The organism is Crateriforma conspicua (assembly GCF_007752935.1).
GTDB lineage: Bacteria > Planctomycetota > Planctomycetia > Pirellulales > Pirellulaceae > Crateriforma > Crateriforma conspicua.
Genome location: NZ_CP036319.1, coordinates 3805053 through 3920395, shown reverse-complemented (window position 1 = coordinate 3920395; position 115343 = coordinate 3805053). Strand labels below are relative to the sequence as shown.

The following is a 115343-nucleotide window of genomic DNA, read 5'->3' as shown; positions in this document are numbered from 1 at the left end:
GGCGGTCTGACGCCGACGTACGCGCCGCCGGAGGTGTTTGACGGCCGCCCCAGCCTGCACAGCGATCAATACAGTCTTGGGGTGATGTATCAAGAATTGTTGACCGGGTCGCGGCCGTTCAATGGACGGACGATCGCACAGCTGGCAACGCAGCACGTGCATGGTTCGCCAAACCTGAATGCCTTGCCGGCCTGTGATCAACCGATCGTGGCCCGGGCTTTGGAAAAGGATCCCACGCGACGTTTCGAATCGTGTGCCGATTTCGTCGATGCGCTACGCCACGTGCAAAGTCGTGCGGCGACAGCGAGCGGCATGCCCGCGAAAGCAAGTTCGGCCCAAACCGATCCGTTGTCCTTCGGGCAAAATCAACCGGCTAGCGTTCAAGATTTGCCGCAATTGGATTCCAAGGTTCGGTCGATCTCCGGTCGAATCACCAGCCATACGTTGGTCGTTGCGCTGGGAGGCACCGGAGCAAGCTGTCTGCATGATTTGCGGTCGCGTATTGCCAAACTATATTCCGCCAGCCCGATGGATTTGCATTCGGTATTGATCGATACCGATGCCGCGACGATCCAAGCCACGAAGTTGGCGGAGATTTCCGATCTGATTCCGCAATGCCATCTGGTGCACACACCGTTGAAGTCCGCGATGGACTATCGGCGCGAACAGCACCAACGATTTGGTTCCATTTCGCGGCGCTGGATTTACAACGTTCCCCGAAACGGACGAACCGAAGGCATGCGTCCGTTGGGGCGTCTGGCGCTGGTCGATCACGGCGAAACGATTCGTCGGACATTGGTCGAAGCGATCGATCACTTGGCCGCGGTCTGTGGCGAGCGCATTCCGATGGTCTACGTGATTGGATCGGTGTCCGGTGGGACCGGAGGCGGCATGTACTTGGATGTGGTTCATCTGCTGCGCAATCTGCTGGATCAAGCCGGTTTGGAAAACAGCAAAATTGTTTCCTTGCTGTCGGCCGCAGCGATGCGCGGTAACCCCGCCAATCCGTTGCTGCTGCATGACACCCAGGCGACGTTGCAAGAAATGCAACACTTCATGAAGCCGGGCAACAGCTATCCCGGTGATGCGGGGGCGGGATTCGAAAGCCTGCCGGCCGCTCGATCACCGCTAAGCGACGCTTATGTCATCACCGGACCGGCGGACGAAGCGGAAGGGATCGATCCTCGTGAAACGATCGTCAACTACCTTTGGGCCGCTGCCAACGGCGCGCACGATTTGTTGGAAGCCGCCCGCCGGGGAACCGAAGACGCCACTGCGGGGATGCCCGCGACACATCTTCGATCAGTCGGCGCGGTCCGACTGGGGACGGTGCGGGCATTGGAGGAAAAGTTGCTTGCGCCCGCTTTGATTCGGCACTTGCTGTTGTCATGGCTGGGGCGACCCGGTGAAGCAAAGCAACTTGCAAAGCCGGTGATCGACCGATTGATCAAACGAAGCGAGATGACACGCGAAGCGATCCGCAATGCCATGCTGGGCATGTATCGCGCCGATGATGATTCGCGCCGGGAATGGCTGATGAGCTTGATTCGCCGGTTGCCAGAGGAAGCATTGCAGTCGGACCAAGCTATCAGAAACTTTTTGGAACCCAGCATTTCCGATGCGACGATTCCCAACGCGGTGTCTCGGTTGGTCGCCAGCTATGTCGTTGCGATCTCTCGTGAGTTCATGGTCCGATTGCACGACCGACGACTGGACATCACTTCGGCGATCGAAGTCACCGCCCGATTGATCGACCGGTGCAATGAGTTGGCCCAAACGGAATCGACCAATGATTCGATGCTGAAGGCCGCTGATGCGATCGATGGCGGTCTGTCCGGAAACGACCCGATCACCGAACGGGTGAACATGGCTTGCGAAATCGGTCGCCATGTCATGTCCATGAAAGCGGAATCGTTGACCAACCAGTTCTTCGTCGAACTGGCAAGCCAATTGCAGACGATGCGGAACAGGCTGGATGGCCGCGCGGTGTTGATCGCCGAAGGAATCCAAGCCACATCGACCGACGGAAAAGCCGACGCGAACGCCTGGTCGGAAATGCCGCGTGAACTGCAGGTGCGATTCGAGCCGCTGTTGGCGGAACTGCACGAGTCGATGGTCGACCAAACGTTGTTGGCAATGCTGCGATCAAACCAACCCGGAATGAATGCCGATACGTTGGTGTCTACACTTTCCGATGCCGCATTGCCCTTGGTCAAAAATGCGGTGGATGCCACCGAATCGGCTGCGGAAGAACAGACGCTGTCACCGGAGTTAAGCACAACCACGCCGGCAACGTTGGCTTTGTCACGAACGAGTTCTTTGCAAGATCAGGACGTGACCAGCGATTCGGATCTGGTGTCGCCGACGCTGACCGCCAGCTTTACCGCGCAGCAGTCGAATGTTTCCAAGGACGCGCAGGTTCGACCCGAGACGATGGTGGCAAAGGTCCGGCCCGGCTTGTTGGATTGTGGCGGGATGCAACGGCTGATGCTGTTGGTCGGCAGCGATGCGGAACTCCAACAACTTGAGAATCGCGTCAAGCAGGCTCACGAAGGCAGTCTGACGTCGGTGATCATTCTCGGCATCACGCCGATGTTGATTCACGAAGCGCAGCAGGTTCCGATGCAACGTGTCTTGGAACGTCTGGAAGTCGCCACGGGCGACCCGAGCGTCAGTAATCGCTTGCGAAGCCGCGCCGACGTGGACTGGAGCAACTGATCGGCGGTAAGTCGCTTCGGTGAATTTCACGATTGGCTGAAGTCGATATCAACGCAAAGTCGCAAGGACGCAAGGACGCAAGGACGCAAGGACGCGAAGACGCGAAGACGCAAGGACGCAAGGACGCAAGGACGCGAAGGGAAATCATCCGCGTCAGGTCAGTCCTCTTTGCGACTGTGCGTCATGGCGTCTCCGCGTCTATTTCTTTTCGCGACTCCAATTGCCCGGGTGATGATGATTCTCGCCATTCGTCCGCGACGGCGGGCGTATTGTCGCGGCGACATCTTCACCGCCGCTTTCGTGTCGCGGCGTGCGTTCGTCGCACCGATACTGTCTGGCATCGGTTTGGCATCATCGCGTGATGTCGGATCGGTCCCCGCCCCATGGAACGTTGGCATCAACAGGGCTGCGAAAGCCCACACTGGTCGGCGTTCCCGCCCGACCTCGGTATCCCAGGTGATGCGATGGCAATCGCTTCTGATCGAACCGCCCCGCCCTGCTGTCCGTCAGCCGCCGAACACGAGACGAATTCTGGCGCCCTGCCGGATCGACACGCGCCCAGCCGAACCGCGGCCGCACCACCCAATTGTTCGGCCGCTCAGCGTTGGATTTTCACGGCGCTCGGATTGATGGTCGGTTGGCACTTGGCCTATGAAGGCATTGCCAAATGGTTGACGCCGGGATGGACATCGGCCGGCTATCTGGAAACGGCTTCGGGACCGATGGCAGAGATGTGGCAGCGTTTGGCCCGGTCGTCCGATTGGGTCGCCTGGATCGATGGCTTGAACATCGCCGCATTGGTATTGATCGGACTGTGTTTAATGACCGGGTTCGCCCAGCGTTTGGCGGCGACCGTTGGCATGGTTTTGTTGTTGACGTATTACTCTGTCCGTCCACCGTGGACCGCGACCGACGTCGGGTTTGCATCCGAAGGCCACTATTTGTTGATCAACAAAACCTTGGTTGAAGCGATGGTGTTGGGGCTGATCGCGGCGACGCCCACCTCGTGGACCTTTTCCATCTGGCGACTGGTGCGACAGTCGTTTGCGAAATACGCGGCCGGTGTCAGTGTTCCAGCCAGTGTTAATCATGATGCGCCCGCCGATTCGCCACAGCGGCGAACCATTGTCAAAAATCTGATATCGATTCCCGTGATCGGCACGATGGCGTTTGCAATTGCCAAACAGCACGGATGGCAAAGTCACGAAGAAGACGATTTGCGTCGACACGTCGATGGCAACAGTGAACCAACCGTGAAGGTGACTCAGGCGGCCGATCTGAGCCAGCTGAAAAGGCCCATCCCTGCCGGCAAGATCGGTGACATCGAAATCGGACGTATTATCTGCGGAGGCAACTTGATCAGCGGGTTCGCTCACAGTCGGGATCTGATCTATGTGTCGCAGTTTTTGAAGAATTACTTCACGTCCAACAAGGTTCTGGACACGTTCTGGTTGTGTGAACAATGCGGTATCAACACCACCGCGGTCAGCGCTCGGCCCGAACCGGTCGCCTTGCTTCAGGATTACTGGAAACGTGGCGGGACGATGAAATGGATCGCGCCGGTGTATCCGCAGGATGATGATTATCGCAGCAACATTGATTTCGCCATCGACAACGGTGCTTCGGCCGCCATGATCATGGGAAACGTGGGCGACCGCTGGGCACGTGCCGGCAAGTACGACTTGATGGCCAAGACGATCGACTACATCAAAAGTCGTGGGGTACCGGCGGGTTTGGCCGGGCATGAATTGGCAACCGTTCAGGACGCCGAACAGCATCGATGTGGCGCCGATTTTTATATGAAGACGCTGCACTGCCGCGATTATTGGTCGTGGAAGCCGGAACAGAAGAAAGACAAGTTGATCATCGACAATTACTCCGTCGACAACTACTGGGAACGCACGCCCGAAGAAACGATTCAGTACATGGAGAGCATCGACAAGCCATGGATCGCCTTCAAGACGTTGGCTGCGGGTGCGGTGCATCCAAAGAAAGGGTTCCGATACGCGTTTGAAAACGGCGCCGACTTCATCTGCGTGGGCATGTTCGATTACCAAATCATCGAAGACGCCAACATCCTGACCGCCGTCTTGGACGATCCGAAATTGAATCGTCGTCGTCGTTGGATCGCGTGATTCGACGCGTCGCTACGATCGTTCGTCGCGAAAACGTTTTCGGTACGCTTTGGGCGTCATGCCGGTGTACTTGCGAAAGCGTTTCGTGAAATGGCTCTGGTCAAAAAAGCCGACCGCCAGGCCGACATCGGCAATGGACTGGGATGACCCGACCAACCGGTCCTGGGCATCTTGGATGCGTCGTGACAAAAGGTACTCGCTGGGCGTCATCCGAAAGAGCGTTCGGAAACGCGTGTTGAACTGCGTCGATGACAGTCCCGACATCTCCGCCAGTTCTGACATCGACACCGATTCGGCGTAGTGCTGATCCAGGTGTCGGACCGCGGGCAACAGTTCACGAAAGAACGACGCTTGTTCCTCCGGGGTTTCGATCGGGTACATCACGCCGGCCAATCCGACAACGTGCTGCTGTGAATTGGTCACCGGCGTCTTGGTCGACACGTACCATCGCGGGGCGCCCGCAACGTGGGGAACCAACCAAATCTGGTTGGCGATGATTTGGCCGCTGGAAAACACGCGGCGATCTTCGGCGTGATAGGCTTCGGCCAGAGCGACCGGTTGGAAATCCAAGTCGGTTTTGCCCAAAAGTTGGTCCAATCGCTCCAGCCCGAACACGTCACGTAGGTTCCGCTGGTTGGCGTCCACGTAACGGTGCTGAGTGTCTTTGGCGTAAAACAGAGTGCCCGGAAGATGGTCAAACAACCGTAAAACGTGACGCACATCCGGGTGGTGAGCGAAAAAGTTTTCGCGAACGGATTGGCCGTCTGGCGATGGTGAATTCGTCAATGGTGGCGGGTTTGGGGACCGAAGTCGGGAAGCGGCGGACCGGAAGGTCACACTGGTGGCGTCCGTCAAAACATACCAAAAGTGTCGTCCGGTAATACAAGACCCGTGACGTGATTGATCGATAATACGGTTTTAGCGGTGGCGAAACGAACCTTCCCCAGCAGCTTCATTCGGGCTAAATGATAAATCCTACCAACACGGTTTTGATCCCTGCCTGCCTTTTGGCCGTCATATTGGCGGTCTTCGATTGCGGCACGGCGTCCGCGTCCGATTCAGCCGCGACGGCGATATCCGAGGGCAACGACGATCGCACCACGGGCGAGTTGCCCCCGACCATTTCATTCAATCGTGACGTGCGACCGATTTTGTCGGACCGGTGTTTCAAGTGTCATGGACCGGATGCCGAGAACCAGGATTCGGATCTGCGTCTGGACACGCATGAAAACGCCATTGCCGATTTGGGCGGATACCAGGCGATCGTTCCGGGAGATCTGGAGGCCAGTGAGCTTTACCTGCGGATTCACAGCGACGACGAAGACTTGGTGATGCCACCGGCTGATTCGCTTCGCGGACTGTCGAAGAAGGAAAAACAAATTCTGGATCAGTGGATCTTGCAGGGCGCGCCCTACGAACGTCATTGGTCTTTCCAAACGCTGCCCAAAAGTATTCCCGTTCCGTCGATCGATGATCCATGGGTGACCAACCCGATCGACCGATTCGTGATGGCTGCGATGCAACAACAGAACGTTTTGCCAGCCGATCCGGCAAGCAAGGAAAAGTGGTTGCGTCGCGTGACGTTTGATCTGACCGGACTGCCGCCGACACTGGATCAGATGGACGCTTTCATAGCCGATGATTCGGAGACGGCGTTCGAAACCGTTGTCGATCGGTTGCTGACGTCCGACGCGTGTGCCGAACGTTTGACCAGCGAATGGCTGGACGTCGCACGGTATTCCGATTCGTTTGGGTACCAACGAGATGATACACGCTACGTTTGGCCGTACCGAGATTGGGTCATCGACGCCTTTCGACAAAACATGCCCTACGACCAGTTCATCACGTGGCAAGTCGGCGGCGATTTGATTCCCGATGCCACGGAACGACAAGTCTTGGCGACGACGTTCAACCGCCTGCATTCGCACAAGAAGGAAGGCGGCGTGGCATTGGAGGAGTTTCGGATTGAAAACGTTGCCGACCGGACACAAACCTTCGCGGCAGCGTTCTTGGGTTTGACGCTGGAATGTTCACGGTGTCACGACCATAAGTATGACCCGATCACGATGAAGGATTACTATTCCTTGTCGTCGTTTTTTGCCAATGTCGATGAACGCGGCTTGATCTCGTACTTCACCGATGCGGTGCCCACGCCGGCGATGCCGTTGCCCAACGATGAACAACGTCAACGGTTGGAACAGGCGGGCAAAGACGTTGCAGCGGCCCAGAATCGATACAACACAGCCGTCAAATCGGCACACGTGCGATTCGAACGATGGCTGGATCAGATCGACGTCGACGAAGCACAGTCAAATACGATCTGCGACCAAGTGGTGGCGTTGTCGTTCGACCAATGGGTGCCGGCTACCGAAGACGAAGCGGTGGAGGAGACAGGGAAAAAGGTTCCGCCGGATTCGATGCGGGCGATGCCCAACGAAGTCAACGCCGACCACCGTGCCGTGACGTCGGATGCGAATCAACTGGTCGACGGACGCCGCGGCAAAGCCATTCGTTTGACCGGTGATGACGCCGTGGTATTGCCTGGCATGGGACACTATGAACGCCATCAACCGTTTTCGGTTTCGTTGTGGATGCGATCTTCCGAAACGGACCAACGTGCGGTCATCTATCGTCGATCCCGCGGTTGGGACGATGCGGGATCGATCGGGTATGAATTGACCAAACTGGGCGACAAGCTGAGTGCCAAACTGGTTCACTTCTGGCCCGGCGATGCCATTTGCGTGGAAACCACCGAACCGATCGTCGCGGACCGCTGGTACCACGTCGCGGTCACTTACGACGGTTCCTCCAAAGCGTCGGGGCTGAGGATCTTCATCGACGGATCACCCGCGGACACCGATGTTGTTCAGGACAACCTGACTCGCACCATCACCCAGTGGCGTCAGGGGTACAACGACTTTGCGATCGGTTCACGTTATCGCGATCGTGGTTTCAAAGACGGCATGGTTGACGATTTTGCGTTGTTCGAGCGCTGTCTGTCACCGATCGAAGTCCGCCAGTGTTTCGACGGGCGGTCATTGTCGGATCGATTGGCGACGTCCCCCGACCAGTGGTCGGCCGATGATCGTCAGCAGATGCTGCAGTATTTCGTTTCTGCGATTGATCCGTCGTGCCGGTCCGCGATGGACGAGTTGACCGCGGCGCGAGAGGAATACGGCGCAGCGATGGACGCGACCGAAGCAATCACGATCATGCGGGAACAAAGCGAACCGCGACCCGTGTATATCTTGAACCGTGGCGTGTATGACCAGCGTGGCGATCAGGTCACCGCCGACACCCCTGAATTCTTGCCGCCGTTTCCCGATTCTGCACCTCGCAATCGCTTTGGGTTGGCCCGTTGGTTGACCGACCCGGATCATCCCTTGACCGCTCGCGTGGTGGTCAATCGGTATTGGCAATTGTTGTTCGGCAACGGATTGGTCCGAACGCCGGAGGACTTTGGCAATCAGGGTGAACCGCCGACCCATCCGGAACTGCTGGACTGGCTGGCACGCGACCTGGTTGATCATGGCTGGGATCTTCGCCGTCTGTTGCGAATGATGGTTCTGTCATCGACCTATCGACAAACGTCCGTGGTCGATCCGGAAAAGCGTCAGGCGGATCCGGAGAATCGCTGGCTCGCCCGTGGTCCGGATCAACGGTTGTCGGCGGAAATGATCCGAGACAACGCTTTGGCCGTCAGCGGATTGCTGGTGCGTGACGTTGGTGGTCCACCGGTCAAGCCGTATGACGTGGCGTTGGCATACACGCCGTTGCCGGTCGACGAAGGTGCAAAGCTTTATCGACGCAGTCTGTACACGTTTTGGAAACGGACATCGCCGTCGCCGGTGATGATGACGATGAACGCCAGCAAGCGAGAAGTCTGTCGGTTGAAGCGCGAGGTCACGGCTTCTCCGCTGCAAGCTCTTGTGTTGATGAATGGTCCACAGTTCACCGAAGCCAGTTTGGTCGCCGCGGCGAATTGGTTGGTGGAATACGATGATGATACGGACACGATCATTCGTGTGGCGTTTCGTTCGTTGACCGGACGTGAACCGAACCAGCGGGAGCAAGAAATTCTTCGCCAGTTGATCGACGAACAGACCGAAATTTATCGGTCCGAAACCGATCTGGCGAAACAATTTGTACAGTCGGCGTCGCACGTGGACACGCCGCCACAGGACACCGCACGATGGGCGGCGGTGGCCGTGATGGTCAACGCGGTCATGAACCTAGATGAATGTGTGAGGCATCAATGAACCAGTCAAATCTTTGCACCGGACATGATTCGGGGCTGACGACACGTCGGACGTTTTTGTCGCGATTCGGTTACGGTCTTGGTTCGATCGCTTTGGCGGACTTGTTAAGCGCCGATGGAGCCACCGTTTCGCCTGGATCTTCCGCGGGTGGTGCGATTACGCCGCATTTTGAGCCCAAAGCCAAGCGAGTGATCTTTCTGTTCCAATCGGGGGCGCCGTCCCAGATGGAATTGTTTGATCCCAAGCCGATGCTGAACGAACTGCACGGTACTGAAATGCCGGCGTCGGTCCGCATGGGCCAGCGTTTGACGGGCATGAGTGCGCACCAGGCCAGTTTGCCGCTGGTTGGTTCACCGTTCAAGTTCGCACAGCACGGTCAAAGCGGAACTTGGTTGAGCGAACTGCTGCCGCACACGTCCAAGGTCGCCGATGACATGTGCATCATTCGGTCCATGAATACCGAAGCGATCAATCACGGACCAGGCGTGACCATGATGCAAACCGGCAGCCAGTTTCCGGGCCGACCGAGTATGGGATCGTGGTTGTGGTACGGGCTGGGCAGCGAAAGCCAGGATCTTCCCGGATTCGTCGTGATGGTGTCGACCAAGCGTGGCGGGCAACCGCTGGTTTCGCGGTTGTGGGGCAGCGGTTTTCTGCCGGGCAAGTATGACGGCGTGCGTTTGCGACCAGATGAAAATGCCGTTCTGTATCTGAAGAACCCCGCCGGCGTGGATCGAAAGGGCCGACGTCTGGCACTGGAACGTCTGCAAGAACTGCATCAGTTGCAATTGAACGCCACGTCGGATCCTGCTTTGGAGACGCGGATCGCACAATATGAAATGGCGTTTCGTATGCAGTCGTCGATACCTGAGGTGACGGATATATCAGGCGAGACCGAAGCGACGTTGAAGATGTATGGCGACGATGTCACAACGCCGGGAACGTACGCGTCAAACTGTTTACGCGCCCGACGTTTGGCCGAACAAGGCGTCCGGTTCATTCAGCTGTATCAACCCGGATGGGATCACCATGGCGGATTGCCGGGCGGCATTCGCAACCAGTGCCGGATCACCGATCAGGCGACCGCCGCGTTGATCCAGGATCTGAAACAACGGGACATGTTGAAGGACACGCTGGTCATTTGGGGCGGTGAATTCGGAAGAACCAGTTACTGCCAAGGCAAGATCGGACCAAAGAACTACGGCCGGGATCACCACCCGCGTTGCTTCAGTTTGTGGATGGCCGGTGGCGGCGCCCCTGGCGGTTACACCCACGGCGAAACCGATGAATTCAGCTATAACATCGTCAAGGACGGTGTGCACATTCACGACTTCCATGCCACCGTGCTGCGACTGCTTGGGATCGATCACGAACGCCTGACGTTCCGATACCAAGGACGTGACTTTCGTTTGACCGATGTGCACGGACATGTCGTCGACCCGTTGATCGCCTAGGATTCGCGGATCGCCTTGGGGGCACGATCGGTTGGCGTTTGTGTATCGTCTGAATGATCCATCACCGCATCGGTCAATTCGTGAAGTCGCCCGGGAGATACTTACATGACGACGCCGCAACGACTTCGTGACTACTATGCCGCCTGGTCGCGGCAAGACGTGGATGCGGTCCTGCAATTCTTTAATGATCAGTCTTCGTTCGAGGACTTGGCGTTCGCCGCCAAGTTTGACGGACTTGCTCAGATCCGGTCCTTCATCGAACTGACCTACGCCGGTTCACCGGACTTCGAAGTCCATCCGACGGAGGTCATGGTCGACGGTGATAATGCGGCGGCGTCATGGGTGATGAGCGGGACGCACCGTGGCGACTTGCCAGGATTTCCGGCAACGGGCAAACGCTTCGAGGTCCGTGCCGCGTCGATCATTCAGATGTCCGGGCCGACGATTCACCGGATCGTCGACTATTGGAACCCGGTCGAATTTCAGCGTTCGGTGGGGCTGCTCTGAAAACGCGAGCCATGCGGCGGTATCGCCGCGGACCAAGCGTCAATCTCTAACCCGGCGTGTGGTGTGTTCTCTTTCGCTTCCCGAGGGGGTAAGGGACGCGATCACGCCGTTTCAATCCCGGGTGGGTGTGAATTCCCGACGATGAGGGCGCTGTTTTTTGATGAGTGTGCCGAATATTCCGGCGTATTTTGACTAGACTGCCGAGACTTTGCCAATTGTCTGCGCACGCGGTCTCACCTGAAGCCCACGTCACGGCATCGATCTTTTTTTGGGCCACCTGGTCACCGCAGACACTGGACGACTATTTCGATTTTCTCATCCGGATCCCTCATCTGTGTTTCTCTCCGTCATCTTTCGCTGCATGCCATCGCTTGCGTGCGTGGCCTTGTTGGTTTCTTTCGCCGGTTCGGTCACTGAAGCCGCCGTTTTCGATTCCTTTGATCCTGACCGACATGTGCGGTTCGCAACCGGTGCGATCAGTGTCGGATCGGAGTTGCCGGTCAATAGCGGTTTCTTGATCGATCACAACCAGATCAGTGGTGTGGGGATCAACAGCGTGGCCCTGATCACGCCCCAGCACTATGTGACGGCGGACCATGCCGCGACAGGCGTTGCCCAGTTTCGTGGCAGTGACGGAATCGTGCGACAGTACGCCAGCAATGGTTACACCACGATCGCACGAGGCGGAAACAATACCGACATTCGCATCTACACCTTGGCAGACCCGATCCCGACGGCGCATGGCGTCAAACCGCTCAGCATCGCGACCGCGCCATTCGCACCCGATTGGATGGGGCGAGATTTGTACGTGTTTGGTAAACGCGACGTCGAAGGGACCAGCATGCAAGTCGCGGGGATGAACGATGCCGACGTGGTTGCATTCAATGTCGAACTGAACACGGGGCAAATTACCAATTCGATCGAATTCGCGTACGAGCGTGGCACATCAAGTGATGAAGTTGGTTTGCAAGGCGGCGATTCGGGTAGCACCACTTTGACGTGGGCGGGCGGTCAGTTGGTTCTTGCCGGACTGAACAGCGGAATCCAGACCGGCGTCAGCCCGAGTGACACATCGGGTGTTTACCGAAATTACATCACGTATGTGGGCGGCTACGTCAACGAGATCAATGACTACGTCGGACAGACCGAATATCAAGGTCAAGCGTTGTCGATCAGCACGATTTCCGTCACCGCGGTTCCCGAACCCGGAACGATGTTGGCTTGTGGCGTGATCGCAGGCGTGGGCGTGGTGCGGAACTATCGTCGCAAGAGCGTCAAACGCAAGTCGATCGCCTGACGGATTGAATGCACCCTGTGCGACCTTGCGGTAACAGCGCCGCTTTCTATTGATCGTCGCCAGTGCTTCCGCAAAACCACTGAGTGATGAAGATCATCAGCGTTCGTGTGTAACAGCGGTCCAACCGCTAAGCGGCTTCGCCTTCGCTTTCGATTTCGCCCTTTTCGTTGACGTCTTCGAAGCGGATCGACACCTGCTTGCTGACGCCGGATTCTTGCATCGTGACACCGTACAAAGTCGTCGCGGCGGTCATCGTCTTCTTGCTGTGCGTGACGACGACGAACTTGGTCTGATCCAAGAACTCATTCAACACGGTGACGAAGCGTCCGATGTTCGCTTCGTCAAACGGCGCGTCGACTTCGTCCAAAACACAAAATGGACTGGGGCGGTACTGGAAGATCGCCATCAACAGTGCGACGGCGGTCAGCGCTTTTTCGCCGCCGGACAACAGCGAGTTGCTGAAGCTGGGTTTGCCAGGCGGCGTCGCGACGATTTCTACACCGGCTTCCAACGGGTCTTCGTCTTCTTCCAAAATCAAATCGGCGTTACCACCGCCGAATGACTTGCGATACAGCTTGCGGAAGTTCTGGCGGATCGCTTCCAGCGTGTCCATGAACAAACGGCGGCTGTCCGCGTTGATGCGACCGATGATCCGCTGCAGCGAATCCTTGGCGGCGGTCAGGTCTTGGTATTGATCGTGCAGTTCGTCGTATCGCGTCTGCAGCTCTTCCAATTCCTCCAACGCTTCCAAATTGACCGAACCGGTCTTCTGCAACTGGTTTCGCAACTGGCTGATTTCGCGATCCACCGCTTCGCGGTCTTCCGGCGGTTGCAAGTCTTCGGGCGGTTCGGTGCCGCGCAGGTCGATCTCGTAATCCTCCAGCAAGCGGTCGGCCAGCGTGTCGCGACGCAGCCGAGCGTTATCCCGCGCGGACTGGATGGAATGGACGCGACCACCCGCCTGGGCAGCTTCCTTGATCGCCGCATCGCTTGCCTTTTGTGCGGCTTTCGTGGTCGTGCGAACTTCGTCAGCGGCTTGTGCCAGTTGACGGATTTCCGCTTGTTTTTCTTGTGACTGCCAATGCAGCATCGCCAGGCGGCTGTCGGCGTCCAACAATCGCGCGTTGGCTTCGTCGATTCGTTTTTGCGTGGCGTTTGCCTGGTCGCGGACTTCTTGAACCGCCGCTTCGCGTTGATCTTGATCGCGGTGTTGTTGTTGGATCGTCGCTTGCAGGGCTTCGTGTTTCTGTTCGGCCCGTGCAACGTCGACCGAGACGGCCATCACGTGCTTGGTCGCATCTTGGAATGCGGTTTCGGCACCGCAAAGAGCCTCGTCCAGTTCGGCACCCTGCAGTTCCAACGTCTCGATACTGTGGCGTCCCTGTTCGATCTCCGATGCAATGCGTTGTAATTCGCTTTGGACTGCCGTCAGTTCACCTGCGGTGTCTTCGTGCAGTTGTTCGGTCTGGCGGAGTTCACGCTGTTGGTGGTTCAGATTTTCTTCGGCGTGACGCGATTCGGCTTTGGCGGCGGCCCGAGCGGTGACGTCGCCGCGATGGGCTTGTTCCAACCGACCAAGTTCGGCGGCCAATTCATCGACGACTTTGTCCAAGCGATCCGCTTCGGCGACCTCCTCGTTCAATTGAAATTGATAGTGGTCACGTTCACGTGCGGCCGCGTCCAATTCGCTGCGACGGCTGACCAGCCCTGTGTCGGTACCGCCGGGGCCGACGACGATGGTGCCGTCGGATTCCAAGAGTTCGCCTGTGGTGGCGACGAAACGCAGCCCCGCACCGCTTAGCTTTCGCAGATTGAACGCCGTCGCCAGGCTATCGACGATCCACGTGTTGCTTAACAGGTGTCGTGCCAGTGGTTCGTCTTCTTCGTCACACTGCAGCATGCGATCGGCGCGGCCGACGACGCCTTTGATACCGTCAAGGCGGATGCGATCGCCCGGTCGCCGGGTGGGCAATTCATCGATCCGGATCAGTCCGACTCGACTGTTGACTTCGACCTCTTTGTTCAAAATCGCCTGTTGCGTCAGATCGCCGGTGACGACCAAGTACTGGCTTCGCTGGCCCAGGGCGGCATCGATCAGCGGCGCGACGTTGACATCGACGCGAAAACAATCGGCGACCATCCCGCGAACCGTGCCGGCCCACTTGTGCCGTGTGGCATCGTTTCTTTGCGCCGACAGTTCGCGCAGCCGATCCAGAATCGCGCGGACGCCGCCGGAGACGCCTTCTTGACGTTTCTGCAGATCTTGCAATACGTCCAGCCGCTGACAAACGCCTTCTAAGCGGCCGCGCAGCGCGGCAACCTCATCACGTCGACGACGTGCGTTGCGGCGATTGTCTTGCAGCTTGGCGTCGGCCAATTCGATCTGCTTGGCACTTTCGGCGATCGACTGGTCCAGTTGCGCGACATGTTCCGCTTTGGCCTTGGCATCCTGGCGTGCCAGTTCGACGGCTTCACGCGACTCGGTCCGGCGTTGTTCCAGCGACTGTAGTGCACGTTCTTGTTCGGTGCTTTTCTGTGTCAGCCGTTGTCGGTCGGCTTCCAAATCGGCGACGCGGCGAACCTGGACCAGGTGTTCGCGTTGGTTTTCAGTCCGCTTGGTTTGGACGTCAGCGACCTCGGCGCCGATCTCGTCACGCTGCTTTTCCGCTTCTTGATGCCTTTGGGTCGCGCGGTCCAGTTCCGCCTGGTATTCGGCCAAGCGTTGGCCTGCGGAGCGTAATTGTGCGGCGGCCGATCCGGCTTGAGACTGTAACAAACGAATGCGCCGGAGCGATGAAGCCTGAGCCTTTCGCAGGTCTTCGACGGTGGATCGATCGGCGGCGGATCGGCCTTCCAATTCCGCGATCTGCCCCAGCCACGCGCCGCGCTGTTCTTCCGCTTGGCGAGCCACATCGGCGATCGATTGCAATTCCAGTTCGGCCGCTTGGCGTTGTTGTTGCAGTTCCTGTTGTTGGATTTCCAGCTGTTCTTGTTGCTTGATCGCTTCGGCCAGTTCGATTTCGGCCGTTTCAAATTGCTGGGTCAGTTCCTGCCAGTCGGTCCACGCGACTTGGGTGCGAAGTTCACGCAGGCGTTCGGTCGCCTGGCGATACTTTTCCGCGCGAGACGCTTGGCCCTTCAAGCTTTTCAATCGCGACGCCACTTCGTCGACGATGTCGCCCAGACGCGTCAGGTTTTGCTGGATGCGGCCCAGGCGTCGTTCGGCCTCCGTTTTCTTTGCCTTGAAGCGACTGATGCCGGCCGCTTCTTCGAAAATCGCGCGGCGTTCTTTGGCGTTGGCCTGAAGCATCCGGTCGACTTTGCCCTGTTCGATCAGGCTGTAAGCGTCGATACCGATGCCGGTCCCGCGGATCAGATCGCGGACATCCTTCAGACGAACCGCCTGTTTGTTGATCAGGTATTCGCCTTCGCCGCTGCGATACACACGCCGGGTGACGTGGACTTCCGGGGCATCGACCGGCAGGTTTCCCGAGGAGTTGTCGAAGATGATCGTCGCTTCGGCGGCGCCCGAGGGGCCGCGGGTTTGCGAGCCCTTGAAGATCACGTCGGCCATTTCCTTGCCGCGCAGACTCTTCGGACTCTGGCTGCCCAAGACCCACTTCATCGCGTCGACGATGTTCGATTTGCCGGACCCGTTGGGGCCGACGACGACGGTGATGCCGTCGGGAAAGTCGAACCGAGTCCGATCGGCGAAGCTCTTGAATCCGGACAGTTCGAGCGCTTTCAGCATGCCAGGATCTGTCGACGGCTTCGGAAAAAGGCGGAAAAACGGGGATGATGCGGACCGGTTTAGGTTAGATCAAACGTGCGATCGGGCCTAGGGCGACTGGTCCGCCGTACCCGCACAGGCGTTGATTTGGCCGGCGGATCAAACCGCATCATCGCTACAACCCCTACGGTCCACCGCGGATGCAGCCGATCTGGGATCGGGCGAGCCGGCAATTCCCGGCACCCCTCTGCGGGGCACGGTACGGAACGCTGCGATGGGCGGTCGGAACAGGCAAAGTTGGCGGATTGGCCCGGACACCTGAACAGATTTTACACGGCCGTTACACGCGGCGTCGGGTCTGTGACAGGGCTGTTTCAATCGATTGCTAAGATTCGTCTCAAGCGGCGGTCGGCGTTGATCGAGACAGCGCATTTCGAAGCATCCGGCCGCTGGTTCACCACGGACTTTTTCCAGGATACAGACTGCATGTCGACCGTCATTGATTCGCCCACCCGAGAATCGGATCCGACGAAGGCCGATTCGCCTAAGTCGCCCAGCCTTGACCAGCATCCCAACCACGGGGATGCCAAAACCGGCGATGTGGCGATTCCACAGATGGAAACCGACGCGACCGGCATGGCGAAGCCGGATCATGGCAAGCCGACCGCCCAGGAACGGAGACGTCGTGACAATTTGAGCCTGTACGCCCTGGGTTGGCTGGGGCTGGCCCACATCGGATGCCTGTTCGCACCAATGACGTTCACCTGGGCCGGGTTGTTCACCCTGATCGGACTGCACTGGCTGACCGGCAGCCTGGGCATCTGCTTGGGCTATCACCGACTGCTGACGCACACCGGCATGAAGACGCACAACTGGGTGCGGTACCTGTTCGGCGGAATCGGATCGCTGGCCGGCGAAGGTAGCCCGTTGGATTGGGTGGCCGATCACCGCAAACACCACGCCCACAGCGACCAAGAAGGCGATCCGCACTCGCCCCACGACGGCGGATGGTGGAGCCACGTGTTCTGGTTGGCCTTTCACACCCATGACGGCGACCGCAAAGACTACTTGAACCACTGGGTCCCGGATCTGATGCGAGATCGCGGGATGCGGATCTTGGACAAGATGTTCTTGCCGATGAACTTGGCGCTGGGTGCCGGATTGTTCGGCATTGGTTACGCCTTTGGCGGCCTTTCGCTGGCCACGTCACTGTTCATTTGGGGATTCTGTCTGCGGCTGGTTTTGGTTTTGCACGCGACTTGGTTGGTCAACAGTGCCTCGCACATCTGGGGTTACAAGAACTACGAAACCGCCGATGACAGCCGCAACAACTGGATCGTGGCGATCTTTGCGTACGGCGAAGGCTGGCACAATAATCACCATGCTTACCCGCGAATGGCCAAGCACGGGCACAAGTGGTGGGAATTCGACATGACGTGGATGATGATCGTGCTGTTGAAGAAACTGGGCCTGGTTTGGGACGTGGTCGATTACAAGAACGCGGCCGAAAAACGGGCCCGGGCGGCGGCCCAAGCCGACAAAGCCGCCTGAGGCCACCTTTGGGGGACGGCCGTTTGTGCCGGATTCCGCGTCACTGAGGTGGTGCTTGTGGCGTTGGTTTCGCTGCAATTCCCGCGGCCAAAGAACGGCCGGTTGGCGTGGTGACGCGGCGCCCCGGGCGGCTAGACTAGAGCGGGGCCGATACGACGTCGGCCGCAGGAGCGTCGGTCCAGGCGAATGCGCTGCACGCGTGCGAAGCGGCGATTGACCTGTGACCACGATTTTCACTTGGCGGTAGGAATCAATGGCACAACTGACGATCTTTTTGGGCGTGCTGCTGTGCATCCAAACGGTGTTCGCGTTGTTCATCAATTCGGCGAAGTATCCCGCTGAATTCATCCCGATGATTGTCGGAATCCCTGTCTTGTTCGTCGGCGTCGTTTCGCTGAACCCACACCGCCGACGACGGATGGGATGGTTCTTGTTGTGCCTGGCGACCGTCGGTTTGCTGTTCAGCAGCGGTTTGTCGCTGCGTTGGTTCGGGCACGCGGCCGATCATCCCGGCGGCGTGATTGCCGTTCGGTTGGCCGGTGCGATGGGCGCTTCTTGCTTGGCGTTGGTATTCATCAGCCTGATGATGTTGCGACGACGGGCCGGTGGAAACGGTGGCGGCGTCTCGCGCTTGGCCGATGTATCACTGAGCAATGCGATCCAACCGCACGGCGACGACCAGGCAAGTTCGGAATGCCAATCGGAAAAGGCCGACGTTCGTCCCTTGTCCAGCCATGTGGCGCTGCCCGCGGACCGCGCAGAAGTCGGTGTGACCGAATCGGTTTGACCGCGTTTCGATGAATTGAGGCGCCCGAGTGAATCCAGCCGGCCGAGTGAATCCAGCCGGCCGAGTGAATCCAGCCGGCCGAGTGAATCCAGCCGGCCGAGTGAATCCAGCCGGCCGAGTGAATCCAGCCGGCCGAGTGAATCCAGCCCGCACCGTGGAATCACTCGTCTCGGTTCATTCGACGGGAATGCTAGGCGACTTAGAACAGTTCCGCGATCGCAGCATCCGCCGCGGAATCGTCGCCGAAGACCGACGACTCATCTTCATTCGGCAAATGGGCCGGGCCTGCCACTGATGTGACGATGGGGCCAGGGTTCGATTCGCCGGAGACGCCCGACCGATTCAATTCGTTGATGACCAAGAGTGCATCGAATGACGTTAGCAAGTAGTCACCGTTGACGTCGTAATACCGACCACTGAATGCGTCGGTTTGTGGGTCCAGTGTTTCGTCTTCGCCACGGCGTGAAAGTTCGTTGATCACCAACAATGCGTCCAGCGCGGTCGTGCCCAGCTGGTCATCCACGTCGGTGGGCGATTGCTGGTTCTGGAATTTGGGCGGCTCGTCGTCCAGAACCGACAAGCCGGCCGAATCCGACGCATAGCCTGTGGCCGTAAAGGTCATGTTGTACGAAGCGGTCAGTTGCGCCTGGTCGTCGTCGACCGCGGTGACGTCGATCGTCGTTGATGCCTGACCGGCAGGGATCGTGACCTGCCCTGGCAATGAAAGCCGTCGGTTGGTTCCGCCAACGTTGACCGTCAGCGGTTGTTGGGTATCCGTGTTGCTGCGTGTGACGGTCAGCCGGACGGGGTTGCCGCCTTCGATCACGGAGCCCGACGAAAACGCGGCATCCATCGCTTCGGCATCGGTCACCGCCAAATCGATCGATGCGGCCAAGTAATCGGCGGCGGTGGCTCGAATCGGGGCCATCTGCGTTCCATCCAACAATTGGTCGTCGACCGCATCGATCGGTACCACGGTCGTGGTCTCACCGGCAACGATGGTGACCTGAGCGGGGATGGAAATCTCCGATGCATCGGATTGTAGCGACACAGTGACAGCCGACCCGGTTGCCGATGACGGACGACTGACTCGCAATTGCGTCGCGCCCGTGCCCGCGTTCTCGGCGATCGTCTTTTGGTCCAACGCCAGAATCAACTGTGGCGGTGCGGTGACGCTGACGCGGAACGACGCGCTGTCTTTGCCTCCGTCATCGTCGGTAACGGTGACCGTCACGGTGTAGTTCCCCGTCGATTTGTAAACGTGGCTGCCGTTGAAGCTGGCCAACGTCACTCGGCTGGCGTTGCCGTATTGATCGATCGTCGCGGTGCCCGTCGTCGGCGTCGTGTTGTCGCCCCAATCGACGGTGTAAGTGAACGTTTCGTTGGTCGCCGGCGATGCTTTGGTGTTTCGGAAAGCAGGATCGCTGATCTTGCCCAGGTCCGTCAGCGACAGCGACTTGTCGACCAGAATCGTTTGGTTGCCGACGACGGTCAAATCGGGGGCGACGTTGGTGACCGTCGCGGACCGTTCGTACATCTTTTCGCCGGCACCACTGCCCCGCATCACGATACTGACCGGGTACGACCCGTCATCGCCATAGTCATGACTGGCCGAAATGGTGCCTTTGGTGCTGTGCACGCCCCAGCCCATGTCGTCCATGGCCGCAAAATCCAAGGGAGTCATCAGTTTCCGTGTGCCCATGACGATGGTGTTGCTCATCAACGGTTGCTGTCCGTCGCTGACCAAATCGCCACGGAAATGCCCCGCGTCGGCCATGGGGACGTTGCCGCCTTGGCCGTAAACCGCTTTGGCTTTCGCCCCGCCGAAACCAACGCCGCCCAGCAATCGTTGGAAACTGGATGCGGTTCCGAATCCCAAAACGTGCGCCAATTCATGAGTGGCCACGCTCAGAAAATCGTTCTGCGTCGATTTCAATCCGTCCGGGTCGGCGCCGAAGTACCACGACGTTCGGTTGTCAAACGAAATCGATCCGCCCCAGGGGCCAAAGTCGGTCGGCGCCGACGTATTCAGTGCACCCGATTCACCGCGGCCGCGGACCGTGTTCAGCCAGGATTGCGATCCCGATGCACTCCAGCCGCCGGACGCTCCCAAACCGATCGACCCACCGGGCAAGTCACGGGCGCCGACGAAGATCAAGATCTCGTTGGCGTTGACGCTCAGGTTGTTCAGCGTCGCGTTGGATCCGTTTCCCGGGTGTGTGAACTTCGCAGTCCACGTGTTGCTGCCCGACGGGCGGATCGCGGTCAAATCGTCGGTCAGTCGTTTGACCAACGCGTCGGCGGCCGTTTGCAGCAGGCTGCGCCGTGAAGATGTGAAGAACCCACCGGTGTCGTAGCGATAATCGAAGCGGATCTTAAGCGGGCCGGTCGACGTACCCCCTGAAACGGCAGCGGTCGATGTGGTGCCGTCGCCCCAATCGATCTGCGCGGAAATCGACCCAGACAATCCCGCGGTGTTCACCGATTGGGTGAACGAAAACGGGCTGCCCTCGGCCACCATCAGACGCCGCATCTCCAGCGGCTGGACGCTCAGCGGCCGTCGTTTTGTGCTGCGTTTTCTGCGATGGCGACGGGTCCATGTCATCAGATCGAGCTTCCAACATGCGAAAAGAAGGAATAGGGGCGAATCGGCCGTCGGTGTGGCAACGAACCATCGACGCAGGTTTGGTAGCAACTTGCGGGCCAGAAGATTACCGATGCCGACGGTCGAATGTTCACCAGGGAACCAGCGTAAACCAACCGCCCGAGTGGCGAAAAGCTGGAAAATCGCCCGATCGTACTGTATCGGTCAAGCTCCGCATGACAGAGCATTCTGAATGCTGGCGCATCCAGCGACGGCTTGCCCCCGGTGTCCCGCTCGGCATGACAGGGGCACTGAGCGGACGGAAATCGATTCGTCAGGCGATTCGGCCAAGTGGAACGAGTCGTTGTGGGACGTTTTGCAGCGTTTCCAAAGCAATGGTTAGGTGCTCGGGGCTGTTCTGAAACAAATCCTGCAAGTGGGATTCAGGATCAGTCAGCCAACGCCGGTAACCGGCCGCAATCAGGTCAGCGAAGTCGTAGTCGCACGCTCGCAACAGTCGAACGAAGCAGCGGTCCACAGCTTGTACCGCTTCTTCCGATACCGAGTCGCGGGTGCACAGAGCGAACAAGCCGGCGAAGACGAGGTGCTTTTGATGGTCATCCAGCATGTCCGTTGCCGTCTCGACGGTTGCTTCGTCCAATGCACCGAGTCCAGCAAGCGCGCACATGCTTTTCGCGCGAACTTCATCGTCGCGATGATCTGTCAGCGTGCGCAATTCAGTGACGATCGCTTCACCGGCAATCGAAGGTTCCTGTGCCGCCATGCGTTCAACTGCGGCGATTGCATTGAGTGTGATCGCAGCGGACGGCGACCGCAGTTTGTCCAGGATCAAGGATTCCTGTTCATCATCCGGCATGACGGACGATTGCAAGTGCCGAAGCGCGATCACCTGGTTGGATGTTGTCGGGCTGGCGGCCAGCTGCCACCATTCACTCTGCGTTTGCGACAGCAGCGTTTGTTTCAACCTTGGTTGAAAAAAGCAGTCGTTGGTTTTCAACAAGAACTTCAACGACTTTTGCATCGGCCGTTTGAGATCGCCGGGCAGTTCCTTGGCCCAGGCTGGCGACGACTCCTGACGAACCCAAGCGGCGATCGCATTGGTGTAGGCAAGTGAAGGGCCATCTAAGAAAGGTCTTGGGCTAAGTTCCCACTGCGTTGAATCCCAAGAAGTTGGATGTTTGGCAACCAGGCTGATGCTGTTTCGAATCATGCCCAGCCCTGTCCCCACGACGGCCAACTCAACCAGTTCGGGAAAGTGTGCCCCAGCGAAATTGTTCTGTGAAAGCAGATCGCAAACGACGCCGTGGATCAGTGTGGCGATTCCTAGGGCGGGATCGTTGTCGATCTGCTGATCAAGTGTGATCGATCGGTTGGTCGCGTCGTATCGGCCCGGCAATTCGCTGGGTCCGCTACACGAACTCCCACCGCAACATCCGCCCCCCGTGCTTGGTGCCTGCGGCAACCCAAAGCGAACCTGAATCCCCTCGACATCGTGCCCCAAGTGTTTGCCAACGAATGCAACCACCTGTTGCGGCGTTCGCTCGGCCTCGTACACCTGAAACAACGTCTCTCGGCTCAGCACCGGCAATGTGAACCGATCGAAACCGATGCATTCTGCGATTTGCTGCAGGCAAAACTCGAGCCGCGACTTCGCGGAATCTGACACATTCGCTTTCGGCCTAAAAAACACGACGCAGGACTCGGGGATTCAAAGGATGCATCAAACAAAACAGGACGCTGGACGCTTGCAAGAATACAGAAACTCCTGACCGCAAGGCAGCGCCAGTTTTCAGATGCATCCGCAGGCACCATTCACGCTGCCCGCTGGTCGGTCAGGCTAAGGTTAAGGGGACGGAGGGCTTTTTCGGGCTTGACCTCTTCCGGTTTCCAGGCACCACCCCTTCCGTTGGTCCCGTACATCGCGCCCAGGCTCCACCGCAACAGGCCTCCATGAGCGAGCGATCGACGTCGGTGTCGTATGTGATCAATACGTTTATCTGGGCCTGTCAACCCGCGGGCATCACTTCGGAAAAGACGCCTGACCCCTTTGTCGTGTTGACCCCTTTGTCGTGTCCTTGTCTGTTCTGCTGCCCCCTTTGTTCTGCGTCAGAAAAAAAGGAAAAAAGAGGGGGGGGGGTGGGGTTGCGTGTGTGGGGGGGGCGGTATATTCGACGTGATTAGTTTAAAGACGCCCGGATCGCGAGTTGGTCGCAGAAAACCTTTTTGCAGCACAATGTTTTTTAGACACAGTTTGGTTTTGCTGATTCATTTCTCGGTTTCGTTTCACATCTGTTTCGCCGAAGCAGCGGAAGTCGTTGTAGTTGAGCTTAGGAAGCTTGGCGATGGGTCGTACGCCGGCGAAGGGCATGTGCCTGCCGTCAGGGTTGGCACGCCTACCTCGGTTACGCTTCGAGTAAAGAATCCCACAGGTTCTGAGGTTGCATTTGGTGAGCCATCCACTTCCTGTAAGTGCGTCGAGGTGGAAAAAAGTGTTACACACATATCGCCGGGAGGACAAGGAGATTTTAGAGTCAATATCGCTGTTCCTCGGAGACACAACCGCGAACAAATCGTACAGTTTGTCAACTATTTGCCTAGCGATGCAGGAGGGGATGCAGTACGAATCTCGCTGCAATGTAAAGTAGAGGCGCTCCTGGCAACACCATCAGAGAGCATCGTTATCGAAGCCGACGAGACGTCCAAAATGTTTGAAGGACGCGTGCCGATTCGGTTCACTTCACCAGTCACGGCGAAGCTGATCAAGGCGAAGGTACTCGCTGAACATCATGGCTTGTCTGTTCGCGTGGGCCCGAAGACGTCGGATGGGGAAGTCTATCTGGAGATTGAGATGCCGACTAAGGATGTTGATTCGTCTCGGACTATTCCCATCCAAATCTTCGATGCGAAAAACAATGTGTCGCGTGAACTGTCAGTGATTCTGGCAAAGTCGCGAGCAATCCGTGTGGTGCCATCATCGTTGCGTATTCTTCGAACCCAGGACGGTGTCTACTATGCGCGGTTTATGGTCATTAGACAGAATAATCCTCGCGATTCAGATGCAAATTTTCAGTCCGGGCGTGCCCTGGTTGAAGCGACGCTTGATGGCAAACAATTGGTCGTCAAGCAGCTGGCAGTTCAACCACTGCTGCTTCGGTGCGAGCTCCGAATCCCGAGTGAGTTGGCTGAAGCGATAGCAGTGTCTGATTCCAAAAACTTAATTTTGCTTTCCATCAACTGGGGAAATGAGAAACTGACGGAGAGTCTGGAAATAGTTGCTTCCGCGGATGTTCAATAGTTCTGTTTTTGGTTTGCCAGCATTACCGGAGAGTTGGGGTGTGTGTTTCTTATTACTTTGCGTCCCATTTTGCTTTTTGTTTTTTGGTCGATTCTGCACTGCGCAACTAGGCACTGTTTTTCAATTCAACACGAAGGCCAATGAAAACGGTAACCCGACGCGTCAGCGAGGGATTCTTGATGAATGAATAACTTCGGCCCCTCGCTGACGCTTCGGGTTACCAATTGATAAACTGTGCCTAGTGAGTGACTGCAGCTATCTAATTCATTGTTAAGATTTGAATCGAGCCCGTCCGGCGAGCGTAGGCGGTGATGGGGCGAGCGGGTGACGACGCCTAGTCGGCGTCGCATCATAGAAGTAGAATGTTAATTCACGAGGGTATCAAATGCGATATGAATTTCTTGATCGCGTCTCTGCGCGAATTTGCAACTCGTGGTCAACGATGAGGTTGATTCTACTGCTGGCTATTTGTTATTCGCAGTTGCTTGGAAGTCTTTGTTGCGCTCAAGTAGTTGAAACGAACGAATCCGGCCCACAGAAGACTCAAGACTCAAGAATACCGGCCTCATTCTTAAACGCTTTGATTTCGAACAATGAGAGCATCAAGATCTTTGATGTAAAGTGTCGGATAGAGCAGACTATCGACAGACCTTGGGGTGACATTTCCGTTTCAGAGAGGATATTTCGCTATCAGTCGACTGGCTCGAATCCAGTCTTGTTCGTGTCGTCTCTGGCGATCGATCGTTTTGGGGCATCTAAGGCAGACGATGACTCGCGAACGAGAAGCATCTATGGATTGCAATACACCGACAATGGTCGCTATCTGCTTGTCACTCCAGGGAATCGGAAAAGTGGGAGCTACTCTGACATTGACCAGGTGCGTAAGAGTTTTGGTATACCCGAGTTTTCCACTCTGGGTATCAATCCTTTTCCCTTCATCGACCGCGTTGACGACGCGACGCGCGCATTCCTATCTTCGTTAAAGACAGGCGCAGAGTCAGTGTCTAGCCAGGAGGTTGGCCAGAAACACGTGCTAGTCGAGCTGTTTACAGGGGCTGAAACGCAAAGCGGACTCTGCACGCAATGGCGTTTTGATCGTGATACCTTGATGCCTGACCAGCGGGTTGTGCGTGTCCTTACCCCTGAGGGTACGAAAGGGAGAGTATTCTCGAGAACTAACTACGTTTGGAGATCGCAGAACGGCGTGTACGTTCCAGTTTCTTTAAAACGTACCGAGTTTCAAAGGGCCCGAGTTGGAGGAGAGATTAAGAGCTATGAGTCTTACCTACAAGCCGACTTCGTTTGGAATCATTGTTGTAGTAATAGAGCTTTCAAAGTTCTCGATCTCGAGAATGTCACCGAGTTTGACCAGATTACGGATTTGCTACACTGGGTTGACGAGTGACGAATATGGTCGGCAGAAGACTGTTAAGAGTCAGGGGGCGGAAAAAGAAGCAAAAAGGAGCAAGCCCGAATGGCAACGTCGAGACGAGAGTCATCTCCAGGGTATTGTTTAGCGAGTTTGGCTTTCAGCTCGCGACCGGATCGAGTTAAGGGGACGGAGGACTTTTTCGGCCTGGGCCCGTCACGCACAGCGTGACCTACGGTGTTACGGTGGGGAACAGATTCAGGGTTTCTGCAACAGATCGGCTGCGGACTGGCACAGCTGCTGCGCCGTCGTCTCGGATTCGGCTTCGGCGATCATTCGGACGATCGGTTCGGTGTTGCTGCCACGATCGAGTTAAGGGGACGGAGGACTTTTTCGGCCTGGGCCCGTCACGCACAGCGTGACCTACGGTGTTACGGCGGGGAACAGATTCAGGGTTTCTGCAACAGATCGGCTGCGGACTGGCACAGCTGCTGCGCCATCGTCTCGGATTCGGCTTCGGCGATCATTCGGACGATCGGTTCGGTGTTGCTGCCACGGACCAGCAGCCATTTGTCCCGCCAAGCCAGTCGCAAGCCGTCGCCGGTGCTGGCTTCGGCATCGCCGTGCAGCTCGATCAATGCATCGAACAGTTCTGGCAAACGGTCCGCAGACACTTCCGCTTTTGACTTGTGGATGTGTAGCCGTGGAATCTGGTCGACCAATTCGGCCAGCGTCTGGTCGGTCGTGGTCATCAGATCCAAAACCTGGGCCATCGCCACAAAGCTGTCGCGGACGTATCCCACACGCGGGTCAATCGGGCCCCCGTTTCCTTCGCCGCCATACGTCGCGTTTTTTGCGATCATCATGTCCGCCACATTGGCCTCGCCGACGGCGCTGCGGAAACACGGCTGGTCGGCCGCGGCGGCGATTCGTTCGCTCATCCCGCTGGTCGCGCCGTTGATGACGATCGCGCCACGCAGATCGGGTTGATTCATCGCACGCTGGACGCACAACGCCAACGTGTATTCTTCGCCGACATAGCGGCCATCGGCATCGACCAAGGCCAGGCGATCCGCATCAGGGTCTTGGCAAAACCCAACGCTGCATCCGTATTCCTTCACGGCTTTGGCGACGTCACGCAAGTTCGTTTCGGTCGGTTCCGGCGTGTGTTCGAACTGGCCGTCGGGCGTTGCGCCCAGTGACACCACGTCGCACCCGAGTTCCTTCAACAAACGCTCGCCCAGCACGCCGCCGGCGCCGTGGTTGCTATCCAGCAGCACCCGATGCTTTGCGGCGGCAATGCGATCGCGGTCGATCGTCGCCAAGACCGCAGCCAAGTGATCGGCATGCGGATCTTCGTCGACGGTAATCTCGCCCAAGGCGTCGTGGGAAACGAAGGCGGATCGGCCATCTAGGTAGGCTTGGCGAACCGCGGCACCCTTGGTGGCATCTAAAACGCGTCCGTCACCACCAAACAGCTTGATGCCGTTGTATGCGGGCGGGTTATGGCTGGCGCTGATTTGAACACCGCCCGCCGCACCCCGTGCCTTGACCAAAACGCCGATCGTGGGCGTCGCACAGACGTCGGCATCGATGCACTGGCGACCGCTGGCCGCAAGCGCCGCCATGATGGCCGATTTCATCATCGGCCCACTGTCACGGCCGTCGCGACCGACGACCACCGGGCCCGGCGGCAATTGTGCGGCAAACGCGGCGACATACCGCACCGCGACCTCGGGCGTCAAGTTTTCGCCGATGATGCCACGCAGTCCGCTGACGCTGATGATAAGGTCGGCCATTTGTCCGCTAAAAAACCAGGAAGGAGCTGAGAAGATGGCTGGGTTCGGATGAAACCGTCGGCCAAGTTTTCGCCAATTGAAATCGCCGAAACGTTTGCCGACAACCGCCACCGTGAAATTGATACCCCGCGAGGTTGCCGTTCGGTACGCCAGTGCTCCGTTATGAACGTATTTGGTGGTGACGTTGAAGCATCGGGCCGCGGCGGGGCCGATCGCTGCCTCGTTGCGAAAGCCCCCGAAAAACAAATAGAATCCGGGGCGTTCGACCCGTTCCCCCAACCTTCGCGTCGGCATCACCTCTCCCCGCCCCGTCGATATCTTCCACGCCACCCATTTTTTCCGAAACATGAGCACGACAGAGACGAACCAGCCCGAACTGCTGCAAGCGATCGACAAGGCGCAAAAGGACGGCAAGCTGACCGAATCGGCGGTCCAAAACATCACCGCTTGGTTGACCGAAGATCGCTATGCCGATTATCGCGACGTCGTGGCCCAACACATCCGCGACGAAAAGTGGCAAAAGCTGGACGACGTGTTCTGGACCATCATTCCCTTCGGCACCGGTGGCCGTCGCGGCCGGATGTACGAGATCGGCAGCAACGCCATCAACGACCGAACCATCGGTGAAAGTGCTCAAGGTCTGGCGGACTATGTCGTCCAACATGTCGGCGGCGATGACCTGTCGTGTGCGATCGCTTATGACACGCGGCACAAGTCGCGTCACTTTGCCGAACTGTGCGCCGGCATCATGGTGGCCGCGGGATTCAAGGTCTACTTCTTGGACGACTATCGAGCCACGCCTCAGTTGTCGTTTGCGGTACGCGAAAAGAACTGTGATTGCGGCATCATGGTGACCGCCAGCCACAATCCGCCCAGTGACAACGCGGTGAAGGTGTATTGGTCGACCGGCGGTCAAGTCTTGCCGCCTCACGACAAGGCGATCATCGACAAGGTGATGTCGTGCCAAGACATTCGCGTCGCGCCGTTCGATGAAGCGTTGGCCGACGGTCGTGTGGAAATCATCACCGACGAAATCGATACGAAATTCATTGACGCGGCTGCGGCGTGCCGGTTCGAAGGTCCACGGGATGCCAAGATTCTGTATTCACCGCTGCATGGTGTGGGCGCGGCGGCGGTCGTTCCATTGTTGAAACGCGATGGCTTCGATGATGTGACGGTGTATGAACCGCACGCCGAACCCAGCGGCGATTTCCCGAACGTCCCGGGCCACGTGTCCAACCCGGAAAACACGGCGGTGTTTGAAAAGCCGATCGAAGCGGCAAAGGCTGGCGGATTTGATGTCGTGTTGGCGACCGACCCGGATTGCGACCGTTTGGGCGTGGCGGCGCCGCTGACCACGGACGTCCAAGGCGAATGGGCGACCTTCAATGGCAACCAGATCGGTGCAATTCTGACCCAGTTCGTGCTTTCCAAAGCCAAGGAAGCGGGCAAGCTGAATCCACAAAAGTACGTGATCAAAACGCTGGTCACGACGGAGTTGATTCGTCGCATTGCCGCATCGTTCGACGTTCGCTGTGAAGGCGATCTGTTGGTCGGGTTCAAGTACATTGCCGAAGTCGTGGATCGCGAAGGCCCGGATGATTTTCTGTTCGGCACCGAAGAATCGCACGGCTATCTGGTCGGACAATATTGCCGCGATAAAGACGGCGCCGTTGCCTGCATGTTGATCAGCGAACTGGCGGCGGAATTGAAAGCGGCCGGAAAGTCGATGCACGAGTACTTGAATGATCTGTACCGCCAACATGGGTTGCACCGCGAAAGTTTGGTCAACGTGTTCATGGAAGGCAGCGAAGGCATGGCTGCGATGCAGCGGCTGATGGCCGCATTCCGCAGCGACCCGCCGAAATCGTTGGCCTCGATCGATGTGGCTGCGGTGCGTGATTACCAGGCGAACACGACGACCAGCATTGCCGACGGCAGCACCAGCCCGCTGGCCGGCCCGAACGGTAACTTGATCATCATGGACCTGGCTGACGAAGGAAACTATGTCGCGGTGCGTCCCAGCGGCACCGAGCCGAAGGTCAAGTTCTATATGTTCACGCGATTGTCACCCGAACAGTCGCAAGACTTGGGCCAAGCCGGTAAGACCTTGGATGAGCGCGTCGCCAGTCTGGAAGCCGACATTCGCGCTTTCGCACAGAAGGTCTAGCGATGTCCCTGCGACGCACGCCGCACACCGTCCGCACACCGGCGCGATGCTTGGGTATCGGTTTGTTGGTGTGCATCACTTGTTGGATCGGGTGCGGTAAGCCGTCCGACAACCAATCGAAATCGCCCGGCTCCGGTGCAACGATCCGTGTCATTGCGACGACGGGCATGGTGGCGGATCTGGTCCGTGCGGTCGGCGGTGAGCGCGTCGATGTGGTTCAGGTGATCGGTGCCGGCGTGGACCCGCACTTGTACAACCCGTCGCGTGACGACGTGGCATTGATCATGTCCGGTGACGTGATCTTTTATTCCGGATTGATGCTGGAAGGAAAACTAGCGGACACCCTGGGCCAGGTCGGACGCAGCAAGCCTGTGTTTGCGGTCACCGAAAGGATCGACAAGGAATACTTGTTGTTGCCAGACGACGCTGCGGGGCATGCCGATCCCCACGTGTGGATGGACGCGTCCGCTTGGTCGCAGTGCGTCGACGTGATTAGCGAAGCGTTGGTTGAATTTTCGGCCAAAGACGCGGAAACGTTTCGGCAAAACGCAGCAGCGTATCAATCCGAATTGGAAGAATTGCACCAGTACGCTAAGAAAACCCTGGCAACGATCCCCAGGAAAAGCCGTGTGATGATCACATCACACGATGCGTTCAACTATTTTGGTCGTGCCTACGATTTGGAAGTGTTGGGCGTGCAAGGCCTTTCGACCGAATCGGAAGCGGGCCTGCAGCAGATCAACGAATTGGTCGATCTGTTGGTGCAACGGAAAGTGCGGGCGGTGTTTACCGAAAGCAGTGTTTCGCCCAAAAACATCAAGGCCTTGATCGAAGGTGCCGCCGCACAGGGATTCGAGATTAAGTTGGGCGGTGTTTTGTTTTCCGATGCCATGGGGCCGCAAGGCACTTACGAAGGAACCTACGTTGGCATGCTGGATCACAACGTGACGACCGTCGCGCGTGCGTTGGGCGGCCAGGCACCAGAATCGGGAATGCACGGCAAATTGAACTCCGTCAAAGAACATCCATCGTCATGACCGCCACCGGTTCCACCGTCAACGCAGCGTCGTCCGGCGCATCGTCCCCCAATGGAACGTCATCCAGCGGTCCTGCGGTGACTGCCGACACGTCGGTTCCCTTGTCGGTGGATGACCTGACCGTCGCGTATCACCGCAAACCGGTCATCTGGGATGTCGGGTTCGATCTTCCCGCCGGATCGCTGGTCGGCGTGATCGGTCCCAACGGGGCGGGCAAAAGCACGTTGCTGAAAGCGATCATGGACCTGGTGCCACGCGCGTCGGGCCGGGTTCGCGTGTTCGGTGACACATACAAGCATCAACGCAGTCGCGTCGGCTACGTTCCCCAACGCGAAACGGTCGACTGGGATTTTCCGGTGGATGCGTTGGAGGTCGTCACGATGGGGTTGTACCGGCAAATCGGCTGGTGCATGCCGGTCCGCAAAAAACATCGGCGGGCGGCAATGGATGCACTGGAACAAGTCGGCATTCCGCATTTGGCGAAACGTCAAATCAGCCAGCTGTCCGGCGGGCAACAACAACGGACCTTTTTGGCTCGCGCGTTGGTCCAAAACGCGGATCTGTATTTGATGGACGAACCGTTCGCGGCGGTCGACGCGGCCACCGAGCGAGCGATTGTTGAGATCTTGCGACAGATGAAGGCGTTGCAAAAGACGGTGGTCGTCATCCATCACGATTTGCAAACCGTGGCGGACTTTTTCGACTACGTCGTTCTGTTGAACATGCGAGTGGTCGCCCATGGTCCGGTCGACGAAGTGTTCACGTCGGAGAATCTTCAAAAGACTTATGGCGGACGTCTGACGCTGTTGGACGAAGTCACCGAAGCGATGCGGCGAAGGGAACGCAGTCTGTGATTCGTCGGCGACGTTTCGCGACTTCATCAAGAATATGTTTATCGGTGGTTTTCTACGTGGGTTTCTCAGACGTCCGTTCGGTTCGGCGGCCGTGGGTTTCGTGATTTTGGTCTTGCTGATGTCGGTCGCTTGTGGATCGACGGCTTGCGCCGCCGAAGGCACGTCGACGTTGACCGATCGCAGTGTGACTTGGCCGACCTGGTCGCAGTGGCAACGCGTTTTGACCTTTCGCGATTACAACAGCCGTGTGGTGATTCTGGGTACTGCGGTGCTGGGTTGCGCCGGCGGGCTGGTCGGCAGTTTTACGCTGCTGCGCGGTCGTGCCTTGCTGGGTGACGCGATCAGTCACGCCAGTTTGCCGGGGATCGCGTTGGCGTTTTTGATCGCCAGTGCGGTTGGATTGGACGGAAAGTCGCTGCCCACGTTGTTGTTCGGCGCGACGATCAGCGGCCTGATCGGTGTGGCTGTGATCCTGTTGATCCGCAATCTGACGCGATTGCATGAAGACGCCGCGCTGGGAATCGTACTGAGCGTTTTCTTCGGCGCCGGCATCGCGCTGTTGGGAATCGTGCAGCAAACACAGACGGGACACGCCGCCGGGTTGGAAGCGTTCATCTATGGCAAAACCGCGTCGATGGGTTTGGCCGATGCGAAGTGGATCATCGCGGCATCCGGCGTCGCGGTCACGCTGTGTGTATTGCTGTTCAAAGAATTCAAGCTGCTGTGCTTCGACGAATCGTTTGCCGCATCACGTGGGTTGCCCGTGTTGTTGCTGGACATCGCGTTGATGTCCTTGGTCGTCGCCGTTTCGATCGTTGGTCTGCAAGCGGTCGGATTGGTATTGATGATTGCGTTGTTGGTCATCCCTGCCGCGGCCGCGCGGTTTTGGACTCAGCGGATGGCCCCGATGACGTTGATCGCCGCGACGCTGGGTGCGATCAGCGGAATCATCGGCGCTGCGATGAGTGCGTTGTTTTCCAAGCTGCCATCGGGCGCGATGATCGTCTTGGTTTGCACGGCGTTCTTTGCTTTCAGCATGTTCCTGGGGCCACAGAAGGGCATCCTGGGACGGACGCTGCGGCGATTGCGTTTGAACCGCAAAATTGAACGCCAGCATTTGTTGCGGGCGATCTATGAAACATTGGAACGTGATGCGTCGGGGGTTCCCGATCGATTCCGCGAATTTCTGTCAATGCAAACTCTGTTGCCGGTCCGCAGTTGGACGCCGCGGCAATTGGAACGCACGATCGATCGTGCCCAAGACGACGACTTGGTTAGGTTCCGTGACCGCGACCAGCACGTCCGATTGACGCGAGCCGGGGTCAACGAGGCGGCTCGTCTGACGCGTCAACACCGCCTGTGGGAACTGTACCTGATCAATTACGCGGACATCGCACCGGGACGCGTCGATCGCGACGCCGATGCGATCGAACACGTGTTGGAACCGGAAGTGGTCGCGGAACTGGAAGACCTGCTGCAGCATTCGCCCAGTCGCGTGCAGGTTCCCGAAAGCCCGCACCGTTTGGACCACGGCGGCGGTGACGACGCCAGCTCCGGTGCAAAGGCTGGTGTCGACAGGAATGTCTCCGATTCACAGGAGACGTCGCCGTGATCCGTGACATGATCGAACCGCTGAACACGCTGACGTGGGAACTGGACGGCTGGATCATTGTCGCCGGTGTGCTTTGTGCCGTGGCCTGTGCGCTGTTGGGTAACTTTTTGGTGTTGCGGCGCATGAGCCTGCTTGGCGACGCGGTCACCCACGCGGTCTTGCCCGGTTTGGCGGTCGCGTTTTTCATCAGCGACAGTCGTTCCAGCGTGCCGATGTTTTTGGGGGCGGTCATCGTTGGCGTTCTGACCGCCTTGTTCACCGAATGGATACGCCGAGCCGGCAGCGTGGATGAAGGCGCATCGATGGGCGTGGTGTTCACGTCATTGTTTGCCTTGGGGTTGATCTTGGTCGTCCAGGCTGCCGATCACGTGGATCTGGATCCGGGATGTGTGTTGTACGGGGCCATCGAACTGACGCCGCTGGATCGCTTGGACACAGTTTTCGGGGCGATACCTCGTGCGGTGGTCGTGCTTGCTGTCGTGATGTTGGTCAACTTGGCGTTTTTGCTGTTGTTTTACAAAGAGCTGAAGGTCAGTTCGTTTGACCCGGGACTGTCCACAACCATGGGGTTCAGTTCGACCCTGATCCACTACGTGTTGATGGTATTGGTGGCCGTGACGGCGGTGGCCAGTTTTGAAAGCGTTGGAAACATCTTGGTTGTCGCCATGTTTGTCGTTCCGCCGGCGGCCGCGTTCTTGTTGACCGATCGACTGGGACGAATGATCGCGATCAGCACATTGTTGGCGATCGTCAGCGCGGTGTCGGGGCACCTTTGTGCGATCGCGGTTCCCGCAGGCTTTGGTTACCGCAGCACATCGACCGCCGGCATGATGGCGGTTTCCGCCGGCGCCTTGTTGGCCGCCGCCGCGTTGTTCGGACCGCGACACGGCATCTTGGTTCGCTTGGTGCGTCGACGGTTGTTGGCGTTACGAATTTTGTGCGACGACGTTTGTGCGTACCTGTTTCGTTTGGGGGAACGGCAAACGGTGGATGCTGCCGGTGCGGGTGAATTGGCGGCCAATCTGTTGACCGGTAGATTGCCGTTGCACCTGGCTACGACGTTTTTGCGGATCAAGGGACAAGTATCGCGTGACGGAGATTCGTTTCGTCTGACGGAATCCGGTCGTTCCCGAGCTCAACAACTCGTGCGTTCGCACCGATTGTGGGAACAGTACTTGGTCGAACGGGCGGGTTTGGACCAGGAACGGATCCACGACAAGGCGGAGCGATTGGAGCACTTCACGGACCTGGAACTGCGGTCGCGTTTGGATGACGAGACGGATCGACCGACCCTGGACCCACATGGTGCGGAAATTCCCGATGAACAAGTCGAGACCGGCGAACGCGGTGAAGAGCTGGCCGAGACCGAGAGCCAGAAACGTGACGATCGGGCCGCCGACGATCGGATGCGTTCGAACGAGTAGCCAGGCTTGGCAAGGCGGCGTTGCCGGCGACCGTCGCTGGGCTGGCCGCGATCCGATGTTTCGGATCACTGCGTCAGCTTGGCTGATTGAGCCGGCCGGCTCGGGCGATCATACTGCTGCAGTCCCTGCCTGGCGGATGGCATTCTGATTCCGCCGCAAAGCACACCTTTTGGTACTGCCCCACCCCTTCCCTTTGAATCTCCAGGAGCAACCTGCCTGATGGTCCTTTCGATTTCTCGCCGCTGCATTCTTGCCGGCCTTGCCGTGGCTTTGGCCGCTTTCACCGTTACCAATTTCAACGTCGCATCGGCCGATGACACGGCCGCCCCGGCGCCGTCGCCCGAACTGAAGCCCATCTTTAACGGCGAAGACTTGACCGGATGGGACGGCGATTCCCGATTGTGGTCGGTCCGCGACGGAGTGATTTACGGTGAAACCACCCCTGAAAATCCTTCCAAGGGCAACACCTTCCTGATCTGGGAAGGCGGAAACGTCGGCGATTTCGAACTGCGTCTGTCGTTCCGCTGCAGCGTGACGAACAATTCCGGCATCCAGTACCGGTCGACTCGCGTCACCGAAGGCAAGCAGGCCACCAATGATTGGGTCGTCAAAGGCTATCAGCACGAAGTCCGCAACGAAGAAGACTTCCCGAACGTTCCCAGCTTTATCTACGACGAAAAGGGCAGCCGGAAACGCATGTGCATGGTCGGCGAAGTCGCCGTCTGGGATGCCGACGGTAAGAAGGTATTGCGTGACGATCTGATCGACCAAGCCGGTTTCAAAGAACTGATGAAGGTCGACGACTGGAACGACGTCGTCATCATCGCGAAGGGCAATAACATCAAACACTACCTGAACGGCCGTCTGGTGCTGGACTTCACCGACAAGCACCCCGAAAAAGCGTTGTCCGAAGGCGTTTTGGCCCTTCAGCTGCACGGCGGAAAGCCGATGTGGACGGAGTTCAAAGACGTCCGTTTGGCCCAGTTCTAGCGCTTCACGCCGCGTAGTGGTGGCTCGGCTGCGGGCGGAAATAACGCTGTCGCGGCCCGGTCGCACGCCGATCATCGCAAACGGCGATGGTTTCGAGTCATCTCGAGACCATCGCCGTTTTTTCGTGCGCGACGCGGGAGCAGACATCACCGAAGGACGGCTCGTTCGCTGCGCCGACAAACCGATGAGGGATTCAGGAGTGATTGGCGGCGAAACGAAATGAATATTGCTATCCCTGCAGACGAAAGTTTTTTCACAGCCAGCATTGACATAAATCCTCCGGTCGTTCACCTTGTTGCAAGCGATTCTCAATAGCGGCAGGGACTGATGGCCGCAGGGTGAACAATGTCCATGAACGAGCCGAACGAACAGCCGAAACGACCCGTGTCGCTGCCGCTGAAAAGCGACGCGGCGGGCGAGCCCTGTCCGACGAAGGCTCGGTATGGGAATCCATCCGACAGCGACGACGTCTGTGCGTCTTGCAGTTCGAAGCCGCCGGTGCCCAGTTCCGGCCGTGCCGCGTTGCAATCTCATGGCGGCAACTGCCACGTGTTGGACTTTGCCGAACTGGCCGGCGGATGCAACCAGGTCTTCATCTGTTTGCAGGACGAGGTCTACACATTGAAGCGGACACGCAACAACAAGCTGATTCTGCACAAATAGGCCTCGGCGTCATGTCGGGCATCGTCGTTTGATTTCGACCGGTTTCTAGGTCGCAGGTTTGGCCCCGGTGCAAAGTGTCGCAGTCTGCAAAAGCCAGCCGAAGTTATGTTGATGGTTGTTGCTTATTTGGCTAAACTGCCAAGTAATGTTGGTCGATAGGAATACGGTCATGAAGAAAAAAGAACTTGCCAAATACGAAGCCCGCGCTCAGGTGTTCAAAGCGCTGGCCCATCCGGCGCGATTGAAGATCATGGATGAACTTGCGGTGCACGAAGAACGGTGTGTGTGTGACCTGACCGAAGTCGTCGGGTTTGACATGTCGACCGTTTCCCGGCACCTGTCTGTGCTGAAGAACGCCGGATTGGTCGGTACGGAAAAGCGTGGCCAGATGGTCTTCTATCGTTCGACGGTATGCTGCCTGACCGGCTTCACCGAGTGCGTGGAAAACGTCTTGAACAACAATGTGAAACAACAACAGGCTGCCTTGAAGGCGTAGCGACGGGACGGTTTTTGACCGTCGCTACCAACTTCGCGTTGGTTCAGCCGACCAACGAAGCGGCGATTGAATTTGAATTGAAAAACGAGGCGTCCGGTGTGTCGCCCGATTCTTTGTTATCTGTATTTGCACAAAACGCCAAATAGCAAACTAAGGGCAGCTTGCCGTAGGACTGGAACGATGGACCGAAAACAACTGGGAATCTTAGCGGCTTTGGTGGGTGTGTTCCTGTTCGCCTATTACGTGAACTTCACCAGCCCCGAAGTGCAAAACGCGATGCACGAAGCGTTCTATATGTTGCAGTGGTACGTCCGCTATCACACACTTGCCTGCGTCGTACCCGCCATGTTCATCGCCGGTGCGATCGCCACGTTTTTTCGCAAGGAAGCCGTGCTGCGGCATCTGGGCCCGAAGGCAAACAAAGTCGAGGCGTACGGGGTCGCGTCGACGTCCGGCACCGTACTTGCCGTGTGTTCATGCAGCGTGCTGCCGATGTTTGCGGGCATCTATCGCGTCGGCGCGGGCTTGGGGCCGGCATCCGCATTCTTGTACGCCGGACCGGCAATCAACGTGATGGCGATTTTTCTGACCGCGCGTGTTTTGGGGTTGGATCTGGGCATCGCCCGCGTGGTCGGATCGATTGTGTTCGCCATCGTGATCGGCCTGATCATGGCGGTGATCTTTCGCAACGATGAACAGAAGCGTACCGCCGCGGCGATGCAGCTTCCTGATCCGCCGCCCGCCAAACGCAAAGGCTGGCAAACGGTCCTGTTCTTCGCCAGCATGATTCTGTTTTTGGTGTTCAGCGATTGGGCCAACCCCAGCCAAACGGTGATCAACACAACCGATGGCCGACAGATGACCGTGTCGGTGCTGATTCGGACCAGCGAAACTTATCGTGTCCAGCTGGAACAACCGCTCGGCGATCAACCCAAAGGCACAAAGCTGGTTTTGAACATCGACCAGATCGAATCAGAAACCGATCTGACCCCAGCCAGCTATCAATGGGTCGCATGGGTCTACCACCACCGCTGGTACTTCGCCGCGACGCTTTTCGTTGCGACGTTGATCATGGTTGGGTCTTGGTTCGATGCTGATGAGATCGCCGCGTGGATGAATGAGACATGGAGTTTTTCAAAGTCCATCATTCCGCTGCTTTTCGGCGGCGTTTTGGCAACAGGATTCATCGGAGCCCTGATTCCTGAACACATCGTTGCCAGTTGGGTCGGCGGTGACAGCTTTCGCGCAAACTTGGTCGCGTCGATGATCGGCGGCATGTGGTATTTCGCGACCCTGACCGAAGTCCCGATCCTGGAAGCTCTGTTAGGTTTAGGCATGGGACGCGGCCCGGCGTTGTCACTGTTGTTGGCCGGGCCGGCCTTGTCGCTGCCCAGCATCGCAGTGATCTACAGCGTCATCGGCGGAAAGAAGACCATCGCCTTTGTCGTACTGACCGTTCTGATGAGCACGATCGTCGGAATGGCTTTTGGGTGGTTCTTTGTGTAGGCCAACTCTGGCTCGTTTTGTCGTTTCATTCACATTCGGAGAAATCAGAAATGAAGTTGATTCAAATATTGGGTACGGGATGTTCCAAGTGCGATTGCTTGAAGAAAAACGTGGAACAGGCGGTCGAGCAATCGAAGGCAGAAGCCAAAATCGAAAAGGTTACCGACATCACACAGATCACCAGCTTCGGCGTGATGATGACCCCCGCATTGGCGATCGATGGCGAAGTGAAAGTCGTCGGCAAGGTCCCTTCGCCCGATGAAATCGCAAAGCTGTTGGCTTGATCGCTGGATACAAGACTTCATTTGACAAAAACGGTGGACCGATGGATCTGAAAAATGCACTCGGCGTGTGTGTGATTTCTTTCTTCGCCGCGACTCTGGTGATGCTGATCGCTCGAACGATGGACAATCAGGCCGCCGGACGAATCGAACAGCAACTGACGCGGATCGCCGATCAACTGGAAACTCTTCAATCGGCCAGCTCCGTCGAATCGCGATTGCCGGCCGTGGCAACCCACGATTCAAACGCCCCGGTGATCTCCGATGCTTTGGTGGTGCACTACTTCTTCAGCAACACGCGATGCGTGACGTGTCGTGCAATCGAAGAACAAACACGAAAAGTGTTGATGCACAGGTTTGCGGCACAGTTGGACAACGGCGACGTTTTTTGGAACACGCTGAACTATGAAGATCCTGACAATGCCGAGTGGGCCGATCGATTCGAAATCATGATGCCGGTCGTCGTTCTGGCGAAGTATCAGAACGGTGAAATCGTCGACTGGAAACGCTTGGATGAAGTCTGGGGGCGGGTCGGTGATACCGACGGATTCGAGCATTTGATCGTCGATCAAGTCGAACGCATGCTTTCCAAGACGATGGAAACGCCAGTTTCCGAACAGGCGACGGAGATTCCATTGCCCGATATGAAAACCAAGAAAACAGAATCTTGAAACTCGATCGCATCGCGATATTTCCCAACGGGCGACGGCGATGCGGTCATTGATCAGGGAGTATCACGAAATGGGTCGAAATTGTTGGATCATTTGTCTGTTGGTCATCTCATCGTGGGGCACGCAAAACGCGATGTCCCAGGCACCGGTCAAGTCACCGCCGGATCGAGTGATCGCGATGTACTTTCATCGCACCCAGCGTTGTCCGACCTGCAAGATGATGGGCGGATATTCGGAACAGGCGGTTACCAAGGGGTTCGCCAAGCAGCTGGCGGATGGATCGGTCGAATTTCGAATGATTGATTATGAGAAGAAAGAAAATGCCGCGCTCGCTCAAGCGTACAAAGTCAAGGGACCGGCGTTGATCGTGGCACAGATCCGGTCGGACAAGGTCAGGCAATACAAAGACTTGGAAAAAATCTGGAGTCTGGTTCGCGAGAAAGACAAGTTCATTGCCTACGTTCAATCCAATGTCAAAGAATACATGGATTGATGAACATGATTGTCTTTCTGACCTACGCCATCACTGCGTTATACTTGGGTTTTCTGACTTCGATCAGCCCATGTCCTCTGGCCACCAATATCGCAGCGATCTCCTATATCGGCAGCAAGGTCGATAATTCACGCCACGTGATTCATGCCGGCTTGTTGTACACACTCGGGCGGTGCCTGCTGTACATCGCGCTGGCCGGCGTGTTGGCGTTCGGTAGCCTTTCGATTCCGGCCGTTTCCTTGTGGTTGCAGAAATACATGCATCTGGCATTGGGACCTGTGTTTTTGGTTTTGGGCATGTTGCTTTCCGGAATCGTTGTCGTCTCATTCGGCGGCGCCATGATGAGCGACAAACTGCAACAGCGAGTGGACGCCATGGGGATCTGGGCAGCACTACCGCTGGGTGTCTTGTTCGCAGTTTCCTTTTGTCCGACGTCGGCCGCTTGGTTTTTTGGGTTGTTAGCACTGACGTTTGGTGCGGATTCCGGTGCGATATCCAGTGTCATGTCGAACGTCGGAATTGAGTTGCCTGAGGGGCGTTTTCCGGGTGGTGCATTGTTCTTGCCACTGGTTTATGGAATTGGAACCGCGTTCCCTGTTTTGGTGGTGGCCTTTTTGTTGGCGTTCAGTGCGAAATCGGTCGGAAAGACCTACCAAGTGCTGACTCAAATGGAATGGTGGGCACGTACAGGCACCGGATGGCTGTTCATTTTGCTGGGCGTCTATTTTTCGCTCGCATACGTCTTTGAAATTTCTTCCTCGGTTTAAGGGCCGTCGTCATGTCGACTGTATCGCGACGCACCGTTTTGACGTCTTTGGGATGGGTTGGTGGAACGGCCATGGGTGTGGGTGGGACCCCGATGCAAATGACATCGTTGTCCTCCGCCATGGCGTCGCCCCTGGGGTGGGTCTATGTTCCCTTGGACGCGCGAGAAGTCGGCGACCGAGCCTATCGAATTTATCCGGAGGGCGGTTGCATGTACGCGGTGGTCGGCAGCGTCGTCGGCACGCTGGCGGATCGATTTGGATCCCCTTACGACGCCTTTCCCATTGCAATGATGCGGTTTGGCGAAGGCGGTGTGGGTGGGTATGGATCACTTTGCGGCGTCGTCAACGGCGCGTGTGCGTTGATCGGCCTGTTCCACAGCGAAAGGCCAAAAGAGGAACGTGCCGCAATGATTTCCGATCTAGCGGGTTGGTATGAATCCAGCGTTTTGCCGGAGTTCAAGCCCGGCGAACCGGAATGGGCGGACGAGGCGATTCCTTGTGTTTCCGGATCCGTCCTGTGCCACATTTCGACGACTCGTTGGTGCCGTGAAAGTGGTTGTCCGATCGACAGTCTGGACCGAAAAGAACGATGTCGACGATTGGCGGCGGATGGCGCCATGAAGGTGGTCCGAATGTTGAACCATGAGTCTCTGCGATCGGAGATTCTGGCCGCGCGTCAGACCAATGGATTCTCCTGCATGGAATGTCATGGTCCTGATGACATGAGCAATGCACGTGTGAAGATGGACTGTGCCGCGTGCCACGATTTAAGTGACGGTCATCCATAAGGCTTTACGGCCATCCATGATCGCCGAGTGCGGTGCGCAGCGTTCATCGTCGGATGACTGAACAGCCTTTCGAAAAGGCTGAGCTTTGGACCCGTGCGGGGCATGCCGATGACCACATCGGCGATTGAGCGCCGGCCGAGACGAATTGCGGCGCCAACTTGATGCGCCAAGGCTTCGCCAGCAGCGATCGCCAAGCAACGGCGGTGGATCGCGATGGTTGGTTGCCTGTGGTTTGGTCGCCAGTCAATCGAGCGGTCAAGCGTCAAAAGGCAGACGCTATAAGATCGGTGGCAGCCAAAGATCTTCGATCCGCTGGGTCACGACGGTGTTGCCGGAATCGTTCGCCTTCTTTTTGCTGGGCACATAGCGATCGGCACGATATGCCAGATATCCGCCCAGTCCGAATGCGATCAACGCTAGGAAGAAGCGTTTCAGATTCTCGCCGCGGGTCTGGATCGCGAATACGAACATGTACAAGACGGGGATGAACAGGGTTAGCAGTCCATCCTTGGCCGATTTCTTGAATGCGTTGATGACAATCGACAAATACGCCATTCCGCCCAGGATGAAAAACAGTGCGGCGACCAGTGCCAAGAACGTCTTCATCGGACTGAAGTTCAGCGAATCGTCTTCGCGGTTGGCAGCGTTCACCGTCAGCACGGCCAGCGTCGCACCACTGCCGACGACAAACAGCACGACCAAAAGCATCCACCAGGGCATCCCGGATCGCTTCAGCATTTCGTCTTGCGTTTGCCTGTCGCGGCCCATCGATTCTTCGGCCATCTGCAGTTGCAGCGTTCCCAGGTCGACGTCGACGCCGGCAACCTTGTGGCCTTCGATGTATTCGCCGGTCTGTTTGTTGAAACCGCACTTGGTGCACAGCACCGCACCGGCCTTCATCTCCACCCCACAAGCGGGACATGCCGCGGCGACCACACGATCGAAACCTTCCTCGCTGAACAGATCGTCCAACTCGGATTGCGCCTGGGGTGCCGCCGGCGCCGCGGCCGCCTTGGGCTTGGGGACGCGAATCGGCTTGCTGCATGCCGGGCATTTGACCGCTTTGCCCGCCATTTCGTCTTTCACCGACAGCACCTTGCCGCACGAACATTTCAAACGAATGGGCATTTCAGCGAATCAATCCAGATCAGTGGCAGAAGCATCCGCGACGCGGAAGAAAAGAACGAGCGCCGCGTGGGCGTCGTCAACCAACCAAGATGATAGTCGAGTCGGCCGGTGGGGGAACGCCCGGTTGAAAGCCGAAATGAAGGCGGACGCCACCGGGGCGGCTGTGCATGCGGCAAAACGGGATTGAAGGGATCACGCCGGGTGGTTCCGGCTTACAGGGGCCCCTTCAACTGCACGTCCAGCAGCCGGAACAAACCACAAGGAACCTTCACGGACAACGTGGGATCATCCGTCAGGTCGATCACTTGCCCGGTCAGCAAATCGGTGACACGCACCGGATCGGCCCGATGGAAACGAATCGTTGCGACTTGGTCATCGGGGTTCAGGTAACCGCCATCGACAATGGTCAACCGCAGGTGCCCGGGCGACGATTCGGCGGCAACCCAAGCGACCGTGCCATCGACCGTCAACGGAAGCTGTTCGGCTGCGGTTCGAATTTTGTCCGCGACGACGTCGGCGTGTTGATCCGCCGCCAATGAAGGCCGACCATTGCGATCAAGATACGATTTACCACTGGTCCGTATTTCTTGCATGGCATCCCGATAAATCGGATGCAGATGGTCGGTCAGCTTTCCGCGCGGCAGCGGTGCATCCGACGCACCCTGTGGCGGCGTGATCAAGACCAGACCGTGTGGATAAGGCGGCAAAAAGTTCAGCCGGCGGTCTTTGACACCGGCCGCATAGGTAGAAAAATCCCATGGAGTATTGGGGGCGCCGGGCCAAGTGCCGTTCAGCCGACTGAAGACCATCTTGCGTTTGGCTTCGGTGTCGGCATCGTAAAACGTGCACCACTTGACGTTGTTGCCTTCGTTCAAAAATTCGTGGTCGGGCGACACCATACTCAGGTGCACCGGGTTGAAACTGACGATTTCGTCTCGCTTGGGAACATACAAGGCGCCTTTGGCGATCATTTCCCACAACAGACTCATGTATTCCTGATCGACGGCAAAGTTGTTGATGTAGGTTGCGCCAAGGCTGATGTTGTAAACCATGTTTCGCAAGAAGTGGTTCGGCAACCGTTGGTGCGAATGCTGGCGTGACCGATCAAAACTGGTGTTGTCGGGAACGCTTCGTGCACCCCATTGATTGACCGCCCCGCTGGTCCACATGCCCAGTCGTGATGCCAGGCTAATTTCCATCGACTTGTCACTGGTTTCTTCCATCGCGGGCACAAAGACGTCGGCAAATTCACCGCTTCGAAGCCGATCCCATGCTGGCTGATAGATACTTCCGTTCCAAAAATTGTGCTTACAGCGAAGAAACAGATTGGCGTTGCGTGTTTGTGCGTGCGCCGCCAGCGGGTAAATCAAATGTTCGGTCACCGCGGCGAATTCATCGCTGTGATCCTCCAGTTCGGGATAGATCAGGACCGTCTTTTTGCCACCCGCCGCATCGATGACCTTCATCATCGTGTCCGGTTGGAACATGAACGGATCGTTGCCGTGTCCGCCCCAGAATGCAACGCCCGGATGACCGTCATACAGCGGAATGAATTCGTCCAACGCTTGCTGTTGCGACAGCGTGTATTTGCGTCGTCGATCGCGTCGATTGCGATACTTTTCACTGGGGATGCCGGAACGGTCAAACTTTTCAGCCTGTCCGGTATGGTGACCGTTCAGAAAGACGGGGCTGGGGTAAGAAGCCCGTAGTTGATCGATCGTCGATTCGACGCCGGTGCGTGATTCGGTCATCAAATACACCGGCAACGGTTCGCGTTCCCAATCGGGGCGACGAAAATGGGCCAGTTGTTCACGGACGGCTTTCGATCCATCCAAGATCGCTTGGATCTTTCCCGGTGGAGCGATTTGTTGGAAATCCTGTTCCCAATTAGGTCGCTTGACATTGATCAAATGGATGCAGCTTCCGCCGCTCTGGGCGCTGGCCAAAATCAGATGACCGCTGGAATGATCCATCCACGCGTCGTGAAAACTGTAATCGGCTTGGTACAGACGTGATTGGGCTTCATTCAAGTGACTGGAGATCCGCACCAAAGTGTTTCCGACCAAAACCACAAGGTCGCTAGCGTCGGCGTCGATCACCATCGGCTGGACCACGCGATAGCCGAAAGAATCAATCTTTGGGTGCCGGCGAGGGATCTGCCACGTTTGCTGGTGATCGGATTCGGTGGTCAAAATGGACACGGCCATGTTGCTGCTGTGTCCCGACGTCCCGACCAAGATCCGCGGTGGCGTTTTATCGTCGGCGGGAATGACGTGGACATGACCGACGACCGTGGGCGACGGCGATCGGATCATCCAATCGGGTTGTGACGCGAACGGCTTGAACAAATAGAACGCACCGCGATCCTGCATGCCGTTCATTGTTCCATGAATCAACAATCGATCATTGGCCGGGTCATCGGGATTGGTGACCGGTCGCAAGAAATTGGCGACGTGCAGCTTCGCCGGCGGACGCGGTTTGCTGGGGTCTTTTCCCCAAGGTTTGGCGATCGAATAGGTCGACGAATGCAGGGTGTCCAGCAATTTGCCAGTGGGTGAAAGATAACGGACTTGATTGTCAAATCCGCCGCAGACAACGACCGGCTTTCCCAGGTTTCGGATCACACAGACCGAAATCATGGGCGCGTCGTTGGCGCTGAATCGCCAGCGAAGCTGTCCGTCGTCACTGATGCAGTAGACGTACCCATCGGCGCTGGCGGCCAAGGCCTCGTCGCTGCCGTCACCGTCCAGGTCCGCAACCCACAGATCGTGGTTCATCACGCCGGACAATGGACAGGTCCAGATCAAGTCGCCCTGATGGTCGACGGCGATCACATCGCCCTCGTACGTGCTGGCGATGACTCTTGGACCGTCGGGATGGTGGGCGGACCGGACTTTGGTGATCGTTCGGCCGGTGTCGACGCTGGTGATCGCGGTATCGGCAGACAGGGATTGATGGCCGGTGGCGGCGATAAGTAGCACCGGCAGAAAAAGGAAGGGAATGAAAGCTTCGCGGAGGGGCTGGGGCATGGGACCGTGGCGGGCGGGTAAACGGGCGATGTCTGGACACCGTTATATTCCCGCCAAGGTTGAAATTTGCCGTGAAAACCGCCAGTTATCTGTGTGAAATTTTGCCGCATGAGGGTTGGGGACGCTCACTTGGCGGATCGGTTCGGGTTGGCGGTTTCGCTACTTTCGCGGGAGCGAAAGGCGACGATGTCTAGCCGCGCGACTTCAGACGCTGGATGTCGCCTTCGACCACGGCTAGTTGCTTGCGCAGGTCGTCGAGTGATTCTCGTTCCTTGGCCACGACTTGCTCGGGGGCTCGTGAGACGAAGTTCTCGTTGGACAATTTGCTTTCTTTGCCGGAGATCTGTTTGACGATCTGGCCGAGCAGTTTTTCCAGACGTGACAATTCCTTGTCCACGTCGATGAACTTGTCCAAGTCCACGTGAACGTCGATGTCGATCGACGGCAGATTCAGCGGCGCGTCGACGTCAAAGGGCTTCGCATCCGGACCCAACGCGGTGACTTCGGCGCCACAAAGCTGGCCGAAGTAGTCGGTCATCGGTTGCAACAACTCTTGCGACGACTCGGTGCAACGGATGGACACCGGAACCGTTTCGCGAGGCGCGATGTTCTGGCTGGCACGGATCTGGCGGACCGCACCGACCACTTGCTGAAACTCGTTGAACTGACGCTCGATCGCTTCGTCGTAGTGACTTTCGTCCGCGTCAGGCCACGCCGCTTGCATCAAGAACTTACCCGGGTCGGCGGGATGAGGAACGCCGCGATGGCCGGCGGCCACATTCAAGAAGCTCCAGATCGATTCGGTGACAAACGGCATCGTCGGGTGCAGCAAACGCAGCAGTGTGTCCAGACCGTGCGCCATCATCGCCTGGACCGTGTCACGCTGCTCGGGATCGGACAAGCGCGGCTTGGCGATTTCGACGTAGAAGCTGCAGAATTCGTCCCAGGCAAAGTCGTACAGGATCCGTGACGTCTCGGCGAATTGATAGTTTTCAATGCCGTCGCTGACTTGCCGGGTCACCGTGGCCAGACGGCTGAGCAACCATTTGTCTTCCAGCGGCAAGGTCGCGATGCGAACATAGTTGGGCTGGTATCCGTCCATGTTCATCAACACAAAACGGGCGGCATTCCACAACTTGTTGACGAAGTTCCGCGCCGTTTCAAAACGCTCGCTGACCACCGCCCCGCGTGGGTGCGCTTTGTCTGCGTCGGTTTCCGCCCATTGGGTCGAAAACGATTTGTCACAGGCCGGGCATGCCACCACCGGCAGCGATCGATTCTTCTTGGTTTGGTCGATCAGCTTTTCACAATGCGGGCATTCGTACTGCACGGGCATTCGAACGTCCTGCGTTTCGGTGGCCAGACGTGCCAGTCCGTATCGCAGGGCGTCGGGACCGAACTTGTCGATCACATCGATCGGGTCCACGCCGTTACCCTTGGACTTGGACATCGTTTCGCCCTGCCCGTCCAAGATTTTGGGGTGAATGTAGACTTCCTTGAACGGGACTTCGCCGACGTTGTTCAGACCCATCAGCACCATGCGGGCCACCCATAGAGTGATGATGTCGCGTGACGTGATCAGAGTGCTGGTGGGATAAAAGTAGTCCAGTTCCGGCGTCTTTTCCGGCCAGCCCAGCGTGCTGTGCGGCCAAAGCGCGCTGCTGAACCAGGTGTCCAGCACGTCCGGATCGCGTGCCAGTCCCATCGATTCCAACGTGGATTCCCACGAGTCATCTTCGTTACGCAGACAGGCGAACACGCCAAAGGTCGCATCGTCGGCCTGGTCGACACGCACGCTCAGTCGGCCGGCGTCTTCGGCGGCCAGGGTTTCCAGCTTTTCGTGGATCTTCTTCGCTTCGGCTTGATCCAAACCGACGATTGACCAGACGGGAATACGGTGTCCCCACCAAAGCTGGCGGCTGACGGGCCAGTCACGTTTCTCGCTCAGCCAATCAAGGTAGCCCTTGCTGTATCGCGACGGCAGAATCTTGACACGCTGGTCAGTCACCGCGTCCATCGCCGACTGGGCCAACTGATCCATGGCGACAAACCATTGATCGGCCAAATAGGGTTCGATCGGCGTCTTGCTGCGATCACTGTGGGGCAACTCAATATCGCGGTCTTCGATATCGCCCAACAAACCCAACGCATCCAAGTCTTCGACCACCGCCTTGCGGGCCTTCGGGATCGTCAGACCCTCGTACTTATCCGTCAGGCTGTTCATCGTGCCGTCGGGATTCAGGATGTTGATCATCGGCAAGTCTTGCCGGATCCCGACTTCGTAATCGTTCGGGTCATGTGCCGGTGTGATCTTCACGCATCCGGATCCGAGTTCCGGCTTGGCCCATGGATCGGCGACCAGCGGGATTTCGCGATCCATCAACGGCAGCTTCAGCATCCGTCCGGCAACCGCCATGTCGCGCAGCTGGATCAATTGCGGCAGCATCGTCTTGCGACGTTCTTGCAATTGTTCCAGTTGAGCGTCGATCTGGGCCCACTCTTTCTCCGGTGCAGACTTTCGTTTTTCCTGCAGCTCGGCTTCCACGTTGTCCAACGCGGCGGCCGGATCCGGGTGCACCGCCACCGCGGTATCGCCCAGCATGGTTTCTGGACGCGTGGTCGCGATCGTCACGTGGTCCGGTTCGCCCGGTTTGGGATCGATGACGGGATAGCTGAAGTGCCAGAAGTGGCCTTTGCGGGTTTCGTTGAACACTTCGTCATCGCTGACGGCGGTTTGCAGGAAAGTGTCCCAGTTGACCAGCCGTTTGCCACGATAAATCTTCTGTTGTGAAAACAGATCAAAGAACGTCGCCCGCACGGCCGTGGCGCAAGTGTCGTCCAGCGTGAATCGGGTCCGCTGCCAATCGCAACTGCAGCCCATCCGTTTCAGTTGCGACAGAATCCGGTTTTCGTACTGGTCTTTCCATTGCCAAATTCGGTCGACCAACGCTTCGCGGCCCAGGTCGTGTCTGGTTTTGTTTTCCTGTTCTTTCAATCGCCGCTCGACGACCGCTTGGGTGGCGATCCCCGCATGGTCGGTGCCGGGCATCCACAGCGTTTCAAAGCCCTGCATACGCTTGGCACGAATGACGATGTCTTGCAGCGTGTTGTTCAGCCCGTGTCCCAGGTGCAACGCGCCGGTCACGTTTGGCGGCGGAATGACGATCGTAAACGGCGGTTTGTCCGGATTGACCGTGGCGTGGCCACACTTCGCCGCTTCCCAGGCTTGTGAAATCTGATCGGCCGCGTTGGCGTGATCGAATCGTGTGGGGATTGTCATCGTGATGTCGGTGAAAGGTGGACGGGGTGACCGGGGTGTCGGCAGGACAGTTCAGGATCGGTGCGGTGATGGACCAAGCAAACGCTTCGGATCCGACCCGCGATTGAGGCAGTCGAAAGAATCGGAGAAACGGATCAGTTCGCCGAAGCACTTTCGGCCAGGTCGGCTTGATCGTTGGAATCGGCATCGGCGACCGGTTGCGGCACATTTTCCTTATGCAGCTTGTATTCGACGGCGTCGACCAAGGCGTTGTAGCTGGCTTCGATGATGTTTTCGCTGACGCCGATCGTGCCCCAAGACTCGTTACCGTCGCTGCTTTCGATGTTCACGCGGATCGACGCGGCGGTGCCGGCCCCGGAATCGACCACGCGGACTTTGTAATCGATCAGGTGCATTTCCGTCAGACACGGATACGTGCCTTGCAGAGCCTTTCGCAGTGCGGCGTCCAACGCGTTGACCGGACCGTGGCCTTCGGCCGCATCGAACCACAGCACGTCGCCGACCATCAGTTTGATGATCGCTTCGGCGAACACGGTGTGGCTGCGGCTGTCACGGTCGCCGGCGACGACGCGGTACTTGATCGTGTCAAAGTGGGGCGTGAAGGAACCGGTGACGCGTTTGACCAGCAGATCGAACGAAGCCCCGGCGTTTTCAAACTGGAAGCCTTCGTTTTCCAAGCGGACCACTTCCGCAAGGATCTTGTCCATCGCTTCGCGGTCATCGGCGATGTTGTGTTGCTGCGCGACCGCGGCGATGTTGCTGCGGCCCGACAATTCACTGATCAGAATCCGACGTTCATTGCCGACCAACGCCGGATCGATGTGTTCGTAAGTCGACGCCGCTTTGTTGATCGCGTGCACGTGCATGCCGCCTTTGTGTGCGAACGCGCTTTGCCCGACAAACGGCTGGCCGTTTCGCCACTGCAGGTTGGCGGTTTCATAGACATAACGACTCAGTTCGGTCAGATGCTTCAGCGACCGGCCGCCCAGGACTTCGTAACTCGATTTCTTCAGTGCCAAGTTTGACACCACGGCGACCAAATCGGCGTTGCCACAGCGTTCGCCGATTCCGTTGATCGTTCCTTGGACCTGCAGGGCGCCCGCATCGACCGCCGCCAGCGAATTGGCGGTCGCCAAGTCGCCGTCGTTGTGACAGTGGATGCCGAACCGCACATCGAAATCCGCCAGTTTTTCGATCGCTGTTTTGGTGACCGCCGCGATTTGTTCAGGCAGGGTGCCGCCGTTGGTGTCGCACAAAACCATCCACTTGGCACCGGCTGCGGCGGCGGCCCGCAGCGTTTCGATCGCGTAGTCCGGGTTGGCGTCGTAGCCGTCGAAGAAGTGCTCGGCGTCGTAGATCACATCGCTATGGCGACCCAGAAATTCGGCACTCTCGCCGATCATCGCCAAGTTTTCCTCCAGGCTGACACGCAACACTTCCGTCGCGTGATAGTCCCACGTCTTTCCGACCAGGGTGATACACGGCGTCTGGGCCGCGACCAATGCCTGCATGCCGGGGTCGTCGGCCGCTTTCATCCCGCGACGCCGGGTCATCCCAAACGCACACACCTTGGTGCCGCCCAGATCGATGTCGCGGATCTGTTGAAAGAACGCGACGTCCTTTTCGTTGGACAGCGGATACCCGCCTTCGACAAAATCGATGCCCATTTCGGCCAAGCGACGCGTCACGTTGATTTTGTCTTGCAGCGAAAAACTGACGCCCTCCCCCTGGCTGCCGTCACGCAGCGTGGTGTCGTACATCAGGATCGGCTGGCGGGTCGTCGCGTTCATCAGAAAGCCTGTGCGGTGTTTCGTGGATTTCGGTCCCAGCCGGTCGGCCGGCCAAAGTTGCGGAAAATGCGGTGCGTAGGTTTTTTGGGGTGAACGGATGGGTTCGGACGGCCCGCGATGTCGCCGCCCGGCCGGTGGCTGACCAGCCCGCGGGTGATCGCCGTTGGGGGGGAAGCCTACGAAAAAACCCCCAAAGCAACCTAGGGCCGTGGGGGTCAATCAGCTGAATTCGTATGAACGAAATTCCAACCGTTGCGGCCACATCGGCCGTTCGGGTCGGTGTCGTTGAACCCCGCGTCACTGCCGGCAAATCAGGCCGGTGACGCGGCGAATAATCAGGACGCTGCGAAACACGCGTGAAAACTCGCCGGTAATCAAAGGACTTTCGTTCGATGCGGAAAAGATAAGCATTGCCGCGTGGGTGTCAATGATCGTCCGGACACCCGCGTCGTGAATCCCACGACACTCCGTCGGTCGCGGCAGTTTGACCGGTCGACCGCGTCCCGTGCCGGCAATGACGGGTGATAAACTGGGGGTTTCCGATGCGGGCATTGCGACCGACGGTCGCACCACGGCGGATCGATGACGTGGCAACGTCATTGTCATGCCACTGTCGTTATCCTTCCCCACCCATTGAGTCTCCCCTGGTATCTCATGTTCACCATTGGCCAAAAATTTTGCCTCCGCGGCTTTTTCGGCGCGGCGCTAGCGGTTCTATCCGCTGGCACCGCCATTGCCCAATCCGACGTCGCCACAGATGCGAGCGAACCGGTGGCGACCGCCGATTCGGCACCCAAAAGCGTCAAACCGGGCATCAACAAGTCGTTCTTGAACAAGGAATTGGATGTCCAATCCTATGTCGATCGCTTTGAAACCGAGTCTCGCGAGATCTTTCGCGCCCGCCAAAGCATTGTCGACGCGATCGGCCTGAAGCCCGGCGACCGGATCGCCGACGTCGGTACGGGGACCGGGCTGTTCGTCGAGCCGTTCAGTGAGGCGGTCGGCAAGGACGGATGGGTGTTCGCGACCGACATCGCACCCAAGTTTTTGGAACGGGTCGAACGCTTGATCGAAATGAAATCGTTGAACAATGCGTCGGCGGTGCTGTCCGGACAAGACGACGTGCGGCTTCCGCCCAACAGCGTCGACGTGCTGTTTGTGTGCGACGTCTATCACCATTTCGAATTCCCAAGCCAGTCGCTGTATTCGATTTTCCGCGCTGTTCGCCCCGGCGGGCACTTTGTGATCATCGATTTCAATCGGATCCCCGGCGAATCACGTCCGTGGCTGTTGGATCACGTCCGAGCGGGCAAAGAGGTCTTCCGTAGCGAGATCGAAGACGCGGGTTTTGAGTTCGTCGAAGAGGTGGAAATTCCAGAATTCCAGGAGAACTACTTCCTGCGTTTCCGCCGTCCCGGCAATGGTGGCTGAACGCGGCGAGCGGATTTTTTGAAACGATGCAGGATCCGGACGGCGTAAAGGCGGGTCGAAATGCAACCAATGGCGGGCCAAGAGCCCGCGACTTCGTCATCAGTTCGATCGCGGAAGTCAGCGGAAGCCTCTGGAATCGACCCATTGTGCGAATCTTCATCCCAGCGCGTCCCGGCCACCAATTAGCATCCGGCTAAGATCGGCGGTCGGCTGGCCCGATTGCCGCGAACTCCCAGCGGGCAGTTTTCTTGTTGTTTGACGTTGTTTGATTCACCAAGGCTTGCACCATGTCGTTTTCGCCGTTGCGTCGGTTCACCGCCAAGTCGAACTCTCGCCCGACGCCGCCTTCGCAGAAAAAAACAGCACGGAAGAATCTCTCCGATGCGATCCTAGCCCGCCGCGACGGACGATGCGGTCCACTGGCGGCGGATTATCAACAGCCTCTGGATTGGTCGGTCAGCAATCTGGAACCGCGATTGATGCTGGCCGCCGATGCGGGAATCGCCGTCGCGACGCCGGAAGCACCCGCCGCCACGGTCGTGCAGGCACCCTGCACCGATTCGGCGTCGCGTGAAATTTGCGAGACGTTGGTGCTGGTTGCTAATGACGTTGCCGACATGGATTTGCTGTTGGCCGATGTTGATCCTTCGGCGGAAATCCAGTTGTTGGATTCACAGGCTTCTCTGATCGACCAAGTGACCACGGCGTTGTCGGGTCGGCGCGATGTCAGGACGCTGCACTTGATCACCCATGGCGACGTGGGCGTGCTGCGACTGGGCGACCAGCGGGTCGACGCGGATCAGTTGCGGGACCATGCGGATCAAGTGCGTCAGTGGAACCATGCGTTTGCTGCTGGCGCCGATGTCCTGGTTTACGGTTGCCGGTCGGCGGCCGGTGATGACGGTTTGCATTTGATCCGAACCATGGCGTCACTTGCCGGTTGTGACGTTTCGGCATCCGACGATGTGACGGGGTTCGCAAACGATTCGTCAATATCGGCCGACTGGGTTTTGGAACGCCAAATCGGCACGATTGAATCTGAACTCATCGTGACCCGCGATGTGCAGTCACGTTATCGATACAACTTGGCCGATCCTTCGGAATCGGCGATCACGGTGGAAGCGGCCGGTTCAACAGGCGAAGAAATCTTTGAACTGTTGGTCGACGGTGAAGTCGTAGCGTCTTGGGCGGCCACGACCGAACTGCAGTCCTACCACTTTGATACCAGCGGTTATGTCGGTGCGATCGATCCGTCACGCGTTCAAGTTCGCTTTACCAACGATTTGTACCTACCCGATCAGGGAATCGATCGAAACTTACTAGTCGATAAGGTGATCATTGATGGGGTGTCGATCGAATCGGAATCCAGTTCCACCTTCAGCAGTGGGACTTGGTTGCCCGGCGATGGCATTGTTTCAGGCTATGGGCGTGGCGATGTGCTGCACACTGACGGGTTCTTTCAATACGCGGGTCCGCCTTCACCAGAACCAGTGATCTTTGCGGATTCCGAATGGCGCAGCGACGGTGGCGGCGTGGAACTGTCGGTCGATACCCTGAACGATGACTTGGTGATCTTGGGCAGCCAAGAAACGGCGGTGTGGACAGAGTTCCAAGTCAACGAATACGAGACCATCGAAATCGATTTGGCGATTAGTCGCAGCGGGGATTCAGACGAGCGAAACGTCACGTTCGGCGTGGATTACTTCGACCAGGACTACAACGAAATCGGTGAATTCTTCATCACGATGCCGTCGGGGGCGAACGAGACGTACCAATTACCAAGCAGTGCACCGGAGGGGACGACGTCGGCGACCTTTTGGATCTGGATGAGTGATTCGACAACGGGCGAGGTCGAAGAAGTCGTGGTCGATGAATTCCGCGTCCGTCGAATCAGCACCTCCGACGACACAACGCCGCCGGTGGTCAGTTTGCCGGCGGGGCAAACCTTCACCTACAACGGTCGCAACACTCCGTCATTCGTGTTGAACTTCACGGATGATTCGTTTGCCCAGCCGGGGACGGGTTCGGTTCGCGTCAACGATAACAGTCAATTAGTCGTGACTGATCCAAACGGCCGACCGTTTGAGCAGTCGGTGACCTTCACCGGTGGCGATCTGCCAGGCGAAGGCGTGTTTGTGGTTCGCGAAATTGAACCTGGGCCTGATGGGTTTGTCGAAGGCGTCTACACCGTCACCGCTGGACGTGGATACCTGATCGACGGTGCGGGTAATCTTAGCGAAGCGGCGGACCTGGGCACTTTCCGGCTAGAGATCCAGGATGGGCCGGACAACCCCGATGACGTGACACCGCCGACGGTGGAATTGCTGACCACTCAGTTGTCGTTGACCGACGGTCCGCCGGAATTTGTGCTGCGTTCCAGCGACACGGAATCGGACATCCGTTTCGTCCCCGACAATTTCGGTGTCGTTCAATTGACCGACGGCTCCGGCCAAATCGTTCCGACGCGTGGGATCGCGGGTGGACCGGGACCCGATCCACGAACACTGTTCGAATTGCTGGGGTTCCGGGACGATTACGTGGTATTGCCGGGCATTTACACGGTGTCCATCACGGGGGATTACGTGATTGACGGCGGCGACAATCTGAATGTCCCCGGAACGCTGGGAACATTCGAAGTGATCGCCTGAGTCGACGGGGCCTAAATTTTCGCGTTCGTCGGATGTTCGACGACGGGCCTGTGGTGCGGTTAGACTGGACGACTCGCCACACGGTTTGAAACCTGTGCCGGTCTCCTCAGTTCCCCCGCCCTATCCCGTCTTGCCCCAATCTCAATCGCGCATGCTGCGAACGATTCTGCGATTACTGGTTGTCGCTCTCGGTCCGTGTGTCTGTCTCGCGGCAGATTCGAATTCTGGCGATTCGGCCACGCCGCTCTCGGCCTCTGAAGTTCCATTGAAGGTCGATTTCGCTAAACAGATTCGGCCTCTGCTAAATGAGCACTGCGCCGGCTGTCATGGCGGGGTCAAAGCGGCCGCCGACCTGTCCTTTGCCAGTCGCGAAGCCGCCATTTGGGCTTTCGAACCTGGACAGCCCGACGATTCGATGATGGTCGAACGCATCGAATCCGATGATCCCGACTACGTGATGCCGCCACCGGAACACGGGGCCCCGCTGTCCGATGACGAAAAGCAGTTGGTGCGGCGCTGGATTCGACAGGGTGCGACTTGGGCGTTGCCATGGGCCTACCAACCGGTGCGTCGGCCGACGGCGCCCGCTGTCGATGATCCCGATTGGTGCAACAACGAAATCGATGCCTATGTTTTGTCTCAATTGGAATCAATCGGTTGGAAGCCGAACGGTGCCGCCGATCCGTCACTGTGGCTAAGACGCGTGACGTTTGATCTGACCGGAATCCCGCCTTCGGTGACCGATCGTCGCCGGTTTCTGGAAGAAGTGGATCGTTTCGGCGAAAAGGCGTACGCCATGGAAGTCGATCGCTTGTTGGCGGATCCCCGTTTCGGCGAACGCTGGGCGTCGGCTTGGTTGGATCAAATTCGGTATGCCGATTCACGCGGCCTGGGGCTGGATGGACGTCGTCGGATTTGGAAGTATCGCGATTGGGTGGTGCGATCGATCAATCACGACATGCCGTTCGACGAATTCACCATCAAGCAAATTGCCGGCGATTTGGTCGATCAGCCGTCGATCGACGATCGCTTGGCCACTGCGGCACATCGTTTGACGCAAACGAATGAAGAAGGCGGCACGGACGACGAAGAATTTCGCGTCGCGGCGGTGCTGGATCGCGTCAACACGGTCTGGCAGACTTGGCAAGGCATCACGTTCGGCTGCGTGCAGTGTCACAGTCACCCGTACGATCCGATTCAGCACGAGGAGTATTACCAGTTCGTCGCGTTTTTCAACAACACCGCCGACTGTGACTTGAACGAAGATTACCCGTTGTTGCAGGTGCCGCTGGACCCGACCGAAGAATCTCGAGCGGGTGAGTTGGATCGCCAGATCGAATCGCTTCGAAAGCAAGTCTTCGACGCCGAATCAGCCATCCTGAACGACGACGTGATCGACTGGCGGGCTCCGGTGCAACTCGACGCAACGGCCGACAAGCAAACCGAAGTCATCGTCCAAGATGACCCTCGGGCCGAAGCGGGACAGGAGTTCGTGACCGTCGATACACTGTCCAGTGGCACCACGATCACGCTGACCGCCCAGCCGGATGACGCCATGGACGCATTGTCGGCGATCCGGCTGACACTGCGGCCGCGCGATCCCGATAGCGGCTTGGCCGATTCGGAATGGGGATTCGTGCTGTCGTCGATCAAGGTCCGCTCCATCGACGCGGAGGGCGGGGAAACGGAACTGCCCATCGAACGACTGGTGGTGGATGATCCGGATCCATTCATGCGTCCCAGTGATTCGCTGAATGACAAAAACAAACAGGGCTTCGCAGCCTACAGTCGGATTCACCATTCGCGTCGTGTTGCGTTGATATTGGAACAGACCGCCAAGCTGGGAAGCGACACGCGGATTGAGGTGCGGTTGAAACACAACGTCCAGTTGTTGGCCGCGTTCCCACTGGTCAGCCGGCGTGGGCGGTTGGATCTGTCCGGTGATCCGACGATTGCCGATCGTTTGAATGTTCCAGAACTGCTGCAACTGCGGCGTGATTTGGATCATCGGATCGGTCAGCGAAAGCAAATACCCAGTGTTGGGATTCCCGTTCTGGCGGAGCGACCGGAACACCTGAAACGTCCGACCCACGTGTTCGATCGCGGGTTGTTCTTGACCAAGGGGGAACGGGTTCAGCCGGATGTTCCCGCGGTGCTGCCGGACTTGACCAAGTCGTCCGGCGGTGAGCAGGCCGATCGGATGGATTTAGCACGGTGGCTGGTCAGCGATGAAAATCCGCTGACGCCGCGTGTCTTTGTCAATCGCGTTTGGGCTCGTCTGTTCGGGATGGGATTGGTGGCCACGGAGGAGGATTTCGGCAGCAGCGGTGATCCGCCCACGCACCCGGAACTGCTGGAATACCTGGCGTCACGTTTTCGCGGCAGTGATGACTGGTCGCTGAAACCATTGGTGCGTGACATCGTGTTGTCGGCAACGTATCGTCAATCGTCCAACGGCACCGACGACCGGCGGGCCGAGGACGCTGCGAATCGCTATCTGGCACGTGGGCCAAGATTCCGCATGACGGCGGAAATGGTTCGTGACGCCGCACTGGCCGCCAGCGGTCTGTTGTCCAACGAAATTGGCGGTGCACCGGTTCATCCGCCGATCCCCGAAGGCGTGTGGAAACCGTTCCAGGGTGGTGACAAATGGGACACCGCACCGGTTAGCAGCGGCGATCGTTATCGACGATCGATATACACATACACCAAACGCAGCATCCCGTATCCCATGTTTGCCACGTTCGACGCACCGTCACGCGAATTTTGTACGCCACGAAGGCTGCGCAGTAACACTCCGCTGCAAGCATTGGTCACGCTGAACGACGATACCTTTGTCGAATGTGCCAGCGCCCTGGCACGCTCCATGCGACTTCTGGATCGCCCCACACCCGACCGAATCGCTTGGGGCTTCGAAGCGGTGACCACACGCCCGCCCAATCCCGATGAACATGACCGTCTGGTTCGCTTGTACAAGGCGGTGTTGGCGGATGGCGGCGATGCGGAAACAGCGATGATCGACGTGGCCACCGTGCTGTTGAATCTGGACGAAATCACCAACAAGTAATCACGATGCAACGCGAAAACCTTTCCCAGACATATCAACGCCGTCGCATCGACGACGTGACGCGGCGGCGTTTCTTGATGGATTGTCCCATCGGCTTGGGGGCGATCTGGATGGCCAGTCAGGCCGCGAAGTCGCAGGCCAATCCGTCGAAAATTCAAATCAATCACGCGCCCGACAATCCGCTTAGCCCGCTGGAACCGCCGAAGCCGGCGAAGGTCAAACGCGTCATCTATTTGCACATGGTGGGCGCGCCCAGCCAGTTGGAACTGTTCGATTACAAACCGGATTTGGATCGGCTGAATGGCAAGCCGTGCCCCGATTCGTTCTTGGAAGGCAAGCGATTCGCCTTCATCAACGGTCGTCCGATGATGCTGGGCCCTCAGTATCCGTTCGCTCGCCACGGTGACAGCGGTACCTGGGTCAGCGATCGGTTGCCGCACTTGGCCAAGCATGTCGACGATCTGTGTCTGATCAAAACGATGCAGACCGAACAGTTCAACCACGGCCCGGCACAGTTGATGGTTCACACCGGTGCGGCCCCGATGGGTTCGCCGTCGATCGGTTCATGGGTGACCTGGGGACTGGGCAGCGAAAACGCTGACCTGCCCGGCTTCATCGTGTTGTTGTCCGGTGGACGGTTGCCGCGTGTCGGCAAAGCGTTGTGGGGATCCGGTTTTCTGCCATCGGTTTATCAGGGCGTCCAGTGCCGCAGCCAAGGCGAACCCGTATTGTGCGCGGAGAATCCGGATGGCGTGACGCGTCAATCCCGGCGGCGGGTTTTGGATGCACTGGAGGACATGAATCGCCAGTCGTTGCAACGGTTCGGTGACCCGGAAACCGTCACCCGTATCGCCCAGTACGAAATGGCCTATCGGATGCAAGCAGCGGCACCGGAGGTGATGAATCTGCGCAGTGAAACGGCGGCAACGCTGGAGGCTTACGGTGCCGATCCCGACAAGGAATCGTTTGCCAACAACTGCTTGCTCGCACGCCGTTTGGTCGAACAAGGGGTCCGCTATGTCCAGCTGTTTGACTGGGGATGGGATTCGCATGGTGCGGCAAAGTCCGAAGCCTTGAACCACGGCTTTCAAGACAAGTGCCAGCAGACCGACAAACCGATCGCTGCATTGTTGGCGGATTTAAAGCAACGTGGTTTGTTGGAGGAAACGCTGGTGATCTGGGGTGGCGAGTTTGGGCGGACACCCATGCGTGAAAATCGTGGCGGTGGTGAAATGACCTTCGTCGGCCGCGATCACAATCCCGAAGCTTTCACGATGTGGATGGCCGGCGCGGGCGTTCGCAGTGGAATGACCTATGGCGAAACGGATCCGGTCGGATACACGGCGGCGGAAAACCCGGTCCACCTGCGTGACTTCCACGCCACGCTGCTGCATCTGCTGGGGTTTGATCACCAGTCGATGAGCGTGCGTTTCAAAGGTCTCGATCAACGTTTGACTGGCGTGAAGCCAGCGAAAGTCATCCACGACATCGTCGCCTAGTCCTACCTGTCGACCTCCTCATTGATCGCCAGAACGCCAACCGCCGGTGCGTCCTCCGTAAGCGGCCTAGCGCTAGCCGCCGGTATGTTTATCTTGAGCGGCATGGCGCTAGCCGCCGGTATGTTTATCTTGAGCGGCACGGCGCTAGCCGCCGGTAAGTGTATCTTGAGCGGCATGGCGCTAGCCGCCGGTAAGTGTATCTTGAGCAGCATGGCGCTAGCCGCCGGTATGTCTAACTTGAGCGGCCTGGCGCTAGCCGCCGGTATGTTTATCTTGAGCGGCCTGGCGCTAGCCGCCGGCATGTCTAACTTGAGCGGCCTGGCGCTAGCCGCCGGTATGTTTATCTTGAGCGGCCTGGCGCTAGCCGCCGGCATGTCTATCTTGAGCGGCACGGCGCTAGCCGCCGGTCCAGGAATCCGGTACCGGCGGCTAGCACCTCGCCGCTCTTAAAAAAGACGACATCCGCTTTTCGCTTACAGATCGCATAGTCCACTTGCGGTGAATGATGCAGCGGGTAAACGATCGACAGAGTCACCGCGGTTCATCGTCGTGTCGCTTGTGCACAGAAGCGGGTTTACAATGACCCGCTCCGACGCTTCTACTTCCTCGCCCCAGCCCACCAGACAGTCATGGCATCTACTTCGATGCGCGCGTTCGCATTGCTTATCGGTACCCTTTGGTTCGGCGTCGCAATACCTGCGCAACGTCTGTTCGCGGAAGACACTGATATTGCCGACGCGCGTGCTCGCGATCCGATCCGCCTGACTCACGGTCCCATGTTGGGACATGTCCGGCACGATCGCGTTCGTGTTTGGGGCCGCACCTCGGATCCCGGCCAGTTTGTCGTACGATTCGGTGAAGATCCGCATCAGTTGACGATGGAAAGTAGCCCGGCCATAACGCGGTTGGAAGACGATAACACGGGTTCAGTGACCGTAGATGGTTTGAAGCCGGACACGCGTTACCACTATCAGTTGGTCGTGAACGATCGCCCTCATGGGTTGCCCGGTTCGTTTCGAACGTTGCCCAGCGCGGATGCGTCGCGGAACGAGCAATACAACCCGGACGGTTTGTTCAACTTTCGATTCCAAATCGGTTCTTGTGCCAATCAAAATCCGTTGCACGGCATCGGGCACCGCACGCCGACCTACGAGCATCTGAATCGCGATTGGGCCGACGACGTTCACTTTCACGTCATGAACGGCGACTGGTTGTACGAAGAACTTCGTGATTATCCGGCCGAAGCTTGGCGACTGGTTCAAGGTGCACCGCAGCACCCCAAGGTCACTGAAGTGATGCCGACGATCACCGGGGTCTGGGAGAACTACAAGCTTTATCTTTCACGTGGTGTCGAACTGGCAAAGTGGCACCGTCATGTTCCCAGCTACTTCACCTTTGATGACCACGAATTGGTCAACGACATCTGGGGCAGTGGCGAGTCGGGCAAACGTCATCGACGGACAGTGTTTCGAGATATCGGTACCAAGGCCTGGATGAACTATTTGGGCTGGGCCAACCCGATGGCATTCGATCATCCTGTCCACTTTGGGTTTGCGTCGATGAAGGCGGGCAGCGATCGACTGGTCGATCCTGATGCGGACTTCACGGCATTGCCGCTGGATCAAATGGGCAATCTGCACGTGCACTGGGGCACCGCGGCGGCCGGCGTGAATGACATGCTGTTTGATGACGATTCGGGCAACCAAAATTCATTCGTCTACGACATTGCGGAAGTGATCGACAAACACACGCTGCGGTTGCACATGCCGGCCAAGGTCGATGATCCGCGTGTCAGCTATTCGATCGGTCGCCGCAGCTATGGCAGCTTTCGCGTCGGAAACTGCGATTTCTATCTGCTGGATACTCGGGGAAACCGTGACATGCACGATGTGACCGATCGTGGTAAGACGGGGGTGTCCATGTTGGGCGACGACCAGTACCAGTGGCTGATCGATTCGATGCGTTCCAGCGATGCGGACTTCTTCTTTGTCATCTCCACCGTCCCATTCATGATCCCGCACAGCGGCGCGGGCGGCTTCGAAGCCGATGCGGCGAACAAGGAAGAAGCTTGGACCGGATTTTTCGACGAACGCGAGAAACTGATCGATGCTTGGTCGGACTTGGGCAAGAAAGTCTTCGTCATGACCGGAGACTTGCACAACAGCTTTGCCATCAAGATCACCGATGACATTTGGGAGTTTTGTTGCGGGCCGCACAACAGCGTCAATCACGTGCCGGAGCTCGATGAAAGTGATCGTCCTGCGACCGGCAAGTTCAAGTTTGGGCCGCGTGAATGCGATATCCGCTGGAGCAGCTACATTCTGGCGGACGTTCCGCGGTTACAGCGATTGTACCCGCACTACTGTGTGGTCCAAATCAACAACGTTTTCAACATGCCGGTCCAGCGTGGTGACAAACGCTTGGTGGCGTATCCGCATCCACAGGTCTTGTTCCAGTACTACGACGGTTGGACCGGTGAATTGTCCTATGCCGAAGCGATCTCGGTGGATCGATGACCCGCAGTGACAGTGACGCATTGCTTCCCATGCAGGGAACGAACGTGGTCGTTACCGGGGCTTCATCGGGCATCGGGCGATCCATCGCGATCGACTTGGCCGCCGCGGGGGCCGCACGCGTGCTGGTGCACTATCGCACCAACGAGACGGGGGCACGCGAAACGGCGGACATCGTTCAATCCGCCGGGGCCGATGCTTTGTGCCTGTCCGCGGATTTCGGACAGGATGATGACATTGATCGATTTGCCCAGGAAGCCTTTCAACGTCTTGGTTATGTCGACGCGTGGGTCAACAACGCGGGCGTTGATGTTCTGACCGGCGATGCGGCACAGTGGTCCTTTCAGCAGAAGCTGGAACGTTTGCTACGCGTTGAAGTCGTCGGGACGGCTCGATTGTCGCGGCACGTCGTCGACCGATGGCAGAAGCAAGCCGGGGATACTCCGCCATCACTGACCTTCATCAGTTGGGATCAAGCGATCGAAGGAATGGAGATGGACGCGGGGCAGATGTTTGGTCCCGTCAAAGCCGCGGTGCGTGCGTTTGCCAATAGTTTGGCACAGCAAGTCGCGCCGACAATTCGCGTCAATACCGTCGCTCCCGGCTGGATCCGAACCAGTTGGGGCGATAGCACCAGCGAGTACTGGGACCGCCGGGCCCGAGAACAGTCGTTGATGCAACGTTGGGGAACGCCTCAAGACGTCGCCGACGCGGTCCGTTACCTGGCCACAGCACGACACACGTTCGTCACCGGCCAAACAATCAACGTCAACGGCGGGTTTTCACGTCGGTTTGAATAAAGAACGCCGGTGCGAAACTTAGAGCCGGCTTCGCAGATGCGGACCATCTTTACCGAGCCAGTCGTTTCGCCAGTTCACGCAGATCATCAACGATGACGTCTGGCTTGTTTGCGTTGGGATACAGCGACGCACCGGGTCGAGAGATAAAGGCGGTCTGTAGTCCAACATGGCCAGCGCCCGCGAGGTCCCATGCATGAGCGGCGATCATCATGGCGTCCGAGGCAGCAACGCCCAAGTCATCCAAGACCATCCGGTAGGTGGCACCATCCGGCTTGAACTTACGGACCGCCTCAACGCTGTATCGTTTCTCAAACAAGTCCGTCAGTCCGGCGTTTTGCAGCTGTGCTTCGGCGCCAGCGGTCGACGAATTGGTCAGGCTGACCAATCGATACCCCTGTTTTTTCAACGCTCGCAGCCCTTCGATCACATCTGGATGCGCCGGCAACGATCGGATCACCGGCACGATGGCTTCGCGGGCCTGCTCGGGCGACAGTGAAATTCCCTCACGATCGGCCACCATTTGCAGGGCCGCAACGCCGATGTCGCCAAAGCTGTGATACTGGTCGATCGAGTTTTCAACCAACGAGTAATGCAGCATCGTTGAAAACCACAGCGGCAATAAATCTTCGCGCCCGTTCAGCGTGGATCCCACCGACGTTTTCAGTGGTGTCAAATCCAGCAACGTTTCATTCACGTCAAAGATTAGAACGGTTGGGCGCGACATCGGTTTCTCTGTGGGTGGATCGGCAAAGATGGGCCTGGAAATCGTCGAAAGCGAAGTCAAAGCCATTGCGAAAACGATCGTGATCAACCGGCGTGAATTTGGCACGTGAATCAAGTGATGGGTTTGGGCGATTCATGAAGTGAAGCGGACCTTTGGCGACGTCAGTACAGAAAACGCCGTGCCAAAAAATTCCTTCACCGCAGACGGCGATTGTCCACACCAACAACGATCAACGTGCGGTCGCTAGCTGTTTGGTTGACCATGTCCAAAGCCGTTGGCTTACCGCCACTGATCGCACGCCGACCGCAATTGCCCGTCGGTCCAACGCTCAGGGTGCGCGATCAATCGATACCGCAATGTCAACTGTTCACCCTCATTCATCTTCAACGGACTGTCGTGCAGTAACGACGCATTGATATAGCCCATTTGGCCGGAGCGTACGATGTACCACGGAGTTGGGTGCCGGGGGTTGTCGGGATGGTCCAGGATCGCCAGGCCGACGGGGGTGCCGTCGATCGTGCCCTGATAATCGACTGCCTTGCCGTGACCGCGATGTCGGTTGCCGTCATCGAATTTCAACGGGCCGGCAACTCCAATCGCGTTACGCTTCGTTAAGTCCTTCGCGAACCGAACGGACAGACCGGCGTATCCGCCGTAGTTCTTTTGCGGCGGCGTTCTATCCAACGTGACATCGATCGTCGCGCGAAAGGTCGATTTCCAATCGATGGTGAACGATCCATCGGCCGAGGGTGCGGATACCTGAATCTCTCGATTCTCGGTCAGCACCGTGACCGGATCATCGCCCTGCTGATACCGCAACTGCATCCGAATGGTTGCCGACCCATCGTTGTGTGTTTCAACGTCTGGCGATTCCCAAACGGTTCTTCCAGCGGGCAGACCGGATTCGCGATCCAATTCCCAATAGTTCACACCGTTGATGTATTTCCAACTGAACCACAATCCGTGGTGCCAAATGTGATCGGCGGGCTGATTCCAAGTTAGTGTTTTTCCACCGACGGCGATCGGATGAAAATAGGGTTTGCTGGCGTCCAATCCCCAACAGAACTTCCAGATCGATTCATCATTGGCGCTCAGCGATAATGTGGTTTCGGTTCTTTGCCAATTCAACGCATCTGATGAAACGTCTTGCCCAACAAGCAGTGTTTGTCCGCTGATGGACAGGCACATGAATACGAAACCAAGAAACAGGTCGATACCGATTTTGTGCGATCGACGTGTGATGGTCGACGTGGTGTTTGGCATGAACATCAATAGCCTTTGGTGGGATGTTGGAAAGATCAGTCCGTGGCGACGTCACGGGTGACATTATGGAAGAATTGCAGCCGATACTGTCGCGGCGTCTTGCCGACGATTCGGCGGAAAAAACGAACGAAATTCTCGGGCGAAGCAAAGCCGACCTTGTCCGAGACTGCATGCACGGGCAAAGCGGTATCACGCAGCAATGTCTTCGCACGCTCGATGCGTGTTTGATTGATTTCGTGAGCCGGGGAATGTTTGAAATAGGCGCGAAAACGCCGTTCCAATGTGCTTCGAGACACGTACATTTCCTGGGCCAACTGCTCGACGGTCAAGCCATGGATCGCTTCCCGCGCGATGATTTGCATCGCCATGGATAGTTCCGGATCATGGATGGCAATCGGGTTGGTCGAGCCACGCGAAACGACCCCGCCCGGTGAAATGAATTGCGGCTTGGGGTGTTTCTTCGAACCGGAGCGTTTGGGCGTCGGCCGGTTCATCTTTTGGTCAAGCAGCGCGGCGGCGTGATACCCGATCTGGGATGCATCTAAATCGATACTGGACAGCGAAGGGGAAAGCAGACTGCAAACCAGTTCGTCGTTCGATGTGCCCAAGATTCCCACGTCCACCGGAACCCGCAAGTCGATTTGCCAGCACGATTCCAACAATCGAACGGCCTGTGAATCGGCGACCGCCCAGATCCCGACGGGCTTTGGCAACTGGTCCAGCCACTGCAGGGTCGGCTTTTCATACGCGGGCTTCCATGGTGGGTAAGGTTGATGGTCACCCTCGGAAGCCCCCGGATAGACATGACCGCTTAGCCCACGTTGCCTGACGATCGTTTCGAAGGCTTTCAAGCGTGCGTCGGACCACCATGAATTGGAATGGCTGTAAAAGGCAACGTGTGGATAGCCCTGCTTGATCAGGTGGTCGATCGCATGCTCCGCGGTGATCATTTCATCGGTGCGGACTTCGCTGACCAAAGTCTGTCCGTCGCCCAGCAACTCGACCACGGGACATTTCAGACGGTCGAATTCTTTTGCGAGTGATCGAACCGCACTACGCGTGATGATCCCGTCGCCTTTCCAATTGCGCAGCCAGGGCGACAAGCCTTCCAGGATTCCACGATCCTGGAAGTGGAAGATCCAATCGGCCTGTTCTTTGGCGAATCGCGATATGCCTTCGATCACTCCGCGACCAAAGACGCGCGAGGTTTCGACGAGCAATAGAACGTGTTTCTGCTGTGCCATGCTCGAAGCGTATTCGATGAAAAAGTCCGCTGGGGCCCTGTGACAAGAAACTACCATAAATATGGCAAGTTCCGTCAGTGCAGGGAGCCATCAGCATGGATATGATCGGACGCGTGGACAGTTTCATCGCTGTCCCCACGTCGGCCCAGCGTCGTTGTCGGCGTGGTCATCGCCCCAAAACAAACACATGCCTTTCAAAGGCGACATCAAAGGGATAAAGGTTTATGGGAAAGGTAGGAATCGGCCTGAATTTGGAAGCCGTCCGGACATCGCACAAATCCTTCGAATGGGGCGTGGAGTTTGCTGCGGATCTGGGTTACGAGTACATCGAACCGATGGTCCATTGGGGCCGCGAACTGCTAAGCGAGGCGCGGTACTTCCACAGCGTTTCGATGTTGGACGATCCGTTTCGCGTTCGCGACACGGTTGAAAAGCACGGGCTGAAACTGTCGGCCCTGTCATCGCACAGCCAGGCATCGAAGCCCGAGATTGCGGTCGAATATCTGAAACAGGCGGCCAGGTTTGCCAAGGAAGCTGGCGCACCGATTATCAACACGCACGAAGGGCACAAACAACCATGGACCACCATGGAAGAAGACTTTGTGCTAATTCGATATTCGTTGATGGAAGCGTTGAAGGTCTGTGAACGCCGCGGCATCAAGATCGGCTTTGAAATGCATCAGACGTATTCGCTGAAGCCGGATCTGTACGATCGCTGTTTGAACTTGGTGGATTCACCCAACTTGGGTGCCAACTTTGACACCGGCAACGCCTACCTGGGCGGCGAAGATCCCCATGAGTGGATCGAGCGAATCAAGGATCGCGTGATCCACGTGCATGCCAAAGATATCAGCGTTGAACAGTCCGATGCGGAGCGTGGCAAGGTCATGGGCACCGCCGTCGGATGCGCGTGTGGCGAAGGCGTCGTCGACTGGAAACGGATCGTGAAGACGTGCCAATCAGTACCGCAGGACATTGTGCTGAGCGTCGAATGCGGCACGTTGGACCAGGCGGAACGCAGCATCGAACACCTGCGCTCGGTCATCAGCGAAACGGAGCCTATCGCCGTGTGATTCGGTGGCCGTTCCTTGACCTTGCTCACCCCATCCCAATCCTTCCCCCACCATCGGTCACCCACGGAGTTCGTGATGTCCAAAGCCAAACAATCCCGCCGCGGTTTCATGAAGAAGGCTGCCGCGGCGTCGACGGTTTTTGCCGTCCCCACCATCATTCCGCGTTCAGCGTTGGCCCAGGGAGATCGCCCGGGGGCGAACGATCGTATTGCGATTGCGGGTGTGGGCGTGGGACGTCAGGGTTCGGCAATCTTTAGCGCCGCGGCGAAGGACCCTCGAACGGACGTGGTTTGCGTGTGCGACGTGAATCGACCGCGTGCGGAATCGATCGCCAAGCAACACAATGCTTCGGATGTGTCCCAGGACTATCGCGAAGTGCTGGATCGTTCCGATGTGGACGCAATCTTGACGGCGACGCCCGAACACTGGCGAGCCAATGTTTGCATCAATGCCGCACTGGCCGGTAAACACATCTATGCGGAAAAGCCGTTGACGCTGACGATTCCCGAAGGTCGTTTGATGGTGAAGGCGGCCCGGCGAACGGGCATCACGTTCCAAGTCGGATCGCATCAAAGGTCGCAGCGGGAAAACTTCATCGGTTGTGAATTCATTCGCAACGGTGGCATCGGAAATGTCAAAGAAGTTCACGCGGCGAATTACGAGAGTCCCTGGTTGTGTGATCTGCCCGCCCAACCGGTCCCGTCGGGGTTGGATTGGAACATGTGGTGTGGACCCACTGAGATCGTGCCATACCACAAGGAGCTTTATGTCCCGCGCGGCAATCCAGGCTGGCTTTCGTTTCGTGCGTACAGCGGCGGCGAAATGACGGGCTGGGGAACTCACGGGTTCGATCAAATCCAATCGGCGTTGGGCCTGGACCACACCGGACCGACGGAAATCTTAGTGGATGGGCCGGCGTTGGAACTGCCCACCTACAAGACCCCGGAATCCAACGCGCGTGGCAACGAACTTTGTTCGACGCCAAAATTGGCTTATCGATTTGCCAATGGAATCACGGTGCACTTGGACAAGGGCAATCGCGGCGGCGGAATCTTCGTCGGCGAGAAGGCAAAGATGGAAGTCTTTCGAGGACGCCTGGCTTCCAACCCGTCGGAAATGGCCGAAGAGTTGCTGAAGAACGATCCGCGACAAAGTCGTTCGCATGTCGGCAACTGGTTGGATTGTTGTGTCTCCGGCAAGCAACCTGTGGCGGACGTCGAAATCGGACACCGAAGCGCCACCATCTGCCACTTGTTGAACATCGGCCGCATGTTGGGTCGCAATTTGAAATGGGATCCGGATACGGAGCAGTTCGTCGGCGACGATGAAGCCAACGCCATGTTGACCCGCCCCATGCGGAAGGGTTTCGAGTGGCCGACGGTCTGACGCGATCATCGAATTTGCCTGTGACGCGTGATTGCCGATTGGGCAATCTTCCCGACGGTGTCGATTATTCCCACCACTCCCACAGACGCGATCGGTGGGATGGGGTGGAATCCGGCGGTTCCTGTTCATTCTTGATCGCGGCGAGATGGAAACGATGATGCGGCGTATTTGTGAACGCTGGTCGATGGTGATGATGGCCGCGACATGCCTGTTGGGCACCCTAGGTGTCGGCAAAGCTCTTTCCGAAGAACCGGCGACCACCGCAAAGGCAACTATCGCGGTATCCATCGACGATCAAGCGGGGCGTCTGACAATCCGTGTCGATGGCGAACCCAAGATCGTTTACTGCTATGACGATTCAGTGGATCTGCCACACTTTGATCCCTTCTGCAGTGCCAGCGGTCGTCCGATGACGGTGAAGATGACGGATCCGTATCCGCACCACCGATCGTTCTGGGTGGGTGAAAAACACGTTCAGTTGGCCGGACAGTCTCAGCATGCCGACGTCTACAACGCCTTGTACTCCGGCGTGAAAGCATCACCCGACGCAAAGCGTGCCGTCGCGCCGTTTCGTGATCGCGTCAGACACGTGTCGTTCGATGATTTGAAAATCGATGAGGATACCGCGACTTTCAGTGAAATGCTGACGTGGTTCCACGGTTCGACGCCAGTTCTGGACGAACATCGTCAGTATCGTGTCCGTGCGTTGGGTGCTGGCGAATACTTCTTGGACTTTGCGTTTCAACTGACGGCGGCCTACGGCGACGTCACTGTCAAACGGGATGCGTCGCACTATGCGATTCCCTACATTCGCATGAATGACACGTTCAACGTGGAATCGGGTGGCGGTCGTATCGTCAACAGCGAAGGCGGGATTAACCAAGAAGGCACTGATAAACAAACCGCGAATTGGGTGGATTACAACGCGCCGATGAGTGGTGGTGAACGCGAAGGCTTGGCTTGTTTTTTGCATCCATCGACTGGCCCGCCGCACCTTTGGTTGACCCGCGATTATGGAACGTGGGGACCACGTGCACCCAAGGCCTTTCATGCAACAACGTTCACGATTGCGCAAGGCGAATCTTACCAACAACATGTCGGGCTGTTGGTCCACCACGGTGATTCGCAAAGCGGCCAAGTCGACCAACGATACCAAGATTATTGCGATGGTCGGTTGTAATCATCCAACTTGATTGACGGTGGATGGTTTCAGGGGCATAGGGTTTCAGGGGCATAGGGTGGTGGTGTAGCACTTCAGCGGAAATGAGATATCCGACAAGTTTGAACTGACAGACTCGCAGAACCCTGGACTCATCGAACGAGCCAATCCCGTTCGCAGTCGGCATCGGGATTGAGGATACCGGTCCAACCGATCCGATCTACACAGAGACTGTCCATTCCATTGGCATCATGTGTCCGTCGCCAATGCAACGCCGAACAAGCCGTTTCAAATCATGGCGGCTGTGAGCCAATGTGCTGATTGCCATTCCGATCCCCGATTGGTTGCATCGCGTGTGGGCATTCGCTAGATCGAGAAGCTGACTAGGGTGCCTTCTTCGGCCGCCCTCGGGGACGCAAAGTGGGTTCGAGGTCGAGGCATCCCGGCGTTCTAAACGACCTCTCGCGCCTGAAAAAGAGGCCTGACCCCTTTGCGACTCTGAGTTGGAGTCCAGGCTTTAGCCGCTCTTTACGATCGATAACTATTTTTCAGCCCGCCGAAGGGGCATGGCTATCGCCGCATTGACGTGTGTCAGCGGGCGGTGAGACATTCGATAAGTTCGAATCGGCGGACACCGCGATCGTTGACAGGGCAAACGATCGGGAGTTTCCCACGGCGGAAGAGATCGTGCTCGGTCCGATGGTCGGCGATGCCGTCGCGGTGGCCGTTGGGTTCTGGCAAAACCCTCGTCGCATCGCGGCCTATGATTCGGGCAGTGCCGCGCCGGCGATTTCCAGCAATTGGATCGCGGGCTCACCGTTGTAGAAGATCAACGCGGTGCGACCGTACATGGTATCGCCCACTTGGGTCCGCATCATTGTTGACAGGCAGGGGCCCGCTTGGACTTTCCACAACTGGCATAACTGGACGTCCCGATGCACGTTGTGTTCGATCAGCACTTTGCCCAGCGGCGTCGCCTGTTCTTCGATACGACGCCAACATTCCGGTTGCAACGCATCGATGCGCAGACGAACGATTCCGTAAAGTGCGATCCGATGGCTTTGACGCGTGGCCAACAGGATTTCGCGGCAATACCAGTTGTCGCGTTTATGGCATCGCTGCACATGAACGTCGACGGGTTCGCCGTGATAGGCCTCCACCGTCTCGGTCATGTGTTCGCAGTGATTCAGAATCCCGTTGTAAGGTTCGGGAATCGTGTGGGCATTGCTGAAGTCCCCCAACTGTGAACCGACGGCGTCCAAGTCGTAGAACTCCGCCAGCAACTCGGTCAGCTCGATGGTCGGACAGGCGGACCGACCCGAGGCATTGGAATCGTCGTCCGGTGTGGCGATACCGTTGGTCATGCAAACACCCAATCAGGTCGTGGAAACGTTTCCGGATGCGGTGACGGGCAGCGAGCCCAACGATACGACGTCGGGTGACGGCAAATCGGGCCGCTGCAAAACCGTATCGACCAAGAAATACAACAAACGGCGTAACGAGTCAGGGCTGATTTCATCGGCGACCTGTTCGGCACGTGCCTGGTGCTTGTCGACCAGCGTCATCGCAGTACTGAAAACGTCACCGCGATGATAAAGCCGCCGGATTTCGGCAAGACGTTCGGAATTTTCTTTTTCCATCGCGTCTTCCCGCGGAGTCGCCAGTTCCATCAGCCGCCGTGAATCGCGATCATCCAGTGATTGCAGTGCCAATGCGTACAGCAACGTCGGCCGGCCGCCCAAGACGTCGCCGCCCCCGACGACCTTGTTGTCGGGGTCGCTGAAATCGCCGATGTCATTCAGGATCTGAAAGGCAACGCCCAGGTTCCGGCAAAACTTGCGGATCGGTTCGACATACTCGGTCGCGTCGCCGGCCAAGCGGATGCCGCTGAACAGGGCGGCTTCGAACGCGGGCGACGTCTTCAGGGCATAGACCTTCAACGCGTCGATCGGTTCCAGGCTGCGGTCCATGGTGTCCCGCCACAGCAATTCGGCACCCTGGCCTTCGGACAATCGCGTGTGTGCGGCGGCCAAGTTGTCCAGCACGTCCAAGCGTGCCGCGTCATCGATCGATGCATCGGAGTCGTCGGTGCCACGTCGGCTGAGCAGTCGATAGCCCAGGCCAATCAGATAGTCGCCGACGTTGATCGCCGTCGAAAGTCCGAACCGTCGGTGCACGGCCAATTGGCCGTATCGGTACGCATCATCGTCTTCGATGTCGTCGTGGACCAAGCTGGCTTTGTGAAAGGTTTCGATGCACAGTGCCGCGCGTCGAACGGCTTCGGGAATCGAATTCAGCGTTCGCTGCGCGTCGCTTGGCGAATCATCGGCATTGGCGTCACCGTGGTCCGCGGCTTCGGTCAATTTGCCGCCGGTCATCGCGTCGTACGAAGCCAACGTGATGAAGGGACGCGAGTGTTTTCCGCCGCGATGCAAAAAGTCGTACGCGATGTGTTCGGTCGCGGCGATCGGGTCGATCGTTTGAACTTGTTCACGGCTGACCGCCTGTTCGCCCAGGCTCAAGTCGGCGCGCAAGCGGGGGGCCAACTGGTTCAACGATTCGGGACCACACAATTCGCTGGCCGCACGCATCAAGTGCACATAGCTGCGTGTCTTTGCCTTGGCCGGTTGATAGGGCGTGCGAATCATCGCATCGACCCAAGGCTCGTCGACTTTGGTGTTCCGGCAATCGCTGGACAACAGCGGAACCGCCATGCACGGGATCCCGGCCAACAAGACTTTATCGATCGCCTTTTCCAAAACGTTCAAGCAGGCCACACCGATGACCGCGTCGACATAGCCGCCGACGATGATTTTCATCACCACCGGTGAACCTTCGGCGACCAACACGCGATAGCCCATGTCTTCGGCAAGACCACGGAAATCCGCGATGCTGCAAGCCCCACATTCTTTACAGTTCATGCCGAACTGGTCGTAATCCGCCGGACAGCCTTCGGCGTGTTTCAAGCAGTGCGGCAGCAGAAACAGTCGGCGTTCCGGTGGGACCGACGCCAGCTGGTCGCGCCAAAACTCACTGCTAAGCATCACCATCATCCAACCGACGTAGGATTCCGGCAGATCGGCTTCTTGTAACGTTTGTCGGGCGACGAGTTCCATTTCGTCTTTGGTCAGCGGTGCGTCGCGGGGCAACCGCGCGGCGACTTCGGCACAGCGTGCTCGCAAACTTTCCCGCAATTCCAACGTCGGCGGGACTTCTTTTAGGTGACTGGTTTTTCGCCGGCCTTTGGGCTCGTTCGACGGAGCAACCGGACTGGCCGTCGCGGCTCCGGATACTTCGCTGGGGCGGAGTCCTGTGGACAAACCGATTTCCTTTTGTTGGTGAACTCTGGAAGCGAAAACCAAATGATCATCGGGGCGATTCGTCTGCCAACCCGATGGCGGGCGACCCGCTGGTGCGCCGACCGCGCCCGGCGTGGACAAAAAGCGGATCGTGATCGGTGCGGTGATCGTGGGTGACAGGCGGGCGGTCGAAGATTCGGGAACCTTGGCCGGTTTCGGATGGCGGGTCATTCATGCGCGGCGACCTGAAACGGGCGTCGCTGGATGCGACCATTCTATCGAGGGCTAGCCCGGCTTGCGGCCCATTTCCGTTGAATCCGGGGCAATTGATCGCAGGAAAGTCGCCAACGCCGCGATGCTGAAAACGATCGGATACAGTCGCTCGTGGTACCAAAGCTTTGCAAAATAGAAGCCGATCGGCCAGGGCTCCGGCGTCGTGTCGGCCTGCCATCGGTCCACCAGAAAGCCGGCGCCGCGGGTGATCGCGGCCAGGCAAGCTGTGCGGTCAATTCCGGCGGATTGCCGCGGATCGTCGTCTTCGCCAATTTCTGCGGTCTGAATCAGCACACGACCGAGGGCTTCGACGGCCTGGGCGGTTTCTTCGATCGAACTTTCGACGGCCCCCGGCACGGTCGAAACGGTGACGTCACGCCGGACCGATGTTCCTTCGCCACGATTGTTCCAATCGGCTGCATGGAAACGGCCGACGGATTCACCGCCCCCCCAGCCTCCGTCGTCGTTCTGGTGGTCGATCAGCCAACGGGTGCCTTTGGCAAGCATCGACGTCAATTCTTTCAGCCCCATCCGCGGCGTCGTGGGCCGGTTCGGTTCGGCCGCTTGTTCCGATTGGCGTTTCCACTGGTCCGCGATGCAGACCAATACGCGAGCGGTCCCGTAAACCGGATTTTCTTCGTCGTCGCGGTCTTGGTTACCAAACCACAGGGGCGTCCAAGATCCGTCGTCGCGGTGTTGGCGTCGCAAGAAGCGAAGCCCAAACGCCACGGCCGCGTCGATCGCGCGGTTCAAGTTTTCGTCCTTGATCGATCCGGTGGCCACCGCCGCCTGCAACGCGCGAATCGCATGGGCGGTCAAGTCGGTGCTGCTGCGGTCGAACGGCAGTTTGCCCCAGCCTCGGCAAAACGTCGGCCAGCCACCGTTGCGGTTCTGCAGACGGATCAGCCAAAGGACACCGTCCATCACCGCGCGGTCGATGTCTTGCTGCTTCGCCAGAGCGACCGATTCACGGGCACGGCACAACGCCAGAATCGCCGCCGGGGTGTCATCGCTGTCGGGCACTGCACCCGACAGGTCCGTCCATCCCCAGCCGCCGGGCTCGGCACCTGTGAACGGATGACGCTTGCGGTGTTGGCATTCCAAATGCCAATCGACCCAAGCTTCGTCGCACCAACGTTGGTCGTCCGAATCATCGGTCGACAAAGCCAACACTGATAGCGACGTAACCCATGTGGCCAGATTCGTATCGATCGGCCAACTGCCTTCGTCGGTCATCGAACGCAACAGAAACAACAGCCCCTGTCGCGCGACCGTCACATTGCTGCGTCCGGTCGCCGCCAGACTCATCACCACGAATGCGGTCAAGGGTGTTGCTTCTAAATAGCCACCGCTTTCGGGCTGCATGTCTCGCAAAACTTCCATCGTACGGTCCACGCTGGCCGAACGAATCCAACGCACCGGAGGCAACGGCTTGGGCCCCAGCAGAAAACGAGCCTGTCCCATCGCCACCAACGCCGGGACCGCATAGCTGACCACCGGCATCTGCAGGAATCGATACATCGACTGTGGAAACACCGCCGCTTCGAACGGTAACGCCGGAATGTGTCCCCAATCCAGCAAGCCAGCGATGGCCAGATTCGTCATGATCGGGACGACGAACGTCTTGTCCTTTCCGTAACGTCGCCGAAGTGCATCCAATCCACCGGTTCGATCGATGTAGCCTTGCAGTCGTTTCAAAACACCACTGGATAGACCGTTTCCCGGCCCGAGAGCTTGGGCTGCCAATTCCGATGCCGCTAGAACCAGATAGCTGGTCGCGATGTTGGACAGGCTGCGGTCGGTGTCGCCGAAGCCGCCATCGCTGTTCTGCTGCGTTGCCAAATAGGCGATGCCTCGACCGACCGACTCGGTCACGTTGGCCGCCGTCAGCTCCGGTGCAACGTGATGTGAACCAAACAGCGGTCCTGTTGCGTCCGGTGATTGGTTCTGGCGATCCATCAACAATGCGGACATCGCGCTGACCGCGGTCGCTGTTCCCAAAGCCGACGGCGACAAGGTTCCGGTCCAGTGCGAGTGGACGCCCCGATCCTGCATCAATTGATCTCGCAGCGTATCCAGCGTCGCTCGGGCTTGGCGTCGCAGCGTCGTAATGGGAGTAATCTCCGAATCTTTGTTCAAAGGCTCTGGATCGCGCGGCGACCTGGTCTTACAGGACTCCGTAATTGAAGGACCGCCCTTCAATGCGAGGCCAATCTATATTTTGTACGTATAGACGCCAAGTCATTTACGAAGCTAATGCAGCGGGTTTACTTTCCTATCGAACCTAGCCTGCGAAACACGGTAAGGTCGACCTCTTCGCTCACAAACTCAATGGCTCCATCCAAACGCCCGATATTCACTCCGCCCGGATGTAACGACGTTGCACTCACCATCCCCAAATAGCTACCGAATGGATTACTGTGAGTGCCCTGGACGATGGCTACTATGTTTTCGTTAGGCCGTGCAATATGGTCATAGAGCGTGAATGCCTTCCCCGCATAGGCCCAATTGCGGCCTGCTACGCCAATAAATTGTCTAGGGGGGGATGCTGCTAGCTCAACCCCAATTTCATGCAACAAAGTCGCATCGAGTTCACTTTTTATAGTGCCACCTCGAATGTTCGCTGCCCAAACGTCACCGTGAGTAATCATAGTACCGGATGCGTAGCCGGACCCTATAATGCGTTCCGAAATGGCGGCAGTGTGCGAAAGACCACCGCGCACTTGCGACAGCCGAAGACCAGAGCCACCAAAAGCACCTTCGTCTTCGGACCGTAGATTGCTAGAAGCAATCTCACGCGCAAATGGTTGTGAACCAGCACAGAACCGAATGTTGTTTCCCCCGTCTGCCGAATCGGCTGGGCAAAGAAGCGTTGAAACGGAAGTCTCTCTCCTCGGTCCAATTGCAGAGAAAGGAATCGTATCTACCGAGTGGACAAGCGGGTACCTCTTTGCAGCTTCGCTCAGCTCTGTGTGATCCAAATACGGTAGAATCTTCCAGATGCCCGAAAGCCTTGTATGTTTCGGGATGCTAAACTTTCTTCGTCTATCGTTCTCCACAAAATGCCCCATACTTGGGAGGTGGCCAAAAGCGGATTCGAATTGAGACAATGCGAGGCATACTTGTCTTAAATTGTTGGTGCATTCAACCCGTCTAGCTGACGCCCTGGAGCTTGCTACTGATACTAGCAGGATGGAAACTACGATAGAACCGATCGAGAATACTACCAATAGCTCCACTACCGACCCCCCTCTGCGGCTATGGTAAAGGTGTCTAATCATCGAATACCTGCAAGAGCCTCAGGTGAACGGGGGCATCTAATCCCTCAAACAAAAGCTCAAATATCGCCTCTTTCTCACGCACGCGCGGAATGTAAATGGCATAGGTTTTGCTGCTGCTTTGTGCGGCTATGCGACTAAAACGGATCTCCCCTGAGTCGACAAATTCGTCGCGTTTCCGAAGCAGTCTGATCTTTACGAGCGTGCTTGTGCTCAAATCATCTCCGAACAACTTGACCAACTTTACGACGGGGTATTCTTTAGGCTTCTCAAAGACGACAATGTCTCCCGGCACTGCGACAATTGCCGGCCTCTTCATTTTCATCCGAACAGGAATATAAACATCCGGCATTTTTTTGCCTTGCTTCGAAACGGACGCCACGATCAACTTCTCACCTCGGAAGCGCAAAAAACGCGGAACCTTGCCGCGGACGATAATTTCATTCCCATCAATTGCAGCTTCCAAAAAGGGAAGTGTGGACTCGACGCTATCAATGCGCAGCTCACTGCCAGGGATACTTTCGTATTCGTGGATCGAGACTCGTTTACTTATCGACTGTCCTGCGATGACGTCCTCGGCGACGACCGTGGGTGGCACAGCAACGAGAGGGTGCGAGATGGTGTAGGAAATCCGAATCGACGTTTGCACGACTCTCTTACCCGGAATCGGTGGGATCGGAAGCAGAGAGACTCGAATCACTTTGGAGTGTGCACCGCGAGGTGTGGTGGGATTAGTTGTAGATGCTCGAAAACCAACTTGAATGGCAGTTGAATCGTTTGCACCCAGGGATTTGTTTTCAATCCTTGCAAAGACGCATCGACACGAGGCTGCAATTTCTACGACTTTACACTTGTGGCCGATCGGATTCTTGAAATCGATCGTCTTGAGCAGGTCTTCCTGTCTGCCAAGCACAAAAGTACCCAGGTCAACCTCAATCGACGGTGCAGCAATTTCGTTAGTGTCATCGCCATTACACTGCCTTGTGGGTAAACACGCAGCGCCAATTGCAACGATAACAAGTCCACGGAAACTGTTTGAGAGGAACTCTGATTGAATGTCCATCATATGACCTTTCGGAACCGTGCGTGCATCACCCTTCCTGCCCAGGCGACCGCACCTGCTAGTCCTAAGAGAATGAGGTATTTAAAACAATGCTTCGCACACAGCTTTGCGGACAAAGAAGCCTCAGACGCGAGTTCATCCGTAGATATAAGCAGGGCTTCACCATTCCAGTCTTTGCGAAACAGGGAGATGGGCATGGTTCTCCTGTTGGGAAAGTCGACTACTGTAACTTGATGTTCGACACATTCTGCAATATTGACAAAGTGATTGGGGGCTATCCAGGCAATGCATGCGAATGACTCATTCGCCGACCTTTCCGTTAGATTATTGCAGTTGGTGTCGACGAGTCGGACATGGAACCCTCTGTCCTTCGCAAATCTCGCGAGATCCGTCAGGGAGTGGCCATTGGGGCCCGGCGAAGGAAGGCGACTGGCAAAACCGTCGAGAGTTTCATTGTTTCCTAAGGAAGCAATTGCGAGGTATAATGCCTCGACGCCGCAGTCAACAACTAAGGGCCTCGTCGCATCTGTGGAATACCCACCTTTCGAAGGCAAGAAGCACAGTAATACGATCGCACCTATTCTCATTGACAAGCACCCTTCTGCCGTTTTCGGCCTGCCCAGCTGAATCATTTTGAGAAATCTGAATTTCGCAGTGTTTCGATCGCCTTCTGTAAGTCGAGGTCTTTGGTACCCGCTTTCGTAACAGGACGCTGATTCTTACGATAGGTTGTTGTTCTGGTTTTGCTTGTTATCCCAATTCCGCGTTCTGTGAAATGCTGACCCCGAAGCAATGACGAATTTATTTGCTTCAGAGATTCCACCTCGATTTTCCATGTCCTCCACGGAAGTCCCTGACGATCATACCTCTTCTCTTCAATAAGGCTCGGGTATAATAACTTCTCGGATTCATCCCAGGTTAAGGTCGTTGCGTAACGCAGATTGCCCCGCAATCGATGTTCTACACTGGAGACCAGCGGCATTTCACCTTTCAGGAATGATGCGCTCACGTTGGTACCTTCTTCTGAGTGAGAGATTGCAATCCTGATCTGTCCATCTACATTTGTTGTAGACAGGCTTCTGTGAGCAAAATTCCATTTGCCATTGTCTGTCCACAAATCCGAATAGGGGAACTCGAACGCGTACATAAACCAGTTCTCCTTCGGAAGGACCTTTAGCTCCTGGGAGCTCTGTTTTGCACCTTCAATTGAACGAAATGCAAGATCGCGGTCTCGGTAGTAGTCGACCAAGGTTTTGCCCGATTTCAGCATTGTGCCGCGTCGGCTTGTTGACTGCTCACCGCCTGTGTCCGCTATCTTAACTCGTTTCCAGTTGTAGTCGATTCGCAGTTGTTCTTCGCACCAAGTTGCTACTCCATGGACTCTCGCACGACTTAGTTCATTTACGTACTCGCTTCGAAACACCATTTCCCACGCGCCTGACTCAAACTGCCGTAGATAATCAGCTTCGCGGCTCAGCAGAGCGGCAACGACTGCTTTGTCTTTCGACGGCATCTCAGACACAGCAGTTGTCGCGTGGCCTAACGCTACGACAGCAAGGAAAACATTCTTCCAGTACATTGGTCTTGCGGGGGTGGATTTTCGTTGTGTGTTGGAATTGTGTCGGGGCAAACACCACTTGGCCGAAGCATACGGTTCGTCTTTGCAGGCTGGTTCATACCTATCGGTTTACTGCTACAATTCTATAAGAATCACAACGTACTGCCCGAAGATGAAACAGAACTGTCGACCAGTTTCGAAAACCACCAACGTTTTTTGAGTGATCCGGTGACATGCGACTTACGGACACGTGCTATCACAATCTAAGGGTACCGGGATAACTGTCCCCGCAAATGCTGTACATTTGCTGATGGCAGGGTCCCAGTCGCAAAAATCCCATTCGGCGCATTCTAATTCATCTGACCAGTCCTCGGTACAGCTTCTGCCGAGATAGATTGCAGAATCTTCATTACAGATATCACGGTTGGCTGCATGTTTTGTTCGGTAACCTCTGGCGTTTCCCGATTCACAGAACGCTCGACCATGGCCAGAACAGAGTACCTCTGTGCCATCGCAATCTTCATTGAATTCGCAGCAAGCGTCATCGAAATCTAAGTCCTCACGGCCGTGCAGAACGTCCGCCTCTGCATGTGGTAAGTCAGAACCCCAGCGAGGCGCTGAAACTAATGTGGTGATTGTTATAGCCAGAATGACAGCCGTTTTGAACAATTACATTTCGGTTCCTCAGTGTTTAAGTTTCTTACGACTTGGCATCGCAAAACGCCCAGCTCAATTCGCCATAAAAACCAGGCGGTGCCTTTCGACCCCCCCGGAGCGAATGTTGTTCGATTGTACGGGACCCAAATCGCAAGTGCAAGAGTGTATTCGGCTTTTCCAAAGGAGATCGAGGTTGATGGAGGTCAGTTCCAGCCAGCGGTAGCGGGACGCGATGTTTAGGAGCGACGGACGCTACTTTTGTGGAGAGGTTCTGAAGTTTTCGCGGAGGTGGTGGTGAGAATTTTCGCCGGAGCGGTTTTTCGGTTTTCGGTCGTGGTTCTTTCAGGTCTTTGGGATGGTCTCTTCGCTTTCGAGATCGGAAATAGCGCGTCGGTCACGCGTTCCAACGGACGTTCTGGATCACTTTCGCTGGCTCGCGACCGCCCTTTTGCTCAGGTGGATGCTCCCAGGTGGACCATCCGTAACAGATTGAAAGCGAGAGCGTGCCAGAGACTCACCGCCTGGGCCTTCAGCAAGCCTCTCACACAAAATCGCGTTGATTCACGGTTGCGACAATCCGCGTTCGGAAACTCGGCCACCGAGGGACGTTTCTTATAAAGTTCGTGATACGTAGGAGCGGCCATCCGCTAACGGAAACTCTTGTACTCATCGCTGTCACCTTTTTGGCGCTCGTGAGGGTCTATGCCGTGAGGAATCAGTTGTTTGCTTCGCGGAATGCTCGATATCACTTCGGTCCTAAGTTGCTTGGTCTCCTTGTCTACAGCCTTGGTCGCAAAAGCCGGGTCCACGATTGCCGTGCCCGGCCGTCGACCGTACCGCTGTTCGAACTGGTCAAGCATCGGTGGCAAGCGGCCTCCATTGGTCCCCTCTGAGCTGACTTCCACGCCGACGATGATCCGAGCATCGCAGTCACTGGCGAACTGAACGTTCAGCGCCGGCCGCGTGCCGCCATCACCGATCTTCATCCGGCGAGCTTCCGGATCGGTGGTGCTGACGCGGACTTTCGCCTTGTCTTCGGGCTGCTTTTTCTTGTTGCGTAGGTCCTCGCTCTCCTCGATCGCTCGCGTTAGCCGCTCTTCGCGTTCTCGCGACGGCCGATCGGCGGCCGCTTCACGGCGCGTCCGCGGAGAAGAAACATCATCATCGTCGTCTTTGCCGTTCTGTTGCCGGCGGTTTTCCTATTCAGGGCGATCGACATGGCCCTTGGTATGTCGGTGGAGTTCATCTAGGGTCGGCTTGCGACGAAACGAACTTCTGCTCGCATCCGCATGCCGTCTTGAGCGATCTCATCAAGACGGACAAAGCCTTGCTTGATCAGCGAGGCGACTGAACTGGTCAGGATGTTGCTGAGCAGTTGAACCTGTTGGATCCGAAAGTCGCAAATCGTGCGGTAGTTGACCGAGATTCCGCCGCAGAACCATCGATAGATCAGGTCGGTTTGGCAACGTCGGTCGATCTTGCGGGCCGAGCTGATCCCATCAAGGGTGGCCACCAACCATTAGGCAATGAGCACTTCGGGGCTGTTCGCGGTGCGTCCGGCTTGAGATCCGGAGACCTGCAGCGGTTTATAGAGCGGTCCAAGTCAAGCGACTTGACGTATCGCCAGACGATTCTGCTGCGATGATCTCGTGGAATCATCTGGTCAATGGCCATCGGCAAAAACTCGGCCTGATCACGCTAAGGCCGATTGACGCGTGAGTTTCGCTGGGCGAATCCCTTCTTAGTGCTCATGGCGGCTAGACTATCGCGATCAGCCAACCACACAATCGCTCCACCGGCGTACACTCACATCCTGGGAGCGAAGGCCGATGTTTGACATTTCAACAGACTGCAGCCATAGCTGTGGAAAAATGTTGGCTCGGCCCCCCAGAAAATTGTGGCGAATTCAGTGCTCGCGTCCGGTGACCAGGCGAGCGGGCATGTGGCTGACCGAGTTCAGCCAATCCAGATGCCAAGCCTCATTCGCCCAGCGCAAACGACTGATGCCGACATTGACGATCGGTCCCAGACGTTGCATGTCCACGACGTCACCGATCATTTGGGCCAGCAACGCGCGAATGAAATCGGCGTGGATGACGGCGACAACCGTCATGTCGGAATCACCAAATTCATCAATGAAGCGCCCAACAACACTGGCAGCACGTCGAACCGTTTCGTCTTCCGCTTCGCGGTCCGGTCGATCCCACCAACCTTGGTCGCCGATGGTGTCGTCGATGACGCATTGCTCGCGGTCGGAATGAGCCAGTTTGATGATTTGCCTTCGCGATAATCCCGGCGCGCCGCTGTAGGTCGCGTCGTTGTACCCGTTGAAGCAGCCGCCACGTTCAAACACGTTGTGCCAAACGCAAACCGGCCGTGGCGATTGATCCAGATAGATCCGCGTGGTTTCCAACGTGCGTCGGAAAGGGCTGGTGATCAGCACGTCATGACGAAAGGTCGTCATCCACTGGGCCAGGTGCTGTGCCTGCAGGCGGCCGCGCGCCGTCAGCGGCGGATCACAAACCCGCTGGTGTGTCGGCCGGGCATTGTTTTGGCTTTCGGCATGACGGATCAGGTACAGCTTCATTGCATCGATGGGTCGAAAGACGTCGACGGATTCTGTCGACGCCTTGCCGGGTCGAACAAACGTGTACGCACGTAATCGATCATCATCCACTGTAAAAACACCAGGGCCACCGGCAGGGCGAACAACAAGAACTGCATCAATGCTTGTTGCTGCATCCACGCGGGCGCAAACCGCATCATCATGACCAAAATTGCCATCACCAGCGAACCGTTGACGAACAACAGCAAACAGGTGACCAATGACGACGCGATCGTGAACAGACATCCGGTCGCCAGCGCACCGCTGTGACCAATCGAAACCTCCGCAGGTTCCGGTTCGGCCGCCAAGGGGCGTGCCCGCTGGCCGATTGCGGCCGAAGTGGCCGGTCCAGGTGCGGTGTTGGGTTGTGGTCGACGTTCGGTGGTCATTGGCCGACCAGGGGCAATACCTGGCTCATCAAAAGCGTCATCGTCAGCCCGCCGACCGAAAGCACGGCCAGCAACGGCGTCCAGCTGCGAAGCGATTCGGCTTCGGTCAGACCACCCATCTTGGCGAAGATCCAGAACCCGCTGTCGTTCATCCAGCTGCCCATCAGAGATCCCGAACCGACCGCGGTGGCGACATAGACCATGTGGTATTCCGGTTTGGTGTCACCGATGATCGCCGACATCATGGCCGATCCGATGATCATGGCCACGGTGCTGCTGCCTTGGGCGACCTTCAGCACCGCCGCAATGGCCCAGCCCAACAGCAACAGTGTGACACCGCTGGCGTCGGAACCGGCGAACAATTGCCGAATCGATTCGCTGACTTTGGTGTCAGTCAGCATCGCACCGAACGCGCCACCGGCGGCGGTGATCAGGATAATAACACCGCCGGACATCAAGGCTTCTTCGACGTCGGTCCCCAGGGCACGCCAGGAAAGACTGCGGACGGTCTTCAACGTCAGCATCGCAACGATGGCGGCCAACAGAAGGGCGAAGTTCGCATTGCTCCACAGCGACAGCCGGTTGGCCATCTTTCGTGACGGCGAATCCCAGTCCAGCGTGCGGAACTGATCGGGAAAGGCATCTTGCAGCAGCACGCGGTTCATCCGCCGACGATCGACCGGCTTCATCCGAGTCTGGTTGGCGGACAATCCGTTCTTGACAACGTCCGACAGCGGCACGCCCAAGAACGCTTGTTCGTCGTACAGATCGGGGTCCAGCAAGACATCGTTCAAGGCATCGACATAGGCTTGCTTGGCGTCGTCGTCCGACGGCACGGTGGAAAGCAACGCACGGTCGTCATCGTCCAGACGTTGGCTTCCGACGACTCGCGCGGCCGGCGTGCCGGGCCGGGCGTCTTGGATCAAGGAGACCAATTCGGAGTAGTCACGAACGTCTTCGACAGCCAACCGCGCGCGGTCTTCTTTGTCCGCCATGGTCGTCGCCAAAGTTCCGGCACCGATCAATAGGACGGGAATTGCCACCGGCAAGAACGACAGCCAAAGCGAAGGCAGCTGATCCGGCATCAACGCTTGATGTTTGTTTTCCCCGGCGGCAAGCGGCCGCATCGCGATCGGCATGCGAGTGTCAACGAAGGCGGAAAAGGCCAGGCCGATGACGGCGGACGGTATTGCCACGATGACGCCGACGATCATCATCATTCCGATGTCCACGCCCAGTGTCGCGGCGACCAATAGAGGACCCGGCGTCGGCGGCACCAGTGTGTGAGTGATGCATCCACCGGTGGCGATGGCCATCAGGTAGCGTAGATAATTCTTGTTCGTGCGGCGGTAAAGGCTGCGAGCCAACGGCACCAACAAATAAAAGACGGTGTCAAAGAAGACGGGGACGGCCAGGATAAAGCCGCTGATCATCAAACCGATCGAAGCCTTCTTTTCACCGGTGATGCGAATCGCGGCGCGGACGATGCGATCAGCGGCCCCGCTGTCCAGCATGCATTTGCCAATGATCGCCGCCATCGCGATGACGATACCCACACCGCCGGCGCTGCTGCCGAACGCCGAAACGACCTTTGCCATCCGCGCGCCCATGTCTTGGTCGTACTGAAGCCCGACCAGCAGGCTGACGATGATCGCGGAAATGATCAGCGCCAGAAACGCGTTCAGCTTTAGTCCGATGATCATCCCCAGAACGGCCACGATTCCGATGCCGACCAAAATCATCGGCGTCGCGTTCCAGTCGCTCGCGGCGGCGGTATCGGTGACGCCGGGTGTCGACGCGGCTTCCTGAGCAATCAACGCCGGCAGGCATCCAAAGGCCATGGCGACCAGGAAGACGGCAAACAGAATTTTTGGGGATCGCATCATGCGAAGGTCTCGAAACAGGGGTGGGGAGAAGCTGTCGGGGTGGGCAATTCCGGCGGACCGCCTGGGAAACGCCACAGTTTAACCGCCTGGGCCACCTTCGTGGTCGGGTCAGCCCGCGGACCCCGGCGAAGCAATCAAGACTTCGCGTTTGCCCCCGACGGGACCCCGGACGCGATCGACCGTCCAGCCGGCGGCGGCCATGCAATCGCGTACTTGCCGGTTGACACAATACGTCACCAAACGTCCCTCCGGTGCAATGTGACGTCGCATCTTGGCGAATACCGATTCGGTCCACAATTGCGGGTCGGTCGCCGGTGCGAATGGATCGAAATAGATCGCGTCAAACGGTTCAAGGTCATCCGCGGTCCCTGCAGGCGGCCAGTCCAGCAGGCTGACCAAATCGACGGTTAACCGCACGGTATCGCTGACCGTCCAATCGATGCGGCCCGACGCGGTGGCTGAACACTTGTCGGATCTCCACTGCAAGAAACGCTTCGCCAATGATGCGTCGTCGATCCAGGATTCTGGATTCAGTTGACGCAGCGTATCGGCGGCGGGAAGCCGTCGATCGACCGCGTGATAATCCAACGGCGTTTGATACTTCTGTGCCAAGTCGATCGTTGCCAATGCGGCCATGGCGGTGCCCAAGCCGACTTCGAACACACGCGTGGCCAAACCCTGTTGCAAGCGGTCCGCAACACCGCTGTTGTTCAAATAGACATGACGGCTTTCGGCGATCGCACCACAACCGCTGTGATAGGCATCGCCAAGATCGGTGCGGACCAACGTGCGGCTGCCGTCATCGGTGATTTGAATCTGTAGATCCGGTTCGTCCGTCTTCAGATGCGTGCGTTGGGGAATGGGCATGACGATCGGGGGATCGGAGATGTCGGCGGGCGAGAAGCTAAGCGGGCGGACGGATTTCTTGCGACGAATGCCAGCCCGACGCGTTTGTTTTGAAGTTGCGTTTCTACCCGAGGCATTGGTCTTTTGGTAACCCGACGCGTGAGCGAGGCACCGCGTTCTTTGCCGGTTCGTTTCTCGCTTACGCGTCCGGTTGCAAGACGTAAATAGATCGTCCGCTGACTTAGAACTGCCAATACTCGTGAGCCAAAAAGCCTAGCACGGCACCGACCAAAAGGCTGACCGGGACGGCCAAGGCGAGCGTGATGGCAATGGCCAGGGTGTGACTGGGACGCGGAGCCGTTTGGAGGGAAGCCAAGGAGTTTCCGACCATCGGATCGGCCGCTTCGATCGCCGTGTCGCCGCCGGGAACTGGTGGCGGTGTGTCGGTGGATCCTTGGCTTTCGGCCGACGCGGAACCGGCCGCCGAGTCTTCGTCGACATTGGGACCGGATCGACCGTCCAACCCGACGTGGTCTTCATCGATGCCGTTTTCCATCGGGGGTGGCGGGGCGGTCCAGGCTTGTCGTCGGATCGGCGGGTCGATCGCTGCATCACTGATTCGGGCGAACGGTTCCAAACGATCCGCGACATCCGCGGCTGAGGCGACCCGACGTTCGGGATCCTTTTCCATCATGTCGGCAATAGCGTCGACAAACTCCTCGGGCAACTCCGGTGCAAACTTTCGTGGATGCCACGGCGTCTGTTCACAGTGTCGTCGACACTTGCTGCGCGAATCGCCGCCGGGGAACGGGACCTTGCCGGTGACGACGTAATAGGTCGTACAGCCCAGCGAATAGATGTCGCTGGCCGGGCCGATCATCAGCGGGCTGCGAATTTGTTCCGGCGAAAGGTAATCCGCCGTTCCCACGATCTTTCCGGCCCGTGGATCTTCGTGAATCCCCATGCTCCAAGCCGCCAAACCCACGTCGGATACTTTGGCAATGCCATCGGGCGTGACCAAGATATTGCCAGGTTTGACGTCGCGGTGGATCAGCCCGAGTTCGTGCGCGTACTGCAACCCGCGAGCGGCCTGAGAAATGATTGATGCGGCTTGATGAACGGGCAACGGACCATGACGGCGAACGTATTTACGCAGATCCGTCCCCGGGACATATTCGGTCACCAGGTAATGCACGTTCCCGTCACGGCCGGCATCAAACGCGCGGACCAATTGCGGGTGATCCAAACCGGCCTGCAAGCGGATTTCGCGCATGAAGCTGGCGCGAGATTCTTCGGTCGACTTTTCCAGCGGTAACACTTTCACCGCACATTCACGCCCCATCACCCGGTGGACCGCTTTGAAGACTTGGCCCATGCCGCCTTGGCCGATCCAGTCGGTGATCAAGTACGGCCCGAGCGTCAGCTTGCTGCGACCGCTGCGAAGCTGTTGGGCTTGGTACGACGTGATCACGCCGCTTTGGATCAGAGCCGCGGCCACCGCTTCGGCGTCGACCGGGCCGTCGGATCCACCGGCCTTCAACCGACGCTTGGCGATGTCCACCGCGCGTGCGAAGACTTGTTCGCTGATCAGTTCGCTGTGCAAAGCTGCGGTGTGAAAGAGCCCCAGTTTTTCATCAATTGATTCGGCCGCCTCGGTTGAAGCCGGCTTGGGCAGCGGTCGTTCCTTGGACTGTTCGATCACCGACTTCAACTGGTCAGCGATCCGACGTGCGTCGGTGGTCGGCGACGTTGCGGGTGGCGGATCCTTCTTCATTAAGCCTGCTCCGGTGCATCCGCCTGTGTTTGGCCAGAGTCTCGGAACACGACCAACAAATCAAGCACCGCATGTCCCGCGATCGAAAACTTGATCGCGTCGCCATTGACCTCCAACTTTTGTCGCAGATCGTCCAGCGGTGCGTCGATCGTTGCCTGGTCGCCGTCGAATCGGCAAGCCGCGGCAACCGTGCGACAGAATCGCAGTTTGGCTTTGACCGATTGGCCGCTGGTCTGCATCACGCGGATGATCCCCGCCAGATGGCCATCGTCGCGACGAAAGATCGTGACGTCCGACAATTCGATGGTCGACGGGCGACGGTGAATCAGCCATCCCTGCGGCTCCGATGCAACGGCCTGGTCGGACGGAGAAATCGGCAATGCGACAGGCGGTGCGATCACGGATTTGGCCATCGACACGGGCGCGGGGATGTCAAACCCATAGTCTATTTGAAACTCGGTCGACGTTTCACCTTGGCAACACAGCAGCGTGTCGACAAAACGTTCGCCGACGCGTCGGTGATAGGCCAACCCGTGCGAGGCGATTAGGGTTTGCCGTTCGGCTTCATCCAGAACGACGCCCAGCGGCGCGACCATTCGGCGGCTGGGTGCACGGTGCAATTTGTCGCGGACGATGACCCGGTCGATGGCCGATTCGGTGGCGGTGGCGATCCGCAGGGCAAAGTAGTTCTTCCAAGGTTCGCCATTGCACGCGATCGCTGGGCGTAGCGAGCCGGTGACGCGAAGGTTTCGGCTGCCTCGAAGCAGCGAGTATCGAAAATCAAACTCGGCCAGCATTGTTTGATCGTCGTCCACCAGACGCCCGGTCGCTTGGATCGTTCCCAGGTCGTTACCGTTTCGGACCGTCACGACTTTATCGGCGACCATCTGGCACTTGGTTCCGGATTTTCCTTCGGCCACACGGATCAGTCGCATCGAAAAGCGGTTGCCGCGAATCGGACCGCTGAAGACCGAAGAGATTCCGCCGGACGACATTGAGATCTGAGCTTCCAAGAACTGGTTGCCCAGGAAATCGCCGCGAGCGATGCGTCCGTCGCCAAACCATTTGCGTCCCAGCCATCCGTGACGGCTGAACGGACCGCCCTCCGATGCAACACTTGGATTGCCGCGAAGGACCGAAAATCCGTGACCCGGTGCGTCGGTGGTGGCCGACCAAAAACTGCCTGAGGCCGGCGTGAGGTCGCAATCGCTGTCATGTTGGCTGCCGCTTTCGCGGCTGACGCCGTACACATGCTTGATCTTCCGCGAAACCGGCTGACGGAACCGAACCTCTCGGCGACCACCCGATGATGACGGGTTCAACACGATCGCTGCATCGGCCGGTGAGGCATCGGCTGGGCCCGACGCGATAACGTTGTATCCCAGCGCCGTGGCCAGACGCTCGGCCGAATCGGCCAAGCCATCGACGGCGGACGCGGGCGTTTCATTTTGGTTGTCGCCGCGATGACTGGCCGACACGTCAGACGATTGCAACCGGGCCTTGCCGCTGGCCAGATCAGCCATGGCATGCAAACGCAGCGTTGCTTGGCGGATCACCGCATCGCGGGTCTCGGTGGCCACCGTGGAAATCGGATCGGCGGCGGCGTCTTCGTTGACTGCCTGGCTGAGGCTTTGCGATGCACTGTTGCTGACGTGCGTGGGGGTTCCGTGATGATACGGATGTTCGCCGTCGACGAAGTAATCCCGCAACCGCCAAAACTTGCCCAACGCCAGCGACCAAGACGCGGCACGTCGCAGGTCTTGAAAACTGTCGCAGGTCTTACCCGGCCAGTGGACCAACAACGCGGTGGCGATTTCACCGCTGTCGATCGATTCGCCCAGCTTTGCCGCCAAGTCCAAGAACGACGCGTCGCTGGTGGCATCGATCGGCTTGGCTGTCAGAGCTTCCAACTCGGTGCCGCCGGATTGCAGCACCACTTTGGCCTCTTCGCCGTGTCCGGTCCCGCGACGGAAATCGATCGGGATCACGCCGACGTATCCCAGACGCCCCAGGGTGGGAGTGAAGTCCGACGGGGTGCCGCCACAAAACCGGCCATAAACCTTGGGCGGTTCACCGATCGTCTGGGACGCCAGCGAATGTCCGTTGATCAGCGCGCGACGACCATCATCGAAGGACATCAAATCAAACTCGACGTCGCCGGGGCTGCCGCCGGCCCAGCCGATCTTGCCGTCTCGGATGGCGGACACCAGTGCGGCGAAACGTTTTGATGAATCGTCGTGAATCGCTTGGCAAACGTCACGGTCCAGCAAGACGTTCCGTGGTGCGGCGTGGATGGTTCCCGGTAACGTTCCGGTTGCTGATTCGATATCCGACTGTAATCGGTTGTCCGGCATCACCTCGTGTTCGGCCGGGATATCGGCACCGCTTGGTGGTGCGGTGGGCGTTTCGTTGACGCCGTCTGATTCGTTGGAATCCGCGATCAACGGTTCGACGGCGTCTTGGCACAGGGTCGCCGGGGTCAGCAGGACCAAATCGATTAGCGACGGATCGGACGCGAAGTAGTGGTCACGTTCTTCGGCAATCGAATCGAAAGCGTCGTGCATTGCGGCGACACAGGTTTCCCCGTCGCGGGCCACGAACGCTTCGGCCGCCGCGGTCGCGTGACGACGCAGCTGCATTTCGTCCAGGTTGCTGGAATACCGCAACCGCCGGGTCATCACCTGGATCTGCAGATTGGCGTAGGCCAGGGCAAAGAAATCGTCCGGGGTCACCATGCGATGGCCCGCGCGGACCGACTCGGGAAAGTCAGGCCACTGGATCGGGGATTGCTTTGCCGAATCGTCTTTTTGTTTCAGTCCCAGCAATGCCAGCATCGCGTCACGGTCCGGACCGGTCACGCCGTAAGCCTGGCCGACGGCGGGCGCGGATTCGCCGGATGGCGTTTCGCCTGACTGCCAATCGATGGGGGGTGACGAAAGACCGGACAGATCGATCAGCCCCAGCCGCTGGTCTTCGGGCATCATCTCCAGCGAATCGTCGGGGACGGCGATCAGCCGGCGGCCTTCGCTGCCGGGGATCGAATCCGCACGGTACCACAGCGGGGCACCGTTGCAGGCGACCACGACGGCGGGGTGCCATAGCACGGACCAAGCCGCCAGCAGGTTGCGGGCATTCGCGTCGCTACCCCCCTTGGGAAAGTCTTCCAGGGTGGAAACGGGTACCAGAACGCAGGACTCATCAAAAAAGGGCATGCAGGTTGCAGAAATCAGGGAGAAATTTGACGATTGGCGGCGGAAATCATTACACTGGCAGGCGGTTCGAGGTGACAAGCCGGCCCTTCGGACTCTTCCATTCTTTTCAAACCTTTTCACCACCGGGACCGTGGGTCGTGGCTTTGTTGTCCAGAACGCACCCGATCTGTCCCACCGACGTACATAAGATCGTTACAACCGTCGCATCAGCACGACGTGTGCGAAGCGGAACGCGACGATCGCCCCGTTCTTTGCGATGCCGACGGGCGAATCGCCTGGGGACTGAGTAGTCTAAGGCGGCAGAGACCATTCCCGTATTCCAAAGCGAAAGATTGACATGGCCGGAAGCGGCAGCGTTTGGGGAATCGAAATCGGGCAATCAGCGCTCAAGGCGTTGCGTTGCTCCAAGACCAGTGACGGAATCGTTGCGGAAGCATTCGACTATATCGAGTACCCCAAAATCCTGAGCCAGCCTGACGCGGATGCCGACGCGTTGGTCGCCGATGCGCTGGAACAGTTGCTGGAACGCAACGACATCCAGGGGTCGGAAATTTGCATCAGCGTGCCTGGGCAAAGCGGCTTGGCGAAGTTTTTCAAACCGCCGCCGGTCGAAGTCAAAAAAATCGCCGACATCGTCCGTTACGAGGCGCGTCAACAAATCCCGTTTGATCTGGCCGACGTCGTCTGGGATCACCAGATGATGCCCGGCAGCATGATCGAAGAAGGCTTTGCCCTGGACAGCGAAGTCGGGCTGTTCGCGATGAAGCGGGAACAGGCCTATCGCCAGTTGAAGCCGTTCGACAACGCGAATTTGGAAGTCGACATCGTCCAGTTGGCGCCGATTTCGCTATACAACACGATCGCCTATGACCGGATGCACGAGCGGGTCGATGGCGGCGTCTTCGATCCGGATGATCCGCCCAAGTCGACCGTGGTGTTGTCGATCGGGACGGATTCCAGCGACCTGATCGTGACCAACGGTTTCCGCATCTGGCAACGTAGCATGCCGATCGGCGGTAACCATTTCACCCGCCAGTTGACCAAAGACCTGAAGCTGACGTTTGCCAAGGCGGAACACCTGAAGCGGAACGCCAAGGATGCGGCCGACCCGAAGATGGTCTTCCAGACGATGCGTCCGGTCTTCAACGACTTGGTCACCGAAGTCCAGCGGTCCATTGGGTTCTTCCGCAGCATCGACCGCAAGGCGGAGATCGACGAACTGTTGATCACCGGTAACACGGTAAAAATGCCCGGCTTGGCGGCCTACCTGGGCAAGAACTTGGGGATGGAAGTCCACGTCCTGGATCGCTTCGAACGGCTGACCGGCGACGACGTGATGTCGATTCCGCAATTCCGTGAAAACGCTTCGACGTACTCGGTTTGTTACGGGTTGTGTTTGCAAGGCTTGGGGCTGGGCCAGATTCACGCCAGCCTGGTGCCGCATGAAATCTTGCGGGAACGCATGATCCGGGCCAAGAAGCCTTGGACACTGGCCGGATTGGCGGTGCTGATGCTGGGGCTGGGCACCCACTATTGGTTCACCGAACAGACTTGGGCGTCCACCCACGAAAACTTGTGGGGACAAGCCAGCAGCGAAGTCGCGTTGATGGACAGTTACAGCAGCGATCACTTCGGCAAAGACGAACAGCTCAATAACAAGCTGAACTTCTTGAACGCGGTCGGCAAAGAACTGTCGGGCAACGTGGAACGTCGGTTGACCTGGCTGGAAATCATGCGGGTCATCAACGCGGGCGTCCCGCGGGAAACCGAGGAAGACGCGAAGAAGACGCGCAAGGAATTGCCGCTGGACCAACGCAAGGACATTCACGTCACCAAGGTCGAAACGAAGTTTTACGAAGACTTGGAAGAATGGTACGACGAAGATCGCGCCCGACGTTTCGAAGAAGAAATGCGAAACTGGACGCGTCTGATGGACCGTACCGAAGTGCCGTATCTGGAAGAATTTGAAACCGGGCCGACCGAATCTGGCTGGGTCATCCAAATCAACGGATACCACTACTTCAACAGCGACAAATCCAAACGCTATGCCGGCAACGCCCACGTCCGAAAGTACCTGACGACGTACTTCTTGGAAGGCGAATACGAATTGCCCTCCGGTGACGGCCAGACGATGAAATTCACGCCCGCGGAAATGGGCCTGAGTTTTCCGTTGTTGCTGGACGAAGCCCGGATGAAGGAGGAAACGATTCCCAACCCGGACTTTGACCGCACCAAAGCGATGGCGGACCCTGAATACATGGAAGAAGAGCCGCCGGAACTGACGGTCCAGCGATTGGACTTTACGTTCCAAGTGGTTTGGAAGCCGAACCTGATCACCGATCGGGTGGAAGCCAAATTGCAAGCCGAGGCGGAGGCCGCAGAAGCGGCGGCCGCGGAGGCAGGTTTGACCGAACCGGAAGTCCCGGTGGGTGATCAGACCGCGATGACGCCGTAGGCGTTTGAAACGATGTTTGCGTGACGCACCCCATGCGGTGCTCGACGCGCCCCGTGCGACAAACTTCACTTTTCTTATCCTTCCAAAGCCAACCACCATGGATGCCTTGAAAGCCAAGCTGCAGCCGCTGATCAAGAACGGGTTCTGGGTCAGTGCCGCGGTCATCTTTATCGGCGCGATCGCCGTTTGGGTGATGTCGTGGATGCGTTTGTCCAGCGAACACGCCGACCGTGTCGCCAAGCTGGACAGCGAAGTCAGTAGCGTCAGCAATGTTCGCAATCAATTGTCGGTGCACCCCAACGACGATTCGCACGAACAGATGCAAACATTGATCGACGCGCGGACGGCCGAAGTGCTGCAGGCGTGGCAAAGCGTTTACGAACGTCAACAAAACATTTTGACGTGGCCCCAGAACTTGGAAGATGACTTCTTGATGGAGTTTGAAAACAAGATTCCGGTCGAACGTTACATCGAGTATCCGATCCCGGTCGAACAACAGGTCACCACGGACCTTCGTCAGCGGTACCGAAACTACATCAAGGAAATTCTGCCCAGCGTGGCGGCGTTGGCCGGTGCCAAATGGACCGCGGACTTTGATTCTGTGTCCTCGGGCGATGGTTATGGCGAAGGCGGTGGCGGCGGCAGCTACGGCAGCAGCGTCATCGACAGCATCACTGGAACGGTCGAAGAACCCATCGTCGAATGGCCCTCGTCCAGCCAGGAACAGACACTGAGCGACCTGTTCCCCTGGCGGGGCACACGACCGACCACGCTGCAGGTTCACTATTCACAAGAAAACCTGTGGATCCTGAAACAGCTTTGCCAGTTGGTCGGCGACATGAACGGTGACGCCAAGCAAGCTTTCCAAGCCAAGATCCGCAGCATTGCGAAGATCGCGATCGGTGAATCGGTCGACTTCGAAGCCGGAGACATTTCCGATCCGGGTGACGATTCGACGGCCATGGGCATGGGCGGTGATTATGGCTATGACGACATGGAAGAAAGCTATGGCGGTGGGGGCGACTACGGCGACAGCTATGGTTCGTCCTACGGTTCTTCGTCCTCAACAACCGAGGTCGGTCCCGACCCGGCGGAAAACCGATACGTCGATCTTCAAAACCAACCTTTGCCCGCGTCGCGTCTGCGATCCGCACTGGTCAGCGAAGACCCCGCTGACGCCGGCTTGGCCGTTGCCAAACGGGTTCCGGTTCAAATGTCGGTCGTCATGGACCAGCGTTACATCCCGAATCTGTTGGCCATGTGCGGCAGCATTCCTTTGATGGTGGAAGTCAAGCAAGTCCGCGTCTTGCCCGAAGACGCCGGCGCCGCTGCGGCATCGGCCGGTGGCGGCTATGGCAGCGACAGCGGCGAAGAAATGGATGAGGGGTACGGCGAAAGTAGCGATGAAGGCTATGGATACGGCGAAGACGGCGGCTATGGATCGTCCGGACCGTCATTGGCCAACATTCCGGAAGTCGAAGTCGATGAAACGCCGTTTGATGTCACCGTCGAAATCTATGGCATCATCCACATCTATAACCCGCCGAACAAAGACGCCTTGGGCTTGAACAAAGTCACCGACGAAGAAGTCGTGATCGACGGATCCGATCAAGAAACCGAGACGCCGGCCACACCGCCCGCCGACACGCCGGAACAACCCGCGACACCTGATCAGCCCGCTGCCCAAACGCCCGCCGGTACCGATCCCAATGAAGACGCGGCTGATGGCGACACGCCCGATTCCGGTACGCCCGACGGCGATACACCCGCCGCGCCAGCGGCCGACGACAACACCGCATCGCCGGCAGCACCGCCGACGGCGATCCTTTCCAACTGACTTCTGTACGGGTAACCAATCATGGATACAGACGCAATCAAACAGTTTTTCGTCAAGCACGGCGAAAAGGTCGTGTTGGGTGTGGTTGCCGCTTTTTCCGCGGTGCTGATTTATCTGGGAATCGCCCAGGAACCCTACGACGCAAAGACGCCTGACCAACTTCAGACCGAAGCACAACAGGTTCGCACCCAGATCGATGACGATCACACCGCCGCGATTCTGGATGAACGCCAACCGACGTTCGACATCGTCAGCCGGACGGAAAAGGCACAATCGCCGGTCAACGACTTGCCGTACAAGTTGGTCAACACTTGGATCCGAACGGAAGAAGACAGTTCGATTCGTCGCCAGGATCCAAAACTATCGGCGCCCGAAAACTTGATCGCCCAGGGAATGACGTCCATCCTGGCTCGCCGCAGCTTCGAGGCTGAATACTCGATGCTGGAATTGGAACCGGCCGACGAATTGGAAAAGGTCGAAGAGAGGCCGAAACGTCGTCCTCGCGGACGCCGCAACCAAATGATGATGGGCGGCGGCGACGGATACGGCGGTGGCGATGGCTATGGCGGCGGTGACGGCTATGGCGAGGACATGGGCATGATGGATGAATCCATGATGGCCAGTTCATCGTCGGCCAATCGTAAGTTCCCGACCGCGGCGGACTTTGGGATGAAGCCGCAAAACACCACCAGTATCCGAAACGAGTTGACTCAGTATCCCGTCCCGCAAACGACGCGTTACATCTGTGGTACCGGTGCCATGCCACACGAAGCGGTCTATCGGGCGTTCGAAGCGGCGTTGAAGGACGCGACCGGATACGAGCCGCGTCGCGACGTGCCCCAATACATCGATTTTGAAGTCCAACGGGCCGACGTGACCGAAAAGCCCGTCGATCAATTGACCGATGAAGATTGGATTTTGGTGACCAACCGCGAACAGTCGACGATGACCTACGGACAGGTCTGGTCGGGATTCGCGCCGGAAATCGTTCCCGAGGAATTCCGCGACATTGCGTTCACCACGTGGATGCCGCCGGTCTTGCTGGACGACTATTCCAAGTTCGGAATGCACCCCCAAATTCCCCTGGTCGTCGACGACAGCGAGAATGAAAAATCGATCGAGGAACAGATCGCCGAAGAACAAGAAGCTCAGCTGAAGCTGAAGATCGGCGGGGCGGGTGCAGCCGCCGGTTACGACGAAATGTCAATGGAAGACGGCTATTCCGGCAGCTCCTACGGCAGCTTCGGTGTGGTCGAAGAAGATCCGGCCGAATTCAAGCTGGTCCGATTCTTCGATTTCGAAAACGGTCGCAATGAAAACTCACCCAAGCCGGGTCGCAAATACGTTTACCGTGTTCGCATCGGGCTGCAGGATCCGAACTTCCCGATCCGTGCTTCGTTGCAACCCGAATTGAAAACGCTTTCGCCCGACGTCTTTGCACGTGTGTCGGTGTTGCTGGACAAGGCTGAACAAACGGGCGAACGTGTTTCCAAGATCTGGACCGACTGGAGCGAACCCAGCAATCCGGCGATGCTCGCGGATCTGAACAGCATCTACGCGGGTCCGGTTCCGGAAAAGCGGATGCAGAAATTCCAACTCGGCGGCCGGACGGTCAGTGTCGCGCGTGACGCGGCAAAGACCAAGATGGTGATCCGCGGGATCGATCCACGCTACAACGGCTTCATCCCCGTTTGGCAAGACGTCAGCGAAGGCACCGTGGTCGCATTGAAGCAGGAAACCGGCGAAATCGTCGACCCGATCACCGGGGACGTGATGAAGTTGCCCGAAGCGACGATCAACACGCAGACGACCGTGATCGGGATCGATGGCGGTGAAAAGCTGTCGATCGTCGACGACGATGAAATGGTTCGCCCCAGCCAGGTGCTGTACTTCGACGGCGATGGGCAATTGCGTGTCGGTGGCGAAGTCAGCGACCAGGAAGAATATCGCGCCTGGTCCTTCGCCGAAGACCGTGATCTGTAGGCGACAAAACACGTCTCCACCATGCCTCGGCGCCGCCGTGCTCAACCTCAGCGGACGGCGCCAGCCGCGGGTTTGCCCCACCGTGAGCCGACGGCGCTAGCCGCGGGTATGCCCTGGAACGATTCGTGCGGCCCCTGAATGCTGGCGCATCCAGCTACGTGGACTTCAGATAACTGCGGGCCATTGGTCGGCCTGAGACGTCAACCAAAATACGTCTGCAGCGCGGCGACCACCGTCCATGATCCCGTCACCAACATGGCGATCCCGGACGTCCACAACAGGGCATCCCAAACCCGCGACGGTTGCAGTGCCGGGATCGAACGACGGTATCGGAACCACAGTGCTGCGCCGGCCAGCATCGGCAACATGATGCCTTGGGCGATCCCGCTGAGCAGCACCAACTGCGCCGGCGATGGAAACGCGACATAGATCAGCAAAGCAACCAGGGGAAAAACACCGCTGAGCCAGCGGATCCAAACCGCCCGATTCTCTTCGCTCGGGTCGATGAACCCCATCACCCGCAACGCATCGGAAAACACGCGTGCGTGGCTGGCGCAGGCGACAAAGTACGTCGAGTACAACACCGCGATCGCACCGAACAAAAACAACGCGGCGGCCCAATCGGAAAAGACCGGGACGAACATCACGGCCAGCGTACGGACCATGTCCGATTTTTCGGGGTTCAGTCCCACGCGATGCAAGACCGCCGCGCCCAGTAGGTAAAACGCGATGGTCGCAAAGGTGTAAACGATCATCGCGCCCCAGGCGTCCGCCTTCATCACGCCCAGCCACCCCCGAGCCCGGTCCAGCCATGCGTCGCTGTCGTCACGAGGGCCGGTGAATTTGGCGTAACCCTTTTCCATACACCAATACGGGTACATCACCAATTCGGCGGCCCCGACGCCGATGATTCCAAACGTCGCCAAGGCCGTGTGGATGGGTGACGATGATCCGTCGGACGTGTCAGGAAATCCAAACTTCAGACCGCTGACAAACTCCGTCCACCGCACGCGATAATCGGGTTGGTCCTGCAGCAGGAACAGATTCACAACGATCAACAGGGTGAACGATCCCACCAGAACGGTGCAGAACGTCTGAATCAGACCATAGCGACCAAAAAACAGCACCACACTGGTCACGATCGCGATCATCACTCCCCAAGCGGTCACGTCGATCGGCTGTGATTGGGCGCCGAACTGTTCTTCATAGGCCTCTCGCGTTTGCCGAGCCTGGGCGCGCAGCGGTGTCAATTCGCTTTCGGGCGTGCTGTGGATCTCGTCGCTGCGTTCGGCAAACTCCACAAATTTCAATTCGTGTTCGGCGCCGGCGGCCTCGTTGTACAAACGTCCTTGCTCGGTGAGCGGAAAACTGATCGAAAGCGCTTGGCCGACCCCGCCGACGATGCCGCCTTGTTGGCTGATGCTGGCCACCCACATCACCATCCAGTACCAGACCAACCAATTGCCGCGTCCGGAAATTCGCGGCCCGGGCACTTCGCTGAGCGCCCGCAGCGTCGTTTTGCCTTGGACCATCGTGTAGCGGCCCAATTCGATTTGCGTGAAGACTTTGATCACGCATCCCAGCAGAATCAGCCACAGAAAACTGAATCCCGCTTCGGCCCCCGTTTTCGTAGTCGCGATCAATTCGCCGCTGCCGACGATCGAACCGGCAACGATCAATCCGGGCCCCGCTGAACGCATCACTCCGGCGAACGATCGGGGCGGTTGCCGGACGTCGGCGTCGATCGATGCCGTTGCATCGATTGGCGACGTCACGGGGGCATCAGACGGGTCCTTGGGCATCTGGTTTCCTGTCGAATCAGGCGGGAAGGGAACGCCGAATGATCCGACGGTCGGATCGCGGGAGCGTCGATGAAAAGGTTGGGGTCGCCACTGCGGTGATGAACCACCGGTGGGAATCGAGACAGTCTAGGCGATCACCCCAACACAGTGGGCTTGGTCGTGGCGCTACGGATCGATGATCCTTGACGTCACCCCGATGCATCGGTGTCATGCTGCGACGCCGGTTCGTATACTGAGGTTCGTCCATCCGTTCCCGTCCACGCGAAGTTGCCGATGCCCGCTGCCGCGGCTTTAGACACCACGATTGCGGTCGTCACGCCGGAGAACATCGCGTTCGAATATCAGTTGGCGGGGCCGTTCCGACGGTTGCCTGCCTATCTGATCGATGTCATCGCGCGGTGGATCATCATGGCAGCGGTGATCCTGGGCATGTGGATCGTCGGTGGGATGATTCGCATGTCCGCGTTGCAGGCGTACATGCTGGCGGCAACGTTTCTGTTGTACTTCGTGTTCACGAATTTCTACGGAACGTTGATGGAGAGCTATTTCAATGGCAAAACCATCGGCAAATGGGCGTGCGGCATCCGCGTGGTCGGAACCGACGGTGGGCCGATCGACTTTCGCCAAGCGTTGCTTCGCAATCTGATTCGTATTGCGGATTTGGCACCCTATGTGGTTTTGAACGACGTCAACGAAGAAATCCCGCCCATCTTTTTTTTGCCCGTCGGAGTCGTCGGTCTGGTCACGATGTTGTGCACCCGTCGCATGCAGCGGTTGGGCGACCTGGCATGCGGCACGATGGTGATCGTCGACGAACGAAACTGGGAACTGCCGGTCAGCAAGATCGAAGACCCTCGCGTCGCGGCGCTGGCGTCGTACTTGCCGGCGGATTATCGGTTCAGTCGCAGCATGTCGCGGACGCTGGCCGTGTACGTGGAACGCCGCCAATACCTGACCCCTGCACGGCGACGCGAAATCGCTCGAAAACTAACGACGCCATTGATGGACCAGTTTGATTTTCGACCCGACATCGATCCTGATCTTTTGATGCTGGCGTTGTACCATCGAAACTTTCTTTGGAACGAAGGCGATGATTCGGCGGATCTGTCGGCGTTGAACGGATTCAGTCCCCTGGCGAAGGATCAATCGGCCGAAGAGCCACCGGTTGCGGCCACCGTGTCGGATTCGGTGACGCCCGTATCGGCCCCTTCGCCAACTGTGGCCACACAGGATGCTGCATCGGAGCCGGCTGGATGAACGTTGCAAAGATTCTGGAACAGCGCCGGATCCAATGGCAAGAACTGGAACAACTGTGTGACGCGATGGAAATGCGTGGTCGCACCGGACGGACCAGCAAAGCCCAGCATCAGGGGGCGGCCGGCGTATCGCGTTTTGCCACGCTGTACCGTGCGGCTTGCGCCGACTTGGCATTGGCCGACAGCTATCACTTGCCCCCGGGAACGGTGGCTTACCTGCACCGTTTGGTGGCGCGTGCCCACAGCCAACTGTACCGATCCAATCGGTTTGATCCGTCGGTTTGGTTTGACATTCTGTTTTACCAAGCGCCCCAGCAGATCTTTGCCGACCCCTGTGTGCGTGTCGCAACGCTGTTGTTTTTCGGGTTGTTCACCTTGTCGATGGTGTTGGGTGCCAATGATGACTGGTTTCCCGGGTTTGCCGACGCCGTGGTCGGCAACCAGCAACTGGAAGCCATGGAACAGATGTATGACCAACCGCTGTTTTCGGTCGACAACCAAACATCGTCACTGGATCACTACATCAGCATGTCGGGGTTTTACATCATGCATAACACCGGCATCGGATTGCGGTGTTTTGCCTGGGGAATTTTGATCATTCCCTGCTTGTTCACGCTGGCACAAAACGCGGTGATCCTGGGTGCATCGTTCGGCTACATGGCACGCGATGGTGTGGGCGGCAGTGACAACTTTTTTCACTTTGTTACCGCCCACGGTCCCTTTGAATTGACGGCAATCGCGTTGGCGGCCGCGGCCGGCTTGCGGATCGGCGTCGGCTGGTTTTCCACCGGCGGTTTGACGCGTTTGGATTCGATCAAGCGATCGGCCACCCGTTCGGTTCCGATCATCACCGCATCGGTCACCTTGTTTGTGTTGGCGGCTTTCACCGAAGGTTTCATTTCCCCCAGCCCCCTGCCCTACCTGTTCAAGGCCGGCTGGGCGATCGCGTCGTCGGCGCTGATCAGTTTTTACTTCGTGGTGCTGGGATTCCCACGCGCCGCCGCGGACCAGACTTTGGCCAGTGAACAGGATTAGCGGCCGATGGAACTGGACCAAACACATGTCGTGATACGCAAGCGATTGCAAACGGAAATCGCCGACTTGGCATTGGTGATGTTGCGTCGGTATCCGTCGGCCCTGTTGGTCGGTTTTTCGCTGGGCGCATTGCCGTGGATCATCGCCAACGGATTGCTGCTGTACTGGATCCCGTGGCAGGAAGCCCAATACACCTTCGCCGACCAAGATGCCGCGGGGGAAATGTGGCGCTACGTTGCTTGGATGACGCTGTTGGTCGTCGCAGAGGTTCCGGCGGCGGGCGTTTGGACGACTTTTTATCTGGGCCAAGCGGTCTTTGAAAAACAGCCGACGTGGCAAAACGTGCGTCGTGAAATCAACCGAAACTTTCTCCGTTGGTTTTTGTCATTGGGCGTCGTCCGTCTGCCCTTGCCGATCATGATCGTTTGCCTGTTTCGGATCGGACAAGCGGCCGACCCGTCGGTCGATCTGCTGTTGTATCTGGGGATTTGGTTGGTGCTGTTGGCGTTCCGTTCGGCACGACCCTTTTTGCCGGAGATCCTGTTGTTGGAACAATGCCCACGACGTTCGAAGGATCCGAATGTGGTGACCCTTTCACGACGGATGACCGCGTTGCATCGACCGATGGCGGGCGAATTGACCGCTCGCATGTTGACGGTGGGGGTGGGGGCCGGCGTCGCGGCGGTTGCGTTTTATTTTTCGCTGACCACGGCCCGAGGACTTTTGTTCGGACGCTGGCAACACGACGAATTCGCCTTGATGGTCTTGTTCCCGCTCTCGTTATGGTTGGTCGGCGGATGGAGCGTCTTCTTCCGGTTGCTGAACTATTTGGACACGCGGATTCGATTGGAAGGCTGGGAAGTCGAACTGTCGGTTCGCGCCGAACGGCTGCGCCAATTCGGTGACGACGCGCCGGTGATTTCAACGGGGGCGACGCGATGAAACCTTGGCTTGTGATCCTGGCCCTGCTTTGGGGAATCGGCATGGCACAGGGAACCGCGACGGTTTGGGGTCCCGCGGTCGCCGTGGCCGATGATCCACTGCTGCGTGACACCGCTTGGTTTGACGCGGAAACGCAAACGTTGCGTCCGGTCGACGTCGAAAGCGATGATCAAGACACGGTCAATCGGAACAGTCGTTGGTTGCCAGACGCACAAAAAATCAAGCAAGCGTCATCGACCACGCCGACCACCACCACCGGAAACGGGACAGCGTCGCAGGTCGTCGGTTGGGTGCTGATCACGGTGTTCTTCGTTCTTGTGATCCTTGCGGTGTTGTACGCACTGAAAAACAGTGAAGCCCGATGGGCGGTCGGCAACCAATCGAAGCAACCCCGGTTGCATGATGATTTTGTCCAGCAACGGATCAAGGAATTGCCGGCCGAACTGCAGCATGCGGGATCCGATCCGTTAACCGCGGCGGACCGTTTCCGCTTGGCAGGTCAGTACGATCGCGCGATCGTCATGCTGTACGGTCATCAATTGTTGTTTCTGGATCGCCACGGATTGTTGCGACTCAGTCGTGGCAAAACGAACAAGCGGTATGTGCGTGAAGCCGCGGCGCATTCCCCGGAAGTGTCCGATTCGTTGCGACGGACGGTGGAGGCGTTCGAACGGTCCTACTTCGGCCGCCATTCGATTCGGCGTGATGAGTTCGAGACGCTGTGGGCGGACAATCAAACTTTGGAACAGTCGGTGAACCAAATGGGGGCTTCGGCGGCATGAGCGCGACGAAAACAAATCGTTCCGCACCGAGTCGATCGCAGACGCGTTGGTCTTGGGCGATTGCCGCGCTGTTGGTGCTGTCGACCGGTTGTGACTACTTCGACACGACGTATGGACCGGTCAAAGGATATTCCGGCGGCAACAGCATCAATGGTTTTGGCGGCTTTCGCAGCGCCATCGAGTCCAAGGGCGTCTCGGCTCGCAAAGTTTATCGCTTGAGCCAACGCACCGGCGAAAATGATGTGCTGGTGTGGATTCCACAAACGATGTCTCAAATCCCCTCCGATGCAACGACCTGGTTCAATCGGTGGTTGCGCAAAGGAAATCACACGCTGGTGTATGTCATCCCCGACAGCGGCAGCGAAGTGGAATACTGGCAACAGACGCGTCGGTTATGCGCCCCGGCGGACCGCTTGACCTATCGACGCGAATTGGCCAAGGCGACCAATCGACGATTGGAATGGCGCCTGAACCGGCGTGATTTGCCATCCAACGGCTGGTTCCAAACGTTTGCACTGGAAAGTCATCTGCCGTGTCGTGAATTGACCGGGCCATGGTCCGCGGATTTGACAATGCAATCCGCGGGCGATTCCGATTCGAAACGAATCGATGCCACGGAAGGCGCCAGCCTGGGTGTTGAATTTCGTCTGGATGCTTTCGACGCCGAAGTGCATGACAAGATCCGCAAGAACGTCGACACCGACATCGGGGCAACCGGACCGTCCAGCCAGTATTGGACGACAGCATACGACCCCGGCGAAATCGATTCGGACACATCGTTTGAACCGCTGCTTCAGAATCAAGACGGCGTCCCTTTGGTCGGCCTGGTACAAAAAAGAGCCTGGGCGGATTCGAAGATCATCGTGGTCGCCGGCGGTTCACTGCTGACCAACTTTGCAATGACTTCGGAATCGAACCGCCAGTTGGCGTACAAAATCGTCGACGAGGCGTTGGCGTCGATCGATTCCGATGGTGATGCCGCACCTGGACGCGTCGGAATGCTGGTCAGCGAGACCTCGGACGTCATTGTCAGTGAATCATCCGACGGGCCGCCGGTGATCGCGGGGATGCAATTGTTGTCGACGTGGCCGCTGAGTCTGATCACGATCCACGCGACCCTGTTGGGCGTCATCGCTTGTCTGGCGTTGCTGCCGATCTTTGGACGCCCGAGACGAATGCCACAGAAACCGATGACCGATTTTGGCGACCATTTGGATGCGGTCAGTGCCCTGATGACCAAGACGGCGCAAGACGGTTATGCTTTGGACCGATTGGCCGAATATCAGCGTACCGTTCATGGCGAAACGAGCTTGGGGGAAGCCAAGCTTGCGCAAGCGGGGCCGGTCGAACAAGCGAACCAGAACAACAAGAAACAGCATGTCTGAATCGGATCCACGGTTTATCCAAATCAAAGATCTGTACGAGCGGATCACTCGCGAAGTCAGCAAACTGTACGTGGGCCAAGATGAATTGGTCCTGGGGACACTGACCGCGTTGTTTTCGGGCGGCCACGTCTTGATCGAATCGGTTCCCGGTTTGGGCAAAACGTTGTTCGTGCGAACCTTGGGCCGTATTTTGGGATGCGATTTTGGGCGTGTGCAGTTCACCGCCGACCTGATGCCGTCGGACATCACCGGCGCGCCGGTGTTCGACATGCAGAACAACGAATTCCGATTTCGCCCCGGGCCGATTTTCACACAGCTGTTGCTGGCCGATGAAATCAACCGGTCGCCTGCCAAGACACACGCGGCGCTTTTGGAAATCATGCAGGAATACCGCGTCACCGTGGACGGGACCAGCCACGTGGTGCCCCGGCCGTTCTTGGTTTTGGCGACGCAGAACCCGTTGGAAAGCGAAGGGACGTATAACCTGCCCGAGGCCCAGTTGGATCGTTTCATGTTCAAGTTGCGGGTGAATTATCCGTCGGCCGCCGAAGAAGCTGACATCTTGCGAATGCACAGTCGGCAAATCGATCTGAACCAACGCTTGGAGCAAGAAATCGAGGTTGTCACCAACCCGGGCGAGGTCCAACAGACGATCCAGCTGTGCGGACAAGTGCGTGTGGAAGACAAACTGGTCGACTACATCAATGAATTGGTCCGTGCCACACGGTCTTGGCCCGCATTCCATATTGGTGCATCGCCGCGTGCGGGACTTTCGCTGATGCAGGCGGCTCGCACCTTGGCCGCGTTGGCGGGCCGTGACTTTGCGGTGCCCGATGATGTCGCCGAGGTCATTCTTCCCACGCTTCGTCACCGTGTTCAGCTGACCGCGGAAGCCGAGATCGAAGGACGAACGACCGACGAAGAATTGCAGGCGATGACCCGTGGGATCGAAGTCCCCCGAGACTGACTCGCGGCCAGGGGATAGCGATGCACCGAAAGGAAACGATCGGTCCGTTGATTCAGCGTAATCCGCTGTCGGCCGATTCAGCGTATCAAGCATTCTGGGAACGCGAGGCGGCCGGTTGCGGAAAATCCGCCGACGTGTTGACCATCATGTTGGCGGTTTCGGCCTGCCCGATACGCTGCACCATGTGTGATCTTTGGCGAAACACACTGGTTACGAAAACACCGCCTGGTGCGGTCCCACATCAAATCCGGCGTGCAATCGAACAGTTGCATGGGGATGCACCGAAGTCCTCGCGTGGCGGTTCGGAAAATCGTCCACGTTGGATCAAACTGTATAACAGTGGCTGTTTTTTCGATCATTCCAGCATTCCACCGGATGACTATGAATCGATCGGTCGCCTGGTCAGCGGGTTCGATCGCGTCATCGTGGAAAACCATCCGCGATTCGATCAAGGACGGCTGCAGAATTTCGCACGACACATCGACGGGCAACTGGAGATCGCTGTCGGATTGGAAACGGTCCAGCCGCGATGGTTGAACCGCATGAAGAAGCGGATGACGCGGGACACGTTCGATGATTACGCGATGCGTTTACGATCCAACGACGTTGACCTGCGTGTCTTCTTGATTTGGGGCGTGCCCGGCGCGTCGCACGTGGAGGCGTCAAGGTGGACGATCATGTCGGCGCTCCATGCATCGCGAATGGGCGCAAGGCACATCAGCATTGTTCCGGCGCGACGTGGGAATGGATGGGGCGAATTCAAGCAACCGATTCCCGACTCGAATCCGATGGACTTGGCCCTTCTGCAACAACAACTGATCCGAAAAATCGGTCACCAAACCGTGGTGACGGTCGACTTGTGGGACATGGATCGCGATCAGCCTGCGGACGTGCGCGAAGCCTTGGAACAGATCGGTGAATTGAATCAACATCAAGATATAGCGATGTATCAGAAGCCATGAACGCCGCCTATGACGTTGCCATCGTTGGCTCGGGATTCTCCGGCAGTTTGCTGGCCACGATACTGGCGGATCGCGGACGCCGGGTCGCGTTGATTGATCGCCAAAAACATCCGCGTTTTGCCGTTGGTGAGTCATCGACGCCGCTGGCCGATGCGATTCTGCGGCACTTGGGTGAACAGTATGGTCGACCGGATTGGGTGAATCTGTCGGCCTATGGTTCGTGGAAAGACACGATGCCCGCGGTGTCGTGCGGATTAAAACGCGGGTTCAGTTACTATCGGCATCATCGACAACAACCCTACCGTGACGGCCAGGGGCATGATTCATCCTTGTTAGTGGCCGCCAGCCGAAGTGACGAAGCCGGCGACACGCACTGGTACCGGCCGGACGTCGATCACTACTTCCATCAGCAAGCGATCAAAGCCGGCGTGGCGGACCTGACCGGTTGGCAGCTCACGGGGCTAGATACCGCGTCGCCGCATCAGATTCGGCTTCATGATGTTCGGCATGACCATCAACAATCGATCACAGCAGACTGGTTGATCGATGCCAGCGGTCCGGCGGCGGCTGTTGCACGATTGTTAGATCGTCGACCGCTCGCCCAGCCGATCAGGACACGCACCAGTTCGACATGGATGCACGTCAAGGGATTGCCTGCTTGGTCCGACTGGCTGTGCCGTCATGACATCGGGTGTGACGACGATCCGTTTGATGCCGATGCCGCTGCGGTCCACCATGTTTTGGATCAAGGTTGGATTTGGTGCCTGCGGTTTGACAACGGGATCACGTCGGTCGGCTGGACATCGCCGGGGGAAACGTTGCACGGTTCCTTGCGATCGACCATCGACGACTATCCCAGCTTGAACGAGCTGTTCTCCGGTGCAACCCGGCGTACCGAAATCTACCAGGCGGAATCGTTTCAACGGAGGTTTGATCCTGTTCTGGGGCCGCGATGTTTGATGACACCCACGGCGGCGTTCACGTTGGATCCATTGCACAGCACGGGCATCGCAGTCGGTTTGGCCGGGGTGGCTCGGTTGGCTGATTTGATCCTGAACCAAGGCGACCAACCGTCGGCGCTCGACCAGTACCGGCGGTTGATTCAAACCGAGTTTCTGTGGTTGGACGACTTTGTCGGTACGGCCTATTCAGTGATGCCCGACTTTTCGCGTTTCTCCGCCGCTTGTCAGTGGTTCATGTTGGCCGCAATTGCCTGTGAAGAACAGATTCAGCGAAGCGGATTTGATTGTCACCGGTGCCTGTACAGTGCTGACAACACGGCGATGCGGGATGTGATGCGTGGCGGCAATCGTGACTTGCGTGGGCCGCTGATGACCGCGAAAGTCACTGAATTGCTGCGTCGGTCTGCTTTGCCCTTCAACACCGCTGGTCTTTTTGATCCCGACGTGGCCAATCGGTTTGCCTACACCGCAACGAAATCTTAGGCACGGTGATCGTTCAGCGGATACGATGGCTTTCGTTGAAACAATTTCGCTGGGGCAACACGTCGACTATCAAGTGGATTGCATTGCAATGGGTTGTAGATTTTGTGTCGCCGCATGTGGGCTTGCCATCATCGCTTTCTTGACATCCACGGCGATTGCGGTGGATCCCGTTTTCTCTGGGCCGCAGGCGGGTGAAGCGTTGCCAGGGTTTGAGGTCAAGGTGGTCGCGGGACCGCACCAAGGTGAAACCGTGGACCCGATCAAGCTGGCCGAGGGTGGCCCCGTGATGCTGAGTTTTCTGCATAAGAAGACTCGGCCCGCCTTTGGCATGTTGCGAACGCTGTCGAAGTATGCCGTGACTCGCAAAGATCGGGGGCTGACCACCATGATCGTCTTTTTAGCCGATGATCGGTCGGATGCGGAGCGTTGGTTGGGCCAGGTGCGTCGCTATTTCGCCGACGATGTGATGTTGGCGGTTTCTAACGACGGGGCTGACGGCCCGGGCAACTACGGTCTGAATCGGTTGGTCCAGACCACGGTCTTGGTCGGCGATGATGGCAAGACGGTGGCGAATTTTGCCATCACAGATCCACAGCTTCAGGCCGACGGGCCGGGAATCTTGAAAGCGATCGTCGGCGTCACCGGTGGAGGTGATGTTCCCGACGTGAAATCGCTGCAAGATGCAGGCATGCAGATGCGTCGTCGCGCGCCACGGGATACGAATCCATAGGCAGAAGTCGCCCTGTACGGAATCCCTGTGTTCTAGCGCTGGTACGATTCATTTCCCGCCACTGGCATTTCCCCATTCCGATCGACTGTTGGTCTATCTGTCTTCCATCTATTTTTTCGAACTGAATTGATCGTGCATCGTCTCCTCTATCAACTCAACTTGTTCTTGACTCTCGGTTTTTGCCTGGTTGCCACGCAAGCGGTGAGCGCCAGCGACGCACCCAACGTCATTTTTGTGATGGCGGACGATTTGGGGATCGGTGATCTTTCAGCGACGAATCCGGATTGCAAGATCGACACTCCGAACCTGCAAACCATGGCCGATCAGGGAATCACGTTCCTTGACGCGCACTCATCCAGCGCCGTTTGCACGCCGACGCGATATGGCGTGATCACCGGGCGGTACAACTGGCGTTCGCGTTTGGCAAAGGGGGTGTTGAGTGGAACCAGCAAGCACCTGATTCCGGCGGATCGTCCGACCGTGGCGCATCTGCTTCGCAAGGCCGGCTATCACACCCAGATGATTGGCAAGTGGCACCTGGGCTGGGACTGGCAGAAAACGTCCGAAGGCAAAAAGTCTGCGATCGACTTTAGTCAGCCGGTCAAGAACGGTCCGGACATCAATGGCTTTGATGGGTATTACGGCCATTGCGGCTCGCTGGACATGCCACCCTATGTCTGGGTCGACACGGGCAAGTGCACCGCCATCCCCGTCCGCGAAGAAGGCGTGACTCGATCGGAGGATGCTTATGGATGGTATCGAAAAGGACCCATCAGCCCTGATTTCGACGTCCCCCAGGTGTTGCCGCACTTGTTCGATAAAGCCGTCGCCCATATCAACGAACGTGCGGCGGATGCGAAAGCGGGAAATCCGTTTTTTCTGTACCTGCCGTTACCAGCACCTCACACACCGATCGTTCCCTTGCCGCCTTTCAAAGGTGCCAGCGGTATCAATCCTTATGCCGATTTTGTGATGCAAGTCGATCATCACATGGGTGACTTGCTAGCGGCGATCAAGAAGGCTGGCATTGATGGCAATACCCTCGTGTTTTTCACCAGCGACAACGGTTGTTCACCGGAAGCGAACTTCGACGTTTTGAAAGAACACGGCCATGACCCGAGCGCCGGATACCGGGGACACAAGGCCGATATCTATGAAGGCGGACATCGGGTGCCGCTGATCGTCCGTTGGCCCAACGGGATTCAACCGGGCCAGACCACCGACGCGACCTGCTGTTTGACCGATCTCTATTCGACGCTTCGTGAACTGACTGAGCAGCCCGCCGAAGACCTTGGCGGCGAAGATTCTTATAGCCTGGTTCCTGTTTTCAACGGCGCCGCATCCACCGGCCGAGAAACGCTGATCAGTCATTCCATCGGCGGATCGTTTTCCATCCGCAAAAGCGATTGGAAACTGTGCTTGTCGGCAGGCAGTGGTGGTTGGAGCGATCCTCGTGAACCCGCGGCGAAGAAGCAGAACCTACCGCCAATGCAGCTATTCAATCTGAAACAGGATCGAAGCGAACAGCACAACCTGATTGACCAGAATCCCGACAAGGTCAAAGAACTTCTGCAGCAGTTGGCAAACGAAGTCCACCAAGGACGCAGCACACCGGGCAATCCCGTCGACAACGATCGACCGATCACGTTTCTGCCCGCCGGCGTGACGATGCCCTGATCGTCATTCGCGCATTGTGCCGACGATCATTGCCGATGGTATCCACTGGTGGCGGTGGGAATCGCTTTCGAAGAAGGACCTACTCGTCGTAGTCGACGTACTCTCCGTCGGCCGCGTGTTCGTAGGCGTCTTCATGGGATTCGTCATCGCCATCGGACTCGGAATCTTCGACTTCGATCCCCTGCATCTGTTGCCACTGTTCAGGCGAAATGATGACTTCGCGTGACTTTTGGCCGTTGTACGCGCTGACGATCCCGTCCTCTTCCATGTAGTCGATCAACCGCGCGGCGCGGCCGTATCCGATCCCCAAGCAGCGTTGGATCAGCGAGATGGAGCCGCGTTGTTCGCGGACCACCACTTCGATCGCGCTTTCGTACAGCTCGTCTTTCTTGCGCAGGTTGTTGACGTCCAGATCGCCACCTTCTTCCCCGTCTTCGGTGACCTTCAGGTTCATCAGTTCGCCGACGAAATTTTGTTCGCCGCGACTACAGTGGGCGCACACATCGTCAATTTCTTTATCCGACAGATACGTGCCCTGACCACGAATCAGCGTGCTGGTTCCGGGCCACAGGAACAGCATGTCACCATTGCCCAACAGCTTGTCCGCACCGTTTTCGTCCAACACGACCCGGCTGTCGGTCTTACTGGCAACCTGGAAGCTTAGCCGAGCCGGCAGGTTACTCTTGATCAAACCGGTGATGACATCGACGGTCGGTTTCTGCGTTGCGAGGATCAAGTGGATACCGACCGCACGGCTCTTCTGTGCCAGTCGAATGATGTGTTGCTCGACGTCTTTGCCGGCCGTCATCATCAAGTCCGCCATTTCGTCGGCGACGATCACGATGAACGGCAATTTGTCAGGAACGTTATCGCCACCGTCCTCTTCTTCGACCTCCAACCGTCGCAGCACTTCTTCGCGGCCCAGGTCGTTAAAGCTGTTGATGTGACGCACACCCACCTTGGCAAGCAAGGAGTAACGTTCTTCCATCTTTTCCACGGCCCAGGCCAGAATCGCTTCGGCCTTTTTCATGTCGGTGATGACCGGGTGCATCAAGTGTGGCAGTTGTCCGTAGCCGCTCAATTCGACCATCTTCGGGTCGATCATCAGCATGCGGACTTCATCCGGGCGACAACACATCAGCACGCTGCTGATGATTGCGTTCAAACAAACCGATTTACCCGTACCGGTCCGACCCGCGATCAACAGGTGAGGCATTTTGGCCAAGTCGACGACCATCGGGTTTCCGCTGACATCTTGTCCTAGGAACACCGGGATGTTCATCTTCGCGGCCTGATCCCCCGATTCTTCGATCACGTCGCGCAGACGCACGACTTGGCGAGTTTCGTTGGGGACTTCGATACCGACAGTGTTTTTGCCGGGAATGGGCGCGACGATTCGAACGCTGGGAACACGCAATGCGATCGCGATGTCATCCGCCAAACCGGTGATCTTGCTCAGCCGTAAGCCGGCTTCCAATTCGATCTCGTATTGGGCAATGACGGGGCCCGTTTCAATTTCCACGACGCGGACGTTCAGATTGAAATTGCGAAACGCTTCTTCCAACAACTGGGCTTTGCGGCGGACTTCGATCAGTTGTTCGTCGTAGCAAACGTCTTCGCTGGGGTTCAGCAATTCCAGTGGCGGCAGGACATAGTCTTCGGAGCCCGCCGGGGCGTCTTCTTCCATCGCGTCGTAAAGTTCGGCGCGATCGTCACGCTTTTCTTTCGCGCGGTTGGGCACCTTGACCTTCGGGGCCGGCGTCGGAGCTTTGACGGCTTCGTGAGGTTCATCCTGACGCAGCGTGACTTGTTCGCCGTCCACATCCAACTCACGAGTGACCGAATCGTCGTCGTCCGCTTCGTCTTCCCAATCCCCTTCGTCGTATTGGTCGGTGTAGTCGTCGTCGGCAACATCCACTGTTTGAACGTCGCTCTGCGATGCGTCTTCGGCTTCGTCGGTGCTGGTCGCGGGGGAGCTCTTGGGTTTCTTGCGGACCTTAATACGGGGCGATCGCGGGGCATCCGGATCGTCAATCACTTGGACGCCCGATTCATCAGTCGATTCGCCGACGTTTTCGTCCGCCAACTGGACGGCGGTTTCGGGATCGGCGAAGGGCTCGTGGACTCGGCGCGGCCGGACAGGCAAGACGCGTGCGGCACCGGCCAGCGTTTTGTTCTTCATCCTTGCAGCGCCGCCGACGACTTTTTGGCCGGCGTACAACAAGGCGTAGTCGGTGGTCATCAAGACGCCGGTGGTCAGCACGGTCAGGGTCAAAATCCATGCACCCGCCGGGGCAAAGTGAGCCAGCAGGTATTCCGACGTCATCGCACCCAAGTAGCCTCCGGCACCAACCACCGGCATTCCATAAAACTGAGCCCCGCTGAGTGCTGCGGCCGCCGTGACGGCCACCAAAACAATGCATCCGCCAAGCGAACGCAGCACCGGCGCGTTCATCCGGCCGCGGATCAGCAGTGCCGTGGCAATACCACCGCCGTAGGCCACTGCCAACGCGGCGCCGATTCCGACCGCATCCATCACCATGGCCGAAAGCAATGCACCCCAGTATCCGCACGCATTGGTGATCGTCGCGTTGCCTGGATATGCCAGGTTGTCGGGCTGATAGATCGCGTCGATCGGCCAGACCGGTGATTCCACAGGGTCGGCCGGGTCACGTGTGACCAACGACACGGTCAAAATCAGTGTCGCAGCGATCAGCCCGATCGCCGACAGATCCCGCTTCATGTCGGGCTGCCGTTTCGGCGCTTCCTCGTTCGGCTTGATGATCTCGACGGTGGCTTCGGACATCCGACTTTCAATCCTTGGCGTTTGACAATCGTGCGTTCGGATTCGGTGACGATTTTCCGACGCGCGGCACACGGTGATGCGTCGTCGCTTGGCTTGTGCGATGACACTTCGGACCTTGTCGTCATAGATCGGAATCGTGGACGCCGGACCGCTACTGGCGTTACGACTGTTGGCACACCCAGAATCGATGCACCTCGGATGATCCGTACAACCGGTACAGTTTGTCGCCGCAGTGATCGAGGGTCGGATCTGTGGCGTCCCGATCCGAAGCGGCTAGAGCGTGAAAAGCCGCTTGTGAAACACCCGCGTGGGCCGCCAATGATCGCTGCGTCGCTGTGCAATCGCGCAAACGTCGCCCGAAGGATCGATCGCGGCCGCATCGCGAATCTCTTTGTCGCCCGCGGCGGTCGTTCGAGTTCGCGAAACGTGAAGTGACAGACCATTGGTGATTCGCCAGGTCTGTTCGTCATCCAGGTGAATTGTGGTCAGATGGGACAAGCCTTCGTTGGCGGGCCGAATCAGTGACATGCACCGGCCTTCACGAATCTGTTGGACGGACATCGCGTCGGCCAATTCGAACTGACCCACGCGAGTCCGTACCAAATGGTGCATCACCGATTCGGTACCGCACTGCCGTGCCAGGTCCATGCCCAACGTCCGAATGTATGTGCCGCTGCCACAGCAAATGTCCAGCCAAACGTTGGGGTACTCGTATCGCTGGATGGTCAATTCGTGAATGTCGACGGCGCGGGCGGGCATCGGCACGTCGACGCCTTTGCGAGCCATTTTGTAGGCACGGCGTCCGTTGATTTTGATCGCCGAATGGCTGGGCGGAACTTGCCGGATGCGGCCGGTCAATTGGCGGGCAGCAGATTGAAGTTCGCCCAGCGTCGGAACGGGAGCGTCGTCGATGATCTGGACTGGTTGCTCCAAATCGCCCGATTCGCTCCGCTGCCCCAGGACGAAATGGGCTTGATACTGTTTGGACGCCAGTTGCAAATAACTGGTCAGCTTGGCGGCCGGGCCGACGCCCATGACCAGCACCCCTTCGGCCAACGGATCAAGCGTGCCGGCGTGTCCGACCTTGGGAGGTTTCAGGCGGGGCGTCGGGGCGTCAGACTGTTCGGGCGAACCGTCAGTGTCGGAAACGACAACGGCCAAACGCTCGCGATACGATTTGCGTATTGCTCCCGTTCCCAGGTTGACCAAGTCACGCGAGGTCATTCCCGGGGGTTTGTGGCAGTTCAGGAAACCAAAGAACTTCATCGCTTCCATATCGATGCAAAAAAAATCCGACGAAAAGCAATTGTTGGCGGGAAACCGTTTTGACGTCCATGCGATGGAGCTTGTCGGCAGCGACGGCAAGACGTACATCCGCGAAGTCGTCCGGCACCCCGGTGCGGTCCTGCTGTTGCCGATTTTGGACAACGGCGACGTGGTCATGATTGAAAACTATCGACCGACGATCGACCAGACGTTGTTGGAATTGCCTGCCGGCACACGCGAACCGGGGGAGCCGCCGGAAATCACCGCCGAGCGTGAATTGGTGGAAGAAACCGGGTACGCCGCGGGCAAACTTCAACACCTGCATACGTACTTTTCCGCACCCGGGATTTGCGACGAACAGATGTTCTTGTACTTGGCGACCGATCTGACTGCGGGCGACGCACAGCGTGAAGCCGTCGAACAAATCGAGAACCGAATCGTGCCGATCGACCAAGCGATGCAGATGATCCGCGACGGACAAATCCTGGATGCCAAGACCATCGTCGGCCTCAGCCTGTACCAAATGATGCCTCCCACCACCTAAAAGGGGACGGGGGTAAATAGCGTCCGGCACGAGATTCGCGAAGTGGATTCACTTTGAAACTGGCCCGCCATTTTTGCAAGCCACTGAAGGAGTGCACTTACGTGGGAAAGCCACCATGGCCCAGATGCACGAGCATCGAGATCATTGTCCGTCCGATCAACAAGCCGAAAAGGACCTTCGTCCCCTCAAATCCGTTAGGGGTTTGTTGGTGGAGCTTCTTCGCTCCGCTCCGCGATCCGCCCTACATTGGGATTTGGCAATGCGAGCAATATCGGTGGTGCTTCGTCCCGTAGCTGGATGCGACAGCATTCAGGCTCCGCCCCCTCCCGTTGGTCCCGCACATCAGGTCCTGCTTCCCTACCAGCACCATCGTTAATGAGCGAGCAATCGACTTTGGTGTCTTCCATGTCCAATACGTCCCTCCGGACGTGCCAACCGCAGGCGATACCGAAACAAAGACGCCTGACCCCTTTCTCTTGTTGGAGCTTCTTCGCTCCGCTCCGCGATCCGCCCTACATTGGGATTTGGCAATGCGAGCAATATCGGTGGTGCTTCGTCCCGTAGCTGGATGCGACAGCATTCAGGCTCCGCCCCCTCCCGTTGGTCCCGCACATCAGGTCCTGCTTCCCTACCAGCACCATCGTTAATGAGCGAGCAATCGACTTTGGTGTCTTCCATGTCCAATACGTCCCTCCGGACGTGCCAACCGCAGGCGATACTGAAACAAAGACGCCTGACCCCTTTCTCTTGTTAGCGGGCTGGGCAACGCCTGTCGAGAAAATTGTTCTCTGGCCGGGGCGTTGTTTCTTTGGCAGAATGTCTCAAGGGCGTTTTTGCCGAGGTGGACACTTTCCAGCTGTCAACGGAAAGATAATACAAGGATGACGGATTTCGCGTGAATCGGCCACGCTTAAGACATCATGAACCTGCGTGGAATGGGAATTCTGAATGTCGCTGGACTCTGACCCTGCCGTTGTTCAGCATCGCAAATTGTCTTTGGGTGCTCCATGGAGCACCCAAAGCACCTCCACTGTGTAAATCCCGGTTATGTAGATAACTCGCTACATGGGTATTTATGAACCGCCAGATGGCATTTGGCGTTTCGGCTCATTAAGCTCAGACGTTTCGACAGCCAGAAAGAAGCGTTCCGGTATTTCTGAGAACAGGACCTACTTAACATTTCAGATAGAGTTGTCAGCGGGCACCTCAATGGGGTTCTTCCTCACTCTTGGTGATCCCGATGGCGGTAGCTTCTTTTGCACCAACGAGTTACGTCAGATTCCCCAGGTGCCGTCAATAGCAACTCAGCGCAGTTCGCAACTCGTTGGAGAATCTCG

Annotated in this window: 78 protein-coding genes (1 of these 78 only partly in view); 46 read left to right on the top strand and 32 right to left on the bottom strand. The window is 57.7% G+C overall.

The features are described from left to right. On the top strand, nucleotides 1-2718 hold the 3' portion of the coding sequence (locus Mal65_RS14430) for a protein kinase domain-containing protein (RefSeq protein WP_145298889.1). Its footprint begins 534 nt before the window's first position; the window shows 2718 of its 3252 coding nt (coding positions 535-3252); the start codon falls outside the window, past its left edge; the stop codon is at nucleotides 2716-2718. Between the two features lie 383 nt (nucleotides 2719-3101). Next, nucleotides 3102-4853 carry a DoxX family protein gene (locus tag Mal65_RS14425; protein ID WP_145298886.1) on the top strand — a complete coding sequence of 584 codons (1752 nt, stop codon included), beginning with the start codon at nucleotides 3102-3104 and terminating at the stop codon, nucleotides 4851-4853. Nucleotides 4854-4865: 12 nt separating this feature from the next. Here the strand turns inward: Mal65_RS14425 and Mal65_RS14420 are convergent, their stop codons facing one another. Next, nucleotides 4866-5639 carry an AraC family transcriptional regulator gene (locus Mal65_RS14420; RefSeq protein ID WP_145298883.1) on the bottom strand — a complete coding sequence of 258 codons (774 nt, stop codon included), beginning with the start codon at nucleotides 5637-5639 and terminating at the stop codon, nucleotides 4866-4868. A 221-nt stretch (nucleotides 5640-5860) separates the two neighbouring features. Between Mal65_RS14420 and Mal65_RS14415 the strand changes: the two genes are divergently transcribed. The 4 genes from Mal65_RS14415 to Mal65_RS14400 all read left to right on the top strand — a co-directional run bounded on the left by Mal65_RS14415 (nucleotide 5861) and on the right by Mal65_RS14400 (nucleotide 12370). Continuing rightward, entirely contained in the window at nucleotides 5861-9112 is a 3252-nt protein-coding gene (locus Mal65_RS14415) for a DUF1553 domain-containing protein (RefSeq protein WP_196784165.1), read from the top strand. Next, the gene (locus Mal65_RS14410) at nucleotides 9109-10566 is read left to right on the top strand and encodes a DUF1501 domain-containing protein (RefSeq protein ID WP_145298877.1); all 1458 of its coding nucleotides are present in this window, start codon (nucleotides 9109-9111) and stop codon (nucleotides 10564-10566) included. Before Mal65_RS14415 ends, Mal65_RS14410 begins: the two co-directional genes overlap by 4 nt. Before the next feature lie 105 nt (nucleotides 10567-10671). Next, nucleotides 10672-11073, top strand: a complete 402-nt coding sequence (locus Mal65_RS14405; protein WP_145298874.1) for an ester cyclase — start codon at nucleotides 10672-10674, stop codon at nucleotides 11071-11073. A 361-nt stretch (nucleotides 11074-11434) separates the two neighbouring features. Next, nucleotides 11435-12370: a hypothetical protein gene (locus tag Mal65_RS14400; RefSeq protein WP_165701278.1), complete on the top strand. Its 936-nt coding sequence runs from the start codon at nucleotides 11435-11437 to the stop codon at nucleotides 12368-12370. A 127-nt stretch (nucleotides 12371-12497) separates the two neighbouring features. On the opposite strand, the gene smc is transcribed toward Mal65_RS14400, so the two are convergent. Then, nucleotides 12498-16121 carry a chromosome segregation protein SMC gene (smc, locus tag Mal65_RS14395; protein WP_145298869.1) on the bottom strand — a complete coding sequence of 1208 codons (3624 nt, stop codon included), beginning with the start codon at nucleotides 16119-16121 and terminating at the stop codon, nucleotides 12498-12500. Between the two features lie 465 nt (nucleotides 16122-16586). Here smc and Mal65_RS14390 point away from each other — a divergent pair, with 465 nt between their 5' ends. Together Mal65_RS14390 and Mal65_RS14385 are read left to right on the top strand one after the other, a co-directional pair. Then, nucleotides 16587-17651, top strand: coding sequence for an acyl-CoA desaturase (locus tag Mal65_RS14390; protein WP_145298865.1), 1065 nt, complete (start codon nucleotides 16587-16589; stop codon nucleotides 17649-17651). Between the two features lie 253 nt (nucleotides 17652-17904). Then, on the top strand, nucleotides 17905-18438 hold the full coding sequence (locus tag Mal65_RS14385) for a hypothetical protein (protein WP_145298862.1): 534 nt from the start codon (nucleotides 17905-17907) through the stop codon (nucleotides 18436-18438). A gap of 199 nt (nucleotides 18439-18637) precedes the next feature. On the opposite strand, the gene Mal65_RS14380 is transcribed toward Mal65_RS14385, so the two are convergent. Next, nucleotides 18638-21043 carry a PKD domain-containing protein gene (locus Mal65_RS14380; RefSeq protein WP_145298859.1) on the bottom strand — a complete coding sequence of 802 codons (2406 nt, stop codon included), beginning with the start codon at nucleotides 21041-21043 and terminating at the stop codon, nucleotides 18638-18640. A gap of 313 nt (nucleotides 21044-21356) precedes the next feature. Continuing rightward, on the bottom strand, nucleotides 21357-22709 hold the full coding sequence (locus tag Mal65_RS14375; protein WP_196784164.1) for a hypothetical protein: 1353 nt from the start codon (nucleotides 22707-22709) through the stop codon (nucleotides 21357-21359). A gap of 585 nt (nucleotides 22710-23294) precedes the next feature. On the opposite strand from Mal65_RS14375, the gene Mal65_RS14370 reads away from it, so the two are divergent. Next, nucleotides 23295-24338 carry a hypothetical protein gene (locus tag Mal65_RS14370; protein ID WP_145298853.1) on the top strand — a complete coding sequence of 348 codons (1044 nt, stop codon included), beginning with the start codon at nucleotides 23295-23297 and terminating at the stop codon, nucleotides 24336-24338. Nucleotides 24339-26156: 1818 nt separating this feature from the next. Here Mal65_RS14370 and glmM read toward each other — a convergent pair. After that, the gene (gene glmM, locus Mal65_RS14360; RefSeq protein ID WP_145298847.1) at nucleotides 26157-27506 is read right to left on the bottom strand and encodes a phosphoglucosamine mutase; all 1350 of its coding nucleotides are present in this window, start codon (nucleotides 27504-27506) and stop codon (nucleotides 26157-26159) included. A 346-nt stretch (nucleotides 27507-27852) separates the two neighbouring features. Between glmM and Mal65_RS14355 the strand changes: the two genes are divergently transcribed. The 14 genes from Mal65_RS14355 to Mal65_RS14290 all read left to right on the top strand — a co-directional run bounded on the left by Mal65_RS14355 (nucleotide 27853) and on the right by Mal65_RS14290 (nucleotide 41258). Beyond that, nucleotides 27853-29676, top strand: coding sequence for a phospho-sugar mutase (locus Mal65_RS14355; protein ID WP_145298844.1), 1824 nt, complete (start codon nucleotides 27853-27855; stop codon nucleotides 29674-29676). A 2-nt stretch (nucleotides 29677-29678) separates the two neighbouring features. Further along, nucleotides 29679-30713, top strand: a complete 1035-nt coding sequence (locus Mal65_RS14350) for a metal ABC transporter solute-binding protein, Zn/Mn family (protein ID WP_145298841.1) — start codon at nucleotides 29679-29681, stop codon at nucleotides 30711-30713. After that, a complete protein-coding gene (locus Mal65_RS14345) occupies nucleotides 30710-31567 on the top strand; it encodes a metal ABC transporter ATP-binding protein (protein WP_145298838.1) in 858 nt (285 codons plus the stop codon). Before Mal65_RS14350 ends, Mal65_RS14345 begins: the two co-directional genes overlap by 4 nt. Nucleotides 31568-31658: 91 nt before the next feature. Further along, on the top strand, nucleotides 31659-33179 hold the full coding sequence (locus Mal65_RS14340; protein ID WP_231131136.1) for a metal ABC transporter permease: 1521 nt from the start codon (nucleotides 31659-31661) through the stop codon (nucleotides 33177-33179). Between the two features lie 8 nt (nucleotides 33180-33187). Beyond that, a complete protein-coding gene (locus tag Mal65_RS14335; RefSeq protein WP_145298835.1) occupies nucleotides 33188-34603 on the top strand; it encodes a metal ABC transporter permease in 1416 nt (471 codons plus the stop codon). Between the two features lie 219 nt (nucleotides 34604-34822). Then, complete coding sequence (locus tag Mal65_RS14330; protein ID WP_145298832.1) at nucleotides 34823-35593, top strand: 3-keto-disaccharide hydrolase; 771 nt, start codon at nucleotides 34823-34825, stop codon at nucleotides 35591-35593. 351 nt (nucleotides 35594-35944) lie between these two features. Beyond that, nucleotides 35945-36256, top strand: coding sequence for a hemin uptake protein HemP (gene hemP / locus Mal65_RS14325; RefSeq protein ID WP_165701276.1), 312 nt, complete (start codon nucleotides 35945-35947; stop codon nucleotides 36254-36256). A gap of 169 nt (nucleotides 36257-36425) precedes the next feature. Beyond that, nucleotides 36426-36752, top strand: coding sequence for an ArsR/SmtB family transcription factor (locus Mal65_RS14320; RefSeq protein ID WP_145298826.1), 327 nt, complete (start codon nucleotides 36426-36428; stop codon nucleotides 36750-36752). 180 nt (nucleotides 36753-36932) lie between these two features. Next, complete coding sequence (locus Mal65_RS14315) at nucleotides 36933-38258, top strand: permease (protein ID WP_145298823.1); 1326 nt, start codon at nucleotides 36933-36935, stop codon at nucleotides 38256-38258. Between the two features lie 50 nt (nucleotides 38259-38308). Continuing rightward, nucleotides 38309-38542, top strand: coding sequence for a thioredoxin family protein (locus Mal65_RS14310; RefSeq protein ID WP_145298820.1), 234 nt, complete (start codon nucleotides 38309-38311; stop codon nucleotides 38540-38542). Nucleotides 38543-38583: 41 nt separating this feature from the next. Beyond that, the gene (locus Mal65_RS14305) at nucleotides 38584-39210 is read left to right on the top strand and encodes a nitrophenyl compound nitroreductase subunit ArsF family protein (RefSeq protein WP_145298818.1); all 627 of its coding nucleotides are present in this window, start codon (nucleotides 38584-38586) and stop codon (nucleotides 39208-39210) included. Nucleotides 39211-39280: 70 nt separating this feature from the next. Continuing rightward, nucleotides 39281-39703: a nitrophenyl compound nitroreductase subunit ArsF family protein gene (locus tag Mal65_RS14300; RefSeq protein WP_145298815.1), complete on the top strand. Its 423-nt coding sequence runs from the start codon at nucleotides 39281-39283 to the stop codon at nucleotides 39701-39703. Nucleotides 39704-39708: 5 nt separating this feature from the next. After that, nucleotides 39709-40470 carry an aromatic aminobenezylarsenical efflux permease ArsG family transporter gene (locus tag Mal65_RS14295; protein ID WP_145298812.1) on the top strand — a complete coding sequence of 254 codons (762 nt, stop codon included), beginning with the start codon at nucleotides 39709-39711 and terminating at the stop codon, nucleotides 40468-40470. Nucleotides 40471-40481: 11 nt separating this feature from the next. Continuing rightward, the gene (locus Mal65_RS14290; RefSeq protein WP_145298809.1) at nucleotides 40482-41258 is read left to right on the top strand and encodes a C-GCAxxG-C-C family protein; all 777 of its coding nucleotides are present in this window, start codon (nucleotides 40482-40484) and stop codon (nucleotides 41256-41258) included. Nucleotides 41259-41534: 276 nt separating this feature from the next. Here Mal65_RS14290 and Mal65_RS14285 read toward each other — a convergent pair whose 3' ends face one another. The 5 genes from Mal65_RS14285 to Mal65_RS14265 all read right to left on the bottom strand — a co-directional run bounded on the left by Mal65_RS14285 (nucleotide 41535) and on the right by Mal65_RS14265 (nucleotide 51091). Next, nucleotides 41535-42386: a hypothetical protein gene (locus Mal65_RS14285; protein ID WP_145298806.1), complete on the bottom strand. Its 852-nt coding sequence runs from the start codon at nucleotides 42384-42386 to the stop codon at nucleotides 41535-41537. Nucleotides 42387-42598: 212 nt separating this feature from the next. Next, a complete protein-coding gene (locus Mal65_RS14280; RefSeq protein ID WP_145298803.1) occupies nucleotides 42599-45415 on the bottom strand; it encodes a PQQ-binding-like beta-propeller repeat protein in 2817 nt (938 codons plus the stop codon). Between the two features lie 190 nt (nucleotides 45416-45605). Continuing rightward, nucleotides 45606-48695: a valine--tRNA ligase gene (locus Mal65_RS14275; protein ID WP_145298800.1), complete on the bottom strand. Its 3090-nt coding sequence runs from the start codon at nucleotides 48693-48695 to the stop codon at nucleotides 45606-45608. Between the two features lie 134 nt (nucleotides 48696-48829). Further along, nucleotides 48830-50485, bottom strand: a complete 1656-nt coding sequence (gene cimA, locus Mal65_RS14270) for a citramalate synthase (protein ID WP_145298797.1) — start codon at nucleotides 50483-50485, stop codon at nucleotides 48830-48832. A 297-nt stretch (nucleotides 50486-50782) separates the two neighbouring features. Next, complete coding sequence (locus tag Mal65_RS14265; protein ID WP_145298794.1) at nucleotides 50783-51091, bottom strand: hypothetical protein; 309 nt, start codon at nucleotides 51089-51091, stop codon at nucleotides 50783-50785. 48 nt (nucleotides 51092-51139) lie between these two features. Between Mal65_RS14265 and Mal65_RS14260 the strand changes: the two genes are divergently transcribed. The 4 genes from Mal65_RS14260 to Mal65_RS14245 all read left to right on the top strand — a co-directional run bounded on the left by Mal65_RS14260 (nucleotide 51140) and on the right by Mal65_RS14245 (nucleotide 59130). Further along, nucleotides 51140-51916, top strand: coding sequence for a class I SAM-dependent methyltransferase (locus Mal65_RS14260; protein ID WP_145298791.1), 777 nt, complete (start codon nucleotides 51140-51142; stop codon nucleotides 51914-51916). A gap of 287 nt (nucleotides 51917-52203) precedes the next feature. Then, nucleotides 52204-54564, top strand: a complete 2361-nt coding sequence (locus tag Mal65_RS14255) for a DUF4347 domain-containing protein (RefSeq protein WP_145298788.1) — start codon at nucleotides 52204-52206, stop codon at nucleotides 54562-54564. A 265-nt stretch (nucleotides 54565-54829) separates the two neighbouring features. After that, on the top strand, nucleotides 54830-57631 hold the full coding sequence (locus tag Mal65_RS14250) for a PSD1 and planctomycete cytochrome C domain-containing protein (RefSeq protein WP_196784163.1): 2802 nt from the start codon (nucleotides 54830-54832) through the stop codon (nucleotides 57629-57631). A 5-nt stretch (nucleotides 57632-57636) separates the two neighbouring features. After that, on the top strand, nucleotides 57637-59130 hold the full coding sequence (locus tag Mal65_RS14245) for a DUF1501 domain-containing protein (RefSeq protein ID WP_145298782.1): 1494 nt from the start codon (nucleotides 57637-57639) through the stop codon (nucleotides 59128-59130). 2 nt (nucleotides 59131-59132) lie between these two features. Here Mal65_RS14245 and Mal65_RS14240 read toward each other — a convergent pair whose 3' ends face one another. Then, nucleotides 59133-59522 carry a hypothetical protein gene (locus tag Mal65_RS14240; RefSeq protein WP_145298779.1) on the bottom strand — a complete coding sequence of 130 codons (390 nt, stop codon included), beginning with the start codon at nucleotides 59520-59522 and terminating at the stop codon, nucleotides 59133-59135. 237 nt (nucleotides 59523-59759) lie between these two features. Here Mal65_RS14240 and Mal65_RS14235 point away from each other — a divergent pair, with 237 nt between their 5' ends. Further along, nucleotides 59760-61646, top strand: coding sequence for an alkaline phosphatase D family protein (locus Mal65_RS14235; protein ID WP_196784162.1), 1887 nt, complete (start codon nucleotides 59760-59762; stop codon nucleotides 61644-61646). Beyond that, entirely contained in the window at nucleotides 61643-62443 is an 801-nt protein-coding gene (locus Mal65_RS14230) for an SDR family NAD(P)-dependent oxidoreductase (protein WP_196784161.1), read from the top strand. Before Mal65_RS14235 ends, Mal65_RS14230 begins: the two co-directional genes overlap by 4 nt. A gap of 49 nt (nucleotides 62444-62492) precedes the next feature. Here the strand turns inward: Mal65_RS14230 and Mal65_RS14225 are convergent, their stop codons facing one another. The 3 genes from Mal65_RS14225 to Mal65_RS14215 form a co-directional block, all read right to left on the bottom strand. After that, nucleotides 62493-63233 (bottom strand): haloacid dehalogenase type II, encoded by a 741-nt coding sequence (locus Mal65_RS14225; RefSeq protein WP_145298773.1) that lies wholly within the window; start codon nucleotides 63231-63233, stop codon nucleotides 62493-62495. A 213-nt stretch (nucleotides 63234-63446) separates the two neighbouring features. Then, nucleotides 63447-64430 (bottom strand): DUF6807 domain-containing protein, encoded by a 984-nt coding sequence (locus tag Mal65_RS14220; protein ID WP_165701275.1) that lies wholly within the window; start codon nucleotides 64428-64430, stop codon nucleotides 63447-63449. 35 nt (nucleotides 64431-64465) lie between these two features. Then, nucleotides 64466-65674 (bottom strand): AraC family transcriptional regulator, encoded by a 1209-nt coding sequence (locus Mal65_RS14215; protein ID WP_145298768.1) that lies wholly within the window; start codon nucleotides 65672-65674, stop codon nucleotides 64466-64468. A 224-nt stretch (nucleotides 65675-65898) separates the two neighbouring features. Here Mal65_RS14215 and Mal65_RS14210 point away from each other — a divergent pair, with 224 nt between their 5' ends. From Mal65_RS14210 to Mal65_RS14200, 3 genes are all read left to right on the top strand, one after another. Then, nucleotides 65899-66747 carry a sugar phosphate isomerase/epimerase family protein gene (locus Mal65_RS14210; RefSeq protein ID WP_145298766.1) on the top strand — a complete coding sequence of 283 codons (849 nt, stop codon included), beginning with the start codon at nucleotides 65899-65901 and terminating at the stop codon, nucleotides 66745-66747. 75 nt (nucleotides 66748-66822) lie between these two features. Then, nucleotides 66823-68133 carry a Gfo/Idh/MocA family protein gene (locus tag Mal65_RS14205; protein WP_145298763.1) on the top strand — a complete coding sequence of 437 codons (1311 nt, stop codon included), beginning with the start codon at nucleotides 66823-66825 and terminating at the stop codon, nucleotides 68131-68133. A gap of 154 nt (nucleotides 68134-68287) precedes the next feature. Next, the gene (locus Mal65_RS14200; protein ID WP_196784159.1) at nucleotides 68288-69313 is read left to right on the top strand and encodes a DUF6807 family protein; all 1026 of its coding nucleotides are present in this window, start codon (nucleotides 68288-68290) and stop codon (nucleotides 69311-69313) included. A gap of 740 nt (nucleotides 69314-70053) precedes the next feature. Here the strand turns inward: Mal65_RS14200 and Mal65_RS14195 are convergent. The 15 genes from Mal65_RS14195 to Mal65_RS14125 form a co-directional block, all read right to left on the bottom strand. After that, complete coding sequence (locus tag Mal65_RS14195; RefSeq protein ID WP_196784158.1) at nucleotides 70054-70656, bottom strand: hypothetical protein; 603 nt, start codon at nucleotides 70654-70656, stop codon at nucleotides 70054-70056. 12 nt (nucleotides 70657-70668) lie between these two features. Then, nucleotides 70669-72822: a DUF116 domain-containing protein gene (locus Mal65_RS14190; RefSeq protein ID WP_145298760.1), complete on the bottom strand. Its 2154-nt coding sequence runs from the start codon at nucleotides 72820-72822 to the stop codon at nucleotides 70669-70671. A gap of 54 nt (nucleotides 72823-72876) precedes the next feature. Beyond that, a complete protein-coding gene (locus Mal65_RS14185) occupies nucleotides 72877-75003 on the bottom strand; it encodes a prenyltransferase/squalene oxidase repeat-containing protein (protein ID WP_196784157.1) in 2127 nt (708 codons plus the stop codon). A 128-nt stretch (nucleotides 75004-75131) separates the two neighbouring features. Next, nucleotides 75132-76145 (bottom strand): DUF1559 family PulG-like putative transporter, encoded by a 1014-nt coding sequence (locus Mal65_RS27515; protein ID WP_145298757.1) that lies wholly within the window; start codon nucleotides 76143-76145, stop codon nucleotides 75132-75134. Beyond that, nucleotides 76138-77208 carry a DUF1573 domain-containing protein gene (locus Mal65_RS14175; protein WP_145298754.1) on the bottom strand — a complete coding sequence of 357 codons (1071 nt, stop codon included), beginning with the start codon at nucleotides 77206-77208 and terminating at the stop codon, nucleotides 76138-76140. Before Mal65_RS14175 ends, Mal65_RS27515 begins: the two co-directional genes overlap by 8 nt. Beyond that, nucleotides 77205-77792 (bottom strand): cysteine peptidase family C39 domain-containing protein, encoded by a 588-nt coding sequence (locus tag Mal65_RS27510; RefSeq protein WP_390621976.1) that lies wholly within the window; start codon nucleotides 77790-77792, stop codon nucleotides 77205-77207. Before Mal65_RS27510 ends, Mal65_RS14175 begins: the two co-directional genes overlap by 4 nt. A 41-nt stretch (nucleotides 77793-77833) precedes the next feature. Further along, the gene (locus Mal65_RS14165) at nucleotides 77834-78784 is read right to left on the bottom strand and encodes a hypothetical protein (RefSeq protein ID WP_145298748.1); all 951 of its coding nucleotides are present in this window, start codon (nucleotides 78782-78784) and stop codon (nucleotides 77834-77836) included. A gap of 1283 nt (nucleotides 78785-80067) precedes the next feature. After that, a complete protein-coding gene (locus Mal65_RS14160) occupies nucleotides 80068-80406 on the bottom strand; it encodes a hypothetical protein (RefSeq protein ID WP_145298744.1) in 339 nt (112 codons plus the stop codon). A gap of 260 nt (nucleotides 80407-80666) precedes the next feature. Continuing rightward, the gene (locus tag Mal65_RS14155) at nucleotides 80667-80933 is read right to left on the bottom strand and encodes a transposase (RefSeq protein ID WP_165701272.1); all 267 of its coding nucleotides are present in this window, start codon (nucleotides 80931-80933) and stop codon (nucleotides 80667-80669) included. Nucleotides 80934-81326: 393 nt separating this feature from the next. Then, nucleotides 81327-82007 carry a histidine phosphatase family protein gene (locus Mal65_RS14150; protein WP_145298738.1) on the bottom strand — a complete coding sequence of 227 codons (681 nt, stop codon included), beginning with the start codon at nucleotides 82005-82007 and terminating at the stop codon, nucleotides 81327-81329. Beyond that, a complete protein-coding gene (locus tag Mal65_RS14145) occupies nucleotides 82004-82414 on the bottom strand; it encodes a hypothetical protein (RefSeq protein ID WP_145298736.1) in 411 nt (136 codons plus the stop codon). Before Mal65_RS14145 ends, Mal65_RS14150 begins: the two co-directional genes overlap by 4 nt. Beyond that, on the bottom strand, nucleotides 82411-84255 hold the full coding sequence (locus tag Mal65_RS14140; protein ID WP_145304917.1) for a GntP family permease: 1845 nt from the start codon (nucleotides 84253-84255) through the stop codon (nucleotides 82411-82413). Before Mal65_RS14140 ends, Mal65_RS14145 begins: the two co-directional genes overlap by 4 nt. 153 nt (nucleotides 84256-84408) lie before the next feature. Next, the gene (mnmC2, locus tag Mal65_RS14135; RefSeq protein WP_145298733.1) at nucleotides 84409-85167 is read right to left on the bottom strand and encodes a tRNA (5-methylaminomethyl-2-thiouridine)(34)-methyltransferase MnmC2; all 759 of its coding nucleotides are present in this window, start codon (nucleotides 85165-85167) and stop codon (nucleotides 84409-84411) included. A 220-nt stretch (nucleotides 85168-85387) separates the two neighbouring features. Beyond that, on the bottom strand, nucleotides 85388-86920 hold the full coding sequence (locus Mal65_RS14130; RefSeq protein ID WP_145298731.1) for a serine/threonine protein kinase: 1533 nt from the start codon (nucleotides 86918-86920) through the stop codon (nucleotides 85388-85390). Next, a complete protein-coding gene (locus Mal65_RS14125) occupies nucleotides 86920-90132 on the bottom strand; it encodes a polysaccharide deacetylase family protein (RefSeq protein ID WP_145298728.1) in 3213 nt (1070 codons plus the stop codon). The genes Mal65_RS14130 and Mal65_RS14125 overlap by 1 nt, the downstream gene beginning before the upstream one ends. A gap of 337 nt (nucleotides 90133-90469) precedes the next feature. On the opposite strand from Mal65_RS14125, the gene pilM reads away from it, so the two are divergent. The 3 genes from pilM to Mal65_RS14110 all read left to right on the top strand — a co-directional run bounded on the left by pilM (nucleotide 90470) and on the right by Mal65_RS14110 (nucleotide 96407). Then, nucleotides 90470-92587: a type IV pilus assembly protein PilM gene (pilM, locus tag Mal65_RS14120; RefSeq protein WP_145298725.1), complete on the top strand. Its 2118-nt coding sequence runs from the start codon at nucleotides 90470-90472 to the stop codon at nucleotides 92585-92587. Between the two features lie 97 nt (nucleotides 92588-92684). Beyond that, entirely contained in the window at nucleotides 92685-94424 is a 1740-nt protein-coding gene (locus Mal65_RS14115; protein ID WP_145298722.1) for a hypothetical protein, read from the top strand. A gap of 21 nt (nucleotides 94425-94445) precedes the next feature. Further along, on the top strand, nucleotides 94446-96407 hold the full coding sequence (locus tag Mal65_RS14110) for a hypothetical protein (protein WP_145298719.1): 1962 nt from the start codon (nucleotides 94446-94448) through the stop codon (nucleotides 96405-96407). Between the two features lie 200 nt (nucleotides 96408-96607). Here the strand turns inward: Mal65_RS14110 and Mal65_RS14105 are convergent, their stop codons facing one another. Continuing rightward, nucleotides 96608-98209 (bottom strand): Nramp family divalent metal transporter, encoded by a 1602-nt coding sequence (locus Mal65_RS14105; protein ID WP_145298716.1) that lies wholly within the window; start codon nucleotides 98207-98209, stop codon nucleotides 96608-96610. 273 nt (nucleotides 98210-98482) lie between these two features. Here Mal65_RS14105 and Mal65_RS14100 point away from each other — a divergent pair, with 273 nt between their 5' ends. The 10 genes from Mal65_RS14100 (at nucleotide 98483) to Mal65_RS14055 (ending at nucleotide 109390) form a co-directional block, all read left to right on the top strand. Beyond that, nucleotides 98483-99466: an RDD family protein gene (locus Mal65_RS14100; RefSeq protein ID WP_145298713.1), complete on the top strand. Its 984-nt coding sequence runs from the start codon at nucleotides 98483-98485 to the stop codon at nucleotides 99464-99466. Beyond that, nucleotides 99463-100500: a stage II sporulation protein M gene (locus Mal65_RS14095; RefSeq protein ID WP_145298711.1), complete on the top strand. Its 1038-nt coding sequence runs from the start codon at nucleotides 99463-99465 to the stop codon at nucleotides 100498-100500. Before Mal65_RS14100 ends, Mal65_RS14095 begins: the two co-directional genes overlap by 4 nt. A gap of 6 nt (nucleotides 100501-100506) precedes the next feature. Further along, nucleotides 100507-101442, top strand: coding sequence for a hypothetical protein (locus Mal65_RS14090; protein WP_145298708.1), 936 nt, complete (start codon nucleotides 100507-100509; stop codon nucleotides 101440-101442). After that, entirely contained in the window at nucleotides 101439-102224 is a 786-nt protein-coding gene (locus tag Mal65_RS14085; RefSeq protein WP_145298706.1) for a DUF4129 domain-containing protein, read from the top strand. The genes Mal65_RS14090 and Mal65_RS14085 overlap by 4 nt, the downstream gene beginning before the upstream one ends. Next, nucleotides 102221-103609, top strand: coding sequence for a DUF4350 domain-containing protein (locus Mal65_RS14080; protein ID WP_145298703.1), 1389 nt, complete (start codon nucleotides 102221-102223; stop codon nucleotides 103607-103609). The genes Mal65_RS14085 and Mal65_RS14080 overlap by 4 nt, the downstream gene beginning before the upstream one ends. Further along, nucleotides 103602-104576, top strand: a complete 975-nt coding sequence (locus Mal65_RS14075) for an AAA family ATPase (protein WP_145298700.1) — start codon at nucleotides 103602-103604, stop codon at nucleotides 104574-104576. Before Mal65_RS14080 ends, Mal65_RS14075 begins: the two co-directional genes overlap by 8 nt. Nucleotides 104577-104596: 20 nt before the next feature. Then, nucleotides 104597-105538, top strand: coding sequence for a Fe-S oxidoreductase (locus tag Mal65_RS14070; RefSeq protein ID WP_145298697.1), 942 nt, complete (start codon nucleotides 104597-104599; stop codon nucleotides 105536-105538). Further along, nucleotides 105535-106983, top strand: coding sequence for an NAD(P)/FAD-dependent oxidoreductase (locus tag Mal65_RS14065; protein ID WP_145298694.1), 1449 nt, complete (start codon nucleotides 105535-105537; stop codon nucleotides 106981-106983). The genes Mal65_RS14070 and Mal65_RS14065 overlap by 4 nt, the downstream gene beginning before the upstream one ends. 88 nt (nucleotides 106984-107071) lie before the next feature. Continuing rightward, on the top strand, nucleotides 107072-107713 hold the full coding sequence (locus Mal65_RS14060) for a hypothetical protein (RefSeq protein ID WP_165701271.1): 642 nt from the start codon (nucleotides 107072-107074) through the stop codon (nucleotides 107711-107713). A 132-nt stretch (nucleotides 107714-107845) separates the two neighbouring features. Next, entirely contained in the window at nucleotides 107846-109390 is a 1545-nt protein-coding gene (locus Mal65_RS14055) for a sulfatase family protein (RefSeq protein WP_196784155.1), read from the top strand. Between the two features lie 79 nt (nucleotides 109391-109469). Here the strand turns inward: Mal65_RS14055 and Mal65_RS14050 are convergent, their stop codons facing one another. Then, entirely contained in the window at nucleotides 109470-112196 is a 2727-nt protein-coding gene (locus Mal65_RS14050) for an FtsK/SpoIIIE family DNA translocase (RefSeq protein ID WP_145298689.1), read from the bottom strand. 273 nt (nucleotides 112197-112469) lie between these two features. Further along, nucleotides 112470-113462, bottom strand: a complete 993-nt coding sequence (truB, locus tag Mal65_RS14045) for a tRNA pseudouridine(55) synthase TruB (RefSeq protein ID WP_165701270.1) — start codon at nucleotides 113460-113462, stop codon at nucleotides 112470-112472. 13 nt (nucleotides 113463-113475) lie between these two features. Here truB and Mal65_RS14040 point away from each other — a divergent pair, with 13 nt between their 5' ends. Then, nucleotides 113476-114006: an NUDIX hydrolase gene (locus Mal65_RS14040; RefSeq protein WP_145298683.1), complete on the top strand. Its 531-nt coding sequence runs from the start codon at nucleotides 113476-113478 to the stop codon at nucleotides 114004-114006. Nucleotides 114007-115343 lie beyond the last annotated feature (1337 nt).

Excerpts from the sequence above, each read along its gene's own strand:
- Mal65_RS14425 (WP_145298886.1), top strand. The coding sequence starts at position 3,102 with ATGGAACGTTGGCATCAACAGGGCTGCGAAAGCCCACACTGGTCGGCG.
- Mal65_RS14410 (WP_145298877.1), top strand. The coding sequence starts at position 9,109 with ATGAACCAGTCAAATCTTTGCACCGGACATGATTCGGGGCTGACGACA.
- Mal65_RS14405 (WP_145298874.1), top strand. The coding sequence starts at position 10,672 with ATGACGACGCCGCAACGACTTCGTGACTACTATGCCGCCTGGTCGCGG.
- Mal65_RS14400 (WP_165701278.1), top strand. The coding sequence starts at position 11,435 with ATGCCATCGCTTGCGTGCGTGGCCTTGTTGGTTTCTTTCGCCGGTTCG.
- smc (WP_145298869.1), bottom strand. The coding sequence starts at position 16,121 with ATGCTGAAAGCGCTCGAACTGTCCGGATTCAAGAGCTTCGCCGATCGG.
- Mal65_RS14390 (WP_145298865.1), top strand. The coding sequence starts at position 16,587 with ATGTCGACCGTCATTGATTCGCCCACCCGAGAATCGGATCCGACGAAG.
- Mal65_RS14385 (WP_145298862.1), top strand. The coding sequence starts at position 17,905 with ATGGCACAACTGACGATCTTTTTGGGCGTGCTGCTGTGCATCCAAACG.
- Mal65_RS14380 (WP_145298859.1), bottom strand. The coding sequence starts at position 21,043 with ATGACATGGACCCGTCGCCATCGCAGAAAACGCAGCACAAAACGACGG.
- glmM (WP_145298847.1), bottom strand. The coding sequence starts at position 27,506 with ATGGCCGACCTTATCATCAGCGTCAGCGGACTGCGTGGCATCATCGGC.
- Mal65_RS14355 (WP_145298844.1), top strand. The coding sequence starts at position 27,853 with ATGAGCACGACAGAGACGAACCAGCCCGAACTGCTGCAAGCGATCGAC.
- Mal65_RS14350 (WP_145298841.1), top strand. The coding sequence starts at position 29,679 with ATGTCCCTGCGACGCACGCCGCACACCGTCCGCACACCGGCGCGATGC.
- Mal65_RS14345 (WP_145298838.1), top strand. The coding sequence starts at position 30,710 with ATGACCGCCACCGGTTCCACCGTCAACGCAGCGTCGTCCGGCGCATCG.
- Mal65_RS14335 (WP_145298835.1), top strand. The coding sequence starts at position 33,188 with ATGATCGAACCGCTGAACACGCTGACGTGGGAACTGGACGGCTGGATC.
- Mal65_RS14330 (WP_145298832.1), top strand. The coding sequence starts at position 34,823 with ATGGTCCTTTCGATTTCTCGCCGCTGCATTCTTGCCGGCCTTGCCGTG.
- hemP (WP_165701276.1), top strand. The coding sequence starts at position 35,945 with ATGAACGAGCCGAACGAACAGCCGAAACGACCCGTGTCGCTGCCGCTG.
- Mal65_RS14320 (WP_145298826.1), top strand. The coding sequence starts at position 36,426 with ATGAAGAAAAAAGAACTTGCCAAATACGAAGCCCGCGCTCAGGTGTTC.
- Mal65_RS14315 (WP_145298823.1), top strand. The coding sequence starts at position 36,933 with ATGGACCGAAAACAACTGGGAATCTTAGCGGCTTTGGTGGGTGTGTTC.
- Mal65_RS14310 (WP_145298820.1), top strand. The coding sequence starts at position 38,309 with ATGAAGTTGATTCAAATATTGGGTACGGGATGTTCCAAGTGCGATTGC.
- Mal65_RS14305 (WP_145298818.1), top strand. The coding sequence starts at position 38,584 with ATGGATCTGAAAAATGCACTCGGCGTGTGTGTGATTTCTTTCTTCGCC.
- Mal65_RS14300 (WP_145298815.1), top strand. The coding sequence starts at position 39,281 with ATGGGTCGAAATTGTTGGATCATTTGTCTGTTGGTCATCTCATCGTGG.
- Mal65_RS14295 (WP_145298812.1), top strand. The coding sequence starts at position 39,709 with ATGATTGTCTTTCTGACCTACGCCATCACTGCGTTATACTTGGGTTTT.
- Mal65_RS14290 (WP_145298809.1), top strand. The coding sequence starts at position 40,482 with ATGTCGACTGTATCGCGACGCACCGTTTTGACGTCTTTGGGATGGGTT.
- Mal65_RS14285 (WP_145298806.1), bottom strand. The coding sequence starts at position 42,386 with ATGCCCATTCGTTTGAAATGTTCGTGCGGCAAGGTGCTGTCGGTGAAA.
- Mal65_RS14280 (WP_145298803.1), bottom strand. The coding sequence starts at position 45,415 with ATGCCCCAGCCCCTCCGCGAAGCTTTCATTCCCTTCCTTTTTCTGCCG.
- Mal65_RS14275 (WP_145298800.1), bottom strand. The coding sequence starts at position 48,695 with ATGACAATCCCCACACGATTCGATCACGCCAACGCGGCCGATCAGATT.
- cimA (WP_145298797.1), bottom strand. The coding sequence starts at position 50,485 with ATGAACGCGACGACCCGCCAGCCGATCCTGATGTACGACACCACGCTG.
- Mal65_RS14265 (WP_145298794.1), bottom strand. The coding sequence starts at position 51,091 with ATGACAATGACGTTGCCACGTCATCGATCCGCCGTGGTGCGACCGTCG.
- Mal65_RS14260 (WP_145298791.1), top strand. The coding sequence starts at position 51,140 with ATGTTCACCATTGGCCAAAAATTTTGCCTCCGCGGCTTTTTCGGCGCG.
- Mal65_RS14255 (WP_145298788.1), top strand. The coding sequence starts at position 52,204 with ATGTCGTTTTCGCCGTTGCGTCGGTTCACCGCCAAGTCGAACTCTCGC.
- Mal65_RS14245 (WP_145298782.1), top strand. The coding sequence starts at position 57,637 with ATGCAACGCGAAAACCTTTCCCAGACATATCAACGCCGTCGCATCGAC.
- Mal65_RS14235 (WP_196784162.1), top strand. The coding sequence starts at position 59,760 with ATGGCATCTACTTCGATGCGCGCGTTCGCATTGCTTATCGGTACCCTT.
- Mal65_RS14230 (WP_196784161.1), top strand. The coding sequence starts at position 61,643 with ATGACCCGCAGTGACAGTGACGCATTGCTTCCCATGCAGGGAACGAAC.
- Mal65_RS14225 (WP_145298773.1), bottom strand. The coding sequence starts at position 63,233 with ATGGCTTTGACTTCGCTTTCGACGATTTCCAGGCCCATCTTTGCCGAT.
- Mal65_RS14220 (WP_165701275.1), bottom strand. The coding sequence starts at position 64,430 with ATGCCAAACACCACGTCGACCATCACACGTCGATCGCACAAAATCGGT.
- Mal65_RS14215 (WP_145298768.1), bottom strand. The coding sequence starts at position 65,674 with ATGGCACAGCAGAAACACGTTCTATTGCTCGTCGAAACCTCGCGCGTC.
- Mal65_RS14210 (WP_145298766.1), top strand. The coding sequence starts at position 65,899 with ATGGGAAAGGTAGGAATCGGCCTGAATTTGGAAGCCGTCCGGACATCG.
- Mal65_RS14205 (WP_145298763.1), top strand. The coding sequence starts at position 66,823 with ATGTCCAAAGCCAAACAATCCCGCCGCGGTTTCATGAAGAAGGCTGCC.
- Mal65_RS14200 (WP_196784159.1), top strand. The coding sequence starts at position 68,288 with ATGATGCGGCGTATTTGTGAACGCTGGTCGATGGTGATGATGGCCGCG.
- Mal65_RS14195 (WP_196784158.1), bottom strand. The coding sequence starts at position 70,656 with ATGACCAACGGTATCGCCACACCGGACGACGATTCCAATGCCTCGGGT.
- Mal65_RS14190 (WP_145298760.1), bottom strand. The coding sequence starts at position 72,822 with ATGACCCGCCATCCGAAACCGGCCAAGGTTCCCGAATCTTCGACCGCC.
- Mal65_RS27515 (WP_145298757.1), bottom strand. The coding sequence starts at position 76,145 with ATGATTAGACACCTTTACCATAGCCGCAGAGGGGGGTCGGTAGTGGAG.
- Mal65_RS14175 (WP_145298754.1), bottom strand. The coding sequence starts at position 77,208 with ATGATGGACATTCAATCAGAGTTCCTCTCAAACAGTTTCCGTGGACTT.
- Mal65_RS27510 (WP_390621976.1), bottom strand. The coding sequence starts at position 77,792 with ATGAGAATAGGTGCGATCGTATTACTGTGCTTCTTGCCTTCGAAAGGT.
- Mal65_RS14165 (WP_145298748.1), bottom strand. The coding sequence starts at position 78,784 with ATGTACTGGAAGAATGTTTTCCTTGCTGTCGTAGCGTTAGGCCACGCG.
- Mal65_RS14160 (WP_145298744.1), bottom strand. The coding sequence starts at position 80,406 with ATGAAGATCGGTGATGGCGGCACGCGGCCGGCGCTGAACGTTCAGTTC.
- Mal65_RS14150 (WP_145298738.1), bottom strand. The coding sequence starts at position 82,007 with ATGAAGCTGTACCTGATCCGTCATGCCGAAAGCCAAAACAATGCCCGG.
- Mal65_RS14145 (WP_145298736.1), bottom strand. The coding sequence starts at position 82,414 with ATGACCACCGAACGTCGACCACAACCCAACACCGCACCTGGACCGGCC.
- Mal65_RS14140 (WP_145304917.1), bottom strand. The coding sequence starts at position 84,255 with ATGGCCTTTGGATGCCTGCCGGCGTTGATTGCTCAGGAAGCCGCGTCG.
- mnmC2 (WP_145298733.1), bottom strand. The coding sequence starts at position 85,167 with ATGCCCATTCCCCAACGCACGCATCTGAAGACGGACGAACCGGATCTA.
- Mal65_RS14130 (WP_145298731.1), bottom strand. The coding sequence starts at position 86,920 with ATGAAGAAGGATCCGCCACCCGCAACGTCGCCGACCACCGACGCACGT.
- Mal65_RS14125 (WP_145298728.1), bottom strand. The coding sequence starts at position 90,132 with ATGCCCTTTTTTGATGAGTCCTGCGTTCTGGTACCCGTTTCCACCCTG.
- pilM (WP_145298725.1), top strand. The coding sequence starts at position 90,470 with ATGGCCGGAAGCGGCAGCGTTTGGGGAATCGAAATCGGGCAATCAGCG.
- Mal65_RS14115 (WP_145298722.1), top strand. The coding sequence starts at position 92,685 with ATGGATGCCTTGAAAGCCAAGCTGCAGCCGCTGATCAAGAACGGGTTC.
- Mal65_RS14110 (WP_145298719.1), top strand. The coding sequence starts at position 94,446 with ATGGATACAGACGCAATCAAACAGTTTTTCGTCAAGCACGGCGAAAAG.
- Mal65_RS14105 (WP_145298716.1), bottom strand. The coding sequence starts at position 98,209 with ATGCCCAAGGACCCGTCTGATGCCCCCGTGACGTCGCCAATCGATGCA.
- Mal65_RS14100 (WP_145298713.1), top strand. The coding sequence starts at position 98,483 with ATGCCCGCTGCCGCGGCTTTAGACACCACGATTGCGGTCGTCACGCCG.
- Mal65_RS14095 (WP_145298711.1), top strand. The coding sequence starts at position 99,463 with ATGAACGTTGCAAAGATTCTGGAACAGCGCCGGATCCAATGGCAAGAA.
- Mal65_RS14090 (WP_145298708.1), top strand. The coding sequence starts at position 100,507 with ATGGAACTGGACCAAACACATGTCGTGATACGCAAGCGATTGCAAACG.
- Mal65_RS14085 (WP_145298706.1), top strand. The coding sequence starts at position 101,439 with ATGAAACCTTGGCTTGTGATCCTGGCCCTGCTTTGGGGAATCGGCATG.
- Mal65_RS14080 (WP_145298703.1), top strand. The coding sequence starts at position 102,221 with ATGAGCGCGACGAAAACAAATCGTTCCGCACCGAGTCGATCGCAGACG.
- Mal65_RS14075 (WP_145298700.1), top strand. The coding sequence starts at position 103,602 with ATGTCTGAATCGGATCCACGGTTTATCCAAATCAAAGATCTGTACGAG.
- Mal65_RS14070 (WP_145298697.1), top strand. The coding sequence starts at position 104,597 with ATGCACCGAAAGGAAACGATCGGTCCGTTGATTCAGCGTAATCCGCTG.
- Mal65_RS14065 (WP_145298694.1), top strand. The coding sequence starts at position 105,535 with ATGAACGCCGCCTATGACGTTGCCATCGTTGGCTCGGGATTCTCCGGC.
- Mal65_RS14060 (WP_165701271.1), top strand. The coding sequence starts at position 107,072 with ATGGGTTGTAGATTTTGTGTCGCCGCATGTGGGCTTGCCATCATCGCT.
- Mal65_RS14050 (WP_145298689.1), bottom strand. The coding sequence starts at position 112,196 with ATGTCCGAAGCCACCGTCGAGATCATCAAGCCGAACGAGGAAGCGCCG.
- truB (WP_165701270.1), bottom strand. The coding sequence starts at position 113,462 with ATGAAGTTCTTTGGTTTCCTGAACTGCCACAAACCCCCGGGAATGACC.
- Mal65_RS14040 (WP_145298683.1), top strand. The coding sequence starts at position 113,476 with ATGCAAAAAAAATCCGACGAAAAGCAATTGTTGGCGGGAAACCGTTTT.